We start from the raw sequence: 115,343 nt of genomic DNA, 5'->3' as shown, positions 1-115,343 counted from the left end.
AGGTTTCTTCCAACAGGTCTTAATGAAGTACTAACTTGACTTAACATTCCAATTACTGATTCAGTATCTAATACTTCTATAGGCGGAATCAAATTATGGAGCCCTCTCGCCAATACAGACTTACCAGTACCTCTACCACCAGCAATAATCACTCCACCTAAACTTGGGTCAACGGCACCAAGGAGTAAAGATAATTTCAATAAGCTATGTCCAGTAATAGCAGCCAAAGGAAAAGCTCTAAAAGAATCCTTTGATTTCATTAAATCTTTTATTTCTTCTTTTCCTTTTAATTCTGAATTCAAAATCACTTTAAAAATGTCTGATATAGAATTTATCCAATAACTTTGTTTTTTGTAGTGGAATTATCAAATCTTAATATCAAAAATGGACTATGTATATCCCTTGGAGCAAATATTGATAGTAAATTCGGAAGTCCTTTAGAGTCCTTTTTACTCTGCAAACCAAAATTAGAAGAAATTATAAAAGTTTGGGGAGATGAATCCAATACTAAACACGAAGAAAACAAAAAATCTAAAGCAAGCTTTTTATGGTCTTCAATATATGAGACATCACCGCATGGAGTTGAACATGAACAGCCAAACTATCTTAATACTCTTGTCCTTGTTAAAAGTAACGATTTTCCAAAGCCATCAACAAAAAATGCAAAATTACTCTTAAAAAAGCTAAAGAAATTAGAATATTTTTTTGGAAGAGAAAAAACACCAAGGGGGGAGAAATGGCTATCAAGATGTCTTGATTTAGATATTCTATGGTGGGAAGATTTACATACAATTGATGAGGAATTAGCATTACCTCATCCCAGATTTATGAATCGTAATTTTGTTATTACCCCACTATCTGAGATCTTAAGTAGAAGCCAAAAAATCAATAAATTTGATAACCAAAGATGGTCTATTACTTAATTTACAAAACCAAAAAATAACTGTTAGGCTATTTTTATTTAAAAATTATGGGCAATAAAAAACTTAAAAAAAAATCAATTTTTAAAGAAAAAATATCAGAGTTAAAGTCAAAAAAATTTAGTTTTGAAATTAATAGAATTCAACTACCAAATGGGCATGAAGGTGAATATGGATACATAAAGCATCCTGGTGCTGCTTTAGCTGTACCGATTACAAAAGATAATAAAGTTATAATTCTCCGGCAATATAGATTTGCTGTTGCAAGATATTTATTAGAATTTCCAGCAGGAACATTAGAAATAGGTGAAACACCTATTAATTCAATTAAAAGAGAAATTCAAGAAGAAACTGGATTTAGTGCTGACAAATGGGATGAATTAGGAACTCTTGTCCCAGCTCCTGGTTATGCAGATGAAGAAATTTATTTATTTCTAGCGCGTGATTTAAGCAAACTAAAGTCCGAGGTTAAAGGAGATTTAGATGAAGATATAGAAGTACTTATTTTGGATCCCAAGGAACTAGATAATCTTATTTCAAGTGGGGATGAAATGCTTGACGCAAAAACTGTTACTGCTTGGTTTAGAGCGAGACAATTTTTAGATGAATTATGAATAACCCTAGAATACTTTTATGGCATCGAAAGGATCTAAGAATATTTGATAATCAAGCTTTAATAAAAGCATTTTCATTGTCAAATGCTATTACTTCAACTTATATCTTAGATAAAAATTATTCACATGATTTTAATGCAAATTCAAGAGCTTGGTTTCTTGGGAATTCGCTTCAAGAATTAGGAAATAATTGGAAAAAAATGGGTAGCAGGCTAGTTATATTAAAAGGAGATCCAGTATCAATTATTCCACAATTAACAAAGACAATAGATGCCAAATTTGTTATTTGGAATAAATCAATTGAACCTTATGAGATTAATCGAGATTTACAAATAAAAAAAGTTTTAAAGGCAATAAACATTCAAGTTATTGAATGTTGGGATCACTTATTAATAGAACCTTCAAAAATATTTTCAGGAAATCATAAACCTTATTCAGTTTATGGTCCTTTTTATAAAAACCTTAAATCAAAAATGAATTTATTAGGTTCATATGATGAAGATAAATTTACTTTCCAGTTTAAAGATATCGATAATAAATTTAAAAATAATCATAAAATAAAGTCATCTGATTCGGTATTAGAGAAATTTCTTCAAAATATCAAATTTTCTGGATCTAAGATCTGTCCCTGTAGACCTGGTGAGAAGGGTGCAGAAATATTATTAGAAACCTTTATTAACGGAAAAAACATATATTCTTACAATTCCACAAGAGATTTGCCTTCCTATAATGGAACATCTTTTTTAAGCGCATCTCTTAGATTCGGCACCATAAGCATTAGAAAAGTATGGAACGCCACATTAAATTTAAATTCAGGTTTTAAAAATCAAGAAAATTATTTATCAATAGAAACTTGGCAAAAAGAACTTGTTTGGCGAGAATTTTATCAACATTGCTTATTCCATTTCCCAGAACTAGAGAGGGGTCCATATAGAAAAAAATGGCATCAATTTCGCTGGCATAATAATAATGAATGGTTTCAGCTTTGGAGTAACGGCGAAACAGGTGTACCTATAGTTGATGCTGCAATGCGGCAACTAAATAGTACTGGTTGGATGCATAACAGATGTCGGATGATAGTTGCTTCATTTCTGGTAAAAGACCTACTATGCAGTTGGCAAATGGGTGAAAAAAAATTCATGGAAATGTTGGTCGATGGAGACTTAGCAGCAAATAATGGGGGATGGCAATGGAGCGCAAGTAGTGGTATGGATCCAAAACCACTGAGAATTTTTAATCCATATATACAAGCAAAAAAATTTGATCCTCTTTGTGAATACATAAAATTTTGGATTCCTGAATTATCTAAATTGTCAAATTCAGATTTATTAAATGGAGAGATATCTAATTTAGAAAAAAATAATTACCCAAAGCCTATTGTCAATCACCATATTCAACAAAGATTATTTAAATCAATTTACGCAGAAATATGAATTTTATCTATACAATTTTTTAAAACTTTATTTATATTATCTGCTACATAAACTTGTTCTTCATAATAAATTTCAGGGAACATTGGAAGACTGAGAACTTCTGTACAAATTCTCTCTGTATTTATAAGTTTTTTTCTAGAAAAATTTTTATTTTTGTAAGCTATTTGTGCATGAATTGGAATTGGATAATAAATAATTGAATTAATACCTTTTTTGAAAAGTTGTTGCTTTACCAAATTCCTCAATGAATAATATTTTTTGCAATCAGTAGCAAATAAATTTGAAAAATCTTCATTTAAAAAATATTTTTCGTTTCTTAATTTAATGACAAATTGATTCCAAGAATGATGTGTAGAATCAGAACTTATTTTAGGCAAACTAATAAACGGATTTTTATCTAATAAAGCAAAGTAATTTTTAGCAATTGTTTGGCGATTATTAATCCAATTAGAAATATATTTAATTTTGATATTTAATATGGCAGCTTGAACAGTATCAAGTCTGCTGTTATATCCAATTTGAGTATGGTGATATCTGATTGGGCTTCCATGAACAGCTAGTTCTCTAATTCTCTGGGCAATCTTCTGGTCTGATGTAGTCACTGCTCCAGCATCTCCAGCAGCTCCTAAGTTCTTAGTAGGGAAAAAGCTAAAACAACCTATATCACCGATACTGCCAACTCTGGAATTGTCCCACATTGTGCATGTTGCCTGAGCACAATCTTCGATTACTTTTAAATCATATTTTTCAGCTAATGACTTTATTAAATTCATATTCACTGCATTTCCGAACAGATGCACTGGCATAATTGCCTTCGTATTAGAATTTATTTCTTGTTCTATCAGTTCAGTATTAATAAGATAAGTTTCTGGATCTATATCTACCAAAATTGGATTAGCACCAACTGCACTAATAGCCTCTGCCGTTGCAAAAAAGCTAAATGATGAGGTAATAACTTCGTCACCCTCACCAATATCTAATGCGCGCAAAGCCAACACTAAAGCATCCGTTCCACTATTACATCCAATAGTATTATCTACTCCAATCAGATTAGAGAAATTTTCCTCAAATTTGGTAATTTCTTGTCCCCCAATATATTGACCTCCTTTTAAAACTTTACAAACCTCACTTTCAATTTCAGAGCCAATTTCTTGGTACTGTCTATTTAAAGTAAATGGTGGTATCTGCATAATGAATATATTAACCCTAAAAATATTTCTATGGATAAAAAAACATTTTACTTCATTTAAACCAACTCGGTTCTTTCCCAGGAGTCCATTTAATATTGCACCCTAAAGATGGCATCTGATTTAAAGGATAAGAATTATCTTGATTCAAATCTCTAACAGCAGAGCGCAAATCTTCACCTGATAAAGGAATATTATTCCCTGGTCTACTATCATCTAATTGGCCATGATAATACAAGAAAAAATCACCATCTCCTCCATTTGAAAAAAGATAAAAATCTGGGGTGCAAGCCGCTTTTAATGCCTTGGCAAAAGTTTGGTTTACATCGTACAGATAAGGGAAAGTCCATCCTTGTGATTGTGCTTGAAATCTCAATTGCTTAGGAGAATCTGAGGGATGAGTGACAATATCATTACTTGAAATTGCAACTGATTGAACCGTATTCTCAATTTCTTTACTTAAGATGGAAATTTGATTTTCAATATATTTAACAAATGGGCAATGGGCACAAATAAACATTAAAAGTAAATGCCTATTATCTAGATGATGAGAATTAAAATATTCATTACTTGAAGAATTAGCATTTATCATTTCGAATTTAGGTAATTGAAAACCTAATTCCAAAACCATAGAATTTGTTCTGACCATGTTTAAAATAAATATTTCTTATATTTGAAAATTATTGTATATTTTGCAGCAATACGTAAAGATAGGTACTTTTATATAGGAGAATATTAGAAAGAATAGACAAAATGCTTCTCAATCTAACTGGCAAAAAAATTCTCGTTACAGGAATTGCCAACAATCGTTCAATAGCATGGGGTATTGCTCAACAACTTTCAAAAGCTGGAGCAGAACTTGGGATAACATATTTGCCTGATGATAAAGGAAGATTCGAATCTAAAGTTAGAGAACTAACGGAACCGTTAAACCCATCGTTATTTTTGCCTCTTGATGTGCAAAATCCAAATCAAATAGAAGAAATCTTTAAAAATATACAAAACAATTGGGGACAAATTGACGGATTAGTTCACTGCTTGGCATTTGCAGGTCGCGACGAATTGATTGGAGATTATAGCGCTACCTCATCTGAGGGTTTTGATAGAGCTCTTAATATAAGTGCGTATTCATTAGCACCTTTATGTAAAGCAGCAAAACCACTTTTTAGTGATGGTGCTGGAGTTGTATCCTTAACTTATTTAGGATCAGAGAGGGCAATTCCTAACTACAACGTAATGGGAGTGGCTAAAGCAGCATTAGAAGCTTCAGTAAGATATCTTTCTGCAGAACTTGGGCCAGAAAAACAAGTCAGAGTTAATGCAATAAGTGCTGGACCTATAAGAACACTTGCGAGTTCTGCTATAGGTGGCATTTTAGATATGATTCACAATGTTGAAGAAAAGGCGCCTTTACGCAGAACAGTCACGCAAACAGAAGTAGGTAATACTGCTGCTTTTTTATTAAGTGATCTCTCTAGCGGCATTTCAGGCCAAACAATTTATGTTGATGCGGGTTACTGCATTAATGGAATGTAAACTAAGTTTTTTGCATAAAATGTCATCTCTAAGGCAATCTGAAATAAAAAGAAAAACGAATGAAACAGATATTTCTGTATTTATAAACTTAGATGGAAATGGTATTTCCGAGATTGATAGCGGGATACCATTCTTAGATCATATGCTTCATCAAATATCCAGTCATGGTTTATATGATTTAAATATAAAAGCAATTGGAGATACCCATATTGATGATCATCATACAAATGAAGATGTAGGAATCGCATTAGGCAAAGCATTTTCAAAAGCCTTAGGAGACAGAAAAGGAATAACCAGATTTGGACATTTCTTTGCCCCATTAGATGAAGCATTAGTTCAAGTCACTTTAGACTGCTCTGGCAGACCTCATCTATCTTATGATCTTCAATTAAAAGCTCCTAGAATAGGAAATTATGATACTGAACTAGTAAGAGAGTTTTTTATTGCCTTTGTAAATAACAGCGGTATTACTCTGCATATTAATCAAATACAAGGTAGTAATTCACATCATATAGTTGAGGCTTGCTTTAAAGCTTTTTCAAGAGCAATGAGAATGGCTACAGAAATAGATCTAAGAAGATCTGATTCAATTCCAAGCAGTAAAGGAATGCTAGAAAATCAATAAAATAGGAATTTTTTCGAATCAGCCACAATTCAGTTGATTTTTGGCCAAGATATACAAAATAATTACTTTGTTGTGACTAATTTACAAAATAAAAAAATTGATAAAATTAAAAGTTTTAATAAAGAAGATTGGTCCAGTGCGTATCAAAATGTAAAAAAGGAGCTAACTAAAGAGCCTCTAAAAATTAGCAAAGGTAAGAATATTAAAAATTTAAATGGAACCTTATTAAGAAATGGACCAGGGATATTAGAGAGAGGTGGACAATGGGTTCATCATCCATTTGATGGGGATGGTATGATCACATCCATAAAATTCGAAAATGGTCAGCCATACTTAACAAATAGATTTGTTAAAACTAAAGGTTATTTGGAAGAAGAGAAAATAAATAAATTTATTTATAGAGGTGTTTTTGGGACCCAAAAAATTGGAGGAATTTTAAATAATGCATTAGATCTAAAATTTAAGAATATCGCTAATACTCATGTCGTTAAATTAGGAGATGAAATTCTCGCATTATGGGAAGCAGCTGGGCCACATGCAATGGATCCTGATAGTCTTGAGACTATTGGTTTAACAACATTAAAAGGGGTACTCAAGCCTAACGAAGCATTCAGTGCGCATCCCAAGATAGACCTTAATTCAAATTCATCTTCAGAACTATTAGTCACTTTTGGAGTGCAAACCGGGCCAAAAAGTACCATTAGATTAATGGAGTTTAATAATGCTGGTGAAAATTCTGGAGAGCTAATTGTCGACAGAAAAGATACCTTTAATGGCTTTGCATTCCTTCATGATTTCGCAATTACAACTAATTGGGCAATATTCTTACAGAATGCTATCGATTTCAACCCTCTTCCATTTGTAATGGGCCAAAGAGGGGCAGCACAATGTTTAAAGTCGAATCCAAATAAAAAGGCAAAGTTTTTTATCATCCCCAGAGAAAGTGGATTATTTAGAGGTCAGCCACCGTTAACAATAGATGCTCCAGAAGGATTCGTTTTTCATCATGTAAATGCATTTGAAAAAGATTCCAAAATCGTATTAGATAGTATTTTTTATGATGATTTCCCATCAGTTGGTCCAGCCGAGAATTTTAGGGATATTGACTTTGATAAATACCCAGAAGGAAAACTGAAAAGATCAATTATCGATCTAAAGAAAAAAACTAGTGAACTGGAAGCTATAAGTGAACAATGTTGTGAATTTGCTGTTGTTAATCCTAAAAATTTAGGATTAACAGCAACTTTTAGTTGGATGGCAAGCACATCTCAAAAGCTAGGGAACGCCCCACTTCAAGCAATAAAAAAAATAAATTTAATTTCAAAGGAAGAAATTTATTGGTCAGCCGGTCCAAGTGGATTTGTTAGTGAACCAATTATGGTTCCATCAGAAAACTCTTCTAAAGAAGATGAAGGATTTTTATTTTTACTTCTATGGAACGGAGAACGAAGAGGCAGCGATTTAGTGATATTAGACGCGAAAGACTTAAGAGAATTAGCTGTTTATGAATTACCCATTTCAATTCCCCATGGCCTTCATGGATCTTGGGTTAATTGAATTTAAGAAAAAATTTCAATTAAATCTGGAATAATTTTTTTTAATGCTTTACCTCTATGACTACAAGAGTCTTTAATATCATTATTCATTTCTGCGAAAGTTAATCCGGTAGAACTCTCCTCAAAAATCGGGTCATACCCAAAACCACCTTTTCCTCTCGGATTAAAAATAATATTGCCATAACATTTAGCTTCAGATTCTATAATCACTTCACCATTTGGTGAACAAACACAAATATTAGCAATAAAGAAAGCACTTCTATTTTGAACTCCATCAAGTTCTTTTAAAACTCGTTCAATTCTCTTCTGATCATTTTCTGCATATCTTGATGAGTAAATGCCAGGTTTTCCATCTAATGCTTCAATACAAATTCCAGAATCATCTGCTATTGAGAAATTATTTGTTTTTCTAGAAACTTCACTCGCTTTTTTAATTGCATTATCTCTAAATGTCAGTCCATCCTCTTCAACTTCTAATGATTCTGGCTGAAGTATTAATTTACAATTAACCCTAGCCAGCAATTTCTTATACTCTACAATTTTACCTTTATTCTTACTCGCCAAATATAAATTTTTCATCCTTATTTGCCTGCCAAATTTATAAATTCTTGACCCCACTCTAATACCTCATTTAAATAAGATTCTTTTGGTGCTTCACAATACAACCTTAAAAGAGGTTCGGTTCCTGAAAACCTAAAAAGAAGCCAAAAATTTTTATTAATTCTCAACTTTATTCCATCGATCTTTGAGATACTTTTTAACTTGTGATTATTAATATTCTTAGGAATATTATGTATTATAAATTCTTCTACTGAATTTTTTTCTGACTGATTTGGAAATTTAATATCAATTCTTTTATAGAAACTTGGCCCAAAATCTTTTTGTATTTCATCTAAGGTTTCGAATAAATATTGAGATTTTTCAGCAATTCCATTTAATAAAACCATTGCGGCATAAAGAGCATCTCTTTCAGGCATAAAGTCACCAAAACCAACCCCCCCAGATTCCTCTCCTCCAATAAATATTTTCTCTTTGATCATTTTTTCAGCAATATATTTAAATCCAACTGGAAGTTCAAAAACATCTCTATTTTGACTCTCTGATATATTTTTAATAATATCTGAACCACTAACAGTCTTTAAAACTGGATAACAATTATTTTTAATTTCGCCCAAATAGTGAATAAAGTATGGCAGTAAATCTTGTGTACTAGAGTATCTTCCTTTTTCATCAATTGCTGCAATTCTATCACCATCACCATCAAATATAATTCCTAGAGTTTTCACTTCATTTGTTGAATTTTTGATTAGTATTTGATTTAAATCATCTACATAATTTAAAAGAGGTTCAGGAGGTTTTCCGCCAAAAAAAGGATCACTATCTTTTCTGATTTCTGAAATAACTTCTGAATCATTAGAGGCAAAAATATCAGCCATACAATTTGCAGCTGCACCGTGCATAGAATCTACAAAAATTCTCAATTTCATTTTTTTCAATCTATTGGAAATAAAGTCAATATCAAAAAGGGATTTAATTCTATCCAAATGAAAATTCTTAATATCTACCAATTGATTGGCATCCTCTATTTTTTCAATTGAATTGCCAAGCATTAATCTTTTTTCAATTTCACTTGTAAAAGATTGATCAACAGAACATCCATTAAAGCTCTTTATTTTCAGACCCAGCCAATTATATGGATTATGACTTGCTGTAACTACTAACGCTCCTAAACAACCCATTTCTTTGGCATAGAAACTACAGGAGGGAGTTGTAACAAAGCTATTAGATAAGATCGGTTCAAAACCACATCCTCTTACATAAGGGACTACATGCTTGGCAAATTCACTTGCCATAAATCTACGATCATATCCAATTAAAATTTTCTTTGTATTAACTTCTTTATAGTATTGATAATGCAACTCCTGGCAGGCAGCTACAACAACTCTTGCTAGATTGGACAGGTTAAAATCAAATCCAATTATTCCTCTCCAACCATCAGTTCCAAATTTTATATTTTCTAAATGTGTCACCTTGCAAATTAAAGACTGCCTTGATTTCTTTTGATTATCTATATTAATTTATATTAGTGAAATTTAAAACCTCCAATAAAATAATTTGAATACTCTTTATTTAAAAAGTTTTATAAGATGCAAAAGAAAAGCATGGCTAGATTTCAAGGGTGATAAATCTTATGAAGTTTGGTCTGCCCATAAAGCTATAGATAAAGTTAAGCAATATCAAATTTTCTATAAATTATGTAATGGTGAAATATATACAGGATTAAAAGCCTGTAAAAAAGGTTATCAAGGGGTAATTGGATTAAAAATTAAAGGAAAATTTTTCCAAAATGTTAACGCAGAGATTCATCCCCAATTACTTTTAAGGACAAAAGGTATAAGCAAATGGGGCTCATATAAATATCTACCTGCTGTGTATAAATTAGGCTACAAGACTACAAAAGAACATTTATTCGACTTGGCTTTTAGTGCTATTCTCTTGGACTCTTTTCAAGAATCTAAAATTGAGAAAGGATTATTAATTTCAAGTTTTGATAAAAAAGTTAATGTTGAAGAAATTTATTTAAATAAAAAATTAAGAAAAAAAGTTTTGAATGTTTTATTAAATTTGCATGAATGCTTGGAGGGATTTATGCCAGAAATAACTCAAGATAGAAAAAAATGTACTATTTGTTCATGGCAAAAATTTTGTGACAAAGAAGCAAAAGAAAATGGATATCTAACAGATATAGATGGAATAGGATCCAAAACGGCCTCATTACTGAAAACAAATGGAATAACTAATACCCAAACATTAGCTTTTTATAGCGAAAAAACACTTGAAGAGAAATTATCTAAATTCAAAGATCAAAAGTATGAAAAAGCCTCCCTATTTGTAAAGCAAGCACAAGCATATATTTCTGGAGAACCATACTTCATTTCAAATAAAAATGATACGGACTATCTATTTGAAAAAATATGTTCGGGATTTTATATATTTGATATTGAATCAAATCCAGATGAAAAGCATGATTTTTTATATGGTTTTTTAAAAATAAATAATTTGTTTATAAAAAAAGAAGATCTTATTTATGAGCCAATCTTAAATCTTAAAAACAATAAAGGAGAATCTTACAGACAAATTATTGAAATACTTTTTTCAAATAAAGAATGGCCAGTTTTACATTACGGAGAAACTGAAAAAATAGCAATAATTAATATTGCTAAAGAACTAAATTTTAGTTTTGAAGAAATTGATTCACTTACCTCAAGATTTATAGACTTACACACCTTAATAAGAAAGTCTTGGATATTACCACTAAAAAATTATGGATTAAAAACCGTTTCTAATTGGCTTGGATTTAAATGGGTGCAGAAAAATGTAAGTGGATCGAAAGCCCTTTATTGGTGGATTCAATATCAAATTACAGAAAACGAAATATTTTTAAAAAAAATTATCCAATACAACAAAGATGATTGTTTGGCTACTCTACAAATTGCAAAATATTTAATCAAAAATCAATTAAAGAAAAATTGATCCTACAGATTTATTTATAATAATTTTTCCAATAATTTCTGAAAAAAAATCACTTCCTTCTTCTAAATATCTCCTTTTTATCATTGCTAAGCCTTTTATTTGAGAATCTGACTTAAAAATACTAGTGATTTTGCCTACAGAAATATCTTTAGCAGAATTTATATATAAATTTTTATCTTCAACGTCTAAATTCAAATTAGATTCAAATGATTTCCAAATTCTTATTTCCTGTTTTAAAGACGAAACATTTTTTATTTTTGAAATTGTTTCTTGTCCTAAATAACAACCTTTATTAAAATCTATAAGATCTTTTAATCCTAGCTCAAGAGGATTATTTTTTCCGTTTATTTCCATTCCTAAACAGGGTATTGCCTGATTAATCTTCCAAAGTTTTAAATCATTGGGATTCAGGAAATTTAGTTTATTTTTATATATTTCAAATTCTTTATCTTCTGTTTTGAAGAAAATAGGCAGGTAAGTTCTCCATGAACTAGATTCATCAATTTCCTGAATTCTATTTATCAAGAAAGGTTCACTTAAAAGTACATCATCCGCTGGAAAAATAATTTGATTAAAGTAATCAATTATTTCATGAGTGTTACCCGCCAAGATAATTACTTCCAAGTTTCTTTCTAAAAAAATAATTTCAATTAATGCCCTTAGAACTCCATTTGGAGTTAGCCAACAAGTTTTGATAACTTTATTTTCTGAATTTAGAATATTACTCGTTGTTATTCCATTCAAAAATTTCCTGGCATCTTCTCCAGTAACAGAAAAAGAATCAAATTTTTCAAGCCAAAAATTTTTTTTTATATTTTGCATTTTGAGATAATTATAAAAAGTCTTTTATTGTAAAAAGACTTTTTAATTCAACATTTTCATCTCTAAGGGTTTCACAGCCTCCTTCTTGCCTATCAACTATAGACAAAACTTCCTCAACAACATAATTATTTTCTCGTAGCTTATTTATAGCTTTTATTACTGAACCAGCAGTTGTCACAACATCCTCCAAGACAGTTACCAAAGTGCCTTCTTCTAATATAGGGCCCTCTATTCCAGCTTTGGTGCCGTATTGTTTAATTTCTTTGCGAATTATTAAACCATTTAGGTCTAAGCCTTGCGAAGCTGCTTTGACAATTAATCCACTTACTATAGGATCTGCGCCTAATGTCAATCCTGCTACAGCTTTTGACCGTGAGTCTTTTAACTCTAAAAATAGATCACTAATTAAGTTTAGGCCTTCACCATTTAATGATACCGGTTTACAGTTCAAGTAATGACTACTTTTTTTCCCTGAAGATAAAGTGAAGTTTCCTCTCTTATAAGATTTTTCAATTAACTGTTTTAACAATTTTGCTTTATTTAATTCATACTTTTCAGAAAAATCACCCATTAGTAAAATTTAAATTTATATTTAAAGATTAGAAGAAAAAAAAGAAATCTCACAAAAACTTCCTAATGAGGTGTTTTTTGAAATATTATTTTTATATTGTATATTGAAATTCAATGTAATTAAAATTACATAAATTCCCCCGGGGGTGTAGCAATCTGGTGAATGCACCAAACTCATAATTTGGCTAAGGCGAGTTCGATCCTCGCCACCCCCATTATTCATTTGTCATTGAATGAAAATAACTCTACTTTTATTTCTTTTATTTTTCCCAGCTTTTTTCTCAGCGAGTGAACTCTCTTTTTTATTAATAAGGCCAAGTAAAGTTTTAAGGTTAATAGAAGAAAAAAAGAAAGGAGCATTATCAATTTTAAAAATTCAAAAACGCTTTAGATCTTCATTAACTGCCTCTCAATTTGGAATAACAATTTCATTAATTGCAATTGGATGGCTCAGCAATAACCTGGCTAATGATTATTGGAAAAGCAATATTTTGTCAAATAGATTTTATGATCTTCTATTGTTTTTATTTGTTGTTTTAGTTGTTACTCTCGTTTCTGGACTAATTCCTAAAGCACTAGTAATTAACAATCCAGAATCTGCTGCATTAAGGCTTACAACAATATTCGATGCAGTTAGAAAAGGTATGAAACCTATAGTGACGATAATAGAATTCTTTGCTAGCGCCTGTTTAAGCTTGTTCAATTTAAATATCAAATGGGATTCTTTAAACTCAGGTTTATCCGCAGGAGAATTAGAAACACTTATAGAAACTGATAATGTAACAGGTTTAAAACCAGATGAGAAAAATATTCTTGAAGGAGTTTTTGCTTTAAAAGATACACAAGTTAAAGAAGTAATGATTCCAAGATCTGAAATGGTAACTTTGCCAAAAAATATAACCTTTTCAGAACTTATGAAACAAGTTGATAAAACTCGCCATGCTCGCTTCTTTGTGATTGGTGAGTCTTTAGATGATGTATTAGGTGTATTAGATTTGCGTTATCTAGCTAAGCCAATTTCAAAAGGTGAAATGGAAGCCAATACATTATTAGAGCCGTTCCTTTTACCAGTGACAAAAATCATAGAAACATGTTCATTAGCAGAAATATTTCCAATAGTAAGAGACTACAATCCTTTCTTACTAGTAGTAGATGAACACGGTGGAACAGAGGGACTCATAACTGCGGCTGATCTAAATGGCGAAATAGTTGGAGAGGAAATGCTCAACAATAGAATTTATTCAGACATGAGAATGTTAGATAATTTCTCTAAAAAATGGTCTATAGCTGGAAAATCAGAAATTATTGATATCAATAAGAAGTTAGTATGCTCCATTCCAGAAGGCGCAGATTATCATACACTTGCTGGATTTCTGCTAGAAAAATTTCAAATGGTTCCAAAAATTGGGGACGTTTTAGATTTTAATAACATTAAATTTGAAGTTATTTCTATGTCAGGTCCAAAAATTGATCGTGTTAAAATAATTCTTCCCAAAAGCTAAATATGGCTCCCAATGGAGGATAATGATAATAAATAAATGGATTTGAAATTATGCAACCAACCTCATCACCCGTAAAGGTTGGAGTCATAGGTATAGGGAATATGGGCTGGCATCATGCTCGAGTACTAAGTTTACTAAAAGATGCAAATCTCATTGGAGTAGCAGATCCAAATGAAGAGAGAGGTAGATTAGCTATTGAACAATTTCAATGTGAATGGTTCAAAAATTATAAGGACTTAATTCCAAAAGTTGATGCTATTTGTATCGCTGTCCCGACACTACTTCATCATAAGGTAGGACTAGATTGTCTAAATGGAGGTACTAACGTTCTCATTGAAAAACCAATTGCAGCTAATGAGTTGGAGGCAAAATCCTTAATAGAGGCCGCTAATGCAAGTAAATGTCTATTACAAGTTGGGCATATTGAAAGATTTAATCCTGCTTTTAGAGAATTAAATAAAATAGTAAATAATGAAGAAATTGTTGTTTTAGAAGCAAGAAGGCACAGTCCTCATGCAGAAAGAGCAAATGATGTATCTGTAGTAATGGATTTAATGATTCATGACATTGATCTTATTTTAGAGCTTGTAAACTCAAAAATACAAAAATTAGCAGCTGTTGGAGGAAGAAATAGCGAAGGATTAATAGATTATGTAAATGCTACTTTAGTGTTTAAAAATAATGTTATTGCGAGCTTAACTGCCAGCAAAATGAGTCATAAAAAAATTAGAAATTTAAGTGCACACTGCCAAAATGGCCTAGTAGAAACTGATTTCTTAAATCACTCTTTACAAATCCATCGAAAGTCTCATGAATCATACACAGCTGAGCATGGAGAATTAGTTTATAGAAATGATGGATATGTCGAAGAAGTTAGCACAACTTCCATTGAGCCTCTTTATGCAGAACTGGAGCATTTTCTTAAATGCGTGCAGGGTAAAGAAAAACCTGAGGTAGATGGTGAGCAAGCCTCAAGAGCATTAAAAATTGCTGATTTTATAGAGAGTGCTGTAGATAATTCTGGAGATGCGATTTTACTTGACAATCCCGTCTAATACTAACAATCTACACTAAAAGAATTTTATTTAAATCCAACTGCAGCTTGCCAAACAAATACTAATAAAAAGAAAAATAAAGGAATAAGTGGAAGAACATCAACAGTTGGAGCAAAGGCCTTGTAAGCCTGGGGCAATTCAGCGAATGTATTAAATAGAATGAGCACCTTTTTTAATAATTTAATTAATTATGATAAGACGTTACCACGTATGGTGAGCAATAGAGGATGTTTTCCAAGGAGCGAAATCATTTGTAAAACAATTTTCTCTAATTGCATTAGAAATTGCATTTGTAAATCTGATTAAGTGAGCAATATTATGCAAACTTATGAGGGTTAGGCCTAATATTTCGTCATTTCTAATCAGATGATGTAGATATGCTCGGGAATAGGATTTACAGGTCTCGCATTTACAAGTTTTGTCAATCGGAGAAAAGTCATTTTTAAATCGAGCATTTCGCAAATTCAATCTTTCATCATTAAAAAATGCAGTCCCATGTCTTCCTAGTCTTGTAGGCAAAACACAGTCAAATATATCGAATCCATTAGCAACAGCTAAAGAAATTTCTCTTAAAGAGCCAATTCCCATTAAATATCTTGGTTTATTTATTGGTAAGAATTTCGGGACGTAATTAATTACACTATGTATTTCTTCGACTGCCTCGCCAACACTTACACCTCCCACGGCTATTCCAGGCAGATCAAAAGAACTTGTATATTTTGCACTATATTCTCTCAATCTCGGATACTTACCACCTTGAACTATGCCGAATAATGCTTGATTGGATTTCTGATGAGTCTCAACACATTTTTGCAACCATGAATGAGTTCTTTGTAAAGAGTCCTCAATATCATTTTCGTTAGCTGTATGCGGAGGACAATGATCGAAAGCCATCGCAACATCCGATCCAAGATCCATTTGAATCTGTATTACTTTTTCAGGTGATAAAAATACATAACTACCATCTCTTGGATTTTTAAATTCCACACCTTTATCAGAAATATTATTTAATTTGGCCAAACTAAAAACTTGATATCCTCCTGAATCAGTAAGAATAGGCTTAGGCCAATTCATGAACTTATGTAATCCGCCAGATTCTTTAACTAGTTTTTCTCCAGGTTGTAAATGAAGATGAAAGGTATTAGAGAGAATCATTTCTGACCCTGTAGAGTTTAACTGCTTAGATGACATTCCTTTAACAGTCGCCAAAGTACCCACAGGCATAAATTTTGGTGTGTTTACCTGACCATTTGGTGTATAAAAAATACCAGTTCTTGCAGCTGTATTGCTGCAATTCGATGTAATTTCAAATTCAAACACGATAATTTATAAAATTTTTTGATCTTTTTTCATTAATCTACCCTATTATTTAATATTGAATCTATTTTTATCTCATCAAAAAATATTTAATAAAAAATTTGGCAGGATCTTGGATTTTCTATACGACATTTCCAAAGATACCTTTAATTAATCCCGAATTTAAAAATATTGCACAATTTGCGCCGCCTTTAGGATTTTTTATTGGAACAATACAGAGTTATATTTTTCTTTTTTTAAGAACTAACTCTTGGTCAATTTATGCATCTACATTAATTTGTTTGGCTTCAGGATATTTAATTACTGGTGGTCTACATATTGATGGTTTAATGGATAGTTTCGATGGTATTTTTGCGGGTAAAAAGAAACGTTTAAAAGCCATGAAAGACAGTAAAGTTGGGTCCTTTGGCGTTCAAGCTTTAGTTTTTATAACTTTAATTCAAATTGCTTGCATAATCAAAATTCAAAACCTAATAATTTTTGTTTTACCTATATGCTTATTTTGGGGCAGATTTTCAAATTTATTTTTTATAGAAAAGTTTAAATATATTAGTTATAAGAAAAAATCTATTAGTCACAAAAAATTTTGGAATGGATTTAAACAAGAATCTTTTATCTCCATTATTTTTCTTTTAATTTTCATTGCATACCAATTAGTTTCAATTACATCACAAGCAATATTAATTAAATTTTTAATTCTTATTTTGATTGGTATTTTTCTAAGCTATTCTATTCCAAACATTCTGGGTATTAAAATTGGAGGCTTCAATGGAGATGTATGCGGTGCAAGTGTTGTACTAGTTGAAACTGCAATGTTGTTTATGCATGCAATTCTTTTATAGGTAGTTCTAAATAGAAAATATTTTTCTTCTTAAGATTTTTTAATTTCTCAGTATTATCAATCGAGTTATTTTCCAGCAATCTCAAATCTCCTCCAATTTGTTTTGCTAATTTCCTCGCCAAAAAAAGTCCCACACCAGTTCCGTCCTTCTTTTTAGCCGCAGATCCTCTAAAACCTTTTTCAAAAATTTTCTCGTTTTCATTTTTGGTTATTTTTTTACCATCATCAAATATACAAAGTCCATTACTCGTAATTGCGAGTCCAATTTCAGCATCTTTTTGGGCATATTTAAACGCATTTTCTAATAAATTGGCCACAATTTCGGCAATTACAGCATATTTTGCCTTTAAGGGCGATATAGTCCAATCTGGCCAAAGAGAAGGTTCAGTCCAATCTCTATTCTCTAAGTCCGCATTAGCTTTACCCCTTTCTAATATTGGCCTCAATAAACCCTGAACAGTTATTACCTTTTTATTATCTAAATTTGGTGGTAATAATAATCTTTCCTCTCCAATCTCTAGAGGCAGTTCAATAGGTGAATTTAATTTCGAAAAAGAATCCATATATTGATTAATTTGTTTTTGCTCTATTATCATGCGTTCGACTATTTCAATAGAGCCATCATCTGAACCAAGTCTTTTTATTAGTAATTTTGCATATGTCCTAAGAGCAGCCAATGGATTCCTCAATTGATGGATTATGACATTAACCTGACTTTTTAAATAATTGATTTCTTCATTTTTATTTTGACGTTCTAATTCGATAGAAACGCATTTAGCTAAAGATATTGAAAGTGCTTTTAATCTAGAATCAAGAGATAATGGCCAATTTCCCCCTTGCAAATCAGTTTCCACCCTAAGAACACCAAGTAGAATATCGTTTTCTTGAAGCGGGTACCATCTTCTATTAGGAGAAGAAACTTTTAGTGAAGGATCATCTTCTATTGATATTAGAAGCCTATCACTTTGTGGCCATTGACCAATTATTTCAAAAGATGCTTTAGTTCCTTGATTAGCTGAAGCAAGATACATAACGATATGAGTAACTCCCATTGAGCAACCAAAACTCTCTAGCTGTCTCACAATAAGTTCTTCAAATTTTTTAGTGATATTCATAATTAATGAAATTTTAAGTAATTTTTAGAAAAAACTTGAAAAGGGCTTGTAAAATATGAAAAAAGTATTAAGATATATAAAGAGGTCTGACTTTAGCCAGCCTTAAATATGAACATATAATCATATTTTAAGCTACATCAGGGGTTGATGGGTCCTCTATGTAATTTGAAGTGAATTCAAAATCACAGATATAAGATTAGTAAAATAACTAAGACTAATCTAATTAATAATTTCAGGAGTACCAATCAATGTCAAAAAAAAGAAAAAGAATCAGCAGAAGAAGACTTGCTGGTCAAAGAGTAATGGCACATGTTCCTATTTATCATATCGAAACCGGCAATCATAAACCAGTTACAGCTGCAAGAAGATTTATAGCTGAAAATGAGTTGTCTGCTCCTTCAGTTTTCAACGTTCGAAGAAATGAACATACCACTGATAGGTTTTTTTGGGGTGAAAAAGGTTTATTTAGCGCCCAATATGCTGAAGAAAATCATTTTCTATTTCCATCATTAAAAGTCGTAGTTGAGGGTATTGGGGAAGAAAAAATATTTGAAGGTCTAGAACTTACTGCAGATGATTGGGAAGAGATTGAAGAATACGAATATGCTTTCGTTTAAAGAATATTACTCATATTTGAACTTAGAAAATTAATTAAATTTGAGTCAATTTGATGGAATCCATCAAATTCTAATAATTCGCAAAATTTCGAAGACTTACTTTTTACCTTTTCATAAATAATCCTAGAAGCATCTATAGGCACGACGTCATCAAATAAGCCATGACTAACAATCAATGGTGGGCATTTTTCTCCTGGGACCCAAGTTGGATGAGGATAACCACTGCAAGAAACAATTAATCCTAGATTTAGTTTAAATCCTGCATCAATTGCCATAGCTGCCCCCTGAGAAAAACCCAACAAAACTGTTTTTCTAAGTGAAATCTGCTCAGTATCAAATTCTTTTAATGTATCTAAAAGTTTATTTACTTCAGCCTCAGCCCCCTTCCAATCATGTGGGTATAATCCATACCACTGTCTTCCCTGACCACTTGGATGTAATCCAGGCGCCCTCAAAGAAATTAACTCAAAATCAAGATTTGTTTTTTCTGTAATTTCCTTTCCAATTGTTAAAAGGTCATCTGCATCGGCTCCCCAACCATGTATCAAAATAATTCTATGAGTTGCAGTTTGAGAGCTAATCGAGACAAATTCATGATCAATATCGTATTTCATGTTTATATTCTTAAGTAAGTAAACTTTCCCATAATGTCACCATTAGCCTTAATAAGTGTCTCTGATAAAAAAAATATAATCCCATTTTGTACAGAATTGGTAGAAAAATTTAATTATAAAATTCTATCAAGTGGAGGAACTGCCAAACATCTAATAAAAGCAAAACTTCCAGTTATTAAAGTCGCAGATTTTACTAATTCGCCAGAAATCCTTGAAGGAAGAGTTAAAACTTTACATCCAAAAATCCATGGAGGAATATTAGCGAAAAGAACTGATAAGGAACATAAAAAAGATATAGAAGCTAACGACCTTGAACTAATTGACTTGGTAGTTGTAAATTTATATCCTTTTAAGAAAACTGTTGAACAGGGATGCAAATGGGAAGATGCTATTGAAAATATCGATATTGGAGGGCCATCAATGATTCGTTCTGCAGCTAAAAATCATAAAGACGTTTCCGTTTTAGTAGATCCTAGTCAATATCAAGAATTTCTTGAAGAAATTAAAAAAGGGGTTTTAAATGATGCATATAAAGCAACATTAGCCTTTGAAGCTTTTCAACATACAGCCGACTATGACGCTGCAATATCTAATTGGATAAGTAAAGAAAGAGGTTTACAATCTTCCAAATATATTGAATCTTATCCACTAATCAAAACCTTAAGATATGGAGAAAATCCTCATCAAAAAGCTTTTTGGTATGGTTTACGTAATATTGGATGGAACTCAGCAGAACAATTGCAAGGTAAAGAGTTAAGTTATAACAATCTATTGGATCTTGAGTCAGCGCTTTCTACAGTTTTAGAATTTGGCTATGAAGAAAAAAATGATCTTAAAACAAACACGTTTGCTTCCGTTATTCTAAAACACAATAATCCTTGTGGTGCCTCTACAAGCAATTCAGCCTCTCAAGCATTTCTGAATGCTTTGGAATGCGACTCAGTTAGTGCTTTTGGAGGAATAGTTGCTTTTAATTCAAATGTTGATAGTGAAACCGCAATTAACCTCAAAGATATTTTCTTAGAGTGCGTTGTCGCTCCTTCTTTTGATGAAGAAGCTTTAAAAATTTTAAAAAGCAAAAAGAATTTAAGAATTTTAAAGTTATCAAAAGATATGCTTCCAAAAAAGAACCAAACTTCTACTAAATCAATAATGGGAGGATTACTCGTTCAAGATACTGATGATAATGAAGATATAAATGAGAGTTGGATTTTAGTAACTAAAAAAAATCCGAGTAATCAAATGAAATTAGATCTAAATTTTGCATGGAAAATTTGTAAACATGTAAAATCAAATGCAATTGTTATTGCAAAAGACCAAAAAACTATTGGTATTGGAGCTGGACAAATGAATAGAGTTGGAGCCGCAAAAATTGCATTAAAAGCAGCCGAAGGGTTATGTTCTGAGGCTGTTTTGGCAAGCGATGGTTTTTTTCCATTTGCCGATACTGTAGAACTTGCAAATGAATATGGAATAAAAGCTATTATCCAACCCGGAGGAAGTTTAAGAGACCAAGAAAGTATTGATATGTGTAATTCAAAGGGAATCTCAATGATATTTACTCAAAAAAGGCATTTTTTACATTAATTTATGTTGATTTGGGATAATATGTAATTTTGTTAGACTTTCTAAATAAAGAAAGTCTGCCTGGACCTGCGCATAGAAAGTAAAGAGAAATAGCACCATATATAAAAGACAATTCGAAGGCGTAGTTGTGTCCTTCAACTACTGCAAGAGGAAAACCTTCTAATCCCGTATCTAGAAGATGAAAATAAACCGCAAATACCATTGTAGATAATAGTCCAAGAGAAGAAAGCCTTGCAAAAAGACCTAAAGCCAGTCCTAGAGGGCAAACTAATTGAGTGATAGCTGCTCCAAAAGTCCAAACAACAGGATCACCTGGCAAAAATGGAAAGTACTTACTAACTACAAATTCTGCAAAACCCTGCGGATCTTGAAGTTTCTCTAGGCCATGATGAATCATCAAAGCACAAAAACCGATGCGTAAAACAAAAATTGATAGTTCTCCAAGAATATTTACTTCTGACCCTGAAGATGAATTAGCAACTACAACTTCAACTTTTTGGGGGGCTTTAGTTCTATTCATACTGGCTGCTGTTTGAACCTGATTAGTTTGTGTTTTGTCTTCCATACTTCAATAATTTTTAACTATTCTAGTTAATAAAGTATATCTTTAGGAAATATCTGAGTAATAAATTAAAAAAACTAAGCAAAGTCATAAATGGCATTACAAATTTAGGAAGCTATATCAATTAACTTTTCAATAACATCTGCAACAACTTTATCAGGAGTAGATGCACCGGAGGTAATTCCAACATTAATATTCCCATTAGGTAAAAAATTATTTTTAAGTTCTAAATCTAATCCTAGTGGTTTATGTAATATTGAGTTTTCTGCAACTGATATTCTCTCTGGAGTATCTATGTGAAAAGAAGTAATATTTTTCGTAATTGCTATTTCTTGTAAATGAGTTGTATTTGACGAATTAAAGCCGCCTATAACGACCAAGATATCAAGGTCTTCATCAACCAAAGAAAACATTGCATCTTGTCTTTCTTCAGTTGCATCACAAATTGTATTAAATGCTAAAAAGTGACTATTCACTTTTGCTGGTCCAAATTTTTTTAACATCGTTCTTTCAAAAACCTTTCCAATTTCCTCGGTCTCGCTCTTAAGCATAGTTGTCTGGTTAGCGACTCCTACTCTATCTAAATCTTTATCTGGATCAAATCCATTAGAACAAGCTTTAGCAAATTTGTTCATAAACTCATTTCTATTTCCTCTGCCCAGAATATATTCAGATACATAATTTGCTTCTTCTAAATCAAGTACAACTAAATACTTGCCTGCAAATGAGCTAGTAGCAAGAGTCTCTTCATGCTTAAATTTTCCATGAATTATAGAGGTGAAGACATGTTTTTTATGTTTCTCAACAGTATGCCAAACCTTAGAGACCCAAGGACAAGTTGTATCTATGATATGACATCCTTTCTCATGAAGGAGTTTCATTTCTTGAACAGTAGCTCCGAAAGCAGGCAATATAACTACATCCCCATTAGAAACTAACGAAAAATCTTTGATTCCATTTTTAGCTGAAATGAACTTTACATTCATTTTTCTTAAATGATCATTAACTGAGGGGTTATGAATTATTTCGTTTGTTATCCAAATATTCTCATTAGGGTAATGCCTCCTAGTCTCATAAGCCATTGCTACAGCTCTTTCAACTCCCCAACAAAAACCAAAGGCTTGGGCCAATTTAATATTTAGCCTGCCTTTAGTGTAAGTAAAACCATTATCTCTTATAGAAGTTATCAAATCACTTTGGTAAGCTTCTTCTAATGCTTGAGCTCTTTTTGTTGGAGAATCGAAACCTCTTCTATTGTATCTATCAGAATGATGAAGAGATCTTCTAAAAGCTTGAGTATCCATCTTTAGATATTACAACATTTTAAATAATTTTTTATAAAAAAAAAGAAACCTGACATAAGTCAGGTTTCTAAAATCAATTTTAAGTTAGATTATTTAGCGGATGCAAAGTCTGGATATGCTTCCATTCCATGCTCTCCAATATCTAAACCTTGAGTCTCTTCCTCTTCAGATACCCGGATTCCACCGAATAATCCTCCAATTATAGACCAAGCAATCCAACATGTAACCAATGTCCATATTGCATAACTCCCAGCTCCTAAAGCTTGAACAAGAAATTGGTTGATTCCACCGCCGTTAAAAATACCTATTCCAGCAGCGCCAGGATCCATTCCTTCTACGCCCCATAGACCAATAACGACAGTTCCCCAAACTCCACAAACTCCGTGGACTGAGAAAGCACCAACTGGATCATCAATTTCTGCAGCATCTAATGCAGCTACTGCAAATACAACAATAATTCCACCTACTGCCCCTGCAACCCAAGACCCTGCGAAAGTCATATTTCCACAACCTGCAGTTATGCTAACCAAACCTGCAAGAATACCGTTTATGATCATTGTCAAATCTGGTTTTCCTGAAGTTAAGGTAGATAAGACGGTTGCAGCAATAGCTCCACCTGCGGCAGCAAGTGTGGTTGTAACAGCTACGTATGCTACATATTCATCCATAGCGAGCTCTGAACCAGGGTTAAAGCCATACCAACCAATCCAAAGGATTAAGGCACCTAAAGTAGCAATAGCCATGCTGTGGCCAGGCATTGCTTGAGCCTTACCATCAACATATTTACCTATCCTTGGCCCGAGCATCATTGCTCCGACTAAACCAGCCCAACCACCTACTGAGTGAACAATAGATGATCCTGCGAAATCGATAAAGCCTAGCTCTGAAAGGAAACCTCCATTCCATTGCCAGCTACCGGAAATAGGATAAATGATTCCAGAGAGAACAATTGCAAAAATAACAAACTCTCCGAATTTAACTCTTTCAGCAACTAATCCAGAAACAATAGTTGCAGCTGTTCCAGCAAATGCTGCTTGGAAAAGAAAGTCTACAGATGGTACTAAAACAGAACAATCATCAATAACTCCTGCAGCACAAGCAAGCGCATCAGAAGGATCAGGGTCTAGAAATAGTCCGTTAAAGTATAAAAATCCTCCTGCTACAGAATCCCCATACATTAATGAGTATCCAATAAACCAATATGCAGTTACGGCAAGTGCAAATACAAAAAGGTTTTTAGCAAGAATGTTTACAGCATTTTTTGATCTACACATACCAGCTTCAACCATGGCGAAGCCTGCGTTCATGAAGATCACAAGTATAGTAGCTACGAACAACCATAAGTTGTCAGCTAAAAAAGTAGCAGCCTGAGGTCCTGTTAAGTCTCCGAGACCAGGGCCAGCTTTAGCAGCAAAAGTGAAGATACTTAAGCCGAAAAGTGCTACTGGAACGGTGGCTAACCAAATCAATGAGCGATTGGTTCTAAAGCCACGTATGCTGCGCAGGAGTAGCATAGGTCCTTCAATAAGGCTAGCCTCTTGAAGTTTCTTGCTGCGTCCTGGCCGCGAATGCAAAGCAGTGGTCATAAATAATTTTAATTGTCAAAAAAAACAGATTATTCTGTTTCCTTTCACATTCAATTTTGCTCAAAAAACTTATTAGTGTCTAGTAGTCGTTGCTACCGATTTTATAGTTGCTTCACAAGGCTATATTTGTTAATTTAAAAACTATTTTTTTTTAGAATTTAAAAATATCAAGTTTTTTATTTATTTCAAAGGTTTAATTCCATTCCATGATACATGGTCTTTATGAAATTCAAAGGAGCATGGTATGGATATCATTCCTGCACTCAAAGATTCTCTAAAAAGATTGCCATATAAGGGATCTGCATCATCTCCAGGCGCAAAGAAATTAGCGTCTTTTCTAGTAATACAAAGTACTAAAACACTTTTACTTTCAGGAATCAATTCTTTTAATTCTATGAGGTGTTTTTGGCCTCTTTTCGTTACTGTATCTGGGAATAGAGCTACATTTTCTTTAATCCAAGTCGTATTTTTAACCTCTATGTAAATGTTACGTTTATCAGGATTTGAAGATTTTGGGGTTAAAAAAAAGTCAATTCTGCTTTTTTTATCTTTTCCATAGGGAACTTCAGATTTAATTTTCTCTATTTCACCTATTCTTTCTATTAGCAGATTTTTTTCAATAACCTTTTTGATTAACTTGTTTGCAAAGAGAGTATTAATACCTACCCAAACCTCCTCATTTTTTGCATTAACAACACATATCTGTTCCCAAGTAAAAGGTAATTTTCTTTTTGGAGATGGGGAAACACTTATTCTTACTTTTGCTCCCTCTCTCAAAAGTCCTTTCATTGGACCTGTATTAGCACAATGAGCAGTTACAACCTCTCCAGTTTCTAATTTAATATCTGCAAGAAATCTTTTATATCTTTTGATTAAAACCCCTTCAATTAATGGGTCAAATTCAATAATCCGATCTTTCATAAATATGTCTTTAGTTAAGAATCAAATATAATTGAAACTTATTCTTCTTGAAAAATTTTTAGATAAAGCCAAATGCATTCATTTTTAAAAAATAATGTTTTTTCAATTTCATTTGGTACTAGTCTTAGTAAATTAGCTGGATGTTTAAGACAAGTATTTATAGCTGCTGCTTTTGGGGTTGGTATAACATACGACGCATTTAATTATGCCTATATAATTCCAGGTTTTTTGCTCATAATCATTGGCGGAATTAATGGTCCTTTACATAATGCAGTAGTCGCCGTTTTAACTCCTCTTAACAAAAAAAATGGAGGAATCATCCTAACTCAAGTAAGCATTAAACTTTCAATAATATTGTTCGGTTTAGCTATATTGATTTACTTTAATTCTAGTTTATTAATTGAATTATTAGCCCCCAATTTAAGTTCCGAAGCCAAAACTATTGCTACTTACCAATTAAGAATACTTACACCTTGTATCCCATTATCTGGCTTCATAGGTTTAAGCTTTGGAGCCTTAAATTCACGAAGAAAATTCTTCTTGTCAAGTATCAGCCCAGCCATAACAAGCTTAACTATTATTTTTTTTATTTTATTTAGTTGGACTTTCAACCAAGAAAATACAACCAAAAATCTCTTCACTTCTTCGGGATTACTAGCTTTTGCAACTTTGACGGGAACTTTAATTCAGTTTGTTGTTCAAATTTGGGAAATAAATAAGATAGGCCTCTTGAGATTGCAATCAACCTTCCAATCATTTAACTTCCAATCATTTAACTTCCAAACATTTAAATATGAACAGAGGAGGATTTTAAAACTAATTATTCCTGCATCTATCTCATCAGGTCTGAGTCAAATTAATGTTTTCATAGATATGTTTTTTGCTTCAAGTTTTCAAGGCGCAGCATCTGGACTAGCTTACGGCAACTTTCTTATACAAGCCCCCTTAGGCATATTATCTAACTCCTTGATTCTGCCATTACTTCCAAAATTCTCTAAATTAAGAAGTGAAAAAGACAAAAGAGGTCTCCAAAAAAAATTGATATCTGGGGTAGAGTACTGTTTCTTGGCAGCTATTTTTTTAACCGGATTTTTTATAACATTCAATAATCAAATCGTACAATTAGTTTTTCAAAGAGGATCTTTTGATTATTCAGCAACTTTAAAAGTAAAAAATATATTAATTGCTTACGCAGTTGGCATACCATTTTATCTTTATAGAGATTTATTAGTAAGAACTTACTATTCAATAGAAAAAACAAACTTCCCTTTTAAGTCTTCATTTGCAGGGATAATATTTAATATTTTTTTTGATTGGTTTTTAATTGGTGCCCCAATTAAGAATTTTGGGAATCTTTCTCCATATAATTTCGGAGTTGTGGGAATAATTTTATCTTCAGTAATAGTCAACCTTATAGTCTGTATTTTGCTTTCTTTTAATCTGCGAAATGAAGATATCCATTTACCTAACTTGGATTTATTGAAGAAAATTAGCCTCATGTCATTAGCAGCATTTATAGACAGTACACTTTGTTTTACTATTCTCCAAACTACTAATAACTTCAATTCAAATCTTGCAGAATTTTTATTATTAATATTTGGAACCCTAACTTTTTTTGTGATTTATTTTTTACTTACAAAATTCTTGAAAGTAAATAAATTTAAAGTTTCAAAAAAAGAGATTTAGTTTTTAAAAAAAACTTTCCAAAATCTCTTCTAATTCTAGAATTTGTGAGTTAGTGATTAAATTAATCAATGGAATACTATTAACACCATCCCCTACTTTTACATTTATTGCTTTAAGACTTAATTTTGCAGCCTCCAATGGGCCTTGATCTCTATTGCTGATACATTCAATAGCAAGATTCCTAGCTAGTCCAGCGTCTCCAAGATACAAATTCCACTTTTCTATTTTTATAAAAACCTTTTCGGAAATAACATTTTCTAGATCACTTATACTTATCTGAGAGTCCATAACATAGAAATTAATTTAAGTTGATTGTTTTGAAGTGTCTTTTGGTTTTTTGATAATTACGAAAAGTAAATGGGAGGCCAAAAGAACTGACCAGACAATTGCAAAATTATTAAAAAAGCTGATTTCATATTTAATCTCTTTTAAAAGCCACGTGCCACTTACAATCGCAGTAAATATCATGCAGTGAATAACAAAATTTACTATTCGAGAAAAATGTTTATAGATAGGATCTTCTGAGTCACCATTTCCGTACCACTTTATAGGCATATTAATAATTAGATTGTTAATAATAGACATTTTACCCGAAATCTAGTTGACTAAGAGACCCTGAAACAGAGATATTACATAATTATGCGCCTGTAGCTCAGTGGATTAGAGCACCTGACTACGGATCAGGGTGTCGGGAGTTCGAATCTCTCCAGGCGCGTTTTAAATTCTGAAATATTCTTTTTATATTTTTCTAAAAAATATCGTCTATATTATGGGTATTACTTATCAAATTCAATGAATATCCTTCAAAATCTTAAAGAAAGTGATCCAGTAATATCAAATTTTATTAACTCTGAAAAAAATAGGCAGGAAACTCATCTTGAGTTAATCGCAAGCGAAAATTTCGCATCAATTGCCGTTATGCAGGCTCAAGGTTCCGTACTTACAAATAAATACGCCGAGGGATTACCCCAAAAAAGATATTACGGGGGATGTGAATTTGTTGATGAAATCGAAGAATTAGCTATTCAGAGAGCGAAAAAATTATTTAATGCAAATTGGGCTAATGTTCAACCCCATAGTGGAGCGCAGGCCAATGCTGCTGTTTTCCTAAGTCTACTTAAACCTGGCGACACAATCATGGGGATGGATTTATCTCATGGTGGACACCTAACTCATGGGTCTCCAGTAAATATGAGTGGTAAATGGTTCAATGCAGTTCACTATGGTGTAAATAAAGAAACTAGTGAATTAAATTTTGATGAAATAAGAGAGATAGCACTTGAAACAAAACCAAAATTAATCATATGTGGATATTCTGCTTATCCAAGAACAATCGATTTTGAGTCATTTAGAAATATTGCAGATGAAGTTGGTGCATTCTTAATGGCTGATATTGCACACATCGCCGGTCTTGTAGCAAGTAAACTCCACCCAAATCCAATACCATATTGTGATGTAGTAACCACAACTACTCATAAAACATTAAGAGGGCCTAGAGGGGGACTTATCTTGTGTAAAGATGCAGAATTTGGAAAGAAATTTGATAAATCTGTTTTCCCTGGAACTCAGGGTGGGCCCCTCGAACATATAATTGCAGCTAAAGCAGTTGCATTTGGAGAAGCCTTGCAACCAGATTTCGTTAATTATTCCCAACAAGTAATAAAAAATGCAAAAGTTCTAGCTTCAACTTTAATAAATAGAGGTATTAATATCGTTAGCGGAGGCACTGATAACCATATTGTTTTACTCGATTTAAGAAGTATCAATATGACTGGTAAGATTGCTGACTTACTTGTAAGTGAAGTGAATATCACTGCAAATAAAAATACTGTTCCATTTGACCCTGAATCACCTTTTGTAACCAGCGGACTAAGGTTGGGAACTGCTGCTCTAACTACTAGAGGCTTTAATGAGGATGCTTTTGCTGAAGTTGGTGAAATTATTGCTGATAGATTACTTAACCCAGACGATTCACTGATTGAAAGTAAATGTAAAGAAAGAGTATTAACCTTATGTAATCGTTTTCCTCTTTATGAAGGCAAACTTGAAGCATCAATTAAATGAGTCCTAACTCCAAGGGAGTTGAAATTCTTTCTATTGGAACAGAGCTACTCTTAGGAAATATTATCAATACAAATGCTCAATGGATTTCTGAACAGTTATCTCAATTAGGCTTAAATCACTTTAGGCAATCAACTGTAGGTGATAATTCTGATCGAATTATAAAAGTAATTCAAGAAATATCGACAAGAAGTAATCTTCTAATTACAACTGGTGGATTAGGACCCACCCCAGATGACTTAACTACTGAAGCAATAGCCAAATCTTTTAATGTATCTCTTTTTGAAAGACCGCTTTTATGGGATGAAATTAAACAAAAACTCTCAAACTCAAAGCTCAAGGACGATTCCTCCAGCTTAAGGAAACAATGTTTCTTCCCAGAAAATGCTCAAATTATTAATAACCCTAGGGGCACTGCACCAGGAATGATTTGGGAACCAGTAAAAGATTTTACTATCCTTACTTTCCCAGGAGTACCCAGTGAAATGAAAACTATGTGGGAAGAGACGGCGTATGATTTCATTAAAACCAAATTCTCAGATAATTATTCCTTTTTCTCAAATACTCTTAAATTTGCGGGTATTGGAGAATCAAGCGTTGCTGAAAAAATTAATGATCTATTAAATCTTAAAAACCCTACCGTTGCTCCATATGCAAACTTAGGAGAGGTTAAACTCAGAATCACCGCGCGAGCTAAGAACGACCTTGAAGCAAAAAATATAATTAAACCTATTAAAGAAAAATTAAAAAAAGATTTTTCAAAATTTATTTTTGGAGAGGATAACGATACTCTTCCTAGCGTTTTAATAAAAGAATTAACCAAGAGGAACGAAACAATTGTTTTTGCTGAATCCTGCACCGGAGGCCTTCTATCTTCATCACTAACCTCAATATCAGGCTCATCTCAAGTTTTTCAAGGTAGTATTGTTTCCTATAGTAATGAACTAAAAAATTCATTATTAAATATTTCTAAAGAAAAGCTTACAAAATATGGAGCTGTTTCTGAAGAAGTTTGTGAGGCCATGGCAATTAATGTAAAAGAGAAATTAGGAGCAGATTGGGCAATAGCAATTAGTGGAATAGCTGGGCCTAACGGAGGCAGTCAAGATAAACCTGTTGGACTTGTCTATATTTCAATTTCAGGACCAAATAATCATATAACTAATATAAAAAAACTATTTAACTCAACACGAAATCGAATAGAAATTCAAAGACTAAGTGTAAATGTGTGTTTGAACAGCCTCCGATTAATCCTATTATCGAATAGTAAGTAACTATTTTTACAAATTGAGTCAAGATACCCTATTTGATAAAGTTTGGGATTTACATAAGGTTTCAAGTCTTCCTGGAGGATCTGATCAAATATTTATTGGTCTTCACCTTATCCATGAAGTGACGAGTCCTCAAGCATTTGGTGCTTTAAAGGACAAAAAATTAAAAGTAAAATTCCCTAATAGAACTGTTGCTACTGTTGATCATATTGTGCCAACAGATAATCAGAGCAGGCCTTTCAAGGATAATCTCGCTGAACAGATGATTGAAACACTTGAGAAGAATTGCTTAGAACATAAAATAAGATTTTTTAATATTGGTAGTGGTAATCAAGGAATAGTTCATGTAGTAGCACCGGAATTAGGCCTAACTCAGCCAGGAATGACAATCGCTTGCGGAGATTCTCATACTTCAACTCATGGAGCTTTTGGGGCAATTGCTTTTGGAATAGGTACAAGTCAAGTAAGAGATGTTCTTGCTACCCAAACCATAGCCATGAACAAATTAAAGGTAAGGCAGATTTGGTGCGATAATAAATTATCTAATGGTGTATATGCTAAGGATTTGGTGCTACATATTATAAATAAACTTGGTGTAAAGGCTGGGGTAGGTTTCGCATATGAATTCGCAGGCCCTGCGATTAATGCATTATCAATGGAAGAAAGAATGACTATATGCAATATGTCTATAGAAGGGGGAGCGAGATGCGGATATATAAACCCTGATGAAAAGACCTTTAGTTACATTAAAAAGAAATTATGTGCTCCAAAAAATCATCACTGGGATCAAGCACTCATATGGTGGAAATCATTAAAAAGTGATGAAAATTCAATTTATGATGATGTAATTAAATTAGATGCTTCACAAGTAGAACCAACCGTAACGTGGGGAATTACTCCTGGTCAAAGTATAAGCATCAATCAACAGATTCCTCTTTTAGATGACTTGTCCCCAAATGACCAATTTGTTGCTAAAGAGGCTTATGAATATATGGGTTTCAAACCAGGGCAATTAATAAAAGATACTCCAGTAGATGTTTGTTTCATAGGCAGTTGTACAAATGGCAGAATCAGTGACTTAAGAGTTGCAGCTAAAGTATTGAAAGATAAAAAAGTATCTCAGGAAGTAAAAGCATTTGTAGTCCCCGGTTCAGAGCAAGTGGCCACTGAAGCAAAAAAAGAAGGTCTAGATAAAATATTTAAGGATTCTGGATTTCAATGGAGAGAGCCAGGCTGCTCTATGTGTTTAGCAATGAATTCAGATAAGCTAATGGGTAATCAAATTAGTGCTAGTTCTAGCAATAGAAATTTCAAAGGTAGACAAGGATCTCCTAGTGGAAGGACACTTCTCATGAGTCCAGCAATGGTAGCTGCTGCTGCAATTAATGGCAAAGTAAGTGACGTTAGAGAATTTATAAAGAAATGAAATCGAAATTTAACCCACCAATTGGAAAAATTTCACAAATAAATGGGAAATGCATCTCGTTAATTGGTAACGATATTGATACAGATAGAATAATTCCTGCGCGTTTCTTAAAGTGTATTAATTTTGATTCATTAGGCGAATCTGTTTTTGAAGATGATAGAGAAACATTAAAGGGAAGGCATCCTTTCGATCTAGAGGAAAACAAAAATGCCTCAATACTTATTGTTAATAGCAATTTTGGATGTGGTTCGAGCAGAGAACATGCCCCCCAAGCACTTATGAGATGGGGTATAAAAGCATTAATAGGTGAGAGCTTTGCCGAAATTTTTTATAGTAATTGTGTTGCAATTGGAATTCCATGTTTTACGCTTCCTAAAAATTCAATACAAGATATCCAAAAACATAACGATAATAAATTTTTATTCTTAGAAATTGATCTAAATAATTCCATAGCTAAATCAAAAGATTTAAATTTTAAACTTGAAATTAAGGAGAGCTCAAGAAAAATGTTTTTATCAGGAGAATGGGATGCAACATCAAAACTTCTTGAGAATAAAAATCTAATTGAAAATAAATTTAATGATTTACCTTATTTAAAATTTAATTCTCATTTCTAATAACTATTTAAATCCAAAGAAACTAAAAGAAATTCCTCCTGCTTGATTATGAGGTTGATAAAAAATACCAAATTCATAGGATCTTTTTTTCCAGTTTAAGGAAATTTTAGAATCTATAAATTCACCATAATCATCAGAATCATTTGTAAGGTTTAAAGTCCCACTACTTTTTAGAATAACTGGTCCAAATAATTGCTGATCAAGCGCAATATTTAAAGTAAACTTATCATAATTTTGATCGAATTTAAAAACACTTTCTCCACTACTAAATTTATAGAAAGGGAAAATACTTAAACGAGTATAGTCAAAAGTTTTATTTTTAAAATCACCAAAGATCAATTCTGGGCCTATACCAAAACCTAGATGTTCTTGATGATCTCCAGTTTCATAAAAAGAATATAGTGCTTCTAATCTTGTATTAAGACTTAAGCCTTTAGTAATTGGTTCAGGAATGTACCTATATGAAATATCAATAGATTTCTTTTTAGGCTCAACAGTAGTAATGGGAAATTTCTGATCTAAAGAATAAAACAAGTTACCTTTTAGGTTTGTTATCAGATTTTTAGTATTTAAAGCCTCTGCTTTTATATTAGCCAAACCTAAAGATAAAAATTCTGTCTTTTTTATACCATTAACAAACCAAGTATTTTCTTTTTTTAATTCTGAACCATAACCTAAGTAAATTTCAGCTTCACCCAATGAGCCATTCCATACTCTATCTCTATAAACTCCATAAAAACTTTTATCCCATTTGGAATTAAAAAAGTTAATTTCTTTACTTAAATTAGTCTTTGATCTAAATGCATCAGAAAATTTATCAACATCTAATGAATTTAAATTATTTTCTATTACTAAATCCCAATTATTTATTTGGCCTTTTATTTGAGATTTTAGAGCAAAATAATCTTCAAAACCTGCATTCCTCTTCACTCTTTCTGAAGTTATTGATTCGTCCTTATTAACAAAACTTTTTGTATACCCTTTTAGTGAGCGTTGAATCAAGAATTGTGGTTCTAACTCAAGAACAAAATCATCAAATATATCTATGGAGTTAAATTTCCTTCCAATAAAATACCCATCCTTATCTAAATTTTCATATCCTAAATTCCATCTACTATCAAAGTTCAAGACTTCTCCATATTTATTTACAGTTCTATCTCCAAGCCAAAATGGAATTGATACCTTTTCTTCAAATATTAAATAATTTAATGATGACTTAAATAGTAATTTCTCTGCCGCAGAAATAACTTCTAATGAATTAATTACTAATTTAGCTTGTTTCAATTCAAGTAAATCATTACTAAATACTGCCTTCTTACTTTTCCACTTATTCCCATCTATAGTCATTTTATCAGTAAGAAATAACCAATTTTCAACCTTGCCGGGAGTATATAAAACTTCCTTTTTTTTTAATTCAAGTAAAATGTTTATCTTTTTAACATCTGATAAGGCGAAATTTGAGGATAAATCATCCATCAAAGTATTGGTATTAATAGATCCCTGAACATCTAATAAATATCCTTTTTCAGTTATGAAACTGTACTCTATTTCAGAAGCTTTAAAGATTTGATCTCCTAATTTCAAATCTATATTTCCTTGAGCTCTAATTTTTTTATTTAACTTATCGTAAATTAAATTATCAGCCTTAAGTATTTTTCCACGATATTTAACTACTACATTCCCTTCAGCATAAATAACATCTTTAATGTCAGACTGTATATCGGATTGGATTACTAATTCGTTTTGATTTTCACTATTATTAGCTAAAAATGATTCTAAATCTTCTTTAAAAAAATTTTTATGAGTTGAAAATTCTTCAAAGTTATTAAGAAATTGTTTTGACGAATTTGACGCAATTTTTATATTTGCAATTTTGAAGAATCTTTTTTGGAAAACTTGTTTATTATCAACTTTATTAATTTCCTTAATTTCAGCTGATTTTGATGGCTGTAAAAAATTTATAAACAAAAAAAAAGAAAATATTACTTTTTTTGAAATTCCTGAAATCAAGGTAAATAAATTCTATTGAGATTAATCCTGAGGACTCTCTAAGTCTTTTCTATTTGGTGTTCTTGTTGGATCACTTGCTAAAAATCCGAAAAGAAATATTCCTACGAAGAAAAAAACAATTGTGTAAACAGAAATTTTTAGGGCAAGCATGGAAATTGATTGGCTGACTGATTTATATCCTATTAAATTTATAATTAAACTATGGTTAAAAGTTTACTTTTTGTATTTTTGGAAAATTTTGAAATACTTTAAGGGGTATTAGTCGTCATGTTCATCCCAAGGATCTGTAAGCTTTGCAGCTTTAGGTCCAAATGCAGTCCAAAGACCAAAACCAGTTAAAGATAGAAGTATTGCCAGAATTGTTACTGCTATAGAAACAGCAGGATCTGGAGCAGATGATAAAGTTTGCATCAATTTTGCTAAGTTTGTAAACAATTTATGTATAAGTTCTTATACAATAGCGAAATAATACTCGATTTTGTGAATTTAACATGGGTCAAAAAACAGCCTTAGGAAGTCTTTTAAAAGCAATTGGTAATTCAGGACAAGGAAAAGTTGTACCTGGTTGGGGAGCAGTTCCTGTGATGACAGTCATAGGCCTATTACTTCTGATCTTTTTAGTTATTCTCCTACAAATTTATAATCAATCGCTGCTATTACAAGGTTTCTCAGTAAATTGGAACGGAAACTAAATTTCTTAAACTCTTTCAGAAAGTTTTCTAAATTAATATGAAAATTCCCTAATAAGTTTATTTGGGAATTTTTTTTAATTTATTTAGTTTTAGTTAGTTTGTATATTTATAATTCTCAATAAAAGAGATTTAGAAATAAATTATGAATGAAATATATTTAATTGGCTTGGGAAATCCTGGTAAAAAATACTCAAAAAATAGACATAATATAGGTTTTTTACTTCTTGAAAATCTCTCAAAAAAATATCATTCAAATTTCTTATTCAAGGATAAAATTAAAAGTTTTTACTCAGAATTCAAAATCAATAATTATACGTACAGGTTATTTTTACCTAATACGTTTATGAATAATAGTGGGGATGCTGTAGAAGCAATAATAAATTGGTACAAAATAAATATTGATCAGATTTTTATAATAGTCGATGATAAAGATTTGCCTCTTGGTAAAATAAGATTTAGAAAAAAAGGGAGCTCAGGTGGACATAATGGGCTTAAAAGCATCATTGAAAAATTACAAACTCATAACTTTAATAGAATAAGAATTGGTATTGGAGCTCCTCCATTAGTAAAAGGAACAAATTATTACAATACTATTTCTCATGTGTTAGGCAATATTTCTCAAGAAGAAAAATCAATTTTGGATAAAGTATATAAGAGAGTAATAGAATCCCTCGAACAATTAAATACGAAAAAAGAAGAATATATAATAAATGAATTAAATTCTTTTGATAAAGACCAAATATAACAAATGCGGTCAAAACCAGAAACAATAGCCAATGTAAATGTTATAGAATATTGCTTTTCAAAAAAGCAAATTAAGGGAGTTGTGGAAGCTGGTGAATTTAAGTGGGATTTTACATGGTCTTTTAATCAAGGTTTATTATTAGTGAATCCTCCTTTGGGAAGAGCATTAATTGAGGATGCTTTATTAAGATTTTTATTAAAAAAAGATTATGAACTTGAAGCAGGTAATCAATACAAGTTTACTATTTCAGCCAAGTTTTAAAGTCTATATCTTGATTTAAAGTAAACTTCATTTTGCAATAATCCTCTAAAATTATCAAAGCTGATATCGCATCAAGATTTTTATTAAAAATAAAAATCTCCCTAGGAATTAAAAACTTCAAACCCCTAATTGGGAAAAGTTCAAAATATCTTGCTTTCGCTCTATAAGTAGTATTCTTTTCTTCGAAAGTTATTATTTCTTTTTTAAAAAAATCCAGTTTATCTCTAATCTCTCTACTGGTTGTTCCGTTACCAATAATAATTTTTGATATATCTTGAACGGTATTTAAATTTCTGACATAATCCTCAAGTAATTCACTTTTAAGAATGATGGCTTTATAAACTTTTTTTTCACTTATTTCAGCTACAACTAAACCACATTTACATTTACCAGGATCAATAGATATTAATTGAGACATACAAGATTATAATTTAGTGATATTCAACTCAACTATTATTGGATCTGCAGTTTTACTATCTTTTAAAGATACAACCTCCAATAGATATTTATTATTTTGATTTATCTTTAACGAATCTCTGATTTTTTTTATAAAGTCCCCTCTTGTAGTCATTTCGTTAACAATAGATCCTCTTAACTTGATTTTGTCTCTAGTTTTTCGCAACAAAGTTTTAATTTTTGAATTAATTTTTTTATAATCTAGATCTTTATTGTCAAGAATTTCGCTAGTAATAACTTCTCCTTTTTTTAAAATTGTTTTATTTTGCAGCAATTCTGGGTATACAAAAACAAAATTATCCCCTCTCAAAACATTAGTTGCCGATTTAATCAATAAAATCCAACTACCTCCTTTTTGAGTAACTCCTTCAATTTCAGAAATATCACTAGGTCTCCACAAAAGAATATTTTGTATTTCTTTTTTATTAGGAATTACAATTTTCTGAACATATCTATCTGCACTATTGTAAATCTTGCGTAAATTTAATTTTATACTCGGATTAGAAGTAACTTCAGCAATAAATAAAGTTTGCCCTCTTTTAAAAACTACATTTCCTCTTCTAAATTCGTTAACATCACTTTTTAGTTTATTTAATTCCTTTTCTTTATTATTAATCTTTTCTTCAAGCTGCTTCCTTTCTTCCTGCAAAGGAAGCAGTGCCTTTTTACTCTCTTCCAAAGTTTTTTGTAAAAAAGGAATATCAACAAAAAGTCTTTGCCTAAATTCTTCACTAACTAAAATCAGTAATCCTATAGATATTGCACTAATAAATCCTCCAGTTATTATCGTTACGATTGTAGCTGTTTTCTTTGGTCTTAATTTTAAGATACTAAATCTAGCTTTACCTATTTTTGTACCAAGAATATCCCCAAATGGTGCAATTAATCCCCCGAGTAATATTAAAAAAACAATTAAAATCCAGGCCACACTATTTCATAAGCTCAATACATCATAGTTAATGATGAATCAATTAAATCTTTTTGCAAGAGCTATTGGATCAAATACTGTAATTTTTTTTCTTTCAATATTTAGGAGACCGGAATCCTTTAAATCTCCCAATAATCTTGTAATCGTTACTCTTGTTGAACCAATAGCTTCAGCAATAGCTTGATGTGAAAGTTTCAAATCTATTGTAATACCTTTTTCACTTGCAACTCCAAAGTCTCTACAAAGAACCATTAAAAAGCTTACTAACCGAGAAGACATATCTCTATGAGTAAGAGTTTCTATCATTGTTTCTGTTTGTAGGATCCTACTTGAAAGACCCTTCAACAATAATAGTCCTACTGATGCATCTTCTTCTATTGCTCTTAAAACAGAATTTGCAGGGGCTGTTATCATTTCAACTCTTGTGAATGCTATGGCATGATAAAAACGATCAGATCTATGTCCTGTAAGAAGAGATAAAACACCAAAGAGACTATTTTCTCTTAATAAAGCAACAGTTATCTCTTCACCTGACTCATAAACTCTTGACAACCGTACTGCTCCTCTTCTTATCAGATAAACCCTCTCAGCAGGATCCCCAGGGAAAAATATTGTTTTAGATCTCTCAACCATTTCTGTGCTTGCACCCTCTAGACCTTTAATTACTTCCATTAAAGATTTATTGATTGGGAAACGTTCTCCAACAGAGTTAATTTTACTTTTTCCGGATTGTTGGGAACTAAAGTGGTTGAGTCCTCGAGAAGAATGTATCATAAATTTCTTTACTTTTAAAAATTTAAGAAGACACCTTGAAATATCTTGTATCAACAGTAACAATTTCCGATTCTGATTGGTATCTCTATGCACTTCTTTCGTCTAGTTTCAACTTTCTAAACGCTTTTTTAAGTAAAATTACACTATATGCAGTGTAAATAAATTCAAATTATACTGCATATATAAAAAAGAAATCCAGAATAATGGTAATTAGCTCATCTAATAGTTATTCCAAAAATAATCCCGATTTAGTAAAAATAAGTTCTTCTAACAAAATAAACTTAAAAAAATTTATACAAAATGGTCAAGTCCAAATATACCAATCTTCTTATAGAGGGAGTTATTCTTCTATTATTAGAGACTCCCTAAGAAATGCTGCTCTTGGTAGGAAAGTACTTTTAGTACAATTTATGAAAGGAGGGGTTAAACAAGGGGTCGCTAATGCAGTAAAACTTTGTGGCAATTTAACTTGGGTAAGATCATCATATTCCTTTGATCAATATGATTCTGAAGAAATTGAAAATAATGAAAATTTAAAAAAATCTATTCATGAATCTACTTTTGAATTATGGGATTTTTGCAAAAAAGAATTACTCTCTGGAGAAAATGATCAAATCATACTTGATGAAATTTTTCTTGCAATTGAGATGAAAATTATCGATAAGGATGATTTGATTTCAACACTTGAAAACCGATTTATATCAGGAGATGTAATCCTTACTGGTACAGATATTCCTAAAGATTTATTATTAATGGCTAACCAAATCACCGAACTTCGTTCATAAAAAAATGCTTAAAAATGATCTCTGGATAAATCAAAAAGCCTCTGAAGGGATGATAAAACCCTTCCAATCAAATTTGGTGAGACATCTTGAACCCGATAATCAAAAAAAGCCAGTTTTGAGTTACGGATGTTCCTCTTATGGCTATGATTTAAGACTTTCACCAAAAGAATTCCTGATTTTTAGACATATCCCAGGTACTGTAATGAATCCCAAAAAGTTTAATCCTCATAATTTAGAAAAAACGGTTCTTCATCATGATGACGATGGAGACTTTTTTATTCTTCCTGCTCACTCCTATGGTTTAGGGGTGGCTTTAGAAAAGATGAAAGTACCAAAAAATATAACGGTAATTTGTATTGGCAAAAGTACTTACGCACGACTAGGAATAATTGTTAATACAACACCTGCAGAAGCAGGATGGGAAGGTCACCTAACTTTAGAATTTAGCAATAGTTCAGGTGCAGATTGTAGAATTTATGCAGACGAGGGTATCTGTCAACTCCTCTTTTTTGAAGGTGATCCTTGCGCGACAACATATGAAGATAGAAGAGGTAAATATCAAAATCAACCAGAAAAGGTAACTCTAGCAAAGATCTAAAATGAGTAAAGTTGAGCTGATTTCGCTAACTCCTGATGCAGAAAAAACAATGGCTTACATTGCAAGAGTGAGTAATCCAAACAATCAGAAAAATGAAGATTATTCAAAATTATTGAGTTATTGTATTAAAAATGAACACTGGAGTGTATTTGAACAGTCATTTATGACCTTACAGATAGAAACCAATAGAGGAATTGCAGCTCAAATTTTGAGACATAGATCATTTACTTTCCAGGAATTTTCACAGAGATATGCAGATAGTTCTCAATTGGGGAATATTCCTTTACCAGAGTTGAGAAGACAAGATTTTAAAAATAGGCAAAATTCTATTCCCGACCTCCCTGATGAGTTAAAAAAAAGATTCAATGCAAAAATTGCTTCACATTTTAAAGCTGCATCAGAATTATATGAAGATTTACTTGCTGAAGGAATAGCTAAAGAATGTGCGAGATTTGTTTTACCATTAGCAACTCCAACGAGAATCTACATGTCTGGATCATGCAGATCATGGATTCATTACATTAATTTAAGATCAGCTCATGGTACTCAAGAAGAACACAAGTCTATTGCCCAAAATTGTAAGTCTATTTTCAAACAAAGTTTTCCGGTTGTATCAAAATCTCTAGATTGGTAAGAATTATCCATGACTACGAGGAGTAACCTCATTATTTTTATTTTCTTTGATTGCTGAAAATGCAGCATTAAGAATTTCTTCTTGAGATTCCACTTCTCTTTCTAATTGATCAATAGATTCTTTTATTGTTAATTCCTCTTGTTTACCAATAAAGGTAGATTTTAAATTACCTTTTCTATCAAAAAGATTAACTTGAGGAATTCCATTAACTTCAAATTTTCGGATATATTTTTCCCATTTTTGATTATCAACATTTAAAAAAACAAAATTAATATCTTTTTCATATGTCTCTTTTAAATCAGATACTTTTGGAGCCATTTCTTTGCAAACTTCACACCACTCAGCATAAAATTCAAGAAAAGTAGGCTTATTGTTTTTAAAAGCTATTTCAGGATCAACAGATAATTCACCAAAACTCTTAAGAAGATAAGTTGATTGAAAAAAGAGGTTTCTAAATAAAGTCAAAGAGATAATAACAATCGCAATAATCAAGACAAGTATGACATTTAAGTTATAATTTGAAATTGGTTCTCTACTCTCAGATTGCATTATAAATTTTTACTCACTAAAGACATTTTAAATAAGTTAAACAAATAAAGAGAATTAAAATCGGTTAACTTTTAATCAACTGATAAAATAAGAACCAAATAATGATCAAAATATATTTGATTCCCGAAATCTAATTATGCAATCAATCTTTGGTACTGATGGGATAAGAGGAAGATTTAATAAAGAGATAACTTATTCTCTAGCCTATAAAGTTGGATATGCTTTAGGTTCAAGTTTAGAAAATAAAAATCCAATATTAATTGGAAGAGATACAAGGATTAGTGGAGATATTCTGCTTCAGGCAATAACACAAGGTATAAATGCAAGTGGAAGAAAATTTATAAATCTTGGAATATGCCCTACACCAGCTATCCCTTTTTTAATCAAACAAGAGAATCTTAGTAGTGGAATAATGATATCTGCTAGTCATAATCCACCAGAATACAATGGCATAAAAATCTTTGATCATAATGGTCAAAAAATTACTAAAGAAGTTGAAAATAAAATTCAAAAATTAGTTGAAGAACAAAATCAATTAGTTCCTACAAAAGAGTTCTCTTTAAAAACAAATAAAGAACTTATGGATATTTATATGAAAAGCTTAATCCACACAATGGGTGGAGAAAATTTAAGCGGCTTGAAAATAATATTAGACACATGCTATGGATCAGCGACAACCTGCGCAAAAACAATATTTCAGAATCTTGGCGCTGATGTAAAAGTTATCAATAACTCAAAAAACGGGTTAAAAATTAATATGAATTGCGGTTCTACTAACCTAGAACCATTAAAAAAAGCATTAAGAGAGAGTTATGCAGATATGGGATTTAGCTTCGATGGGGATGCCGATAGAGTAATTGGAGTAGATTCTAAAGGCAATGTATTGGATGGTGATCATATTCTTTTTCTTTGGGGTAGAGAACTTATGGCACAAAAGATTCTCACAAATAATTTACTAATATCAACTCAAATGGCAAATTTAGGGTTTGAAAAGGCTTGGAACAAAATTGGTGGAATTTTATATAGAACTGATGTAGGAGATAAATACGTTCATGAAGCAATGAGGGAAAAAAGAGCTGTTTTAGGAGGTGAGCAATCAGGACATATACTTTCAAAAATTAACAACTATTCTGGAGATGGTATTTTGACTGCACTTCAAATTGCTAAATACTGTAAAAAGAAAAATATTACTTTAAATGATTGGTTAAAAAGCAGTTTCGACCCTTTTCCTCAGAAACTAACCAACATCAATTTAGATTTTAATATTAATAAAATAAATCCAAAAACAAAAATTTTAATTGATCAAACTATAGAAATTTTCCAGGCAAACAATTCAGATAATTTTAGAGTTTATATAAGGCCTAGTGGTACAGAACCCTTAATGCGAGTTCTTATTGAGGCCACAAATCAGACTAAAGTCAATTCTTTATCAAGTGAAATAACGCACAAACTCTCTTTAGAAATTAATAAAATAATGAATTAATTATGAATCAGATTTTTATATAAATCATATCAAAAATATCAAGTTGGTTAATAATGACATACTTCTCTCTATTAGTTTTAACTTTATTTGGATTAAAACTTTGGGAATAATTAAAATCCTTTTTATCTATTTTTTTAAACTTAGAATTTCCTGATATAGTGCAATCCATATAATCTAATAAATCCTTTACATCAGTTTTTATAAAAATTAGGGATCCTTTTTGCAATAAGTTGGAGAGAGTATTAATAAATTCTGTCTGAATTACGCGCCTTTTATAATGTCTCTTCTTAAACCACGGATCTGGAAAGTTAAAAGAAATACTTTTTACATTCTCTATAAAAAATTTACTCTGGACATCATTAAAAATATTATTAGCATTGCCAAATATAAAATATAAATTTTTAATTTCTCTTTCACGCACTTTTAATTTAGCAGTTTTAACTAATTTCTCACGTATTTCAATTCCTAAATAATTCCAACTGGTATTAACTAAAGCTAAATCAAATAGAAACTCACCCGCAGCACAACCTATATCCAAATGCAGATTCAATTTAGGATCACCAAACATTTCAATCAAAGAAGGGATTCTCTCAATTTCATTGAAATTTTTACTAAGCGGATTAACGTGTTGTCTCATACAAGTATTAATCTATTCCTCGTCAATAATATAAAGATTCATAATATTCATAACTATGACAATAGTAAGTTAAAAAGTAACAGTTTGATGTTTAATTATTATGTATGTAAAAAGAAAAAGTTTTGAACGTTTTTAATCAACTTTCTATTTGGCTATCTTTTCAACTTTCAATAATTTTCCTTGTTGGTATTCCTATTACTTTATTCTTTTGGTCAATAAAAAAAAGAAATCAAGCTGTTAATAAACTTTTATCAATTTATTGGAAAATATCCCTTTTATTTTTTATAAGCCTTTTACTTTTAATAGGTAAGTTTAATTACGCTCTTCTAGTAACAAATATTTCAACATTATTAATGACAATTTCAGTTTGGTTTTGGAATGATATAAATGATGAATTAAAAGAATATGACTTTACTTACCCCCTTACCACAACGACAAAAGTGTGGAGATGGTCTCTTACTTTTATATCTCTGAATTTCTTAATCCAAAGTTTGCAAAACTTTAACTGCTTTTCTTCTATTAATTCTGCTGCATGTGAGATCTGGCTTCAGCCTTCTTCAAATTTATATATTATGATCAAAAATTTATTTAATTTTTTCTTCGGAGCTAACTTTACTCAGCCGATAGCAAAATTTTTAGGATTATTTTCATTATTAATCTTTACTTTAGGGTTGATGCAATGGTCAATAATTAAATTACCTAAAAATGGAAGAAATTCTTCCTTCTCCGAAAATGGCAGATATTGATTTATTAAATAACTTAGAAAAAATAAGTTCCTTGATACCTAATAGGGTACTCAAAATAGAGGGTTACATTCTAAAAGAAAATCATAAAGAACAGTTAGAAATAATTATTTTCAAAGGTTTCAGTAGCTCTACCACTCATCCAATTGAAATAGATTTAGAAAAAAAAGTTATTGAATTTAGATATATACTTACAAATTTTAAACTTTTTAAAGCACCCTTAAAGGAAACCAAAGAAAACTTTATAAGAGAAAATCAAAACTCAGTTTTCTTTTTGAATCAAAAAAATTGGATTTAAGAAAATTAAAGATTAATAATATTTGAACATCTTTTGCATAATTTTGTATTTTGAATTCCACTAAAAGTTTCTTTTTGATAATGCCAGCATCTATCACATTTTTCACCATCAGCCTTTAAGATTTGGATTTTTCCAAGTTCATTTTTATCTATAATTAGAGAATGATCAACCAACTCGGATACCACTTGGAAATTTGAAACTATAAGCCAATCTCTAAATAAATCGACATCTTCATTACCAAATCTTTGTAGCCAAGTCAGAGAATCTTTTACAACTTTATCTTCAGGTAAATAATTAACTTCAGTTTCTAACGCTGCTCCAATTATTTGTTTGTTTCTACATCCTTCTATAGCTTTGTTAATTTCAACTCTCAAATTTCTCAAATTTGTGATGTGTTCATTAAGAGTTTCATTTTTCCAGGACTGTGAAAAAATTGGCCATCCTCTTTGAAATACTGATTTTTCTTTAGTTGAATATGGAATATTTTGCCAAATATCTTCAGCCATATGACAAAGTACTGGAGAAATAAGAACAGCTAAATTTTCAACAACTTTAGACATTACAAACTGACATGATCTTCTCCTAAATTGTGATTTAGAACTTACATATAACCTATCCTTAGCAATATCTAAATAGAAATTTGATAGATCTACAACGCAAAAACTTTGTAAGATTTGAAAAAATTTTGAAAATTCATAATTTTCATAAGCATTTGATATTTGATCTGTAACCTCAACTAGTCTGCCTAACATCCATTGATCTAAGAGCGGCAATTGATCAATTTCAAAACTATCAATATTAGGGTCATAATCATGAATATTCCCTAAAAGATATCTTGCTGTATTACGAACTTTTCTATAAACGTCTGATAGCTGCTTGAGTATATTTGAACCAATTGGAACATCTACTGAATAATCTACTGAGCTTACCCAGAGCCTTAAAACATCAGCTCCATAAGCAGGGTCAGTTTTTTTATTATTACCTCCATTAATAATTATATTTGGATCAACAACGTTACCTAAAGATTTACTCATTTTTCTTCCGTTTTCATCTAGTGCAAAACCATGAGTTAAAACTTTCTTATATGGAGGTTTATTATTAACTGCAACAGATGTAAGCAAAGAAGACTGGAACCAACCTCTATGTTGATCTGAGCCCTCTAAATAAAGATCTGCTGGATATTTTAATTCACTTCTTTGTTCACACACTGCTGCCCAGCTAGATCCTGAATCGAACCAGACATCCATTGTATCTGTTCCTTTTTTCCATAAATCAGAATCTTTTGCATAATTTTCTGGCAATAGATTCTTAACATCCCAATCCCACCAAATATCTGCACCATGTTCACTAAAAAGTTCTTGTATATGATTAATTATCTCGCTATTTAGGAGAATTTCATTACCATTTTTTTTATAAAAAACTGGAATTGGAACCCCCCAAGACCTTTGTCTAGAAATACACCAATCCCCTCTACCAACCACCATAGAATAAATTCTTTTCTTTCCAGTTGCTGGCATCCATTCAACATCTTCGATTGCCTTTAATGCCGATGATCTGAAGCCATTTACAGATGCAAACCATTGTTCTGTTGCTCTAAAAATAGTTGGTTTTTTGGTTCTCCAATCATAAGGGTATCTATGCTTATAATTTTCTTGTAATAGGAGTAAATTATTTCCCTTTAAATATTCAATAATTAAATCATTTGCATCTTTAAGGACGTTTGATCCTTTGAATTGGCCTGAATATTCATTTAAGTTCCCTTTTTCGTCAACAACACATGTTGTAGGTAGATCATATTTCTGCCCCACATTAAAATCATCTATCCCATGACCTGGTGCAGTATGAACAATTCCAGTACCTGATTCTGTAGTGATGTAATCACCCCCAATCACAATTCTGCAATTTTTATTTTTGGTAGGATGTTGATATTCAAGATCTTCCAAGGAAGCCCCTTCAACCTCAAAAAGAGTCTTTAGATCTTTATTAAATTTGTTACTAATTTCAGCAGATAATTCTTTTGCAAAAAGGTATATTCGTTTCTGCTCATCAATAGCAAAAACGTATTTTATTTTTGGATTTACTGCAACTGCTTCATTTGCGGGTATGGTCCAGGGTGTGGTGGTCCAAATAGTTATGAAAGAATTATTTAGAAAAACATCCTTTTCAATATTGCGGTTTTCTTTAAAGAATTCTAATAGAATGTGTTCAGATACTTTAGTAATTTTTAAGGAAACATAAATACTCTTTGAATAATGTTCATCAGGATATTCTAATTCTGCTTCTGCGAGTGCAGTCCTCGAACTTGGACTCCAATGAACAGGTTTAAGACCTCGATAAATATAGCCATTTAAAAACATTTTCCCAAACACTCCAATCTGAGCAGATTCATAACTTTTCTTAAGAGTTAAGTAAGGGTTATCCCAATCTCCCCAAATGCCCCACCTTTTAAAACCCTCCATTTGATTGTTTATTTGTATGTATGCATAATCTGTTGCTTTTTTTCTTAGATTTAGAGTATCAAGATTCTTTCTTTCATCAGATTTTAAATTCTGAAGTACTTTTAATTCAATAGGTAATCCATGGCAGTCCCAACCAGGAACATAATGTACTCTGAATCCTCTCAAGGTTTTGTATTTATTGATTATGTCCTTTAAAACTTTATTTAGAGCATGACCCATATGCAGCGCACCATTTGCATAAGGTGGGCCATCGTGCAATGTAAATGTTTTTCCTGAGTTGTTTGAACCTAATTCGAAATCAATATTATTATTAGCCCAAAAATCTTGAATCTCAGGTTCTCTTACAACTGAGTTAGCACGCATTGAGAAGTCAGTTTTAAGTAAATTTAAAGTCTCTTTATAAGAAAAGTCTGATTTTTTTTCTTTGCTATTTTGAGATTTCATACAAAGGTAAAGGCGATATTGGTGATCAATAGAATTGTTTGAATAAATCTAATTTACTAGATTCTTTATTAGTATTGAACTGTAGTTTTTTTGGCATGTTGCAAATAACCAATTGATTTGGTTTCAGACTTTTATATTATCATTTTTATCATTTCTTACCCACTTTTTTGGGCTTGTATTTTGATTGTTGCTACCAAAATTAAATAAGTTTAAAGGTTTTGCAAAATTCCTAACTCCAAGATTAATAGCATCTAATATTTTCGAAAGATTATTTTTGAATTCCAGAAAGGTAGTTAATTTATTTTTTTCTTTATCTGTCAATTGATTCCATCTAACTGAAAAAAGCTCTACTAGATATAAAACAACTAGTATCGTAAATAAGAGGAAAATTAAAAAAATTGATTCATCTATAGTTTTATTTTTAATTATCAATATGAAACCTATTAATAAATTCAAAAAAGCTTTTATTAAGTCTTTTGGTCTACCTAACTCAAGATAAATCAAAGGTACGAATAAAAATATAGTCCCAACAACTATGTAGAAAAATCCAAAATAAACTATCAAATTATTCATTTAATTAATTAATTAATTAATTAATTAAATTATAAGAAGTTGATGTAGATAAACAAACTTACTATCAGAATTCCCTTAAGTGCGGTCGGGGAGACTTGAACTCCCACACCCGAAGATACGAGTACCTAAAACTCGCGCGTCTACCAATTCCGCCACGACCGCTCAAATAAAATAATAATAGAAAGAGGTTTATTTTAAAAATATTTTTAACTTAAGATGATTAATTTGACATATAAAATTAAATTAAATATCTCTTTAAAAAAATTTTTTTTTCTTAGTATGTAATCATATATAAATATTAGTTATATTATTTAAAGAATATAAGAAACAATTTCAAACTTAACCAATAAAAATAAAACAACATTCACCAATTCTTCAAGAACCTTTAATTGGCAAAAGGAGATAAAAAATTACGTAGATCCGCCAAGTTTTTGGAATCCAACGTTAGGTCTTTTTTTTGGCGGTTATTTTCTTGCTTTTCTTAGTATATGGCAATGGTATAGAGGTGTTTGGCCTCTACCTTTACTTGTAGCCACTGCTTTTTTGGCTTTGCATATTGAAGGTACTGTCATTCATGATGCATGTCATAAAGCTGCCCATCCAGTTCCATGGATAAATCAAGCAATGGGTCATGGCTCAGCAATTCTTTTAGGGTTTAGTTTTCCAGTTTTTACAAGAGTACATTTACAACATCATATTCACGTAAATCATCCAAAAAATGATCCAGATCATATTGTCAGTACTTTTGGTCCAATTTGGCTAATTGCTCCAAGATTTTTTTATCATGAAGTATTTTTCTTTCAAAGAAAACTTTGGCGAAAATATGAATTACTTCAATGGGGAATTGAAAGATCAATCTTTATAAGCATAATCTTGGCAGGTATAAAGTTTGACTTCATGAATCTAATTTATAATCTATGGTTCGGACCAGCATTAATGGTGGGAGTTACTTTAGGAATATTTTTTGATTATCTACCACATAGACCTTTTCGATCAAGAAACAAATGGTTAAATTCTCGAGTTTATCCAAGCAAATTTATGAATTTATTAATAATGGGCCAAAATTACCATCTCATTCATCATCTTTGGCCTTCAATTCCTTGGTTTGAATACAAAGTAGCATATGAAAAGACTAAGCCTTTATTGGATATGAAAGGCTCCCCTCAAAGAGTTGGTATTTTTGAAAGTAGAGAAGACATTTTTAACTTTATTTATGATTTATTAATAGGTATAAGGAGTCATAGCAAAAGGAGGGGAAAGATAAGAAAAATTATAAATATGTATCCAGGCTATAAAATAAAAAAAGTTTTATTAAAGATAGTTAATAAAACTTTTATTGGAAGCAACTAACTCATTCATTAATAATTTTCGGTACTTTAAAGTATTTATCTTCTCTAGATGGCCCCAATTCTAAAAGCTCTTCTGTACAATCAGAATTTTTCTTTTCGTCTTTTCTAAATACATTAATAACCTCTATAGCTCTTGTTGTACAAGGCACATCATCTGTATCAATTTTTTCAAGTTGTTTAATATATTCCAAAATTTTTTCTAATTGTTCTGCATGATTATTAATTTCATCCTCGTTTAGTTCCAATCTCGCTAAGTGGGCAACTTTTTTTACCTCCTCTTTAGTGATTTTTGCCATGCTTTTAATATTCTTATTTATTAAATAATAGTTTATCTACAACATCTTTATTGATATATCCTTTGAATTTCAAATAATTATAAAAACTAATAATCACATCTTTTGAAAATCAATTTCAATTAATAGCCTTAATTATCTTTCTCAGCTAAAAATAATATTAGATAAATATTGAACAATAGAAGAAAACTTATTTCCAAAAAACTTTTTTTATCGGCACTCTAAACTTGTAGCCCCTGATTTAATAGGCTGTTACCTTATAAAAAACAATAATAAAAAAGATCAAGTTAAGGGGATTATTGTTGAAACTGAAGCTTATTCAGAGGAAGAAGAGGCCTGTCATGGCTACCGCAAAATAACTGAATCAAATAAATCATTATTTGGCAAACCTGGAACATTTTATATTTACAAATCTTATGGCATTCATCATTGTTTAAACATAGTTACTGATAAAGAAAATTTTGCTAGTGGTGTTTTAATCAGGGCAGTTTTTATCACCAAAGAAAATGAGAGATTAGCTTCTGGACCTGGTTTAGTTACTAAAGCATTCGGTATAGATATATCATTTAACTCAGTTGAAGTTATTAATAACAACTCTTTAAGGATTTCTCAAAGAGACTCAATTCCAGAACAAAAAGATCTTATTCAAACTACTAGAATTGGCATTTCCAAGGCAAAAAATATAAAATGGCGTTGGTATCTCAAAAATAGTAGGAGTGTAAGTAAAAGAGTAAAAGGTGACAGAACACCTAAATCAAATAATCAATTATCTTAATAAGCGTAATGCAAATTTGGCCTCATAAACATATACACACACTCGCTAATTTTTCTATTCAAGATTATAAATCAGTATTTGAATTGGCTAATAGATTTGATGCACTAAAGAATGCAGGAACGAAAAAGATACCGGCCTTACAAGGGACTTTGGTAACGTCTTTGTTTTTTGAAGCAAGTACAAGAACAAAAAACAGCTTCGAACTTGCAGCAAAAAGGCTATCTGCGGATGTACAAACATTTGCGCCAGCTTCTAGTTCTTTAACTAAAGGTGAAACAATCATTGATACAGCAATAACTTATTCTGCTATGGGTGCAGATACATTAGTTATTAGACATTCATCAAGTTACATAACCTTTGAGATCGCTAAAAAACTTGATGCAATAAATTCCAAGACTTCGGTTCTTAATGCCGGAGATGGATTACATAGTCATCCTAGCCAAGGATTACTTGACATCTATACTTTAATAAAATTCTTTTCCAAAAAATCACTGAATCCTGAGGTTTTAAATTCCAAAAATATTTTAATAATTGGAGATGTTAATCATTCAAGGGTTGCAAGATCAAATATATGGGCGTTGAGTGCATTCGGCGCAAACATAACCTTATGCGGTCCGAAAACATTAATACCTGATGAATTTATCAATTTTTTAAAAACCCCTGCGCCAAATCAAATAGAAGATCCCATTAAATCAAGAGGATCCATAACAATTTCTAGATCCTTGGAAGAATCAATAAAAATTGCAGATGCAATTATTGTTTTAAGACTTCAGAAAGAAAGAATGATGGAGAATTTACTGAGCAGCATTGATTCATATAGTTTGGATTATGGCTTAACCACAGAGAAATTATCTTTAAATAGTAAAACAATTCCAATTCTTCATCCTGGACCTATCAATAGAGATATTGAAATCAGTAGTAAAGTAGTTGATGAATATCCTAATTGCTTAATCAATAATCAAGTTGCAAATGGTATCCCAATAAGAATGGCTTTACTTTATCTATTACAGAAATACAACAAATAAATTTACAGTAACTTAAGACTTTCAGTAAAGAAGCCATAAAATAATCCTAATCTTAAAGAGTCTAATAAAAGTACTAAAAATTTCTTTTTCCTTTTCAATCGAAAATTTCTTCTAAGAACTATCAAAATTTCAATAAAAAAAACTGATAAGAAAGCAGCTACCGGATCCATAAGTTCCACAACGGCACTTACCATACCAAGAGAACTTCCTAAAAAATAACCAATTAAAAGAATAATTAAAGATATTGAATATCTTCTCCATGGATTATTTGCCCAAATACTTAGTGTTTGAATATTTTCTACAATTTTTAATTGAAAATTGGTCTTTTGAGGTCTGACAACCATTTTGATTGCAACTAAGCTGCTTCAGAATTTGATTGAATTCTAGTCTTTCCATCAACTAATTCAAGTAAAGCCTCCAACTGAGCTATTATTCCTCTTATTTCACCTGGCTCAGGAAAGAGACCATCTTCTTTTATTCCTAAATGCATTTCTCTTAGTTCTTGCCTTAAAAAACGTAAGTGACTAATGACCAGATCTCTCTTGGTTTGAACCATAATTTATCCTTGAAAATATCATTTTAAAAATAATATTTTTGATAAGGAGTATTTGCATATTTATGATTGAGAATGAAGATAAATTGCTCAATAAAACTAAAAATAATGCCGTTTAAAAACTTTCAAATTCTTAAAAATATGTACTTAATACTTCATCAATTTTAAATAATTACTTGAGGCCTTATTATTAGAATATATTGACTTAATTCAATAATGGAATTTATTTCTGAAAATAAAATAAGTGAGGAACTAGTCAATTCTTTTGATGAACAAATGACTCTTGAGCTTGCAATAAGGCTAGAAGAAGATAACTATAAAACACCATTTGACGGTTTAAACGACTGGCACTTACTAAGGGCCCTTGCAATCAATAGACCTGAATTAACATCTAATTATATCCATCTCCTTGATCAAGAACCCTTCGATGAAAACTAAAAATACGGATTCTAAAATAAAGGTTCTTTTATTAATAACTGGGAGTATTGCAGCTGTAAGAATTCCATTATTAGTTAGCCAATTAGCAAAAGAAAATTTTGAAATAAGGTGCGTTTTATCTAAAAATGCAGAAAGATTAATAAAACCCCTTTCTCTTTCAATATTAAGTAGAAACCCTTGCATTTTAGAAAATGATCAATGGTCTAATATTCAATCAAAACCTCTTCATATAGAACTATGTAATTGGGCTGATATTTTAATCATTGCCCCTTTAACAGCAACAACATTATCAAAATGGGTAACTGGAAATGCAGATGGATTAATTCCAAGCATTTTAATGGCAAATATGAAGCCAATTATTGTTGCACCAGCAATGAATACACAAATGTGGCTAAATAAAGCTGTCAAAAAAAATTATGAGAATTTACAGAATTACGAAAATGTTTTATCTTTGCAACCAAGTGAAGGTCTCTTAGCCTGTGATGCTTTTGGAACAGGCAAGATACCTCCTAATGATCTAATTCAGTTAGCTATTGAATTTATTATTTCAGACAGTCAAAATACTTATCGCAAAGATTTACTTAATAAAGAAATTTTAATAACTGGAGGATGCACCATAGAAAACATTGACGCGGCAAGACATATTACCAACAAAAGTTCTGGAGCAATGGGCTTACTCCTTGCTCAAGTAGCAAGGTTCAGAGGAGCACAAGTAAAATATGTCCATGGGCCTCTGAAAATCGATAAAGATCTTATTGATGGAATAAAAAGATATGAAATTGAAACTAGTTTTGATTTAATTAAGGCACTTAAGAATGAAATTTCAAATTGTGATTATTTTTTTATGAATGCAGCAGTATCAGATTTCAAGATCAATTCTGATACTTCAGCGAAAATTCCCAAAAATAAAATTAATGATCATTTAAATAAAAATTTTGAGCTAGTCCCAGATATTTTACAAACAATTAGTAAATCAAAAAAAGATAACCAAGTTTTTGTGGGCTTTTGTGCTTTCACAGGATCTATTGATGAAGCACGAATAACAATTAAAGAAAAGATTATTAAAAAAGGTTGTGATTATCTATTCGCAAATCCAATTGATCTTGAAGGCCAGGGATTTGGTTTTTCAGCACAAAATGAAGGTTGGCTATTCGATACAAAAAATATGGAACACTATATAAAAAAAACATCAAAAATTGATTTAGCAAATAAGTTAATAACTAAAATTATTTCAGTAAAAAAATAAAAAAAATTTTTAATTTGTATTTTTTTGTAATCTTAATCATTAAAAATAATGTGATAGCTTACAATAATTCCAGTTTTTAAAATTCTAAAAAGCTACGGGTTGTTTCGAGGATGAAAAAGTCCTAACTTTTATTGTCCTTTCCCTAGTAATATCCGTACTGAACTATTTAGGTGACCATTAATCATTCGTCACAGAAATTTACTGCTACTTTAAATTATGAGAATTCGTTCTTTCTTAGCTTTTGTTATCTCAATTTGTATAACATTTGCTTTCGTACCTGTTCAAACATTTGCTTTTTCTGAGAGAGGAAATGCAGAATTCACTGATGTTGTTAATACAGGTAAAGCTAATGATTGCCCTACATTAGACTCATCTCTTGTAGGATCAATATCCTTAGGGAGTGGAGATAGCCTTAAAGGAATTTGCATGCACCCAACTGAAGTTTATGTAAAAGTACCAGGGACAAAAAGAAAAGCTGCAGAATTTGTATCTACAAAAATTATTAGTCCAAGGAATAACACTACAGTGACTGAAGTTTATGGAGAAATCAACTCCGGAACTTTCACTGAAAAAGGTGGGATTGATTTTCAACTTATTACTGTCTTAACTCCTGGGGGATTAGAGGTGCCATTTGCATTTTCAGCAAAAGAGCTTACAGCTAATGTACCCTCATCTATTGAACCAGGCACTGAGGTGAGTGGTTCTACATTTACACCTAATTACAGAACTGGTGATTTTCTAGATCCTAAAGCAAGAGCTAAAAATACTGGTGTTGAATATGCTCAAGGTTTAGTTGCATTAGGAGGCGATGATGAAGAACTTGCCAAAGAGAATATTAAAGTTGATGTAAACGGTACTGGAGTTATTACTCTTTCAATCAATAATGTAGATTCTGATACAGACGAATTTGCTGGTACTTTTGAAGCTATCCAACCGTCAGATACAGATATGGGTTCAAAAGAACCACTTGATGTAAAAATAGTTGGAGAGCTATACGGAAGAAAGGCATAATAACTAGTTAAAAAAAATAAGAGGGGTTAACCCCTCTTTTTTTTTTAAAATTTTTCTTTATAAATTTGAAAAAATGGAATTACAACAAAAAACAAAAACAGACAATAATGGACTAATACCGGCTTATGGAGGGGAACTAAAAAATTTAATTATTAAAGATAAAAATCTTAAAAATGAACTTATCTCTAAAGTTTCTTATGAGTTTGAATGCAGCGAGAGAAATGCATGCGATGTGGAACTTTTGATGGTTGGTGCTTTTTCTCCATTGGAAGGTTTTATGGATGAAAATAACTACAAATCAGTAATTCATAATAATAGAGATACAAGCGGTTTACTTTTTGGGTTACCCATTGTATTTGATTCAAATAATGAAGAAGTAAAAGCTGGAGAAACAATATTGCTTACCTATAAAAAACAAAAAATAGCAGTTTTAGAAGTTATTTCTAAATGGGAGCCTGATAAATCATTAGAAGCTGAGCTTTGTTATGGCACTAATTCTCTAGATCATCCCGCTGTAAAGATGATCTTTAATGAGCGAGGACGATATTACATTGGAGGGAAAATTTATGGTTTAGAAATACCAATTAGGGAATTTCCCTGCAAAACTCCTGAAGAAGTTAGAGCTACATTGCCCTCAAATTATGATGTAGTTGCATTTCAATGCAGAAATCCAATTCATAGAGCTCATTATGAATTATTTACTAATGCCTTACTTTCAGACAATGTCTCTCCAAATTCAGTTGTTTTAGTACATCCAACTTGTGGGCCAACACAACAAGATGATATTCCTGGTAAAGTGCGATATTTGACATATAAAGAATTGGAAGAAGAAATATCTGATGAAAGAATAAAATGGGCATTTTTACCTTATTCAATGCATATGGCAGGGCCAAGAGAAGCTCTTCAACATATGATAATTAGAAGGAATTATGGCTGCACCCATTTTATTATTGGTAGAGATATGGCTGGATGTAAGTCATCATCAACTGGTGAAGATTTTTATGGTCCCTATGACGCTCAAGATTTTGCGAATAAATGTGCAGGCGAGTTAATGATGCAAACTGTTCCTTCAAAAAATTTAGTTTATACAAAGGAAAAAGGATATATTACGGCTGAAGAGGCTCAGGAATTTAATTATCAAATTATGAAACTTAGTGGTACAGAATTTAGAAAGAAATTGAGGAATGGAGAACCAATTCCCGAATGGTTTGCATTCAAAAGTGTAGTAGATGTTCTAAGAAACTCTTAATATTGTTTTATTATTAGTATTATAGATTTATTAAATATTATTTATCGTGAACAAACGTTGGAGAAACGTAGGACTTTATGTCCTAGCTGTAATTACTGTCATTTTCATAGGTACTTCTGTTTTTGATAAACCTAATACAGAGAATGCTACAAAGACCTTAAGGTATAGTGAATTTATAGAGGCAGTTCAGGATAAAGAAATAAGTAGAGTCTTAATATCTCCAGACAATGCTACTGCTCAAGTTGTGGAAAATGACGGAAGCAGATCGGAGGTGAATCTAGCCCCTGACAAAGATTTATTAAAAATACTCACCGAGAATAACGTTGACATAGCTGTAACACCTACAAAGTTAGCCAATCCATGGCAACAGGCTGTAAGTAGTTTAATTTTCCCAGTACTCCTAATTGGAGGACTATTTTTTCTTTTCAGAAGATCTCAAAGCGGTAATGCAGGTGGAGGTAATCCTGCTATGAGTTTTGGCAAAAGTAAAGCCAGACTGCAAATGGAACCATCTACACAAGTTACCTTTTCAGATGTGGCTGGTGTAGAAGGTGCCAAATTAGAGTTAACTGAAGTTGTAGATTTTCTTAAAAGTCCAGATAGATTTACAGCTGTTGGCGCAAAAATCCCAAAAGGTGTCCTTCTTGTTGGCCCTCCTGGTACAGGTAAAACTCTATTAGCTAAAGCAGTTGCTGGAGAAGCAGGTGTACCTTTCTTTTCTATATCAGGCTCAGAATTTGTTGAAATGTTTGTAGGAGTTGGTGCTAGCAGAGTTAGAGATCTCTTTGAACAAGCTAAAAAGAATGCTCCTTGCATTGTTTTCATTGATGAAATTGATGCTGTTGGGAGACAAAGAGGTGCTGGTATGGGAGGAGGAAACGATGAAAGAGAGCAAACGTTAAACCAACTTCTTACCGAAATGGACGGTTTCGAGGGTAATTCTGGAATAATAATTGTTGCTGCAACTAATAGACCTGATGTCTTAGATTCTGCATTAATGCGTCCAGGAAGATTTGACAGGCAAGTAACAGTAGATAGGCCAGATTATGCTGGAAGATTACAAATACTAAATGTTCACGCTAAAGATAAAACTTTGTCAAAAGATGTTGATTTAGATAAAGTTGCCAGAAGAACCCCAGGTTTTACAGGTGCTGATTTAGCAAATTTACTTAACGAAGCAGCTATACTTGCAGCCAGAAAAGATTTAGACAAAGTAAGCAATGATGAAGTTGGAGATGCCATAGAAAGAATTATGGCTGGACCAGAAAAGAAAGATAGAGTCATAAGCGATAAGAAAAAAGAATTAGTTGCCTATCACGAAGCTGGTCATGCTCTTGTTGGAGCATTAATGCCCGATTACGACCCAGTAGCAAAAGTTTCAATAATTCCTAGAGGACAAGCTGGAGGCCTAACCTTTTTTACTCCAAGCGAAGAAAGAATGGAATCTGGTCTTTACTCACGTTCTTACCTTCAGAATCAAATGGCTGTAGCACTAGGAGGAAGAGTTGCAGAAGAATTAGTTTATGGAGAAGAAGAAGTTACAACTGGAGCTTCAAATGATTTACAGCAAGTTGCTAATGTAGCGAGACAAATGATTACTAAATTTGGCATGAGTGACAAAATAGGTCCAGTTGCCTTAGGACAATCTCAAGGTGGAATGTTTCTTGGAAGAGATATGAGCTCCACGAGAGACTTTTCTGAAGATACTGCAGCAACAATTGATGTAGAAGTTTCTGAGCTTGTTGATATTGCTTATAAGAGAGCTACAAAAGTTTTATCAGACAATAGAATTGTGCTTGACGAAATGGCTCAAATGCTTATCGATAGAGAAACTATAGATACTGAAGATATTCAGGATTTGCTTAATCGTTCAGAAGTTAAGGTAGCTAACTATATCTAATTCGGAGAAAATCAATACTTTAATGAATAAGAAAGAAGATTTTTTTTCAGAGATACTGAAAAATGAATCTTTTTTTTTACTCATAAAACCAGAAGAAAATATCTACTTAAATACCTCTCTAAGGAATTTATTATTTGAAGAATTGGACAGCTTAATAAAGTTAGGATTAAAAAATGTTGAAATAAGTTGGTCTAACAATGAGAATTGGTTAAATTTTGTATCCTCAATCAAAATCAAATATCCAAGAATTAATTTAGGCTCTGCCTCCATAATTAATAAGCAATCAATAGAAGATTCTTTAAAAATTGGCTTAAATTTTTCGATGATGAAATTTTGGGATAAAGATCTTTTCAATTATGCAAAGGCAAAAAATTATTTATTAATTCCTGGTATTAAAAATTTAACAGATCTTGAAGAGGCAATAAATTCGAGTTGCAAAATTATCAAAATTTATCCAATAAAAAATAAAGATAAATCTATAAATATACTTAACTATAAAAATATTGATTTCATTGCTGCTGGAGGACTATCAATCAATGATATAAATAACTATAAGTCTTTAGGATACAAATCAATTGTAATTGGAGATAAAGGTATCACAAACCTAAAATTTGATCGAAAAATATTTGAATGGCTTAAAACTAATTAAATCAAGGATAATTATAATTTATTTTTCGTAACTATTAATTTTTCATTAAGCCACATTGAGCATGATTCAGAAGCAAATGGTCAGCAAGCACTAGAGCGACCATAGCATCAACCATTGGGACTGCTCTAGGTAGAACGCATGGATCATGCCTCCCTTTTGCCTTCATCAATACTTCTTTTCCATCAGAGTTTACTGTTTTCTGTTCTTTCCCGATGGTTGCTGTAGGTTTAAAAGCTATCTTCATCTCAATATTTTCGCCATTACTTATTCCTCCCTGTATACCTCCTGAATTGTTAGATTTTGTTCTTAACTTACTAATATCATCAGACTTAATGAATGAATCATTATGTTCGCTCCCTTTTAAAAAAGTTCCAGAGAAACCCGAACCTATTTCAAACCCTTTCGTAGCAGGCAATGACATCAAAGCCTTAGCTAAATCAGCTTCTAATTTATCAAAAACAGGCATCCCCAGGCCAGAAGGAACATTTCTTACCATACATTCAATAACCCCTCCACAAGAATCTCCTTGACGCTTTAATTCCTTAATTCTCTTGATCATTTCAGCTGATACCCTTTCATCAGGACATCTAACGATATTGGAATCTATTTTAGTGAGAGAAATCTTTTCTTTATTTATATCAGAATCTATATCATGTATACGCTTTACCCAAGATAGTATTTCAGTATTACAAAATTCTTTTAATAGTTGTTTTGCTACAGCACCAGCTGCCACTCTACCGATTGTTTCTCTTGCGGAGGCTCTCCCCCCACCTGAACCAGCTTGAATTCCATATTTAAGATGATATGTACCATCTGCATGTGATGGTCTAAATATTTGCTCCAAATTATTATAATCTGCTGGTCTTTGATCCTTGTTTCTAACCAACATTGCGATTGGTGTTCCAAGTGTTAAGCCTTCCTTTAGGCCACTTACTATTTCAATTTTGTCTTCTTCATTTCGGGGAGTTGTAATGTCACTTTGTCCAGGTCTACGCCTATCCAAGTCATTTTGTATCAGCTTAATATCTATATTTAAATTTGGTGGACATCCATCAAGTACAACTCCTACTGCGCCACCATGTGATTCTCCAAAAGTACTAACACGAAAAATCTTTCCAAAACTACTACTCATAGAAATATCAAATGTTTTATCTATATATAAACATTATATGAAACCATTTGAAAATTAAACAAAAAAAAACCCCCAAACAGGGGGCTTGTAAATTTAAGAACTTTAAGCTTAACCGATAGCTGGAGCTGAAAGAGCTACTGTTGTAGACTCAGCTGCTGCTAGATCAAGTGGGAAGTTGTGAGCGTTACGCTCGTGCATTACTTCCATACCTAGGTTTGCTCTGTTAAGAACGTCACCCCATGTAGGAACAACCTTACCGTTTGCATCAACAACTGACTGGTTGAAGTTGAAACCGTTAAGATTGAATGCCATTGTGCAGATACCCATTGAAGTTAACCAAACACAAACAACTGGGAATATAGCTAGGAAGAAGTGAAGACTTCTGCTGTTGTTGAAACTTGCATATTGGAAGATCAAACGACCGAAGTAGCCATGAGCTGCAACGATGTTATATGTTTCTTCTTCTTGTCCGAACTTGTAACCATAGTTCTGAGACTCTGTCTCAGTTGTTTCTCTGATTAGAGATGAAGTAACAAGTGAACCATGCATAGCTGAGAATAGAGATCCTCCGAACATACCAGCAACTCCAGCCATATGGAATGGGTGCATAAGAATGTTGTGCTCTGCCTGGAAAACAAACATGAAGTTGAATGTTCCAGATATACCTAAAGGCATTCCGTCAGAGAATGAACCTTGACCGAATGGATATACAAGAAATACTGCGAAAGCTGCTGAAACTGGTGCAGAGTATGCAACACAGATCCAAGGACGCATACCTAAACGGTATGAAAGCTCCCACTGTCTTCCCATGTATGCACAGATACCAATTAGGAAGTGGAAAATTACAAGCTGATAAGGGCCACCATTATATAACCACTCATCTACAGTAGCTGCTTCCCAAATTGGGTAGAAGTGTAGACCAATAGCGTTAGATGAAGGAACAACTGCACCTGAGATGATGTTGTTTCCATATAGGAATGAACCAGCAACTGGCTCTCTAATTCCGTCGATGTCTACTGGTGGTGCTGCGATGAATGCAACAATGAAGCAAGCCGCTGCTGCAAGTAGGCATGGGATCATTAAGACGCCGAACCAACCAACATAAATTCTGTTGTTAGTTGATGTTACCCACTCACAAAACTGTGGCCAACCCTTTAACAGCGAAGAACGCTGCTGCTGAATAGTTGTCATGAGTTCGTAAAGTATGTCTCTAAAGTGAGACTTGTAAATAAAAGCGGAAAGAAATTCCACTTCAAAGATTTTAGACCAAAATTGCTAAAAATGTGCAAATTATTTTTCTGTAAGTAAACTTATTTTTTGCAATATACAAGAAGAGAACCTCCATGTCTTAATATTTTCTTTGTTATTGAGGATTTAACTTGGTAATCATCGAATGGCTTTTCAACGGAAAAAGATCTAAAGAGGTAGTTGCTTTAAAAGAAGCTAAGCATAGAAGACTGCAATTAGAGGCTTTTGGAGCTTTTATTTATTGGAGCGAAAGAGTTTAGATTTACAAAAATTTAAAAGTAGTAAAAAAGGTAAAAGGGAAAATATTAAATAAACTTATCTATAAAATAAATAATCCTTATTATTCTAGTAGCAATTTATTGTTCTCTTTTCTTGATTTATAGACTTTCAAACTCTTTAATCCATTCATTTTGGCAAAAAAGCACTTCTTTCTTTGTATAGCTCATCGCTATTTTTTTTTCTTTGTAAGCAACTTCACCAATAAAAACAGGCCAAATAAACTGATCGCCATCATATTTATGAACGATTCCTTGGCTATCAAGAAATAATGGATCTCCTTTTTTTATCATTTTCCAATCTTGGTTAGTTCTTTCAGGATGAATTAAGCCATCAATATCTCCTTTGTCATCTCTTGGATAATCTATACTCTCTTGATGGACGTGAACAATCAATTCCTTTGGTAGTTCTATTAGATTGTTTTTCAATTTATCTATCTCTTCTCTTAAAGAGCTAATTATTATTAAAAATTTATTTATGATTTTTGGATCATAAAAGTTTTGTGCGACAGCGCCTATTTCAATAACTAACCCACATGGCCAGGCCTCTACAAGAAAGCCTGTTTGGTCTTTATCTTTTTCGTGTAAATAAATAGGCAATCCAAATTTATTCTGCAGTAATGCAGCTAAACAAAAATCCTTGAATCGCCTCCCATACATAACAATACTTGTTCCCATATTTGCAGTTGTAGTATGCAAATCGATAGCAATTTGACAGGGGTCTGATCCATTTATTCCAAATTGGTCAACTAAAAAATTAGCTCTATTAATTTCATAAATACTTTTCTTTTGTTGATGATTTTTCTTACTTTCGTCAAAAGATCTATTTAAGTCTGCATCTATGTATCTATAGCCTTTTCCATAAGCAAGAGGATTGCCTATGATGTACTCGTATTTAATACCTTTTTTTATACGATTTTCCTCTCTATTGAATTGCTTAACAGCCCAAACAGGGTTAATTTCATTACCATGTGTGCCTGAAACGATAAGTATTCTTTGAATAGTCATTTTTCTCTCAAAATAAAATATTATGCAAAATAAATACCTAATTAAGGCCTCCCGGAAATTCTGGTTTTGGTTATGGAAGCAATTAATGAATGGTTTCGCACCATCAGATGTACAAGGTAATTATAAGAGGCCTGAAGGAATAACAATTAATAGTGAATATGATATTAATAATGAAAATGGACAAATTTATTTATTGGTAGGTAATTCTTGTCCTTGGTGTCAAAGGACACTACTAGTCCATACAATAAAACAACTATCTAAAGAAGTTAAAGTTGTTTTTTTAAAAGCAGATGTTGAGCATGGTGAATGGATTTTCAATAAAAAACTTAAAGGATGTACAAGGCTTTCTGAACTTTATAAAAAAGCTAATAAAAAAATAATTTTCAGAGCGACGTTACCTCTTTTCATTAGTTTTGTAAAAGATGAAGTAAATATATTATCTAATGAAAGTTCTCAAATCATAAGATTACTTAACTCAATACAAAGTACGTCGAAAGATAATACATTGAAAATCAAAGACTGTGATCAAAAACATTTAGATTTAATTCATAACAACATCAATGATGGTGTATATAGGTGCGGATTCGCCAGAAACCAGTCATCATATGAAAAAGCTAGTAAAAACCTTTTCGCAGCTTTAAACGAAATCGAAGATACAATTAGCCTGAATAAAGGGGATTGGATATTTGGAGAAGATTTAACTTATGCAGATATTTACCTTTTTCCTACACTTATAAGATGGGAATTAATATATAGCAAACTTTTTAAATGTACTGAACAAGAACTATCTTATTTCGAGAAAATTATTGAATGGAGATTAAAATTTTTTAAAATATCTAATGTAGATAATACTTGCTACGACAATGAATGGAAAAAAGATTACTACAAAGCTTTATTCCCTTTAAACCCAAATCAAGTAATTCCAGTATTACCATCACTAAAGGAAATAATTAGATTAGATGCTTAAAAATATAAAAACCAAGTTCGATAAAGAAAAATGATGTTGTAATGAACACTTATTTTGTTCATAGATAATGCAATTTCATTAGAAATTAACTATCTTGTATATGTCTACTAAAGTACGAAAAAGCTTCAAATGAAATCCATTGACGAACACATCCAAAAAGATCAATCGGAAATCGAATCTGCTAAAGCAGAGGGCAATCTTCCAAAGGTCAGACATTTAACTGAAGAATTAAAAGAACTAGAAGAGTATAAAGATCATCATCCAGAGGATAAACATGATCCAAATGCTTTGGAATTATTTTGCGATGCCAACCCAGACGAACCAGAATGTCTTGTTTATGATGATTAAGTTTTCTTAATTAAGAAAAAAAAAAAGGGCTTTTAGAGCCCTTTTTTTATTTCTTAAATTTTTTTAGTAATCCCGATTAAAATCGGATGGGCTACCAGTTAGCGAGCATACCACCGACTCCTCATTTTTCATTTCCTTAACTTCTACAATTGGTCTTCCCATTTTCTTAAGAACCTCAATATCTTTAATGGTTTGACATCTGGCTATTATTTTCCCTTGTTGATCAAAGCAACTGTAGAAATTCATGTTTTGGTTAAAGCAGTATCTTATTTATGGCTAATTTTCATTATTAAATCAAGTATATTTATTTACAAAATTTTTTTTTAATTTAAGTTAGATCCTTTTCCATACCTCAGAAAGCAGTGAAGATAAACCTTTTTTTAAAGATGAAGAAATTACTAAAACTTTTTTTTTCGATAAATCTTCTAACTTTTTTGTGATTATTTTCAAATAATCATCATCTATAAGTTCCATTTTATTTAATACTATTATCCTCTCTTTATCTAAAAGGCCTTTCCCATATTTTTTTAATTCCTGCTCAATTATCTCAAAATCATGAATAGGGTTTTCTGCAATTGAATCAATTAAGTGCACAAGTATCTTGGTTCTTTGAATGTGCCTCAAAAAATCATGACCTAAACCTACTCCATCAGCTGCCCCTGATATTAATCCAGGTATATCGGCAAAAAGGCAACCATTCCCATCTTCTTTTCTAACTACACCTAAGTTAGGTATTAAAGTTGTGAAAGGATAGTTTGCAATTTTTGGACGGGCAGATGATAAAACAGAAATTAAAGTACTTTTCCCTGCATTTGGAAGACCTATAATCCCAACCTCTGCAAGTAGTTTAAGTTCTAATTGAACCTCCCATATCTCACCATCTTTACCTTCAGTGAATGATTCTGGGGCTCTATTTTGATTACTTAAATAGTAAGCATTACCATGTCCACCTCTTCCTCCAATGGCAATAGTTAAACTTTGTTTATTTTTAGTTAAGTCTCCTAAAATAATGCCAGTTTTAAAATCCCTTATTTCTGTACCGCAAGGAACTTTAAGGATTGTATCCTCACCTGAAGCACCAGATCTTTTATTCGGACCTCCTTTGCATCCATCTTCAGCAATTATTTCTCTTTTGAATTTAAAATCTAATAATGTTTGAAGATTATCATCAGCTACCAATATTATTGAACCCCCTCTACCGCCATTTCCGCCCGAGGGTCCTCCAGCAGGAACGAATTTTTCTCTTCTAAATGAAACTATTCCATTCCCACCTTTGCCAGCTTTAAGAATAATGTTTGCTTGATCAATAAATTGCACTTAATAATCTTATTTAATGGTTTTCTAAATATTTTAAATTTTATTTTATCCACGCAATACTGCAACCAGGTCCACCCTCGTTGATGGCAGCATCTTCAATCTTATCAACATAATTTAATCCTGATAACCATTCTCTTAATCCTTTTTTTAATTTTCCAGTTCCAATTCCATGAACAATCCATAGCGGGCCATGAAATTTTCTAATTTTCTCCTCAATAATTATTTCGGCTTCATGAACTCTTAGTCCTCTTACGTCAATTGTATTTTTACTCGTTCTAATTTTAGAAAAAGAAAAATCTTCTCTTGATGAATTGATCTCAATTTTAGACTTTTTGATATTAGGTTTTTCCCCATGAATACCTTCAAAGTCATTTACAGATAATGTACTTCTGAATGAACCACATTTAACTTCGTAAAAACCCCCCTTTTTATCCAACTCTACAATTTGACCTATACTGTTTAGACTTTTAATTTTCACAAAATCACCTACCTTAGGATTCCATGATATTGACTTTTCAACTTTTCTTTGGGTTAAATGTTCTGTCTCAATTTCCTTTAATCTTTTTCCAATAATTCTAGTATCCTCTCCTCTAACATTTTGATCTCTTAATTTTTTAATCAAACCTATCACCTCTTTTTTAGCATCAGCAATATGTTTTGATAATTTATACCTTTCAATTTCCTGTATTTTTTCAGCATTTATTTTTTGATATTCATAATTTTTATTCAATTCATCATGTAACATTTCAGTTCTAGCAATAAGTTCTGCAGCCGCTTCCGCAGATTTTTGTTGTTTGATCCTCTCTTCTTCAAGTCCTTTAATAATACTGTTAATATTATCAACTTCTTTTGGCTTTAGATAATTTGCAGCTTCATGAATTATCCTTTCATCAAGACCAATTCTCTTCGAGATTGACAAAGCATTACTTCTCCCAGGAATTCCCCAGTTGAGTATATATTTTGGCTTCAAAGAATCCTCATCAAAGGCAACTGAAACGTTTTCGAATCTGGAGTCATTATATTTTAATGCCTTAATATCTCCATAATGTGTAGTTGCCAAAGTGATATCAGATTTATTTGCAAATTCTTTTAACAAAGCCATTGCAAGAGCGCTACCTTCAAGAGGATCTGTACCAGATCCAATCTCATCTAACAAAACAATTGATAATCCTATCTTATTTTCAAGTGCTTCTAAGATCTGTTTTATCCTGGTTATATGCCCACTGAAGGTAGATAAATTTTCTTCTAATGATTGATTATCACCTATATCAACATATATATTTGGACAAAAAGGAATAATTGGATTATTAGTTGAGGGGATCAATAATCCTGCTCTAGCCATTAATAACGACAAACCCAAACCTTTTAAAGCGGCAGTTTTACCGCCGGTATTTGGACCTGTAATAGATACAACCTTAATATTTCTATTTATATGAAAATCAACAGCAACTGGAGGTGGAGCTCCTTTTTTCTTGTTTTCCCAAATCAATAACGGATGAGAAAAACCAATTAGGGTAACAATAGGATTTTTCTCAAAAATAGGAGTTTTACCTCCAATCCATTTCGAATATCTTGAACGGGTTAAAGCATTTTCTAATCTTAATAAAATATATGACATTAAAATGAGATTATCTGAATTATCACCAATAACTTGAGACCATTTCTGAAGTAATTTAAATTCTTCTGAGGTGATCTTAGCCTCTAAAGAAGCGATCTTATTACCTTTAGTTACTGCACTATCAGGTTCAAAATATACTGTATTTCCTGAAGATGAAGAGTCATGAATTATGCCTTTAAATTTATCTACATGATTAACTTTTACTGCTACAACTGGTCTCCCATATCGATCTCCAATAGTAGTATCTTGCAAATAAGCTAAATTCTTTTGAATAAATTTATCAACTAATATTTTTCTTTCCAGTTTCTTGGATAATAATTCTTTTCTGAGAATAGATAATTTACTACTAGCATTGTCTGAAATGCTTCCATTAGATTCGATACCATTTTTTAAAATCTTTTCGATATTGTGATGATCAATTAAATTTTTTGTGAATGACGAAATAACAGGCCTTTGTTCAAAATCTAATATGATTTTTTTTAAATTTCTTGCTGCAGAAATTGTTTTCGCAATTTCTAAAAAGTCAGAAGATAAAATTATTCCTCCCTTTGAGCAAATTTCAATATTTCTTTTAATATCAAAAACATCAGAAAAACTAATTGATTTATCTAAATTATTTTCTAGCTGATTTATTTCAACTGTCTCATTCAAAAGTCTTTTAGAAACTTCGTATTCTGAAGGAATTTCAAAACTTAAAATTGCTCGTTTACCCATTTCTGTTGAGGCAAATGAGGATAAATGCGTTTTTAGTGAATCCCACTCTAAAAGGCTTATAGATTCATCTTCTAAGGATTTCTCTGAATATGATTTTTTAGAATGACTTTTCTCTTGCATACAAAAAAAAAGAATCAAACATTCGATTGAATTCCTTCAGGAGGAACATAAAGCATCTCGAGCCAGTTTCCTTCAGTATCTTTCATATAAAAAGATGCTGTCCCATCTCTATGTTCATGTAAAGGACCAACTTTTACACCAGAATTTTTTAAATTATTTTGAATGTTTACTACTTCTTGTTTATTTTCAAAATGAAATGCAAAGTGCGGTCCTGCAGCTTTATAGCTAGGGCCTAACAACGCAAGTCCATCTTTACCTTTACCAGCTTCCAAATAAGACCAATCTTTATCATCCCAAACCAAATTCATACCCAATTTAATATAAAAAGATTTGGCCCTTTCGAGATTCTCTACTCTAAGTGCGATGTGACCAATCCTATTAACTCCTTGTGAAAACTTCAAAACAAAGCGATGAATTTAATATTAATCTAAGAATAAACCAAATTTTTGTTAATAATGAGTTTTTAAGTATCCTGCAACCATTGAGATGCATCACAAGCATGATAAGTGAGTATTAATTTTGCTCCTGCTCTTTTAAAACTAAGTAAAGTTTCTAAAACAATATCTTTTTCATTAATCCAGTTTTTCATAGCAGCAGACTTTACCATCGAATACTCCCCGCTAACGTTGTATGCAGCTATGGGCTTATTTGAAAAAGTGCTTAGTCTATAAACAATATCCAAATATGAAATTCCTGGTTTTACCATCAAAATATCAGCTCCTTCATACTGATCCAATGCAGATTCAATTAAAGCCTCTTTTGCATTGGCAGGGTCCATTTGATATGTAGACTTATTCTCTGGAATTATTTTCTTACTATTTTCTCTTGGAGCTGAATCTAAAGCAGTTCTAAACGGACCATAATAAGCAGATGAATATTTTGCTGTATAACTAATAATACCTACATCACTAAATCCTTTGCTATCAAGAGCATTCCTAATTGCTCCAACTCTCCCATCCATCATGTCACTAGGGCCAATAAAATCTGCTCCGGCTCTAGCTTGTGTTATAGCTTGTTTTTTTAAAATTTCAATTGTTTCATCATTCAATATTTTTCCAGTTTCATCAACTAATCCATCATGTCCATCGCACGAGTATGGGTCTAAGGCAACATCTGTCATTATTGCCATTTCTGGAATCTCTTTTTTTAATATTCGAATAGCTTTAGGAATTAAACCGTCTTCGTTAAAACACTCTGCTCCATCTTCAGTTTTTAAGCTATCGTTTATTTTTGGGAAAAGAACAATACATCTTATTCCCAATTCCCAGGCCCTAGTGACCTCCTTTATTAAGCCATTCATATCCCATCTAAAAGTTCCTGGCATTGCAGAAATTTCTTCTTTAAAATCTTTTTCATGAATAAATAATGGATATATAAAATCCGAAGGCATTAAATGGTTTTCCCTTACCATCTCTCTAATTGCCTCAGTCCTTCTTAATCTTCTTGGACGAATAATCGAATTCATTTGAATATTATTTAAGTTGAAAAATATTTATCTAATACATTAATCGCTTACATCGCATATAAATCAATCAGAGTCTCATTTTGTTCAGGAAAATTAACTTAATTACTTTTAACAGACAATGGAAAAAGTTACAAAAATTTTCTTTAGAAACTTAATTTTTTACAAATTTACTACATAAAGAGATAAAATCTTTGAGTTAATGCATTTATTTAAGGAGAGTATCTTTGAAAATAATTAATGGATTTCATCTAAACAATATTAGAGGCGATATTCTTGGAGGAATCACCGCGGCAGTTGTAGCTTTGCCACTTGCTCTTGCTTTTGGTAATGCTGCTTTAGGCCCTGGTGGGGCAATTTATGGACTATATGGGGCAGTTGTAGTTGGTTTTTTAGCAGCTTTATTTGGCGGAACGCCTGCTCAAGTTAGTGGACCTACCGGTCCCATGAGTGTGACTGTTGCCGGTGTAGTAGCAGGTTTAGCAGCAGTTGGAGTTCCTAGAGATCTTTCTGCAGGGCAAATTTTACCTTTAGTTATGGCAGCAGTAGTCATTGGCGGCTTACTGCAAATACTATTCGGAATTCTAAAACTAGGTAAATACATTACTTTAGTTCCATATTCAGTTGTCTCAGGATTTATGTCTGGTATTGGGGTAATCATAATTGCGCTTCAAATTGGACCATTATTAGGCATAAGCACCAGAGGAGGTGTAGTCGACTCTTTAACTACTGTTTTTTCAAATTTCGAACCTAATCTTGCTGCCATTGGAGTAGCAATAATGACATTAGGAATAGTATTTTTAACACCTAGAACAATCACTCAGTGGGTTCCTTCTCCACTTTTAGCCTTATTAATAGTAACTCCAATATCAATGTTTTTTGGTGGATCAATAGACAGAATTGGAGAAATTCCTAGAGGAGTTCCATCTTTAGATTTCCCAAGTTTCAACCAGTATTTTCCTATTATTTTCAAGGCAGGTCTTGTATTAGCAGTACTTGGAGCAATTGATTCTTTACTTACATCCTTAGTAGCAGATAATATTTCTCAAACAAAGCATAATTCTGATAGAGAGTTAATTGGGCAGGGGATAGGAAATGCTGTGGCAGGTCTTTTTTCAGGATTACCTGGAGCAGGTGCAACAATGAGAACTGTTATAAATGTCAAATCGGGTGGCTCCACTCCTTTATCTGGAATGGTTCACTCAATAGTTTTGTTAATAGTATTAGTTGGTGCAGGACCATTAGCAGAAAAAATACCTACAGCACTTTTAGCAGGTATCCTTATCAAAGTTGGATTAGATATTATTGACTGGGGATTCTTGCTAAGGGCCCATAAATTATCTCTAAAAACTTCAGTTGTTATGTATGGTGTACTCCTAATGACTGTTTTTTGGGATTTAATATGGGCAGTATTAGTTGGAGTATTTATTGCAAACATGCTCACTATTGATTCAATTACTGAAACTCAACTAGAAGGTATGGAAGAGGATAATCCTTCATTAACAGGTAATAATCAAGGTCAAAATACATTACCCGCGGATGAAAAAGCTCTACTGGATAGATGTTCTGGAGAAGTAATGCTATTTAGACTCAAAGGGCCACTTAGTTTTGGTGCAGCAAAAGGCATCTCTGACAGGATGAATCTTGTAAGAAATTACAAAATTCTGATATTAGACATAACTGATGTACCGAGACTTGGGGTAACAGCAACTCTTGCAATAGAGGATATGATGCAAGAAGCAAAAAATAACTCTAGAAAAGCATTTGTTGCTGGGGCTAATGAAAAAGTAAAGGAAAGATTAGCTAAGTTTGGAGTTGAAGGCATCATTGAAACTAGAAAAGAAGCGTTAGAAACTGCTCTCAATGAAATCGCTTAGTAATTTATGGAAATAAATCCAATTCTGCAAAATGTATTAGCACCCCCAGTTCTTTTCTTTTTGATTGGAGCAATATCAGTACTCTTTAAATCTGATTTAGAAATACCAGCTCCATTACCAAAACTCTTTTCCTTATATCTACTATTAGCTATTGGTTTTAAAGGAGGTATAGAGATACAGAAAAGTGGGTTTACTGATCAAGTATTGCCGACCTTAAGTGCTGCAATACTAATGTCACTAGTAATCCCGCTAATTGGATTTTTAATTCTAAGATTTAAGTTTGATGTCTTTAATTCAGCAGCAATAGCAGCAGCATACGGTTCAATTAGTGCTGTTACATTTATTTCAGCCGAAAGTTTTTTAGAAAGTCAAAAAATAGCTTTTGATGGGTTTATGGTTGGCGCCTTAGCTTTAATGGAATCTCCTGCAATAATTGTTGGATTATTACTAGTAAAATTTGCAGCTCCCAAAAATAGACCAAAATCAAGAAAAATGCATCTAAGCGCAATATTACATGAATCATTTTTGAATGGATCAGTATATTTATTACTTTCAAGCTTAATTGTGGGATTTCTGACTGCTTCCAGTAATCCCTCAGGGATTGCAAAAATGGAGCCATTCACTGGACAATTATTCTATGGAGCAGAATGCTTCTTCTTGTTAGATATGGGAATAGTCGCTGCGCAAAGATTGCCGAGGCTGAAAAGTGCAGGTTCGTTTTTGATTGGGTTTGCAATTTTCATGCCTCTATTTAATGCATTTATAGGTGTTTTCGTTGCAAGATTTTTATCTTTAGAACCTGGCAACGCACTTTTATTTGTGGTTTTATGTGCAAGCGCCTCATATTTAGCAGTCCCTGCAGCTATGAGAATGACAGTTCCAGAAGCTAAATCTAGTTATTATATTTCAACAACACTAGGTCTAACTTTTCCATTTAATATAGTTCTTGGCATTCCCATATATATGAGTTTAGTAAATACCATTATCCCACTTTCCCCTTTATAAAAATGAAAAGATTGGATTTAATATTTAGTGAAAGAGAACTAGATGCAATCATTAAAACATTAGAAAAAGCTAATGTTCCTGGATATACAGTTATGAAACACGCCACAGGCAGGGGGCCTGAAAGAGTTGTTACTGAAGATATGGAATTTACAGGATTAGGAGCAAATGCTCATGTAATTGTTTTTTGTGAGCAAGAATTAATAGATAAAATTAGAGATAACATTAGGGATGATTTAAGCTATTACGGAGGAGTAGCTTATATTTCTGAAGCAACACCCCTCTAAGTCAAAGAAGTTATATTTAGTTTCTAAGAATGAATCCAATCTACTCTTATATTTTTTCTACTATTTAAGTATCTATCAATTGACATTGCTGCAATACATCCATCAGAAGCTGCAACAACTGCTTGTTTAAATGGTGTATTTCTTATATCTCCAATAGCCCATACTCCATCTGAATTTGTGGACATGAAATCATCCACAATCACCCCTCCATCTTCTTTTAAGGCAATCTGATCTCCTAAGAAATCAGTAATTGGCTTTGAACCACTCATATAAACGAAAACTCCATCTAAATTAAGATTAATAGGATTTTCTTCCTGTTTATTTTTTACAATTACACCATTCACTCCCATATCATCTCCCAAAATTTCCAATAATCTTGTTCTACTCCAATGTTTAATATTTGCATTATCCATCAATTCCATAGCCTCCTCATTTTCTGGCTTTGGATCACTTGATGTAATCCAATGCACAGTTGAAGCAAATTTAGTGAGCACAGTTGCTTCTTCAATTGCCTCCTTGTTCACTCCTACAACAGCAACTTCTCTATTTTTATAAAAAGCTCCATCACAAGTAGCACAATAACTTACTCCTTTGCCAAGAAAATCAGCTTCGCCCTTAAATGATGCAGGTCTGCCCATCGCTCCACTTGCAAGAACAAGTGCTTTAGCCTTAAAGGTGCCCTCAGGTGTATAAATCATTTTCCATTCTCCACTAGCATCTATCCCAAACACTTGTGCTCTTCTATAGTCCGTACCATACTGGATAGCCTGTTCTCTCATTAAAGTGAGTAATTTCTCCCCACTTATATCAACAGGAACACCTGGATAATTAGCTATCTGATGAGTTATTGCTAAGGCACCAACAGATGGATTTTTATCTAAAATTACTGTCTTTAAGTTTGAACGAGATGTATATAGTGCACAAGTGCATCCAGCTGGACCTCCTCCGATAATAACTACATCTGACTCAATGATTTCCAATGTAATAAAACTCCTTATAATAGTTAATTAGATGAGTTTCTGGTTAGAAGATATATTAAATGTTAATACCTAACCTGCTTATAGATATAACTTATAAGAAAAAAAAGAAAAAAACATAATATAGAAACAAACTTACATAGGAAAACTTAAAAATTTAATTATCAAAGATTTCAGTTATCTGAATTGTTCTATATTGATTTATTATTAGAACACGTTGAATCAATTAATTGCTAAAGAAACATTATATTTTTCATGACGAACTCTGATTACCTTTTAAAAGCTGCTATAAAAAAAATAACCGAAAAATTCAACGAGATATTGGTTGAAAAAATTGAAGAAGCAACAAATATTGCACAGGATGCTCCAGAAATACTCAAAAAAGAATTTGACAGCTTGAAAGAATCCATTATAGAAGAAGCCTCAAGGATGGAAAAAGAAGAGAATGTTAAAGAAAATAAACCTACAAATACTTATCAAAATTCTAAAATAAATAAAGCTTTTAATGAAATTGAAGCTATTAATAAACAAATTGAACTATTTAATAAAAAAATGAATAATCCAATTAAATGACTTATCACATTCTTCATTATCATTTCAAAAAATTGAAGAGGGTCTTTCTTATTTGGATAACTCTTATTTCGCTTGTAATAAATTTGTGGATAGATCATATTAGGTTTAAAATTTTCCAAACCAAGGGCAATAAAAAAAGTAAGGTCCAAACTAAACGAGCTAGGTGGTTTACTAATCAATTAATTAGGCTTGGTTCTGCATTCATTAAAATTGGACAATTATTATCTGCGAGACCGGATTTGATTCCTAACAACTGGATTCAGGAATTATCTAAATTACAGGATCAAGTTCCTAATTTTTCATTTGATCAAGTTGAAGAAACTATTAGAGAAGAACTAGGATCAAAGTTTGATGACATAGATCAAATAATATGTGATCCGATTGGATCAGCATCACTGGCTCAAGTTCATAGGGCAACGTTAAAAAATGGCAAAAAAGTAGTATTTAAAGTTCAAAGGCCTAACTTAAAAGAATTATTTATTATCGATTTGGGTATAATGCAACAAATAGCAGGTGTATTGCAGAAAAATAAGAATTGGAGCAGAGGTAGAAACTGGGTTGAGATTGCTAAAGAGTGTCGGAAAGTTCTTATGAAGGAGCTTGATTTTAATTGTGAAGCACAATATGCAGCAAGATTTAGACAGCAATTCCTTGATGATAAAAATGTTGAAATTCCAGAAGTAATTTGGGATATGAGTAGTGAAAAATTGCTTTGTTTAAGTTATCTAGAAGGAACAAAAATAAGCGATATAGAAAAATTACAATCCCAAAAAATTGATCTGCCAAAAATTGCAGAAATAGGTGCAATAAGCTATCTCAAACAATTAGTGAATTATGGTTTTTTTCATGCAGATCCTCATCCAGGTAATTTAGCTGTTTCAAATACAGGTAAATTAATTTTTTATGATTTTGGCATGATGGGAAATATCTCAAATAACCTTCAAACAAGATTAGGGGCAATGGTTAAGGCGGCTGCATTAAGAGACGCCTCATCACTCGTAGAGCAATTACAACAAGCTGGTCTAATTTCAAAAGATATTGATATCGGACCAATCAGAAGATTAGTCAGATTAATGCTTAAAGAGGCCTTAACTCCACCATTTAGTCCAAATATAATTGAAAAATTATCTGGAGACTTATACGAGCTTGTTTATGAAACACCATTTCAGCTGCCAGTAGATTTAATATTTGTAATGAGAGCTTTGTCAACTTTTGAAGGAGTTGGCAGAATGCTTGACCCAGGGTTTAATCTTGTATCAGTTACCAAGCCTTATTTAATAGAACTTATGACTTCTAATAATCCAACTCCTAACGATTTAATTAACCAATTTGGAAAGCAAGTAGGTGAACTAGGATCCAAAGCTGTAGGAATTCCCAAAAGAATAGATGAAAGTTTAGAAAGATTAGAGCAGGGCGATTTACAATTACAAATTCGAATGGGAGAGTCTGATAGACAATTTAAAAAAATGTTTACTGCGCAAAAAACATTAGGCCATTCAATTCTTATAGGAAGCTTATCAATTGCCTCTGCTTTACTTGTAACTAATAAACAAAATAATTTTGCATTACTACCATTATTTTTTGCACTACCCATAAGTATTGATTGGATAAAATGCCAATTAAGTATGAGTAAAGGCTCACGTTTAGAAAAACTTAAGCGCTAGAAAAATTATATATTTTTGGGACCCAAACCTAAAGCACCAGCAAATTTTGCTTGATTGCCCAACTCCTCTTCAATTTTTAAAAGCCTATTATATTTTGCAATCCTTTCACTTCTACTCAAAGAACCTGTCTTGATCTGACCAGATCTTGTAGCGACAGATAAATCAGCAATTGTTGTATCTTCAGTCTCACCACTTCTATGACTTATAACACTTGTGAAACCTGAGGTTTTAGCTAAATCAATAGCTTCCAAAGTTTCAGTTAATGTTCCAATTTGATTTACCTTTATTAGGATTGAATTAGCAGATTTCCCCATAATCCCTTTCCTTAACCTTTCTGTATTAGTAACGAATAAATCATCACCTACAAGCTGAACTTTATTTCCTAGTTCTTTGTTTAATTCTGACCAACCCTCCCAATCATCTTCTGCTAAACCGTCTTCTATTGAAACTATTGGATAATTAGAAACTAATCTTGAAAGATATGAAATCATTTCAGAACTATTCAAACTTTTTCCTTCATATTGATAAATACCATTGTTATAAAATTCAGTACTAGCAACATCTAAAGCTAAAGAAACTTGCTCACCAGGAATAAATCCAGCTTTTTGAATAGCTTCTAACAGTAAGTCTCCCGCTTCTTCGCTCGATGATAAATCAGGTGCGAATCCGCCCTCATCACCTACAGCAGTAGATAGACATTTTTTATCCAGTAATGATTTTAATGAGTGAAAAATTTCAGTACCCATTCTTAGTGATTCACTGAAATTTTGAACTCCATGTGGTACAACCATAAATTCCTGAAAATCAAGACTATTTGGTGCATGAGCACCTCCATTGATTACATTCATCAAGGGGACTGGAAGAAGATTGGATAAAGGATCGCCAAGATACCTATACAAGGGTATATCTAAAGCATTTGCAGACGCTCTAGCAGTTGCAAGGCTTACTGCGAGGATTGAATTTGCCCCAAGGTTGGACTTATTAGGAGTTCCATCAATTTCAATCATTAAGTTATCTACCGCAGTCTGATCTAAAGCTGATAAACCACATAAAGCAGGCGATATTGTTTCATGAATTTTATTAACAGCATTTAAGACACCTTTGCCCATATATTTTGAACCGCCATCTCTTAATTCATGTGCCTCATGAGCACCAGTACTAGCTCCGCTAGGAACAATTGCTCTACCACTTGCCCCACATTCCAAAAATACTTCTGCCTCTACAGTCGGATTGCCTCTTGAATCAAGGACTTGCCTCGCTTCAATAGTGTCAATAAGAAAATCAATAGTTTCTTTCACAATTTAATTATTACTATTTAAATCCTATTAATAGCTGAACTATTTGGCTAATATCTGAAATATATATTTTAACCAAATCTAATTTCTTGATTTCAGAACAACTTAGAAATAAATTTAGGCTTTTTAAAATTCCAAACACTGCATAATGCCTTAAATAAGCATATTTTTCAATTTCATCTTACAAATTGAAAATTATTGGATGATTATTAATACAGATCTTACTTAGAATATCAAATAATAATCAACTATAGTTTTTATAGTTTATGACAGAAACCCTTACATCAAGTCCTGAACTTTTTAGCGATATAAGTTGGAATCTTCTTCTATTAGGGGAAGAAACTGCCAAAAAATGGGATCATAGCGAATTTAATATTGAACACATAATTCATACATTGTTTGCATCAAGTGAATTCTTTGCTTTCATTGAAAAATTATCAATAGATCAAGATACAGTTTTAGATATAACAGAAGACTTTTTAGAAGAGACCCCAACAAATGAATCAGATATTTTTACTATCGGAGAAGATCTAGAAATTTTATTAGATAATGCAAATCAGATAAAAATTCAATGGGGATCAAGATTCATAGAAATCCCACATTTACTAATTGCTCTTGGTAGAGATTTAAGAATTGGTAATTATGTTTTTCAAGAAGGTAATCTTTCAATTGAAAAATTAGAGGAAGAATTAAAGTTTTTCCCAAATATTAATCAATCGAAAGCTTCTTTTGAGTATAAGAATCTAATGGAGATAAATAATCAATCTAATTTTGACGGAAACAAAGAGACTTTACTCAAAGAAGAAAAATTAGAAAAAGCTATTGTTCCATTACCTAAAAGTGCACTTCAAATAGAAACCAACAAACAAATTGAAAAAGATGAAAATGCTCTTTCACTTTATGGAAAAGATTTAACAGAATCAGCTAAAAAAGGTTTACTTGATCCTGTTATAGGAAGAGAAAATGAGATCAATAATTTAATGAGGGTACTCTGCAGAAGAAATAAAAATAATCCCATCCTTATCGGCAATCCTGGAGTGGGTAAAACCTCAATTGCGAAATTACTTGCGCAATTAATTATAGAAAAAAAAGTTCCTGATTCTTTAAAAGACTTAAAAATTATTTCACTTGACATAGGTGCATTAGTTTCTGGGACAAAATTCAGAGGCCAACTAGAGGAACGACTAAGCTTAATCCTTCAGGAATTAAACGATCCAACCCAAGGAATGATTTTATTTATTGATGAAATCCACTCTATATTGAGTTTTGACAGATCTACTGCCGATATTATTAATATCTTAAAACCTTTATTAGCTGAAGGAGAACTTAGATGTATTGGTACAACAACACCTGAAAAATTTCGTGAAACTATTGAAAAAGATCAGACATTGAATAATTGCTTTCAAAAGATAGCTGTTAATGAACCTTCAGTAGAATTGAGTGCAAAAATACTGCAAGGCATCAAAAAGAAATATGAATTACACCATGGCATAAGAATTTCTGAAGACGCTGTGAATTATTCTGCAAAATTGGCCGACAGATATATCAGTGATAAATGTCTTCCTGATAAAGCAATAGATTTAATTGATGAAGCAGCTGCACAATTAAAAATCGAATCTAATAAAAAGCCTCCAATAATTATCCAACAAGAAAACAAAATATATAAGATTGACGAAAAACTGAATAATTTGCTAGATGAAAATATAGAAGAGAACGAAAAACTATTGAATATTAGGAATCAATCAGAGGCAAAATTGAATATTCTTACCAACAATTGGAATAATTTGCGCGAAGAAATGGAACAATTATCTATTTTGATGAAAGAAGAAGATAAGCTAACAAAAAAAATTCAAGATGAATCAAGTCGCGAGATTGTAAATGATGGGAATTTTTTAGAAAAGCTTGAAAAAGATTTAAGTGAAATAGAGAATGAAATACAAGAAATTGAAGGAAACTTTAATAAAATAAAGAAAAATAGAACTTTCCCTTTTAAATATCAAGTTGAACCTGATGATATTGCTGATGTTATTTCAAAAATTACAGGTATTCCAATTTCTAAAGTAGTTTCAAATGAACGAAAGAAATTAGTTAATTTAGAAACAGAATTAAGTGAAAAAGTTATTGGACAAGAAAAAGCTATAGAAGCTGTTTCTTCTGCAATTAGAAGAGCTCGCGTTGGCATGAAAAGTCCAAAAAGACCTATTGGGTCTTTTTTATTTATGGGTCCTACAGGTGTTGGCAAAACAGAATTAGCAAAATCTCTTGCTTCAGCTTTATTTGATGAAGAAGAAGCACTCTTAAGATTAGACATGAGTGAATATATGGAAAAAAATGCAGTCGCCAGACTTTTGGGAGCCCCTCCAGGTTATGTTGGTTATGAAGAGGGAGGACAATTAACTGAAGCTGTAAGACGTAAACCCTATTCAGTAATACTTCTTGATGAGATAGAAAAAGCACATGTAGAAGTTTTTAATATCCTTTTACAAGTATTAGATGAAGGAAGATTAACGGACTCTCAAGGAAGAACCGTGGACTTCAAAAATACCGTAATCATTATGACAAGTAACCTAGCTGGGAAACTCATACTGGAGTATTCACAAAAGATTGCTAAAAGTGAGGAGAAGTTAGAAAAAGATCAACAATCTCTAGAAAATTCTATTAATGATACATTGTCTTCAATCTTTAGACCGGAATTTTTAAATAGAATTGACGAAGTAGTAAAGTTTGATCCATTATCTATTGATGAACTTCAAAAAATAATTATTCTACAAACAGAAGATTTAAAAAACCTTCTTCTTGAACAGAAAATAAATATAGCTATAGACAAAAAAGTTATCAATAAAATTGCAAAAGATTCTTACGAACCTGAATATGGTGCTAGGCCACTTAGCAGGGAACTTAGAAGACAAATAGAAAATCCCTTAGCTGCAAAACTGTTAGAGGATAACTTTAAAAACAAAAAAAATATAACAATTAAACTTAACCCCGCTAAAAAGGATGAGATTCTTTTCAGACCTAACTGATGAGTATATCAATAAGCTAAAATAAAAATAAAGCGTAAAGCTTCATTCCAAAAAATCTTGTGACAAGTCCTACTACTAATCAAGAACCTCTTAAAAAAGATTCCCCTCAAATTGAAGCACCTAAAAACAAGAATAATTTTTTAAGATCTACCTACGATGAGCTTAAACTTGTCGTGTGGCCAAACAAACAACAACTTTTTAGTGAATCGGTTGCGGTTATAATTATGGTATCCTTCTCTGCTGCAGCCATAGCATCTGTCAGCAGATTCTATGGATGGGCAGCCTCGCAAATTTTTGGTTGAATTATCCCTGAATATCAATTTCAACAAAGATCTTAATTAAGTTTCCAGAAAAAAAAATGAGTAATGAATTGACTACAAACATTGCTTCTTCAAAAGCAAATACAAGCATAGCTAGATGGTATGCAGTGCAAGTAGCATCAAGCTGTGAAAAAAAAGTAAAAGCGACGCTTGAGCAGAGATCAGTAACTTTAGGAGTTAATAATCGAATCATTGAAATTGAAATTCCCCAAACTCCTGGAATTAAATTAAAAAAAGATGGAAGTAGACAAACTACTGAAGAAAAAGTGTTTCCAGGTTATGTCCTCGTAAGAATGATTTTGGATGAAGATACAATGATGGCTGTAAAAAGCACTCCAAATGTAATTAACTTTGTTGGTGCTGAAGACGGTAGAGGTAGCGGAAGATCACGAGGTCATATCAAACCTCGACCATTATCCAGACAAGAAGTTAATAGAATCTTTAAGCGCGCATCAGAGAAAAAAGCTGTAATAAAGTTAGATATTGAAGAAAAAGATAGAATCATAGTAACTAGTGGTCCATTTAAGGACTTCCAGGGAGAAGTGATAGAAGTTTCTGGGGAAAGAAATAAATTAAAAGCATTACTTTCAATATTTGGGCGCGAGACTCCTGTAGAATTAGAATTCTCTCAAATCAATAAACAAAATTAATTTCTAATTGTTCTTGTTTATCGAGTAAAATCATGATTTTCTACCTCAGCTTAAATTATCTAATCTAATGGCAAAAAAAATTGTTGCAGTTATTAAGCTTGCTCTACAAGCAGGCAAAGCAAATCCTGCTCCTCCTGTAGGTCCCGCTTTAGGACAACATGGTGTAAATATTATGGCATTTTGTAAAGAATACAATGCAAGGACACAAGATAAAGCAGGTTTTGTAATTCCAGTTGAGATTTCTGTTTTTGAAGATAGAAGCTTTACTTTTATCACAAAAACACCTCCTGCTTCTGTCTTAATAACAAAAGCAGCTGGTATAGAGAAAGGATCAGGTGAATCCGCAAAAGGCTCTGTTGGGAATATAAGTAAAGCTCAATTAGAAGAAATAGCCAAAACTAAGCTTCCTGATCTAAACTGTTCTAGTGTTGAATCAGCAATGAAAGTAATTGAGGGTACTGCTCGTAATATGGGCGTCTCTATTACTGACTGAGTTCAAGACAAAATTGCTCACTATTTAGGGGAGGTTAGTTAATAACCGTTTGCACCCAAAATTACTATGAAAAAACTATCAAAAAGAATGGCGGCTCTATCAACAAAGATAGAAGATCGCATTTACGCCCCACTCGAAGCTCTTAGTATTATCAAGGAAAATGCTAATGCGAAATTTGATGAAACTATTGAAGCCCATATACGTTTAGGGATTGATCCAAAATATACTGATCAACAATTAAGGACCACTGTTGCATTACCACATGGCACTGGTCAAAGCATCAAAATTGCAGTAATAACAAGCGGTGAGAATGTATCGAAAGCTAAGGCTGCTGGTGCAGATTTATTTGGAGAAGAAGATCTTGTGGAAAGCATCAACAAAGGGAATATGGAGTTCGATCTACTTATTGCAACTCCAGATATGATGCCAAAGGTTGCAAAATTAGGACGAGTTTTAGGACCTAGAGGTTTAATGCCTAATCCTAAAGCTGGGACAGTAACTAATGATATTGCTAATGCAATAAAAGAATTCAAAGCTGGTAAGCTCGAATTTAGAGCAGATAAAGCAGGTATCGTTCATGTCCGTTTTGGAAAAGCTAGTTTCACAAAAGAGGCTCTTTTTGACAACTTAAAAACCTTACAAGAAGCAATTGATAAAAATAAACCAAGTGGAGCCAAAGGAAAGTATTGGAAAACTTTTTATGTGACTTCAACTATGGGGCCTTCAGTTCAAGTTGACATAAATGCCGTTCAAGATTATCAACCTGAAGGTTAGCCCTTTGTAGTATAATTTAAAGTGCAATAATACGGCCAAAGAAAGTAGGTTTATTTAGTTATTCTAAATTTTTAATCCCTACCGAGGACTCGTCTTAATTATTTCTTTTTGGATCTAATAAAAGCGGCCTCTTTTAAAAAGGACTTTGCCGCATTTCCTGCTCTCCCTAAATTACGATCCAAAAAAACAACAATGGGCCGAACACTAGAGAATAAGCAACAAATCGTTACTGAGATTAAATCTTTATTAAACGATTCGGAAATGGCTGTAGTTCTTGACTATAAAGGTTTAACTATCAAAGAAATGTCAGATTTGCGATCTAGATTGCAAACAACTAAAGGCATTTGCAAAGTTACTAAAAATTCATTAATGCGTAAAGCTATTGATGGAGATAGTAATTGGAACGATCTTGAATCTTTACTGACTGGAACCAATGCTTTTGTCTTAATTAAAGAAGATGTTGGTGGTGCTGTAAAAGCGATCCAATCTTTTCAAAAAGACACCAAAAAATCCGAAACCAAAGGAGCTTTATTTGAAGGCAGACTTCTTAGCGATTCTGAAATAACAGAAATTGCAAGTCTTCCATCCAAAGAAGTATTGATGGCAAAAATTGCTGGCGCTCTAAATGGCGTAGCAACAAAAATTGCGATCTCTATCAATGAAGTGCCTTCTGGAATTGCTAGATCACTTAAACAACATTCTGAAAAATCAGAATCTTAAATTCAAACCCTAATTAACTTTTAAGAAAATGTCCGCAAAAACTGAAGAAATTCTTGAATCATTAAAATCTCTATCACTTTTAGAAGCATCTGAGCTTGTAAAGCAAATTGAAGAGGCTTTTGGTGTATCTGCTGCAGCTTCTGCAGGTGTCGTAATGGCAGCCCCAGGATCAGCTGGCGGTGATGGAGATGGTGGCGCTGCCGAAGAAAAAACTGAATTTGATGTAGTTCTAGAAAGCTTTGATGCAGCTGCAAAAATCAAAGTCCTTAAGGTTGTAAGAAATGCAACTGGTCTAGGGCTTGGCGATGCCAAAGCACTTGTTGAATCAGCACCAAAAACAGTCAAAGAAGGTATTGCCAAAGCAGATGCTGAATCTTTAAAGAAAGAGATTGAAGAAGCTGGCGGTAAAGTTACACTTAAGTAAGAGTTGATTTTTTCAAGCCGATAACCATAATATCGGCTTCAAAAATTATGAATAGTAATTGTATTGCAATTGAAGCTGCAACTGATGGAGCCTGCAGTGGTAATCCAGGTCCAGGTGGTTGGGGTGGTCTAATCATTTTTGAAGACAGCAGTGAATTAGAAATAGGTGGTTCCGAGCAAAATACAACTAATAATAGAATGGAACTAACTGCAGCTATAAAAACTCTTGAGAAATTAAAAACCTATAAATTAAAAGAGAACTTTAAATTAAGAACTGATAGTAAATATGTCATAGAAGGGTATACAAAATGGATTATTAATTGGAAGAGAAATGGATGGAAAACAAGCTCAGGAAAATCAGTTCAAAATCTTGATTTATGGCAAAAAATTGATCAATTAAGAATTAATGGCCTTGTAATGGAATATGTTAAAGGTCATAGTGGTGATAAACAAAATGATAGGGTTGATAAAATCGCAACCAACTATAGTAAAGGTATATCTTTAGTAGGTAACTTAAAAGAATCAGAATCTTCAGACGACTTTTTTGAAAAAAATGCACCTTCAGAAATTCAGGAATTATTTTCAAGGAATGAATTAATTCAAAAATTTGCCGAAAAAAAGTACTTCTTAACTTCATTAGAAATGAGTAACTTATTGGGTGAAGAAAACCACTTAAAGATAAAAAAATATTTACTTTTTGAATGGCGTAATTGGAGATTGATTCCTAAAGATAAAAAATATTGGATAATAGAAAAAAAGGAATCCTAATTTTTTTATGAATGAACAGAAGGGAGTATTTAACAATCTTTATAAAAACTTGATAACCCCTATACTAAAAAAAGACAATGGAATAGATGCAGAATATTTAACTAATTTATCTCTTAGCCTTCTATCATTCAGTTCAAGGAAATATAATTGGCCTGTAGTTTCATCAATCCTAAAAAATATTAATAAAGAATTTTCTATTGTTGATAAAAGGTTAATTCAGAACATATGTGGAATAAATTTTAGTAATCCAATTGGTTTAGCTGCGGGTTTTGACAAAAATGGAAATGCTGCAAATATATGGAAAGATTTTGGATTTGGTTTTGCTGAACTTGGTACAGTAACTAAATTTGCTCAAAATGGCAATCCCAAACCAAGGTTATTTAGATTAGCAGAAGAAGAGGCAGCATTAAATAGGATGGGTTTCAATAACAATGGTGCTGAAAATCTAGTTAAAAGCTTTCTTGAACAAGGTATTGAGTTAAAAAAAAACAGGAAGAATATTTGTTTGGGAATAAATTTCGGCAAATCTAAAATTACTGGTTTATCTCAAGCAAAAGATGATTATTTAACATCTTTAAAATTATTAATTCCATATTGTGATTACGCAGCTATAAACGTAAGTTCTCCAAATACTGAAGGACTAAGAAAGTTGCAAGATCCAATTCTTCTAAAAGAACTTCTTAAAGAAATTAAAAACTTACCTAATTGTCCACCAGTATTTGTAAAAATTGCGCCAGATTTAAGCCTCAAAGATATTGATGATATTTGTCAATTAATAATTGAGGAAAACATCGATGGAATAATTGCTACTAACACCAGCATTGATAGATTAGGTCTTGAAAATAGAAAGATCAGGCAAACAGGATTATTACTTTCTGAAGAAAATGGGGGATTAAGTGGAAAGCCTCTACAAAAAAAAGCAAATCAAATAATAAAACATATTCATAACATTGATAAAAAAATTATTTTAATTGGCGTTGGTGGAATCGATAGTCCTGAGTCTGCTTGGGAAAGAATTTGTTCTGGAGCATCATTAATTCAACTTTATACAGGATGGATATATAAGGGTCCACAATTAGTCCCTGATATACTTGATGGAATTATAAAGCAACTCAATAACCATCAATTATCTAATATCAAAGAGGCCATTGGATCAGACTTAAAATGGATTGAATAAAAATAGAAAATGAATAATGAATAATGCATAAATCGGAACCTAATTACTACTCAACAGAAGCGATGCAAATATCAAACTTAAAACATGGAGGCAATGTATATGCAAATGCAAAAAAATTAAATTTATTACCGTCTGAAATCATTGATGCAAGTGCCTCATTAGTACCCTTTGCCCCCCCTCAAATACTAATAGATTCATTAAATGCGGAAATTAAGAATCTTGGATTTAGATATTATCCGGAAAGAAACTTGGTTGATTTGAAAAGAATAATCGGCAAATTCCATGGGATAAATCCAGACAATATATTACCTGGAAATGGAGCTTCTGAGCTAATAACATGGGCAGGTTATGAAGCATCCAAATTTGGAAAAAGTTGTATTCCTTCTCCAAGCTTTGTTGATTATGAAAGATCTTTAAATTGTTGGAATAGCAATTTCATACATTGCGAATTACCAAAACACTGGGATAATATTTTTCCTCAATCATTTCCAATTCATCCTAAAGGTGATGTTATTTGGATAACAAATCCACATAACCCCACCGGCCAATTGTGGGGTAAGAATTCATTAGAGGAAATAATAAAAAAATATAAATTAGTTATCTGTGATGAGGCTTTCTTATCAATAACACCTCATGGAGATAAAGAATCTTTAATACCATTAACCCAAAAATATGATAATTTATTAGTCTTGAGAAGCTTAACCAAAATATTTAATATTCCAGGTCTTAGATTAGGTTACGTTATTGGCTCATCGAAAAAACTTAATCAATGGAAAATCAATAGAGATCCTTGGCCTTTAAATTCCTTTGCTATTAAAGCCGGAATTGATCTACTAAGTAATAAGAAATTTTATGAACAATGGACAAGAAAGATTCACTGCTGGATAAATATTGAGAGAGAGAGAGTATGTGAAAAATTATCAAAGATAGAAAACCTTAAAGTTCATAACTCTTCAACCAACTTTTTTTTAATAGAAAGTAAAACATCCTTATCGCCAAATATAAAATACTTAGCAGATAAGGGAATATTGCTTAGAGAATGTAATTCATTTAGATTTCTTGACGAAAAGTGGGCAAGAATAAGTTTGCAGAATAGGAAAAATAACACTCTTTTATGTAAAGAGATTCAGAATTCCTTTAAAAAATAATTAATAAATTTTTTAATCTCATTTTTAGATTTAATTTTATTATTATTTTCCATGTTCTTCTTCATAAGATTTAATATTTCATAGTGATTTTTTCCCTTTTTTGATTTTATTTTAAAAATTCTTTCTAGAGTTTCTTCAAAAAATTCCTTAGAAATTTTATTCTGATTGATTAAAACTGAGCCTCCACTTTCAGCAAGAATCATTGCATTTTTCTCTTGGTGATTATTTTTAGAATATGGATATGGAATTAAAATTGAAGGTTTTTCAGCCTCTATTAATTCATTGATTGTTCCTGCACCAGATCTCGATATTACAAGATCACAGTTTTGAATTAAAGCTGCCATTTCATTAGTAAATTTCTTTTGAATATAATTTTTGGAATTTTTTACATGAAAAGGTTGTTGATTTGATTCGCCAATAATATGAACTATCCGAAACTGTTTTTTCATTAAAAATTCTAGAGATTCATAAATAATTTGATTTATAGCTTTTGCACCTTGACTACCTCCCATAACAATCAGAAGAGGTCCTTTCCCTTTTGGAACCCATTCTGGCAAAAAATTAAATTGATAGAATTGCTCTCTTAAAGGAGTTCCAGTGAAAATAGTTTTACAATTTTTTAAATAAGAATTTGTTTTCTTAAATCCTAAAAAAACATAGTTACATAAAAAACCAAAATATTTCGTGACCATTCCTGGAATTAAATTTGATTCATGAATAATGATAGGTATCCCGAGAAGTTTTGAAGCAATAATAGTAGGTGCTGATATATAACCTCCAGTCGTAAAAACTAAGTTGATTTTTTTTTCTTTTAAGATCCTAATTATTTGGAAAGTTGACAATAAAATTTCTATATATTGGTAAAACAAAAAAATATTTTTTTTTGGTGTCTTTATATTCAAACTCCTCAAATTATATTTTTTGGGAATAAAATTTGCATCAAGTCTTTGATGAACACCCAACCAATGAATATTCCATTCATCCTCCAACTCTTTAGAAACTGCTAACGCTGGGAAAATATGCCCGCCTGTTCCACTCGCTGCAACTAATAAATTATTTTTTTTAGACATAAAAACTTAAATTAGTAGAATAAAAATAACCAATGATTAATATGTTTAATTTAAACTTATTTAAAAATATAGGATTTCTTCTCTACTTATTTGTTTATCTTATTATTCCCTATTCAGCAATAACGCAAACTTTAAAAGTTGATTTTACTAGAAATCTAGAAAACTCTTTAAATAATAGTGATTTAGAGTTCATTAGAAAAAATTTTAGAAATGAAGAAAGCCAAAATATACAAAAACAATTTTCAAAGATTATTAATGATTTCCCGAACAGCAAATGGAAGATAACAAGATTAAAATCTAATATTCCAAATGAAGCTATTTTGCGAATAAAAGTTTCTGGAGAAAAAATAGTTAATGGAAAAATACATATACTCCAATCCAATTTTGATTATTTATTTTCAATCGTAAATGGGAAAATAGATGAAGGGATTATCAAAAATTTATTCACAACTATAAGAAATGATGATAAAAAGATAGATATTAGTTTTAAAATTCCTGATAGAGTTCTTACTGGTTCAAAATATGATATCGATATAATTCTAAATAAACCTCTTGAAGAAGTTATTATTGCCGGAGCTATAAAACCTCATCAAGTTAATTCATTTTTCGAACAAGAAATATTATTGGAGCCATTGGCATCTGGGGGGATTTTTAAAATGACAAGAGCCCCTTCAAAACCCGGTATACAAATTTGGTCAGGAATCATAGCTCACCCTGAGGGAATGATTACTTTCACAAAGAGTATTAATATTGTTGATGAGTTATAACCTAGGCTTCGTTTAAAGCTGCTACACCAGGTAAGGTTTTACCTTCTAAAAGTTCCAAACTAGCGCCACCACCAGTAGATATATGAGACATTTTCTCAGCTAATCCTGCTTTCTCAACTGCTGCAACTGAATCTCCACCACCAATTATTGTACAAACTTCAGAAAAAGCACTTAAGTCAGCAAGGGTCGTAGCTATTGCATTTGTACCTTCTGCAAATTTATCAAATTCAAAAACTCCCATTGGTCCATTCCAAATAATCGTCTTACATTCTGCAAGAGCATTCTGAAAAACTTTAATGGAATCTGGACCAATATCGAGACCCATCCAATCCCCACTAATTGAATCAATTTGAGAAATTTTGCTTTCGGCGTCAGGAGAAAATTCATTAGCTAAAACAACATCAGTGGGTAACAATAATTCAACTCCTTTTGCTTTTGCTTTTGCTTCTAAATCTTTAGCAAGCTCAAGTTTATCTTCTTCTACAAGGCTTTTCCCGACATCTAGACCTCTAGCTTTATAAAAAGTAAAAATCATACCTCCACCAATCATGATTTTGTCACACTTATCTAGTAAAGAATCAAGCACTCCTATTTTGCTACTAACCTTTGATCCTCCAACTATTGCTGCCAATGGGCGCTTTGGAGAATCTATTGCTCCTTGTAAGTATTTCAATTCTTTTTCTAAAAGGAATCCAGCTACTGAGGGACTTAAATAATTAGTAACACCCTGAGTTGAAGCATGAGCTCTGTGAGCAGCACCAAAAGCATCATTGACATACATATCTGCATGTGATGCTAAATTTTTAGCAAAATCCAAGTCGTTCTTTTCCTCTTCTCCAAAGAAACGAACATTTTCAAGTAAAAGAACATCTCCATTATCTAAACTATTTGATTCTGCAACTGCTTCATCACCTATACAACTATTAGTAAGAGCGACATTTTTTCCTAACAATTCAGTTAATCTTGCTGCTACTGGAGTTAATCTCATTTTTTCATTTACCTGACCCTTTGGTCTTCCAAAATGGGCAGCTAAAATAACTTTCGCAGAATTATTAATTAGATATTCAATTGTTGGGATCGCTGCTCTAATGCGTGTATCGTCAGTTATCTGGCCACCTTCATTTAATGGAACATTAAAATCTACTCTTACAAGAACTTTTTTACCTTCTAAATGTGTCTTATCAAGACTGGAAAGAGATAATTTTGACATTAAACAACCTATTTTTAATCTTAAGACCCTAACGTTTATTTGGACTTATTGGGTTAAAAAGTAGTAACTGTTACCTATGCCTTAATAAATTTTAAAAATTAACTATGATAAAAATTTTTTAGTTATTAAATTTATACTAAAATTTAAAAGTAAATACTTTTGAAACTAATAAAAATTAAAAGGAATACAAAAATTTTATTTATTTTATTGAAGTGGACATACCCAAAATTCAATGGTATCCAGGCCATATCGCAAAAGCAGAAAAAAAATTATCTGAAGTCATCAATAAAGTAGATTTAGTTATAGAAGTTAGAGATGCACGAATCCCAATATCAACAGGTCACCCACATTTAAATAAATGGATCAACAATAAAAAACATATTCTTGTTATTAATAGATCAGACATGATCACTCCTGACACAATAACTAGTTGGAATAAATGGTTTAATGAAAAAGATCAATATCCGCATTGGTGTGATGCTAAAAGAGGTATAGGTATTAAAGAAATTTGTAAATCTGCAAAAGAATCTAGATCATCAATTGATGCTAGAAGGATTGCTAGAGGTATGAGAATAAGGCCAATAAGAGCCCTTACACTTGGTTTCCCAAACGTAGGTAAATCAGCGTTAATTAATAGAATTGCAAAAAAAAGAGTTGTCGATAGTGCTAGGAAAGCTGGAGTGACACGTAATTTAAGATGGATAAAATTAGATAGTGGTATTGATCTACTAGATGCTCCTGGTGTTATACCTCCTAATTTAGAAAATCAAAAATCAGCACTTAATCTTGCACTATGTGACGATATTGGAGAGGCTGCCTATGAAATAGAGAGTGTCGCAATTGGATTTATCAAAATTATGTCCACTCTCAACAAAGATAAAAATGCGAACATCTCAGTAAAACAAATATCAAATAGATATGGGGTTGATATTACAAAAGGCTTTGAGAGTCCTTCTGATTGGATCGATGAAGCAGCCTCAAAACATACCTCAGGCGATAAAAGAAGAATGTCTCATAAATTATTGGAAGATTATAGAAATCAAATGCTTGGTAAAATTGCTTTAGAAGTCCCACCATGGAATTAGATAATCAAAATTCTTTCGGCATTGGAGAGGGTGAACTTATTGAAATTATTTATGAGCTACCTCTTCCGATGAGACTAGATAGATGGTTGGTAAGTAAAAGGCCAGAACAAAGTAGAGCAAGAATTCAACATTTTATCAATTCAGGATTAGTACTTGTAAACTATAAGACTGCGAAAGCAAAGACCCCATTAAAAATTGGCGACAATGTTCAAATCTGGATGCCTCCTCCAGAACCTCTTGTATATTTGAAACCTGAAAAAATGGATTTAGAAATCCTTTTTGAAGACGAGCACATCATAGTAATCAATAAACAATCAGGACTTATTGTTCATCCAGCCCCAGGACACAAATCAGGAACTCTAGTCAATGGATTACTTTTTCACTGTAATGATCTTCCTGGAATTAATGGGAAACTAAGACCTGGTATTGTTCACAGATTAGATAAAGATACCTCCGGATGTATGGTGGTAGCAAAAAGCCAAGAAGCACTGGTAAATCTCCAGAAACAAATAAAAGAAAAAATAGCTTCACGCGAATATATTGCAGTAATACATGGAGCACCTAATTCTGAAGAAGGCCAAATAGTGGGGCACATTGGAAGAGATAAATTCAATAGATTGAAATATAAAGTAGTTGAAGAAGCTTCAGGAAGATACGCCTGCACTTATTGGAAATTAAAAGAAAGATTAGGTAATTACTCATTAATGAATTTCAAATTAGATACTGGTCGAACGCATCAAATAAGAGTTCATTGCGCTCACATTAATCATCCTATTGTGGGTGATCCTTTATATGGAAGATGCAAAAAACTTCCATGTAAATTAAAGGGCCAAGCATTACATGCTTTTAAGCTTGGCCTTATACATCCAATCAATGGTAAAGAAATGATATTTGAAGCAGGATTACCATTAGATTTTAAAAAATTACTAAACGTGCTTAAAGCTAAATAATAAGATTTAAAGAAGAATTTAGAAGAGATTTTGTATAGGTGTTTTTAGTTTTAATGAATATTGTAGAACTTTCTCCTTCATCAACTATCTTTCCGTGATTCATGACTAGCAACCTATTACAAAATCTTTTAGCAATACCTAAATCATGTGTAATAAAGATAATGGTTAAATCCATTTTTTCTTGCAAGACTCTAAGTAATGCAAGAATTTCTATTTTTACTGAAGCATCTAACATATTAACGCTCTCATCACAAATCAAAATTTTTGGTTTCAACAATAGCGCTCTGGCTAATGAAATTCTTTGCAATTGACCACCAGATAATTGGCTAGGATAAGAATTTAAAAATTCACTATTAAAAGGAAGACTTAAATGTCTAAACATGAATTTTATTTCTTTTTCAATTTTTCTTTTATCTGAGATTTTTTGAATAAAAAATATATCTTCCAAAATATTTTTAATTGTCATTTTCGGATTCAAACTTGAAAAAGGATCTTGAAAAATAATTTGCATATTATTGTGCTTTTTAAAAGATTTATTTTTTTTCGATGCGTGATTTTTATCATAAATTTTTATTTCACCACCTCTTACTTTCAGAAGTCCAATTAAAGCCCTACATAATGTACTTTTACCGCTGCCTGAAGAACCAACTATTCCAAGAGTCTCATTCTTATATAATTTAAAACTAACTTCATTTAAAGCCTTATTCCATTTATTTATAAAAATCGAAGAATTTAATTTATACCAATGTCTTAAGTTATTTACTTCTAGAACGACCTCATCTAGAACATTATTTTTAATATTTGATTCTAATACTATTTTTGAGGCATTTACTAACTTTATCCCAATATCTGATTTTGGTGATTGAAAAATATCTAATATATTTCCTTTTTCAACAATCGATCCTTTTTCAATTATTGCAACTTTTTTACACCACTTTGCTGCAAGATTAATATCGTGACTAATTAAAATTAAAGTAGTATCGAATTCATTACATAACTGAATTATTTCTTTCATGATTTCAAAACTTGTTCTGGTATCTAAGCTTGTTGTAGGTTCATCAGCTATTAGTAATTTAGGTTTTAAAGCAAGAGCCATTGCTATAGAAACTCTCTGTCTCATTCCACCGCTAAATTGATGCGGGAAAGAATCAAGTCTGCTTTCTTCAATTCCTACTTTTTGAAAAACTTCTTTTACTAATTTTTTAATAATTAAAGATGATTTAGTTTGATCATGAGTTTTAAACAATTCATATAAGTGATCCCCAACTCTCATAAGTGGATTAAGTTTTTTTATAGAATCTTGATATATAAATCCAAAATTTTTTCTTCTAAATAATTGTGCTTCTTTGTTATTTATTTTCCTGGGATCTACACTAGAAATCGATATATACCCTTTAGAAGTGGCCTTATCAGGCAATATATTTACTAATGTTTTTGCAAAAGTAGTCTTTCCACATCCAGAGGATCCTATTATGGCCAAATGATCTCCTTTATCTATTTCAAGATTAAAATTTTTGATGATAGGTTGCTGTTTTAAACCATATTTAACAGTAAGATTTTTAACTACAAGAATTTTTTCTTTATTTATTTCCATGATTTTATAGCAAATTTTTCTAGACCTAAATAAAATACATCTAAAGCAATATAAAATGTCTGAGGCAGCTGCAAATTCAAAAGAAAAAAACGAAATTGAAGTTTCCAAAACTATTTTGCCTGAAAATAAAAAATATGAAAGGGAATCTTTGAATTATCAAATAAAAATACCCGATTGGCTTCTTAACGATATTAATAATTTTGAACAATCAAATAAAGAAAATGATGATAATCAAAACCTTATAGTAAAGGCTTTTAAACTTGCTTATAAAGCTCATGATGGACAATTCCGCGCTAGTGGCGAGCCATACATTATCCACCCAGTTGCCGTAGCAAATCTCCTCAAAGAAATAGGTGCTAGTTCATCTGTTATTGCTGCAGGACTTTTACATGATGTTGTTGAAGATACTGGCGTTGATTTATCCGAAATAGAAACAAATTTTGGATTAGAAGTAAAAATACTTGTGGAGGGTGTAACAAAATTAGGAGGTATTCACTTTAATAACAGGACTGAAGCACAAGCTGAAAATCTTAGAAAAATGTTTATGGCTATGGCTAGCGATATCAGAGTTGTTTTAGTAAAACTGGCAGATAGACTTCATAACATGAGAACAATTGAATGGTTAAATGATGAGAGAAAAAAAAGAATAGCAAGAGAAACAAGAGAGATTTATGCACCTTTAGCTAATCGATTAGGAATAAATAGATTTAAATGGGAATTAGAAGATTTAGCGTTTAAATTTCTGGAACCTAAAGAATATCAAGATCTAAAAGATCAAATCGCTGTCAAAAGGAGTGATAGAGAAAAAAGATTAAAAGTAACCCTGAATCTTATGAAAGAAAACTTAGTCTCAGCGGGTTTAAACAACTTTGAAATAACTGGGAGACCAAAACATCTTTATGGCATCTGGAGTAAAATGGAAAGACAGCAAAAACAGTTTAATGAAATTTATGATGTTGCTGCTCTAAGAATTATCGTTGATAATTCAGATAGTTGTTATAGAGCTTTAGCGGTTGTACATGATACTTTTAAACCAATTCCAGGCAGATTTAAAGACTATATAGGATTGCCAAAACCAAATGGATATCAGTCCTTACATACTTCTGTGATTGGAAGACATCGACCTATTGAAGTTCAAATTAGAACTACTTCCATGCATCAAATTGCGGAATATGGAATTGCTGCGCATTGGCAATATAAAGAGGGTGGTTCTCCTGCTAAAAGCAATGCTGAAAGATTTAATTGGCTAAGACAACTAGTCGAATGGCAACAAGAAGGTAATGAAGGTGATCATAATGATTATTTAGCATCAATTAAAGAAGATTTATTTGATGAAGAAGTATTTGTAATCACTCCTAAAGGAGATGTTGTTGGTTTAAGAAAAGGATCTACAGCAATAGATTTCGCCTACAGAATTCATTCTGAAGTTGGAAATCACTGTAATGGAATAAGAATTAATGAAAAGCTTTCTCCATTATCTACATCACTACAAAATGGGGACTTCATAGAAATCTTGACAAATAATAATGCCACGCCAAGTTTGGATTGGCTGAACTTTGTAGTTACGCCAACTGCTAAAAATAGAATTCGTCAGTGGTATAAGAAAAGCCACCGGGATGAAACAATTAAAAGAGGTAGAGAATTACTCGAAAAAGAAGTAGGTAAAAATGGTTTTGAAACATTGCTTGCTGGTGATGCCATGAAAAAAGTTGCTAATCGATGTAATTTAAAAAATACGGAAGATCTTTTGGCATCTCTTGGTTTTGGGGGTTTAACTTTACATCAAGTATTAAACAGACTAAGAGAAGAAATAAAATTACAGACAGAAGATATAAAAAATAATTCTGATTCTGAAATAGCAAAATCTCTTAAAAGTATTAGTAATTTTTCCACCAATCAACCTCATCTAAAGACTAAATCACCAATTTCTGGGATAGAAGGTCTTGATTACAGAATAGGTAAATGCTGTACGCCACTTCCAGGTGAAGATATAGTTGGAACCGTATCGCTTGGTAACCATGGGATAACCATTCATAGGTCAGATTGTGAAAATGTCATGCCAATTCCAATAGAGAGAAGATTACCTGTTGGATGGAATCAAGATAATAAAACTCGTGCTAATATATTTCCAATTCAGCTGCGAATAGAAGTTATTGATAGGGTTGGAGTTCTTAAAGATATTCTTATGAGGTTATCTGATAAAGGTATAAACGTTAGCGATGCCAATGTTAAAACTGCTTATGGTAAACCAGCTATTATCAATCTCTGCGTAGGTCTAGAAAGTTATAATCAACTTCAAAAAACAATTGACCAAATTAAATCAATGGCAGATGTTTTAGATATTGCCAGAATTGGACAAAGTTAATTTTACAAATCAGATCAAGCTATCTTGTAATTTTTATCTTGTAGATCAAAAAAACAATACTGCCACAAATCAAAGCTAATAAAAAACCAACAAAAGATGAACCTATTAGTAGCTTTAGTGAAAAAATTGTACCTTGTTTCCATAAGTCATCAATAACAAAACTTTTTTCAATTATTTTATTAGAAGAGGTATTTAAAAAAATAGAACCAACTTTATAGTTGAAATAATAAAGTGGAATGTAAGTAAAGGGGTTGCTGATCCAAGTACCAATTGCAGCTAGAACAATATTTCCCTTAGCTAGTTTCGCAAAAAATACCCCTATTAAAGTCTGAAACCCAAAGAAAGGAAAGCAACCACTAAATACACCTATAGCTAAACCTTTAGCATTAAAGAAAGGACTCCCATTCTGATGCCTAAATAATGATAGAATTTTTTTAAAGCTAATATCTCTTTTAGATCTCATTCAGAAAGAAAAATTAAAAATTAAATTATTGATAATCTTACTTAATTATCTATAACAAAGCGAGAGATGGATTTGATACTTACTACAGAAGATACGATAGCAGCAATTGCTACAGCTATAAGTATAGGGAAAGGTGGAGTTGCGATAATAAGAGTATCAGGGAAAGACTCAATAAATTCTTGCAAAAAGATTGTTCAAACTAAATCTAAATATGCATGGGAATCACATAGAGTTTTTCATGGTTTTATTAAGGAAAATAAAAACAATAAATTTATAGACGAGGTTTTAATTTTAGTAATGAAATCACCAAATAGCTTCACAGGAGAGGATGTTGTTGAAATACATTGCCATGGAGGAATTATCTTAGTAAATAAAGTTCTAAAGATATTATTATCTAGTAATTCTAAAATTAGACTTGCAAATCCAGGAGAATTTAGTCAACGAGCTTTTCTCAATGGAAAAATAGACCTTACTCAAGCCGAGTCAATTAATCAATTAATTAACGCAAGTAATATCAGATCAGCGGAGTTAGCTTTTGGGGGGGCTCAAGGAGAAATAAAGAAAAAAATTGATGATATTAAAAATGACCTTATAAATGAACTTTGCGAGATAGAAGCAAGAGTTGATTTTGAAGAAGACTTCACAGAGTTTAATTACAACAAATATCGAAAAAACATTAAAAAAGTAAAAGAAAAAATAGAATTATTAATAGAAAATGCAAAAAGAAATTCATATATTCACAATGGAATATCCATTGCGCTTATAGGCAAAACCAATGTGGGTAAGAGCTCTTTAATAAATTTGCTTGCAAAAAAAGAGACAGCAATCGTAACTAATATTCCTGGAACAACTAGAGATGTTATTGAAGTGAATTTAAATATTAATGACATTCCAATGAAAATAATTGATACTGCTGGCATAAGAGAAACTCAGGAACAAATTGAAAGTATTGGAATAAAAAAAAGCTTTGAAAAAATAAAAGAGTCAGATTTTATAATTTATATTTATAGTCTTGAAGAAGGATTTCATGAAGAAGACAAAAAAATAATAAAAGAAATCCCCAAAGAAAAATTAATTACTATTTTGGGTAATAAAAAAGATTTAATTGATTCTAAAAATATTAAGTCAAATCAGTTAAAAAACTCAATTCTTATGAGCATTAAGAATAATGATGGTGAAAGATTATTAATCGATACGATCATAAAAAAATGCGGATTAAAACAAGTAGAAAATATCAATATATTTTTAAACGAAAGACATCTAACGAATTTGTCTGCTTGTCTATCTAATTTAAATGATACTGATGAAATAATAAAAAATAAATTGCCATTTGATTTGTTATCAATAGAACTGAGAGATGGAATTCAAAACTTATCTAAAATAACTGGTCAAGAATTAACAGAGGAACTTCTAGAAAATATTTTTTCTAAGTTTTGTATTGGTAAATAAATTTGAGTTAAATTACATAGTGATATATAGTTAATTCTCTAACTTCATTTGAATTTTTATTAATTAATTATTTTTTAGTTTAGTGGATTTAAATACTCCAATAATAAGTAAGTTCATTGATAATTGGATCGATGAAGATATAGGAAGAGGAGATCTAACAAGTCCTTCTATTACAGAAGAGAATGGTAATGCATATTGGATTGCGAAAGAAGATGGTATATTTTGTGGTGTTGAAATTATAAAAGAAATTTTTAAAAAAATTGATTCAAATATCAGTTCAAAATTTAATATCTCTGATGGGGATAAATTTTTTAAAGATCAAAAACTCCTGGAAATATATGGACCTTCAAAAAGTTTGCTCGCTAGTGAAAGGGTAAGCCTAAATTTAGCAATGCATTTATCTGGAATATCAACATATACAAAGAATCTTGTAAATAAGTTAGAAGGCACAAATATAAAATTAGCAGATACTAGAAAAACGACTCCTGGCTTAAGAATATTTGAAAAATATGCATTCAAATGCGGAGGTGGAGTGAATCATAGAATGGGATTATACGATGCCGCTATGATAAAAGAAAATCACATTGCATGGACAGATAATCTGAAGAATGCAGTAAAAAAAATTCGACTAAATTCCCCTTTTACAACTCATATCATAATTGAAGCTGAGAATATCGAACAGGCAAAAGAAGCAATATTAGCAGGAGCAGATAGTGTCTTATTAGATGAACTTAGCCCAGAAATAATCAAAACAAACGTTCAAGAATTAAGAGATTTATCAATGTATAGCTTAAAAAAAGAAGTCAATAAAAATTTGATAATAGAAGTTTCTGGAATTAACCCTAAAGAAATTAGTAAATATCTAATAAAAGGTATTGATTTGATTTCAACAAGTTCTTCAATTACCAAAAGTAATTGGATTGATTTAAGTATGCGTTATATTAATTAACTATATAGATAAATAATTGAATAATTAATGCTAATCATTTTTAAAGAATTAACACAACACTTTGAACAATCTCTTTTAGATAGTCTTGAAAAAAATGATAAAAAAGGAGAATTCGAAAATCTTAGAAAAAATTTAATTACAAAATCAACAAAAGAAGAGTTTGGTGATTATCAATGCAATGTTTGTTTAAGTTTATCTAAAATATATAAAAAGAAACCAAGAGAGATTTCTAATGATTTTGTTAATCTTTTAGATAAAAATAAAGGCATATCAAAATTATGCAAGAGTCTAGACATAGCAGGGCCTGGATTTATAAATATAAAATTAAAAGATGAAGTTCTGATAAATGAAATCAAATCAAATATTCAATGCAAAAGGGCTGGCATACCACTAATTAAAAAAGATTTAGATAGTGGTTTGTCTAATAAGGTTATTGTAGATTTTTCTAGTCCTAATATTGCTAAAGAAATGCACGTGGGGCATTTAAGATCAACAATAATAGGTGACTCAATATCCAGAATTTTCGAGTTAAGAGGTTATGAAGTCTTAAGACTCAATCATGTTGGTGATTGGGGAACACAATTTGGAATGCTTATTACTCAGCTCAAAGATTTATATTCAAATGATCTAGAAGAAATAGGTAGGATCAAGATAAGTGATTTAGTTGAATTTTATAAAGCATCAAAAAAAAGATTTGATAATGAATATGAATTCCAAAAAAGATCTAGGGAGGAAGTAGTAAAGTTACAAAGTGGAGATAATAAATCTATTCAAGCCTGGAAATTGTTATGTGATCAATCGAGAAAGGAATTTGATGAAATCTATAAAAATTTAAAAATAAAAATAATAGAAAGAGGTGAATCTTTTTATAATCCATTCTTAAAGTCAGTTATTGAGGATTTGAATTTAAAAAAAATACTCGTAGAAAATCAAGGAGCAAAATGTGTATTTTTAGATGGGATGACTAATAAAGAAGGCAAACCTTTACCGCTAATTATTCAAAAACAAGATGGCGGTTTTAATTATGCCACTACAGATCTTGCTGCTATAAGATACAGATTCAATCAAGCTCCTAATGGGGATGATGCTTCAAGAATTATTTATGTAACTGATCATGGACAAGCAAATCATTTTGCTGGAGTTTTTCAAGTTGCAAAAAAAGCAAAATGGATCCCGGAGAAGTGTCAAGTAGACCACGTCCCTTTTGGGTTAGTTCAAGGAATTGATGGCAAAAAACTAAAGACAAGAGAAGGTGAGACAATACGTCTAAAAGATTTATTAAAAGAAGCGGTTAGAAGAGCAAAAGAAGATTTATTGAAAAGATTAGAAGATGAAGATCGTTACGAGACCAAAGAATTTATTGAAAATACTTCAAGAATTATTGGATTAGGAGCTGTTAAGTATGCAGATTTAAGTCAAAATAGGATTACTAATTATCAATTTAGTTTTGATAAAATGCTTTCCCTTAATGGAAATACTGCTCCATATTTGTTATATACATTTGTAAGAATTTCAGGAATTAAAAGAAAAAGTGATTTTGTTTATGACTCTAAAGATTTTCAATACATAAATTATGAACATAAATCTGAGTGGAAACTTATAAGAAAATTACTTAGGTTCGATGAAGTGATAATCTCTATTGAAAAAGACTTAATGCCAAATAGACTATGCAGTTATCTGTTCGAGCTATGTCAGACTTTTAATAGATTCTATGATCAAGTTCCAATACTCAAAGAAGAAAAATATATAAAAATTTCTAGACTTAATTTATGTGACCTAACTGCAAAAACACTAAAATTAAGTTTAGATCTTCTAGGAATTGAAACTTTAGAAAGAATGTAATGAATGATTTTGATCCATCAAATAATCTTTTCCCAAAACCAAGAGAAGAAATAATAAATATGCAGTCTTATTCTGCACCTTTAGAAAATAGAAGAAATTTACTCCGCTTAGACTTTAATGAAAATACTTTAGGTCCAAGTCCTAAGGTTTTAGAGGCATTACAAGCGATAAAATTAGATGAGATTTCAATTTATCCAGAATATAATTTTTTAAAAAAATTTTTATGTGATCACTATCTAGATTCAAGAAAATTTGATAATGATGAAATCGGAATTTTCAATGGAGCAGATGCAGCAATAAATGCAATTTTCAATTGCTTTGGAGTAAAAGATCAAATATTTCTAACAACAAATCCAACTTTTGGTTACTATTCTCCTTGTGCAGAAATGCGAGGAATGAAGAAAATAAGTTGTTCTTACGTTGGAGAAAATTTTCTATTCCCCATCGAAGAATTTAGGAAAAAAATAATAAAGCATAATCCAAAGTTAATATTTATTTGCAATCCAAATAATCCAACAGGTACGGTTTTAAGCTCTGAAGAAATAATTAACTTAGCTAATATCAACTCCGATTCATTAATAATTGTTGATGAACTATATGAAAAATTTAGTGGAGATAGTCTTCTTAAATCGATAGATTTTGAAAAGAATAAAAATATACTAATAATCCAATCTCTTTCAAAAACTGCAGGCTTAGCTGGTTTAAGAATAGGTTTTACTTTTGGCAATAAAAATTTAATTCAGTACATAAATAAAGTTACAGGACCATATGATGTAAATAGCTTTGCTATTAAAGCAGCATTAGCAGCACTTAAAGACAAATCATATATTGATAATTATGTTTTAGAAGTAAAAAAAGCGAGGGAATGGATTTTAAATAAATTTAAATCAACAAAAATCAGAACCCACTTTAGTGGAGGTAATTATTTCTTAATTTGGCCAAAAAAAGATCCTAAAATTTTAATACAACATATGAGAAAAAAAGGCATTCTTATTAGAAGTATGGAAAACAAACAGGATATTGGAAAGTCAATAAGGGTTAGTATTGGAACTAAAGAACAAATGATTTCTTTCTGGGAAAATTACAAGGTTTTAGATTTAATAAATTAATTACCGAAAATATAAATTGTATTTTGATCTATTCTTTTAGGTTTTATTTGAAAATCTTTTCCAACATATTTTACTTTAAAATCTTTCATATTTTCGATAAATAAATCAGCATTTGAGAAATCACATTCTTTATTAATTTTTTTACCGCTTGCAAAGTGAACAGGAATAACTACATTAGGTTTTAAGATTTTAATTATTCTTGAGGCTTCTTCTCCATCGTAAGATTTTATTCCACCTCCAATTGAAATAAATAAGATATCTGGGCGAGACAAAATAATTTGACTATTAATATCAATATCACCAGCAGCCCCTCCCATATGAACAATCTTAAGATCATTCTGCTCCCAACTCCAAACAGTTGCCATACCAAATCTACGTCCATCTAATCTGTCATGTGGTACAGAAATTCCATGTAATAAAATATCCTCAACTTGATAGATTCCTGGCTCAACAAACATTAATTGATCATTAGGGTTATATCCTTCATCTTGGAGCCTAGAACTAGCCAAAATAAAATCAACGTTGACTTCTTTTGGCTCCTTTAAATGACTTGCACAACCTATTGATTTAAAGGGATTGATAAGAATTGATTTTTCTGGACTATTAATTAAAAAACTACTATGTCCCAAACTTTTTATTACTAAATTCCTTGCAAATAATGAGGTAGGTAAAAAAGAGCTAAATAATATAAAAAAGAAAATGTTTTTAATTTGAGAAATCATAATATTAATTATTTTTTTTTATTTTACTTTTGTTCAGCCATTTTTAGAAAATTACTAATTAATTTATGACCAAATTGTGTCAATACACTTTCAGGATGGAACTGTACCCCATGCAAATTTTTATATTCTTTGTGAGAGATAGCCATAATAGTTGAGTCTTCTAAAGTCGCAGTTATCTCGAAACAAGATGGTAAAGAACTTGAATCAACTATAAGACTATGATATCTAGTCGCAACAAATGGAGTCTCGATATCTTTAAACAATCCTTTTTGATTATGAAATATTTTGGATGTCTTACCATGCATAAGTTCTTTACCAACTACAACCTTACCTCCAAAAGCTTGGGCCAAAGCTTGATGTCCCAAACAAACTCCTAATATCGGAATATTTTTAGATAATTTTTTTAGTATTGGAATACAAATTCCAGATTGATCTGGATTACCAGGACCTGGAGATAATAGAATACCACTAGGATTTAATTTGATAATTTCTTCTAAAGTAATTTCATCATTTCTTTTAACTATTAATTCTTTAGTTATTTCATGCTCAACAGAAAGTTCTCCTAAATATTGAACAAGGTTATAAGTAAAACTATCGTAATTATCAATAACAAGAAACATATTTATATGGAATTAAATAACAAATTTAATTTAGGAACAAAGATATATAGAGCAATAATAACAGAATTAATTGAAGCTAATAATACTGCTCCTGCAGAAGTATCTTTTGAAATTTTAGCAAAACTGCTAAATTCTTTTTTAACTACTAAATCAACTATTGATTCAATAGATGTGTTTAATATTTCTAATATTAAAACAGACATAATTGTGGCAACCAAAATTACATAATTACTTAGACAAATTTGCAATAAAAAACCAATAAATAAACTTGTAAATGCAAAGATTAATTGAATTTTAAAATTTCTTGAAGTTTTTAATACGTAACTAATTCCACTGAAAGCATACTTAAAACTTATTAATACATTACTGGAGGTTTTGTATGATTCTCTTCTATTTTCTAAGGAGTTTATTTTTTTTTTCATAGATTTTTAATCTAATCGAGTAATTAAATATTCCTGAAAATTTAACATATTTTCTAAATCAAGATCATTCTTATGTTCCCATCCCAAAAGATGTAAAAATCCATGACTAGCCAACCAGAGCATCTCTTTATAGATTGAATGTTTATATTCATAAGATTGCTCAAGTGCTATCTCTAATGATATAAATATATCTCCCAACTCTATATGATCTAAATTATTTAGAGATTCATCAGAAATGATTGGGAAAGATAGAACATCAGTTGGACCATTTTTTTGCATCCACTTCTGGTTCATAAAAGAAATTTCTTTATTAGATATTATCTGTAAGCCTAATGAAAAAGATTTTTTTTCAAAAATGAAATTTGGCAATTTATAATCGTCTTTTTTTAATATTGTTTTTATCCAAGATAAAAAAACTTTCTCCCAAAAAATAGATTCAAAAATAAGCTTATTTTTAGTATCTTTAAACTTATTTAAAAATTGGGAAAATTCATTACATTTAAAAACCAAATCTAAATTTATTTCAGAAATAATTTTTTCTGTCATACATCTTTACACAGGAATATTGGGCTTACCTATTGTGGCCACAAGTATCAATATCCCAATTAAGACTAGAAAAGTTATTGTAAAATGAGATATACTTTTTGAACCCTTCCTTACCATATTTCTCATAGCAAGCTTTATAAAGCTTGGAGGAGCAACTTTTTTTTCTAAATTTTCGTTTTTATTTTTCATTAGTTATTCAATAAATTCGTTAGAAGAAATATTCATGCGTAATAATTCATGAATAAATGGTTCAAGGCGACCATCTAAAACACTATCTAAGTCATTAGTCTCCTGCAAAGTCCTAAGATCTTTTACCATTTGATAGGGATGGAAAACATAATTTCTTATTTGATTGCCCCATGCAGCTTCCACAATATCGCCTTTAATATCAGCGACTTCTGCAGCCCTTTGTTCTTTAGCAATCACTAGTAGTTTAGACTTAAGAAGTAACATAGCTTTTTCTTTATTTTGTAATTGAGATCTTTCTTGGGTGCATCTTACCGAAATCCCTGAAGGCAAATGAACAATTCTTACCGCTGTTTCTACTTTATTAACATTTTGTCCTCCAGCCCCACCGGATCTACTTGTTGTAATTTCCAAATCTTTTTCAGGTATATCAAGTGAAATATTGTCATCTAATTTTGGCATAACCTCTACCCCAGCAAAGCTGGTTTGTCTTTTGCCATTAGCATTAAAAGGAGAAATTCTTACTAATCTATGCGTTCCTTTTTCATGTTTTAAATAGCCGTATGCATATTTTCCATCAATTTCAAAAGTTACACTTTTAATACCTGCTTCTTCTCCTTGAGATAATTCATTGATGATAAGACTCATTTGATTATTATCAGCCCATCTTGAATACATTCTCAATAAGATCTCTACCCAATCCTGTGCATCTGTTCCACCCGCACCTGCGTTAATAGAAACTACTGCTCCTTCCTTATCATATTCACCACATAACAATCTTTCAAATTCCCATTTATCTAAATTATCTCTTAATTTCTTTAAGCCTTGCTGGGATTCCAGAATCATCTCCTCTTCTGGTTCTAAAGAATAAAGCTCAAGAGAGGCATTAGCATCGGAAATAAAAATTTTCCATTTATCCAACAATTCTAGTTGAGCCTTGACATCATCAAGTATTAACATTTGTTTTTTCGCTTCTTCTTGATTCTCCCAAAATTCAGGCTGAGCAGAAATTTGTTCTAACTCTCTCCTTTTCGCTTTTAATCTTGGAACGTCAAAGACAATCCTGAGCATTACCCAGGCGCTCTGTTAGTTCCGAAAGATCTTTTTTGAAATCTGTAATATCTATCAAAATAGAATTTATTCGTTATTTATAATCTAACAAGCACTTTTGTTTAATAGTATAAACTAAGTATTATTTTAAAAAATGTCTAAAGTTGAAATTTATACTTGGCAATATTGTCCATTCTGTATTCGAGCAAAATCTCTACTCAAGAAAAAAAATATAAATTTTAAAGAATATAAGATTGATGGCGATGAAAATGCTAGAGCATTAATGACTGAAAGAGCTGATGGTAGAAGAACAGTACCACAAATATTTATAGATAATGAGGGTATCGGAGGGTGCGATGATCTCTACGAATTAGAAAATGAAGATAAATTAGACGCATTATTAAACTAGGTCTTATGAAATTTCTATTCGTATTAGATCCAATAAAAAATATAAATCCCTTAAAAGATTCATCTGCTGCTTTAATGCAAGCATCATCAAAAAAAAATATTGAAATCTGGAGTTGTACTCCTCAAGACCTTGAAGCTAGAGGTGATGAAGTATGGGCTTCTTCCGCAAAAGTTCAAGTAAATCCCTGGATTTCTTTCAAAGAGAATGATTGCATACCTCTCGCCGAATTTAATTGCATTTGGATGAGAAAAGATCCTCCTGTAAATGAGGCATATTTATATGCAACCCATCTCTTAGAAGTTGCCGAAAGAAAAGGAGTAAAAGTAATTAACAAACCTTCATCATTAAGGGCATGGAATGAAAAATTAGGTGCTTTGAGATACAGCCACTTAATGGCACCAACAATAGTTGCGAGTAAGGTAAAAGATCTTATTAATTTTGCAAATATAAATAATGAAGTAGTAATAAAACCTCTTGGAGGGAAAGGAGGTCAAGGTGTTATCAGAATAAATAAAAACTCCCCAGGTATTAAATCAATCATTGAATTAATAACTTCTCAAGAAGAATTACCCGTTATGATGCAAAAATTTATTCCTGAAGTCATAGAGGGTGATAAAAGAATAATTATCGTAAATGGTGAAGCAATTGGATCTATAAATAGGATTCCTCAAGGAGGCGATTTTAGGAGTAATTTAGCGATGGGAGGAAAGGCCGAACCAACATTATTAACAGAAAAAGAAAAAAGTATCTGCTCAGAATTATCTCAACACTTCAAAGATGAGGGTTTATTTTTTGTGGGTATTGATGTAATAAATGGAATGCTTAGCGAGATTAATGTAACCAGTCCAACTGGTTTAAGAGAAATAGAAAATTTATCCAATAAGAATGTTTCAGACGAAGTTATTGAAAAATTAGTGGAAATTATCTAGGATTTTTAACGAAAAATATTTGTTTTACTATAGATTCAAATTTTAATTTAATCTCATCTATTTCTTTCTCTAAAACGGAGCCTGAAACTATACCTGAACCGGCAGTAAATTCAATATTTTCTTCAATATACCTAGCTCCTCTTATTGCTAAAAGAAATGAAGCATTTCCTGATGCATCAACCCAACCCATTGGAGAAGCATAATTTCCTCTAGGAAAAGACTCAAGAGTGTTTATCCAACCCAATGCTGCATTTTTTGGGTATCCACAAACAGCCGGAGATGGATGTAAGTTTTTAAGCAATTCAAAAGGACATATATTTTCAACTTTAGAGAAAATGAGTGTCTGCAAATGAGAAATATCTCCAAATGAATTTACCTTGATATCACTTTTTTGAAAGTTTGTTATTTTTGAAACTTCTAAACATTTAATCAAATACTGTATTACATAATTATGTTCTTTTAAGTCTTTAGTACTTTTTAGGAGCTTCTTAAAATTTGAATTAGTAGAGATAGTACCAGCAAGAGCCTCCAAAGTTAAATTAGGTTTAGTAAAAGAAAATAATTTTTCTGGAGATGCTCCAAACAAAATATCCTTACTATTCCTTTTCCAAACGTATCTGCATGTATTTGGTTGATTCTTTTTTAATCTTTTTAAAATTTCTACTAAATCTAATTTATTTTTAAGTTTTATTTTAATCCTATTTGCTAAAACTATCTTTTCCAAGATACCTTTCTCTACTAATTGAATTCCTTTATTTACTACTTTTTTCAAATTTGTATTAGAAGTTTCTAAGGAGTGCAAGAAATCATCAATAATAGATAAATCAAAACTAGTTTTTAAGGCTGATAATTTTATTAATTCTGAGCCAGAATTAATAACTTGATTTCTAATTGTCCATATTTCTTCAATTAATGTTCTTAATGATGATTTACCTTCAACATGACCATTGATTCTTAACCAGCAATTCTTATCACTTTTAATAATTAAAATTTTTGGTAAGATAGCTTCCAAACTTGGGACATCTGAAGATAAATTCTTATTATTCAAATTTTCAGAAAAAGAAAATAAATAAATTATTTTTGAAAGTGCAGAATTATTTGATTCATTAGTTAAGTTAATTAAATTTTTAAAATTCTCAGAATTAAACTCTTTTGCTAATTCAAATCTTTTTGGACCATCCAAAGTAACATATTTACATTTCTCGAAAGCAATATATGAAATGCCATCAGATTCCTCCCAAAATGAAGAAAATGAATATTTATTTATAAACAATTCATATACTTGAAATAAATCAATACAAGGAATCTCCAGACAAATACTTACTAATCCAGAATTTTCCACTTTCTTATCGAAAGAGGAAAATACATCCTTTAAAAAATCTGTTAAGTTTAAATCATTTTTCATTACTTATTGAAAATAACTAAAAATCATGCAATAAAGTAAAAAATGTAACTCAATTTATAAACTACATTTAATAATTATCTAATTTTATGTGTTAATTAAAAATGGACGAAGATAAAAAAAAATTATGGAAACAAGCAATAAAATGGCCTCTTTATTCTGTTGCCATACTTCCGGTTTTAATAACAGGGGCTTATTTACTCAATCAATATGAAAAGGTAAAAATTTATAATTTGATTGCATTTACTTTAGCTGCAATTTTAATATTACTTTGGGAAAATCTAACTAATGATTTATTCGACGCAGAAACAGGAATCGATGAATTTAAATTCCATTCCATTTTAAATCTTGTAAAAAATAAAAAAATAATTTCATTTATTGCATATACATCTTTAGTTGTTGGTTTATTAATAATTTCAATTATTTCAGTATCAACAAGTATAAACATTTTTATTTTGGTGGCATCTTGCTGCTTCTTAGGTTATTTATATCAAGGACCTCCTTTTAGATTTGGCTATCAAGGTTTAGGAGAACCATTATGCTGGCTTGCATTTGGACCTTTTGCTTACTCTGCAGTCTTAATTGCGTTAAATCCATATAATATTTACTTCGAAGATATTCCCTGGAAAGTTTCTTTATTACTTGGTTCAGGACCTTCCTTGGCAACAACTCTTGTATTATTTTGTTCTCATTTTCATCAAATTTCTGAAGATAAAAAGCATGGGAAAAATTCACCTTTAGTTCGCTTAGGGGCAAAAAAAGGTTCTCAATTTGTGCCTTGGATAATTTTGACAATATATATTTTTCAACTTTTCACTATAGTTACTGGATTTATTCCAGTGTTTTGTATCCTTTATTTGATTAGTTTTCCTCAAGCAATAAGACTTATAAATTTATTAAGATCTTCATATAAAAAACCTTCTGCAATAAAAAATTGCAAATTCATCGCAATAAAATTTCAAACTCTTAATGGAGTTGGCTTAATCACAGGATTAATATTTAATTACTTGCTTAATAAATGAACTTAATATTTCAAAAAAAATCTTATAGCTTTAAGTTATCCACCAAAGTAGAAAATTCTAAAAACACTTACCTTACAAAATCGGGTTGGATAATTAAATTAACAAGTCATGATAAAAAAATTGGGTTTGGAGAAGTTTCACCGCTTCATAAAGAAGACTTAAAAAAGTGTGCGAAACAACTAGATATGATCCCTGAGTATGTAGAAGTATTTAATTTATCTGAGCAAATAAATATTTTTCACCCATGCATTCAATCTGCAATAAATTCTGCATTAGCGGAGATAAATGGAAAAATACTTTTTAAAGAAAACTATTACTTTGATGAAATTGATAAAACAGCCATACTGTTAAATCCTGAAAATGTAATTTCAGATCTAAATAAAATTAAAAAAAGACAATCTAATATTGAAAAATCAGTAACCATAAAATGGAAAGTAGCATTAAAAAATAACCATGAGGAAGAAGCCAGTTTAGAAGAAATTTTAAGCCAAATAGGCAATAATATTAAGTTAAGAATAGATGCTAATGGTTCTTGGGGAAGAGAGATAGCTAATAGATGGGCTGATATTTTGAAGGATAACAAAAACATAGATTGGTTAGAACAACCTCTCTGTGTTGATGATATTGATGGACTGACAGAACTCAACAAAAAAATCCCTATAGCCTTAGACGAATCACTTTTAAAATTTCCAACTTTGATTAATGATTGGAAAGGTTGGCAAATTCGAAGGCCTTCTCAAGAAAATAATCCAGTTAAGCTTTTAAGAGAATTAGAAAATAAAAAAGCTTTAATATCTATAAGTACCTCATTTGAAACTGGTATAGGGAAGAGATGGCTTTATCATTTATCGTCTCTACAATTACAAGGACCAACTCCAAAAGTTCCTGGTTTAGCAATGAATGTATTCCCTAATTCGTTTCTATTTTTAAATGAAGCAAAAAAGATATGGGATCTACTATGAAAAATAAAATTCATACTATTGAAGTTGAAAATAACGAAACTCAATCTGTAGAGAAAATTATTGGAAAAATTAGAGAGAATAAAATTATTTATGTAAAAAACAAATTTTATGAAGACAAAGATGTATTAGATTCAATTACTGAAAATGGGCCAGCGATAATCTTAAACAGCAGTGGGAGCAGTGGTAAACCTAGAAAATGTATTCATCATTTAGATAATCTCAAATTATCTGCCGCTACTTCAGGACAATGGCTAAAAGATCAAGGATTTGAATTACAAAACTGCATAATTTTTAACACTTTACCACTCAACCATATAAGTGGATTAATGCCAATTTTTAGAAGTCAAAATTGGGGATGTGATTGTATTAATATTTCTCCCAATTTAATAAAAAAAACTAGAGAACTTTTACTTTTTACAATTAAATCTAAAAAAAACAAAAAACACTTGATTACGTCATTAGTACCTACCCAATTAATAAGACTTTTAGCTGAAAAAGATGGTATTAATTGGCTAAAAATTTTTGATTTAATTTGGGTAGGTGGAGCTTCAATTACCCGCGAAACTGCAGAAAAATGTATACAAGAACAAATAAAATTAGCACCTTGTTATGGCTCAACTGAAACAGCAGCAATGGTTACGAGTTTAAAACCAACAGAATTCTTAATGGGTTTTGACAATGTTGGAGAAATACTACCTGATACAAAAATAAGAATTAACGAACGAGGATTAATCGAGATAAAATCAGCCAGAATTGGCATCGAAATAATAGACTCTTCAAAAACTGAAAATTTCCAAAATAAATGTGGGTGGTGGCAAACCGGTGATTTAGGTGAAATTCATCAAATCAATAATTCTTTATATTTAAAGTTTATTAGAAGAATTGATAACGCTTTTAATTCAGGAGGAGAAATCGTTTTTCCAGAAGTAATTGAATCACGATTAAATAATTTCATTATGAAAGAAAATATCCCAATTAATAAATGCAATATTTCAAAAGTACCCGACAAATTATGGGGAAATAAAATTAAAATAATTGTTGAATTTAGAAAACTTACAAATGATAAAAATATTAAAAATTCATTAAATTTATTAAAAAACTTTTCTCAAAGTTGGCCTAAACATGAAAAACCCGAACAATGGATTATTAAAAACAAAAATACAAGTACAGAACAAATAAATTATAGATTTAAAAAATAAATAATAATAATTAGCACTCTTTTAAATTTGTACTTACATTTGAAGCCTCTATCCATCTTTCAAGATGTTCGGGAAGTTCTATTTTATTTCTTGAATCAACATCTAAAGAACAATGTATTATTTTTCCTTCCGCTACTTTATTTCCATTTTTTATAAATAGGGTATGTACTTTAAACAAATGAGAATTAATTTTATGGGGGGAAATTGTTACTTTTAAGAAATCTCCAATTTTAATAGGAGCAAGGAAGTTCGCTTCGCAATTTACTATGGGAAAAATAATTTGATTTTTACGTATAGAAAAATCTGGGAAAATATCTTGATAAGGAATACCATAAATTTCAATACTCTCTTCCCAAGCTTCGTGTGACCATTTTAATAAGTTATGAAAATGAATTACACCTGCAGAATCACAATCACCAAATCGTACTTTCTTCTGCAATATTAACCAATCTGAGGATTTCATTTAAAGAACTTATCTATCCACAGATCCCATAATGACATCTATTGAACCAAGGATAGCCATAATATCTGCGATTTTGGCACCTTTAAGAATATGAGGCAATATTTGCAGATTATTTAAATCAGCTGCTCTGATTTTAAATCTCCATGGGGTAACTTCATTATTTCCTTGAATAAATACACCTATTTCTCCTTTTCCGGACTCTAATCTTGTATACAATTCTCCATTAGGAATTTTAAAAGTTGGAGCAACCTTCTTAGCTACATATTGATAATCAATACCAAATATTGCACTCTTCTTATCTTCAGTCGCCATTCTTTGAGCTTCTAAATTTTCTGTTGGACCTCCTGGAATCATTTTGCAGGCTTGACGAATGATGCTTAGTGATTGTCTCATCTCTTCAACTCGTACTCGATATCTCGCATAACAATCTCCTTCTTTTTCTGAAGCAATCTGCCAATCAAAATCGTCATAACATTCATAGCTATCTACTTTCCTTAAATCCCAGGAAACTCCAGAGGCTCTAAGCATTGGCCCAGATAAAGACCAATTAATTGCCTGATCTCTTTTTATAGTTCCAAGACCTTCAATTCTTTTTCTAAAAATTGGATTATTTGTGATCAATTTTTCGTATTCATCTATTTTAGGACCGAACCAATCGCAAAAGTCTATACATTTTTCTAACCATCCGTATGGAAGATCACATGCGACACCACCTATCCTAAAGAAATTATTATTTATTAGCCTTTGTCCAGTAGCAGCTTCCCAGAGATCATAAATCATTTCTCTTTCTCTAAAGATATAGAAAAATGGAGTTTGAGCTCCTACGTCTGCTAAAAAGGGACCAAGCCATAAAAGATGATTAGCAATACGATTAAGTTCCAACATAAGAACTCTTATGTAACTAGCTCTTTTAGGAACTGGAATATTAGCTAATCTTTCAGGAGCATTTACTACAATAGCTTCATAAAACATTCCTGCTGCATAATCCATTCTGCTTACATAAGGGACATACATAACATTTGTCCTATTTTCAGCTATCTTTTCCATTCCTCTATGCAAATATCCAATTACCGGCTCACAATCAATGACATTCTCACCATCAAGAGTTACAACTAACCTTAAAACCCCATGCATTGATGGATGGTGAGGGCCAAAATTGACCACCATTGGTTCTGTTCTAGTCTCTAGCTGAGCCATTCGAAATTTAACTTCTAAATAAATCTTAGTCGAAAGTTATGCAAACTGACCTATCTGATTCATCTTTTTTCAATCATAAATCAGTTATGGCAGATGAGATCATGTCCTCTTTAGAGCATTACCCATTAATAAATAAAAGCCAACTTAAAGGCATAGACGCAACTTTAGGAGGAGGAGGGCACTCTTATCATTTATTGAGAAAATATTCGGATTTAAATATAATTGGACTTGATCAAGATCCATTCGCAAGAAAATCAGCATCAAAAAAACTTGATGAATTTAAAAATAGGATTGATATAAGGGCTTCAAATTTTGCGGATTTTGAACCAAATGAAAAAGTTTCTTTTGTGATTGCAGATCTTGGAGTAAATAGTAACCAAATTGATGACCCTAAAAGAGGATTTAGTTTTCAAAAAGATGGTCCCCTTGATATGCGCATGAATCCTTTTCTTGAGGTTGATGCAGAGAAATTAATTGAGACCTTAAATGAAAAAGATCTAGCTAACCTAATTTATAAATATGGAGATGAGAGATTATCAAGAAAAATTGCTAGGAGAATAAAAATGGATTTAAAGGTAAATGGAAAATATTCTGGGACAAAAGAGTTAGCTTATTCTATTGCAGGCTGCTTCCCACCAAAACATAGATATAAAAAAATACACCCAGCAACTAGAACATTCCAAGCACTAAGAATTGCCGTTAATAAAGAAATTGAAGTATTAGAAAAATTTTTGCAAGTTGTCCCTGGTTGGCTACTGCCAGGTGGAATTATTTCTATTATTAGCTTTCATTCCCTAGAGGATAGATTAGTGAAAAGTGCTTTTAAGAATGATCAAAGACTAAAAAACCTGACAAAAAAGCCAATAACTCCTTCCGAACAAGAAGTCGAAGTCAATAAAAGAGCTAGAAGTGGAAAATTAAGAATTGCTCAAATAAAATAAAGATCCATTAATTGCTAACGTAATGATTTGATTGTATTTGTAAGAATATGAATTGCTTGTTTAATATCATTTAAATTAGTGCTTAATCCAATACTTAACCTTATTGAAGATTCTGCTTCTTTAAAAGATCTACCTAAGGCGAGTAAAACATGAGATGGTTCACCATTACTGCATGCCGATCCACTAGAACAAATTATTTTAGTTTTTAAAAGTTTATGAAACTTTGCTCCGTTTAAATCCAACACAGTCAAATTCAAATTATGAGGTAACCTCTTTTTTATGGAGCCATTAATTAATAAACCAGAATTATTTTCTAACAAACCCTCTAAAAGTTTATTTCTATATAAAAGTAATTTCTCAGCATTCTTTTTTTGATTAATAACGGCTATCTCTATTGCCTTAGCAAAGCCTACTACTAAAGGGAGAGGTAATGTGCCAGATCTTAGACCATATTCCTGCCCTCCTCCAACAATTAAAGGTTCCAGATTAATTTCTTCATCAATCAAAAGAAGTCCTATCCCTTTTGGACCATAAATTTTATGGGAACTCATCGTTATCATATTTACATTTGATAAAAGATCGTTTAACTCGATATAACCTAAACATTGTGCAAAATCAGAGTGCAAAGTTATTCCTCTTGAATTACATACCTTTGAAATATTCTCTATGGGCTGAATAACTCCTATTTCGTTATTTGCCAACATGACACTCACCATAAACGTATCTTCTCTTATATTCTTTATGAACTTTTCTTGTGAAATTAAACCATCTCTTTCTGGAGTAATTTCTGTAACCATAAATCCCTCTTTTTTTAGTTGATTTAGAGGCTCCAATACAGCTTTATGCTCGGTTTTTAAGGTAATAATATGTCCATAATTTCCTGTTTTTTGATAGTAATTTCTTGCAAAACCTATTAAGGCTAAGTTATTAGATTCTGTAGCCCCACTTGTAAAAATAACCTTTTTATTATGAAGAAATAAATTTTGTTCTATGCTATCTCTTGAGGCTTCCAAAATCGCGCTTGCATTAATACCCGCCAAATTAGATTTACTTGAAGGGCTAGAAAATATCTCACTCCAAAAAGGTTTCATAGAATCAACAACATCTTTAGAGCAAGGTGTTGATGATTGGTAGTCTAGTAGTATGGGTGTTGAAAGCATTGTATTTAGTATATAAAATTCTCATTATTACTAGAAATCAAATTCAAGAATTTAAAAAATGAATGAAATTAATCAAATAAATAATGAAACAGTAAGGAAATCAAGAATTTTATTAGTGGATGATGAACCTGGTTTAAGAACAGCTGTTAAAACATTTCTAGAGGATGAAGGCTTTGAAATATTTATTGCAGTTGATGGAGAGGACGGTTGGGAAAAAGCTCAAACAATTTTTCCTGATTTGATAATTAGCGACGTTATGATGCCCCGAGCTAACGGTTATGCTTTATTAGAAAAAATTAGAGAAGATGAAAAATTAGGAGGAACTCCAGTTATTTTTTTAACAGCAAAAGGAATGACCTTAGACAGAACAGAGGGTTATCTTGCAGGAGTTGATGATTATATTTCCAAACCTTTCGACCCCGATGAATTAGCTGCGAGAGTTAAAAATGTCATCAATAGGCAAGAACGTTTACTAAAAGAAGCAGCAAGATTCGCAGATATTGATGTAAGCAAAATGGCGAAGCAAATTACTGAAATAAAATCTATGCTCACAGATCAAAATCCCACTAATTCAGAAAATAAAATAAATCTTCCCAGTTTCACTCCAAGAGAAGCAAGTGTACTTCAACTAGTTGCAGAAGGGTTGATGAACAAGGAAATTGCAAGACAGCTTGAAACATCTATTAGAAATGTTGAAAAATATGTAAGTAGACTTTTTATTAAGACAGGTACATCTAGCAGAACCGAATTAGTTCGCTATGCACTTGAAAATCATTTAGTAAAATAGGTTATTTATTTTTTTTCGAATTCAATAAGTTTTGAAAAATAAAAAGGAGCTTGATTTAATTTCGTTTTAACCACGTTAAATCCTCTTTCTTTAGCAGCATTAATAATGCCCTTTTCTTTTAATGTATAAGCTCTTGTAGTTTTACTTGGCCCAGGAAATAATTTACCTATATTTTTTAAAACAGCAAGAACTGGAGTATATGGAGCAAAGCTAACGATTAGTTTTTCTTTGCTTAAATCGCATAGATGTTGGACCATTTCTTCTGCGACCGGTTGCGGATAATGAATAAATACATCCAAACAAACTACAACATCAAATAATCCTTTTAATTGTTCCAGATCACAGACTTCATATTTGATTTTACCTTGGTTCAAACCTAATTCTTTTATGCGTTTCTTAGTTTCTTTAATCATTTCAGAAGAAATATCGCTTACCTGTAATTCTTTTATACCGAGTCTTAGTAAAGGGATTGATAGACTTCCTACTCCACATCCTGCATCACAATAACTTTTTTTTGTTAGTTCAGGATAATTTTTGATGTATGACACTACATCATCTACAGTCTTTTGATGTCCTTTTCTAATGTTTTGCTGAACTGTATTAATTTCATCAGATTTGCTATAAATTTTGTTCCATCTTTCAAAACCAGTGCCATTA

At 31.5% G+C, this 115,343-nt stretch carries 123 protein-coding genes and 3 tRNA genes (2 of these 126 only partly in view); 70 read left to right on the top strand and 56 right to left on the bottom strand.

Features of this window, described 5'->3' with window-relative positions; all coding sequences use genetic code 11:
• Positions 1-308, bottom strand: partial view of a magnesium chelatase ATPase subunit D gene (gene bchD, locus HA143_RS01565; protein ID WP_209082915.1) — the 5' portion only. It extends 1,870 nt beyond the left edge of the window; 308 of the gene's 2,178 nt are visible here — the first part of the coding sequence; it begins with the start codon at positions 306-308; its stop codon lies beyond the left edge, outside the window.
• 48 nt (positions 309-356) lie between these two features.
• Here bchD and folK point away from each other — a divergent pair, with 48 nt between their 5' ends.
• From folK to HA143_RS01550, 3 genes are read left to right on the top strand one after another with little or no spacing between them, the layout of a single operon-like run.
• Positions 357-923 (top strand): 2-amino-4-hydroxy-6-hydroxymethyldihydropteridine diphosphokinase, encoded by a 567-nt coding sequence (gene folK, locus HA143_RS01560; RefSeq protein ID WP_209082914.1) that lies wholly within the window; start codon positions 357-359, stop codon positions 921-923.
• A 47-nt stretch (positions 924-970) separates the two neighbouring features.
• The gene (locus HA143_RS01555; RefSeq protein WP_209082913.1) at positions 971-1,534 is read left to right on the top strand and encodes an NUDIX hydrolase; all 564 of its coding nucleotides are present in this window, start codon (positions 971-973) and stop codon (positions 1,532-1,534) included.
• Positions 1,531-2,967, top strand: coding sequence for a cryptochrome/photolyase family protein (locus tag HA143_RS01550; protein ID WP_209082912.1), 1,437 nt, complete (start codon positions 1,531-1,533; stop codon positions 2,965-2,967). The genes HA143_RS01555 and HA143_RS01550 overlap by 4 nt, the downstream gene beginning before the upstream one ends.
• Here HA143_RS01550 and HA143_RS01545 read toward each other — a convergent pair.
• Positions 2,952-4,157, bottom strand: a complete 1,206-nt coding sequence (locus tag HA143_RS01545; protein WP_209082911.1) for a DegT/DnrJ/EryC1/StrS family aminotransferase — start codon at positions 4,155-4,157, stop codon at positions 2,952-2,954. The genes HA143_RS01550 and HA143_RS01545 overlap by 16 nt on opposite strands.
• A 52-nt stretch (positions 4,158-4,209) precedes the next feature.
• On the bottom strand, positions 4,210-4,803 hold the full coding sequence (locus HA143_RS01540; protein WP_209082910.1) for a thioredoxin family protein: 594 nt from the start codon (positions 4,801-4,803) through the stop codon (positions 4,210-4,212).
• 104 nt (positions 4,804-4,907) lie between these two features.
• Here HA143_RS01540 and fabI point away from each other — a divergent pair, with 104 nt between their 5' ends.
• The 3 genes from fabI (at position 4,908) to HA143_RS01525 (ending at position 7,872) form a co-directional block, all read left to right on the top strand.
• Positions 4,908-5,690 carry an enoyl-ACP reductase FabI gene (gene fabI / locus HA143_RS01535; protein WP_209082909.1) on the top strand — a complete coding sequence of 261 codons (783 nt, stop codon included), beginning with the start codon at positions 4,908-4,910 and terminating at the stop codon, positions 5,688-5,690.
• A 19-nt stretch (positions 5,691-5,709) separates the two neighbouring features.
• Positions 5,710-6,315 carry an imidazoleglycerol-phosphate dehydratase HisB gene (hisB, locus tag HA143_RS01530; protein WP_209082908.1) on the top strand — a complete coding sequence of 202 codons (606 nt, stop codon included), beginning with the start codon at positions 5,710-5,712 and terminating at the stop codon, positions 6,313-6,315.
• Positions 6,316-6,387: 72 nt separating this feature from the next.
• Positions 6,388-7,872 carry a carotenoid oxygenase family protein gene (locus HA143_RS01525; RefSeq protein WP_209082907.1) on the top strand — a complete coding sequence of 495 codons (1,485 nt, stop codon included), beginning with the start codon at positions 6,388-6,390 and terminating at the stop codon, positions 7,870-7,872.
• A gap of 2 nt (positions 7,873-7,874) precedes the next feature.
• On the opposite strand, the gene rdgB is transcribed toward HA143_RS01525, so the two are convergent.
• Positions 7,875-8,450, bottom strand: a complete 576-nt coding sequence (gene rdgB / locus HA143_RS01520; protein ID WP_209082906.1) for an RdgB/HAM1 family non-canonical purine NTP pyrophosphatase — start codon at positions 8,448-8,450, stop codon at positions 7,875-7,877.
• A 2-nt stretch (positions 8,451-8,452) separates the two neighbouring features.
• The gene (locus tag HA143_RS01515; protein ID WP_209082905.1) at positions 8,453-9,901 is read right to left on the bottom strand and encodes a phosphoglucomutase/phosphomannomutase family protein; all 1,449 of its coding nucleotides are present in this window, start codon (positions 9,899-9,901) and stop codon (positions 8,453-8,455) included.
• Positions 9,902-9,986: 85 nt separating this feature from the next.
• Between HA143_RS01515 and HA143_RS01510 the strand changes: the two genes are divergently transcribed.
• Complete coding sequence (locus tag HA143_RS01510) at positions 9,987-11,405, top strand: TM0106 family RecB-like putative nuclease (protein WP_209082904.1); 1,419 nt, start codon at positions 9,987-9,989, stop codon at positions 11,403-11,405.
• Here the strand turns inward: HA143_RS01510 and HA143_RS01505 are convergent.
• Together HA143_RS01505 and pyrE are read right to left on the bottom strand one after the other, a co-directional pair.
• The gene (locus HA143_RS01505) at positions 11,391-12,227 is read right to left on the bottom strand and encodes a folate-binding protein YgfZ (protein ID WP_209082903.1); all 837 of its coding nucleotides are present in this window, start codon (positions 12,225-12,227) and stop codon (positions 11,391-11,393) included. The genes HA143_RS01510 and HA143_RS01505 overlap by 15 nt on opposite strands.
• A gap of 10 nt (positions 12,228-12,237) precedes the next feature.
• Entirely contained in the window at positions 12,238-12,798 is a 561-nt protein-coding gene (gene pyrE / locus HA143_RS01500; protein ID WP_209082902.1) for an orotate phosphoribosyltransferase, read from the bottom strand.
• Between the two features lie 141 nt (positions 12,799-12,939).
• Between pyrE and HA143_RS01495 the strand changes: the two genes are divergently transcribed.
• From HA143_RS01495 to HA143_RS01485, 3 genes are all read left to right on the top strand, one after another.
• Positions 12,940-13,012, top strand: a tRNA-Ile gene (locus HA143_RS01495).
• A gap of 18 nt (positions 13,013-13,030) precedes the next feature.
• Complete coding sequence (locus tag HA143_RS01490; RefSeq protein ID WP_209082901.1) at positions 13,031-14,299, top strand: hemolysin family protein; 1,269 nt, start codon at positions 13,031-13,033, stop codon at positions 14,297-14,299.
• Positions 14,300-14,349: 50 nt separating this feature from the next.
• Entirely contained in the window at positions 14,350-15,354 is a 1,005-nt protein-coding gene (locus HA143_RS01485; protein ID WP_209082900.1) for a Gfo/Idh/MocA family protein, read from the top strand.
• Positions 15,355-15,380: 26 nt separating this feature from the next.
• On the opposite strand, the gene HA143_RS01480 is transcribed toward HA143_RS01485, so the two are convergent.
• Together HA143_RS01480 and tgt are read right to left on the bottom strand one after the other, a co-directional pair.
• Entirely contained in the window at positions 15,381-15,521 is a 141-nt protein-coding gene (locus HA143_RS01480) for a photosystem II reaction center protein K (protein WP_209082899.1), read from the bottom strand.
• 34 nt (positions 15,522-15,555) lie between these two features.
• Entirely contained in the window at positions 15,556-16,674 is a 1,119-nt protein-coding gene (gene tgt / locus HA143_RS01475; RefSeq protein ID WP_209082898.1) for a tRNA guanosine(34) transglycosylase Tgt, read from the bottom strand.
• Between the two features lie 98 nt (positions 16,675-16,772).
• On the opposite strand from tgt, the gene HA143_RS01470 reads away from it, so the two are divergent.
• Positions 16,773-17,513: an adenosylcobinamide-GDP ribazoletransferase gene (locus HA143_RS01470; RefSeq protein WP_209082897.1), complete on the top strand. Its 741-nt coding sequence runs from the start codon at positions 16,773-16,775 to the stop codon at positions 17,511-17,513.
• On the opposite strand, the gene HA143_RS01465 is transcribed toward HA143_RS01470, so the two are convergent.
• Entirely contained in the window at positions 17,491-18,627 is a 1,137-nt protein-coding gene (locus HA143_RS01465; protein ID WP_209082896.1) for a sensor histidine kinase, read from the bottom strand. The two genes, HA143_RS01470 and HA143_RS01465, sit on opposite strands and share 23 nt — an antisense overlap.
• A gap of 248 nt (positions 18,628-18,875) precedes the next feature.
• Between HA143_RS01465 and HA143_RS01460 the strand changes: the two genes are divergently transcribed.
• On the top strand, positions 18,876-19,244 hold the full coding sequence (locus HA143_RS01460; RefSeq protein WP_209082895.1) for a DUF3155 domain-containing protein: 369 nt from the start codon (positions 18,876-18,878) through the stop codon (positions 19,242-19,244).
• Here HA143_RS01460 and HA143_RS01455 read toward each other — a convergent pair.
• The gene (locus HA143_RS01455; RefSeq protein ID WP_209082894.1) at positions 19,241-19,858 is read right to left on the bottom strand and encodes an alpha/beta hydrolase; all 618 of its coding nucleotides are present in this window, start codon (positions 19,856-19,858) and stop codon (positions 19,241-19,243) included. The genes HA143_RS01460 and HA143_RS01455 overlap by 4 nt on opposite strands.
• 33 nt (positions 19,859-19,891) lie before the next feature.
• Between HA143_RS01455 and purH the strand changes: the two genes are divergently transcribed.
• Positions 19,892-21,445 carry a bifunctional phosphoribosylaminoimidazolecarboxamide formyltransferase/IMP cyclohydrolase gene (gene purH / locus HA143_RS01450; RefSeq protein WP_209082893.1) on the top strand — a complete coding sequence of 518 codons (1,554 nt, stop codon included), beginning with the start codon at positions 19,892-19,894 and terminating at the stop codon, positions 21,443-21,445.
• 1 nt (position 21,446) lies between these two features.
• Here the strand turns inward: purH and HA143_RS01445 are convergent, their stop codons facing one another.
• The 4 genes from HA143_RS01445 to sfsA all read right to left on the bottom strand — a co-directional run bounded on the left by HA143_RS01445 (position 21,447) and on the right by sfsA (position 25,818).
• Positions 21,447-22,010 (bottom strand): DoxX family protein, encoded by a 564-nt coding sequence (locus HA143_RS01445; protein ID WP_209082892.1) that lies wholly within the window; start codon positions 22,008-22,010, stop codon positions 21,447-21,449.
• A gap of 104 nt (positions 22,011-22,114) precedes the next feature.
• Entirely contained in the window at positions 22,115-23,311 is a 1,197-nt protein-coding gene (locus tag HA143_RS01440) for a 4-hydroxy-3-methylbut-2-enyl diphosphate reductase (protein WP_209082891.1), read from the bottom strand.
• Positions 23,312-23,400: 89 nt separating this feature from the next.
• Positions 23,401-24,897, bottom strand: a complete 1,497-nt coding sequence (locus HA143_RS01435) for an ammonium transporter (protein WP_209082890.1) — start codon at positions 24,895-24,897, stop codon at positions 23,401-23,403.
• Positions 24,898-25,077: 180 nt separating this feature from the next.
• Positions 25,078-25,818, bottom strand: a complete 741-nt coding sequence (gene sfsA, locus HA143_RS01430; RefSeq protein WP_209082889.1) for a DNA/RNA nuclease SfsA — start codon at positions 25,816-25,818, stop codon at positions 25,078-25,080.
• Between the two features lie 72 nt (positions 25,819-25,890).
• Here sfsA and murJ point away from each other — a divergent pair, with 72 nt between their 5' ends.
• Positions 25,891-27,504 carry a murein biosynthesis integral membrane protein MurJ gene (murJ, locus tag HA143_RS01425; protein WP_209082888.1) on the top strand — a complete coding sequence of 538 codons (1,614 nt, stop codon included), beginning with the start codon at positions 25,891-25,893 and terminating at the stop codon, positions 27,502-27,504.
• 3 nt (positions 27,505-27,507) lie between these two features.
• Here the strand turns inward: murJ and HA143_RS01420 are convergent, their stop codons facing one another.
• Positions 27,508-27,792 (bottom strand): DUF3181 family protein, encoded by a 285-nt coding sequence (locus tag HA143_RS01420; RefSeq protein ID WP_209082887.1) that lies wholly within the window; start codon positions 27,790-27,792, stop codon positions 27,508-27,510.
• Between the two features lie 15 nt (positions 27,793-27,807).
• Positions 27,808-28,059 (bottom strand): hypothetical protein, encoded by a 252-nt coding sequence (locus tag HA143_RS01415; protein ID WP_025900283.1) that lies wholly within the window; start codon positions 28,057-28,059, stop codon positions 27,808-27,810.
• An 86-nt stretch (positions 28,060-28,145) separates the two neighbouring features.
• Between HA143_RS01415 and HA143_RS01410 the strand changes: the two genes are divergently transcribed.
• The 5 genes from HA143_RS01410 (at position 28,146) to leuD (ending at position 32,879) form a co-directional block, all read left to right on the top strand.
• Positions 28,146-28,219 (top strand) — tRNA-Arg (locus HA143_RS01410).
• Positions 28,220-28,296: 77 nt separating this feature from the next.
• The gene (gene glyA / locus HA143_RS01405; protein WP_025974899.1) at positions 28,297-29,568 is read left to right on the top strand and encodes a serine hydroxymethyltransferase; all 1,272 of its coding nucleotides are present in this window, start codon (positions 28,297-28,299) and stop codon (positions 29,566-29,568) included.
• Positions 29,565-30,839, top strand: coding sequence for a competence/damage-inducible protein A (locus tag HA143_RS01400; protein ID WP_209082886.1), 1,275 nt, complete (start codon positions 29,565-29,567; stop codon positions 30,837-30,839). Before glyA ends, HA143_RS01400 begins: the two co-directional genes overlap by 4 nt.
• Before the next feature lie 13 nt (positions 30,840-30,852).
• The gene (gene leuC, locus HA143_RS01395) at positions 30,853-32,262 is read left to right on the top strand and encodes a 3-isopropylmalate dehydratase large subunit (protein WP_209082885.1); all 1,410 of its coding nucleotides are present in this window, start codon (positions 30,853-30,855) and stop codon (positions 32,260-32,262) included.
• Positions 32,259-32,879, top strand: a complete 621-nt coding sequence (leuD, locus tag HA143_RS01390; protein WP_209082884.1) for a 3-isopropylmalate dehydratase small subunit — start codon at positions 32,259-32,261, stop codon at positions 32,877-32,879. The genes leuC and leuD overlap by 4 nt, the downstream gene beginning before the upstream one ends.
• 3 nt (positions 32,880-32,882) lie before the next feature.
• On the opposite strand, the gene HA143_RS01385 is transcribed toward leuD, so the two are convergent.
• The 3 genes from HA143_RS01385 to psbN form a co-directional block, all read right to left on the bottom strand.
• Positions 32,883-34,847 carry a DUF3769 domain-containing protein gene (locus HA143_RS01385; RefSeq protein WP_245210830.1) on the bottom strand — a complete coding sequence of 655 codons (1,965 nt, stop codon included), beginning with the start codon at positions 34,845-34,847 and terminating at the stop codon, positions 32,883-32,885.
• A gap of 63 nt (positions 34,848-34,910) precedes the next feature.
• The gene (locus HA143_RS01380) at positions 34,911-35,039 is read right to left on the bottom strand and encodes a photosystem II reaction center protein I (RefSeq protein ID WP_002805124.1); all 129 of its coding nucleotides are present in this window, start codon (positions 35,037-35,039) and stop codon (positions 34,911-34,913) included.
• Positions 35,040-35,147: 108 nt separating this feature from the next.
• Entirely contained in the window at positions 35,148-35,300 is a 153-nt protein-coding gene (psbN, locus tag HA143_RS01375) for a photosystem II reaction center protein PsbN (RefSeq protein ID WP_209082882.1), read from the bottom strand.
• An 80-nt stretch (positions 35,301-35,380) separates the two neighbouring features.
• On the opposite strand from psbN, the gene psbH reads away from it, so the two are divergent.
• The 3 genes from psbH (at position 35,381) to HA143_RS01360 (ending at position 36,587) form a co-directional block, all read left to right on the top strand.
• On the top strand, positions 35,381-35,581 hold the full coding sequence (gene psbH, locus HA143_RS01370; protein ID WP_209082881.1) for a photosystem II reaction center phosphoprotein PsbH: 201 nt from the start codon (positions 35,381-35,383) through the stop codon (positions 35,579-35,581).
• 142 nt (positions 35,582-35,723) lie between these two features.
• The gene (gene pth / locus HA143_RS01365) at positions 35,724-36,326 is read left to right on the top strand and encodes an aminoacyl-tRNA hydrolase (protein ID WP_209082880.1); all 603 of its coding nucleotides are present in this window, start codon (positions 35,724-35,726) and stop codon (positions 36,324-36,326) included.
• Positions 36,327-36,329: 3 nt separating this feature from the next.
• Positions 36,330-36,587 (top strand): DUF3146 family protein, encoded by a 258-nt coding sequence (locus HA143_RS01360; protein ID WP_209082879.1) that lies wholly within the window; start codon positions 36,330-36,332, stop codon positions 36,585-36,587.
• Here the strand turns inward: HA143_RS01360 and HA143_RS01355 are convergent.
• From HA143_RS01355 to ntcA, 3 genes are read right to left on the bottom strand one after another with little or no spacing between them, the layout of a single operon-like run.
• Positions 36,568-37,005 carry a hypothetical protein gene (locus HA143_RS01355; protein ID WP_209082878.1) on the bottom strand — a complete coding sequence of 146 codons (438 nt, stop codon included), beginning with the start codon at positions 37,003-37,005 and terminating at the stop codon, positions 36,568-36,570. The two genes, HA143_RS01360 and HA143_RS01355, sit on opposite strands and share 20 nt — an antisense overlap.
• 6 nt (positions 37,006-37,011) lie before the next feature.
• Positions 37,012-37,971 carry a DUF3084 domain-containing protein gene (locus HA143_RS01350; RefSeq protein ID WP_209082877.1) on the bottom strand — a complete coding sequence of 320 codons (960 nt, stop codon included), beginning with the start codon at positions 37,969-37,971 and terminating at the stop codon, positions 37,012-37,014.
• Positions 37,972-38,010: 39 nt separating this feature from the next.
• Positions 38,011-38,745, bottom strand: a complete 735-nt coding sequence (gene ntcA, locus HA143_RS01345; protein WP_209082876.1) for a global nitrogen regulator NtcA — start codon at positions 38,743-38,745, stop codon at positions 38,011-38,013.
• A 203-nt stretch (positions 38,746-38,948) separates the two neighbouring features.
• Between ntcA and HA143_RS01340 the strand changes: the two genes are divergently transcribed.
• Genes HA143_RS01340 through thyX form a run of 3 tightly spaced genes read left to right on the top strand, consistent with a single transcriptional unit; the run spans position 38,949 to position 40,762 of the window.
• The gene (locus HA143_RS01340) at positions 38,949-39,530 is read left to right on the top strand and encodes a cob(I)yrinic acid a,c-diamide adenosyltransferase (RefSeq protein WP_209082875.1); all 582 of its coding nucleotides are present in this window, start codon (positions 38,949-38,951) and stop codon (positions 39,528-39,530) included.
• Between the two features lie 4 nt (positions 39,531-39,534).
• A complete protein-coding gene (gene dcd, locus HA143_RS01335) occupies positions 39,535-40,128 on the top strand; it encodes a dCTP deaminase (RefSeq protein ID WP_209082874.1) in 594 nt (197 codons plus the stop codon).
• Between the two features lies 1 nt (position 40,129).
• Positions 40,130-40,762: an FAD-dependent thymidylate synthase gene (gene thyX / locus HA143_RS01330; protein ID WP_209082873.1), complete on the top strand. Its 633-nt coding sequence runs from the start codon at positions 40,130-40,132 to the stop codon at positions 40,760-40,762.
• A gap of 3 nt (positions 40,763-40,765) precedes the next feature.
• On the opposite strand, the gene HA143_RS01325 is transcribed toward thyX, so the two are convergent.
• Positions 40,766-41,311, bottom strand: a complete 546-nt coding sequence (locus HA143_RS01325) for a thioredoxin domain-containing protein (RefSeq protein WP_209082872.1) — start codon at positions 41,309-41,311, stop codon at positions 40,766-40,768.
• A 136-nt stretch (positions 41,312-41,447) separates the two neighbouring features.
• On the opposite strand from HA143_RS01325, the gene glmM reads away from it, so the two are divergent.
• Positions 41,448-42,794, top strand: coding sequence for a phosphoglucosamine mutase (gene glmM / locus HA143_RS01320; RefSeq protein WP_209082871.1), 1,347 nt, complete (start codon positions 41,448-41,450; stop codon positions 42,792-42,794).
• Between the two features lie 7 nt (positions 42,795-42,801).
• Here the strand turns inward: glmM and trmB are convergent, their stop codons facing one another.
• A complete protein-coding gene (trmB, locus tag HA143_RS01315; RefSeq protein WP_209082870.1) occupies positions 42,802-43,431 on the bottom strand; it encodes a tRNA (guanosine(46)-N7)-methyltransferase TrmB in 630 nt (209 codons plus the stop codon).
• Positions 43,432-43,553: 122 nt separating this feature from the next.
• Here trmB and HA143_RS01310 point away from each other — a divergent pair, with 122 nt between their 5' ends.
• Positions 43,554-44,177: a DUF3177 family protein gene (locus HA143_RS01310; protein ID WP_209082869.1), complete on the top strand. Its 624-nt coding sequence runs from the start codon at positions 43,554-43,556 to the stop codon at positions 44,175-44,177.
• Positions 44,137-44,472, top strand: a complete 336-nt coding sequence (locus tag HA143_RS01305; protein WP_209082868.1) for a hypothetical protein — start codon at positions 44,137-44,139, stop codon at positions 44,470-44,472. The genes HA143_RS01310 and HA143_RS01305 overlap by 41 nt, the downstream gene beginning before the upstream one ends.
• Before the next feature lie 5 nt (positions 44,473-44,477).
• Here HA143_RS01305 and ileS read toward each other — a convergent pair whose 3' ends face one another.
• The 3 genes from ileS to HA143_RS01290 form a co-directional block, all read right to left on the bottom strand.
• On the bottom strand, positions 44,478-47,375 hold the full coding sequence (ileS, locus tag HA143_RS01300) for an isoleucine--tRNA ligase (RefSeq protein ID WP_209082867.1): 2,898 nt from the start codon (positions 47,373-47,375) through the stop codon (positions 44,478-44,480).
• Positions 47,376-47,498: 123 nt separating this feature from the next.
• On the bottom strand, positions 47,499-47,948 hold the full coding sequence (locus HA143_RS01295; RefSeq protein ID WP_209082866.1) for a hypothetical protein: 450 nt from the start codon (positions 47,946-47,948) through the stop codon (positions 47,499-47,501).
• Positions 47,949-48,028: 80 nt separating this feature from the next.
• Positions 48,029-48,110, bottom strand: a tRNA-Leu gene (locus tag HA143_RS01290).
• 240 nt (positions 48,111-48,350) lie between these two features.
• Here HA143_RS01290 and HA143_RS01285 point away from each other — a divergent pair.
• Positions 48,351-49,298, top strand: coding sequence for a fatty acid desaturase (locus HA143_RS01285; RefSeq protein ID WP_373921628.1), 948 nt, complete (start codon positions 48,351-48,353; stop codon positions 49,296-49,298).
• 1 nt (position 49,299) lies between these two features.
• Here the strand turns inward: HA143_RS01285 and gatC are convergent, their stop codons facing one another.
• Positions 49,300-49,593 (bottom strand): Asp-tRNA(Asn)/Glu-tRNA(Gln) amidotransferase subunit GatC, encoded by a 294-nt coding sequence (gene gatC, locus HA143_RS01280; RefSeq protein WP_209082865.1) that lies wholly within the window; start codon positions 49,591-49,593, stop codon positions 49,300-49,302.
• Between the two features lie 175 nt (positions 49,594-49,768).
• Between gatC and HA143_RS01275 the strand changes: the two genes are divergently transcribed.
• The gene (locus tag HA143_RS01275) at positions 49,769-50,365 is read left to right on the top strand and encodes a DNA-3-methyladenine glycosylase (protein WP_209084387.1); all 597 of its coding nucleotides are present in this window, start codon (positions 49,769-49,771) and stop codon (positions 50,363-50,365) included.
• 8 nt (positions 50,366-50,373) lie between these two features.
• The gene (locus HA143_RS01270) at positions 50,374-51,390 is read left to right on the top strand and encodes an aspartate carbamoyltransferase catalytic subunit (RefSeq protein WP_209082864.1); all 1,017 of its coding nucleotides are present in this window, start codon (positions 50,374-50,376) and stop codon (positions 51,388-51,390) included.
• 2 nt (positions 51,391-51,392) lie between these two features.
• Here HA143_RS01270 and HA143_RS01265 read toward each other — a convergent pair whose 3' ends face one another.
• Together HA143_RS01265 and HA143_RS01260 are read right to left on the bottom strand one after the other, a co-directional pair.
• Positions 51,393-51,734 carry a DUF565 domain-containing protein gene (locus HA143_RS01265; protein ID WP_209082863.1) on the bottom strand — a complete coding sequence of 114 codons (342 nt, stop codon included), beginning with the start codon at positions 51,732-51,734 and terminating at the stop codon, positions 51,393-51,395.
• An 11-nt stretch (positions 51,735-51,745) separates the two neighbouring features.
• Positions 51,746-51,946 (bottom strand): hypothetical protein, encoded by a 201-nt coding sequence (locus HA143_RS01260; RefSeq protein ID WP_209082862.1) that lies wholly within the window; start codon positions 51,944-51,946, stop codon positions 51,746-51,748.
• 213 nt (positions 51,947-52,159) lie between these two features.
• Here HA143_RS01260 and isiD point away from each other — a divergent pair, with 213 nt between their 5' ends.
• The 6 genes from isiD to HA143_RS01230 all read left to right on the top strand — a co-directional run bounded on the left by isiD (position 52,160) and on the right by HA143_RS01230 (position 58,436).
• On the top strand, positions 52,160-52,381 hold the full coding sequence (gene isiD / locus HA143_RS01255) for a protein IsiD (RefSeq protein ID WP_209082861.1): 222 nt from the start codon (positions 52,160-52,162) through the stop codon (positions 52,379-52,381).
• Positions 52,371-53,627 carry a bifunctional phosphopantothenoylcysteine decarboxylase/phosphopantothenate--cysteine ligase CoaBC gene (coaBC, locus tag HA143_RS01250; RefSeq protein WP_209082860.1) on the top strand — a complete coding sequence of 419 codons (1,257 nt, stop codon included), beginning with the start codon at positions 52,371-52,373 and terminating at the stop codon, positions 53,625-53,627. Before isiD ends, coaBC begins: the two co-directional genes overlap by 11 nt.
• Positions 53,628-53,843: 216 nt before the next feature.
• Entirely contained in the window at positions 53,844-54,638 is a 795-nt protein-coding gene (locus HA143_RS01245; RefSeq protein WP_209082859.1) for a photosystem II manganese-stabilizing polypeptide, read from the top strand.
• A gap of 73 nt (positions 54,639-54,711) precedes the next feature.
• Positions 54,712-55,887, top strand: a complete 1,176-nt coding sequence (sat, locus tag HA143_RS01240; RefSeq protein WP_209082858.1) for a sulfate adenylyltransferase — start codon at positions 54,712-54,714, stop codon at positions 55,885-55,887.
• 46 nt (positions 55,888-55,933) lie between these two features.
• Positions 55,934-57,787: an ATP-dependent zinc metalloprotease FtsH gene (ftsH, locus tag HA143_RS01235; protein WP_209082857.1), complete on the top strand. Its 1,854-nt coding sequence runs from the start codon at positions 55,934-55,936 to the stop codon at positions 57,785-57,787.
• 22 nt (positions 57,788-57,809) lie between these two features.
• Positions 57,810-58,436: a bifunctional 4-hydroxy-2-oxoglutarate aldolase/2-dehydro-3-deoxy-phosphogluconate aldolase gene (locus HA143_RS01230; RefSeq protein WP_209082856.1), complete on the top strand. Its 627-nt coding sequence runs from the start codon at positions 57,810-57,812 to the stop codon at positions 58,434-58,436.
• Positions 58,437-58,470: 34 nt separating this feature from the next.
• Here the strand turns inward: HA143_RS01230 and aroC are convergent, their stop codons facing one another.
• Positions 58,471-59,568 carry a chorismate synthase gene (aroC, locus tag HA143_RS01225; protein ID WP_209082855.1) on the bottom strand — a complete coding sequence of 366 codons (1,098 nt, stop codon included), beginning with the start codon at positions 59,566-59,568 and terminating at the stop codon, positions 58,471-58,473.
• 108 nt (positions 59,569-59,676) lie between these two features.
• Entirely contained in the window at positions 59,677-60,759 is a 1,083-nt protein-coding gene (psbA, locus tag HA143_RS01220) for a photosystem II q(b) protein (protein ID WP_209082854.1), read from the bottom strand.
• 188 nt (positions 60,760-60,947) lie between these two features.
• Here psbA and HA143_RS09785 point away from each other — a divergent pair, with 188 nt between their 5' ends.
• Complete coding sequence (locus tag HA143_RS09785; protein WP_257469928.1) at positions 60,948-61,076, top strand: hypothetical protein; 129 nt, start codon at positions 60,948-60,950, stop codon at positions 61,074-61,076.
• A gap of 117 nt (positions 61,077-61,193) precedes the next feature.
• Here the strand turns inward: HA143_RS09785 and HA143_RS01215 are convergent, their stop codons facing one another.
• Positions 61,194-62,099 carry an aspartoacylase gene (locus HA143_RS01215; protein ID WP_209082853.1) on the bottom strand — a complete coding sequence of 302 codons (906 nt, stop codon included), beginning with the start codon at positions 62,097-62,099 and terminating at the stop codon, positions 61,194-61,196.
• Positions 62,100-62,121: 22 nt separating this feature from the next.
• Here HA143_RS01215 and HA143_RS01210 point away from each other — a divergent pair, with 22 nt between their 5' ends.
• Entirely contained in the window at positions 62,122-63,066 is a 945-nt protein-coding gene (locus tag HA143_RS01210; RefSeq protein WP_209082852.1) for a glutathione S-transferase family protein, read from the top strand.
• Between the two features lie 129 nt (positions 63,067-63,195).
• Positions 63,196-63,414, top strand: coding sequence for a CP12 domain-containing protein (locus HA143_RS01205; protein ID WP_011817713.1), 219 nt, complete (start codon positions 63,196-63,198; stop codon positions 63,412-63,414).
• Between the two features lie 63 nt (positions 63,415-63,477).
• On the opposite strand, the gene HA143_RS09705 is transcribed toward HA143_RS01205, so the two are convergent.
• The 5 genes from HA143_RS09705 to hemB all read right to left on the bottom strand — a co-directional run bounded on the left by HA143_RS09705 (position 63,478) and on the right by hemB (position 68,648).
• Entirely contained in the window at positions 63,478-63,660 is a 183-nt protein-coding gene (locus HA143_RS09705; protein WP_245210828.1) for a hypothetical protein, read from the bottom strand.
• Positions 63,661-63,747: 87 nt separating this feature from the next.
• Complete coding sequence (gene cgtA, locus HA143_RS01200; RefSeq protein ID WP_209082851.1) at positions 63,748-64,731, bottom strand: Obg family GTPase CgtA; 984 nt, start codon at positions 64,729-64,731, stop codon at positions 63,748-63,750.
• Between the two features lie 40 nt (positions 64,732-64,771).
• A complete protein-coding gene (locus tag HA143_RS01195; protein ID WP_209082850.1) occupies positions 64,772-67,183 on the bottom strand; it encodes an endonuclease MutS2 in 2,412 nt (803 codons plus the stop codon).
• A gap of 14 nt (positions 67,184-67,197) precedes the next feature.
• A complete protein-coding gene (locus HA143_RS01190) occupies positions 67,198-67,584 on the bottom strand; it encodes a VOC family protein (RefSeq protein WP_209082849.1) in 387 nt (128 codons plus the stop codon).
• A gap of 62 nt (positions 67,585-67,646) precedes the next feature.
• Complete coding sequence (gene hemB / locus HA143_RS01185; RefSeq protein WP_209082848.1) at positions 67,647-68,648, bottom strand: porphobilinogen synthase; 1,002 nt, start codon at positions 68,646-68,648, stop codon at positions 67,647-67,649.
• Between the two features lie 224 nt (positions 68,649-68,872).
• Between hemB and HA143_RS01180 the strand changes: the two genes are divergently transcribed.
• From HA143_RS01180 to HA143_RS01170, 3 genes are read left to right on the top strand one after another with little or no spacing between them, the layout of a single operon-like run.
• Positions 68,873-70,522 (top strand): SulP family inorganic anion transporter, encoded by a 1,650-nt coding sequence (locus tag HA143_RS01180; RefSeq protein WP_209082847.1) that lies wholly within the window; start codon positions 68,873-68,875, stop codon positions 70,520-70,522.
• 6 nt (positions 70,523-70,528) lie between these two features.
• Positions 70,529-71,527, top strand: a complete 999-nt coding sequence (locus HA143_RS01175; protein ID WP_209082846.1) for a sodium-dependent bicarbonate transport family permease — start codon at positions 70,529-70,531, stop codon at positions 71,525-71,527.
• A gap of 2 nt (positions 71,528-71,529) precedes the next feature.
• Positions 71,530-71,811 carry a P-II family nitrogen regulator gene (locus HA143_RS01170; RefSeq protein ID WP_162512799.1) on the top strand — a complete coding sequence of 94 codons (282 nt, stop codon included), beginning with the start codon at positions 71,530-71,532 and terminating at the stop codon, positions 71,809-71,811.
• A gap of 23 nt (positions 71,812-71,834) precedes the next feature.
• On the opposite strand, the gene HA143_RS01165 is transcribed toward HA143_RS01170, so the two are convergent.
• Positions 71,835-72,791 (bottom strand): NAD(P)/FAD-dependent oxidoreductase, encoded by a 957-nt coding sequence (locus HA143_RS01165; RefSeq protein ID WP_209082845.1) that lies wholly within the window; start codon positions 72,789-72,791, stop codon positions 71,835-71,837.
• Positions 72,792-73,043: 252 nt separating this feature from the next.
• Between HA143_RS01165 and HA143_RS01160 the strand changes: the two genes are divergently transcribed.
• Both HA143_RS01160 and HA143_RS01155 read left to right on the top strand, forming a co-directional pair.
• Positions 73,044-73,361: a hypothetical protein gene (locus HA143_RS01160; protein ID WP_209082844.1), complete on the top strand. Its 318-nt coding sequence runs from the start codon at positions 73,044-73,046 to the stop codon at positions 73,359-73,361.
• Positions 73,358-75,025, top strand: coding sequence for an ABC1 kinase family protein (locus HA143_RS01155; protein WP_209082843.1), 1,668 nt, complete (start codon positions 73,358-73,360; stop codon positions 75,023-75,025). The genes HA143_RS01160 and HA143_RS01155 overlap by 4 nt, the downstream gene beginning before the upstream one ends.
• Positions 75,026-75,030: 5 nt before the next feature.
• On the opposite strand, the gene eno is transcribed toward HA143_RS01155, so the two are convergent.
• Positions 75,031-76,323, bottom strand: coding sequence for a phosphopyruvate hydratase (gene eno / locus HA143_RS01150; protein WP_209082842.1), 1,293 nt, complete (start codon positions 76,321-76,323; stop codon positions 75,031-75,033).
• Positions 76,324-76,586: 263 nt separating this feature from the next.
• Between eno and HA143_RS01145 the strand changes: the two genes are divergently transcribed.
• The 10 genes from HA143_RS01145 (at position 76,587) to HA143_RS01100 (ending at position 85,816) form a co-directional block, all read left to right on the top strand.
• Positions 76,587-79,343: an ATP-dependent Clp protease ATP-binding subunit gene (locus HA143_RS01145; RefSeq protein ID WP_209082841.1), complete on the top strand. Its 2,757-nt coding sequence runs from the start codon at positions 76,587-76,589 to the stop codon at positions 79,341-79,343.
• Positions 79,344-79,402: 59 nt separating this feature from the next.
• Positions 79,403-79,645, top strand: coding sequence for a preprotein translocase subunit SecE (gene secE, locus HA143_RS01140; protein ID WP_209082840.1), 243 nt, complete (start codon positions 79,403-79,405; stop codon positions 79,643-79,645).
• Positions 79,646-79,701: 56 nt separating this feature from the next.
• Complete coding sequence (gene nusG, locus HA143_RS01135; RefSeq protein WP_209082839.1) at positions 79,702-80,313, top strand: transcription termination/antitermination protein NusG; 612 nt, start codon at positions 79,702-79,704, stop codon at positions 80,311-80,313.
• 67 nt (positions 80,314-80,380) lie between these two features.
• Positions 80,381-80,806: a 50S ribosomal protein L11 gene (gene rplK / locus HA143_RS01130; protein WP_002805232.1), complete on the top strand. Its 426-nt coding sequence runs from the start codon at positions 80,381-80,383 to the stop codon at positions 80,804-80,806.
• A 66-nt stretch (positions 80,807-80,872) separates the two neighbouring features.
• Entirely contained in the window at positions 80,873-81,580 is a 708-nt protein-coding gene (gene rplA, locus HA143_RS01125; protein WP_209082838.1) for a 50S ribosomal protein L1, read from the top strand.
• A 192-nt stretch (positions 81,581-81,772) separates the two neighbouring features.
• Complete coding sequence (gene rplJ, locus HA143_RS01120) at positions 81,773-82,300, top strand: 50S ribosomal protein L10 (RefSeq protein ID WP_209084379.1); 528 nt, start codon at positions 81,773-81,775, stop codon at positions 82,298-82,300.
• A 28-nt stretch (positions 82,301-82,328) separates the two neighbouring features.
• Complete coding sequence (gene rplL / locus HA143_RS01115; RefSeq protein WP_209082837.1) at positions 82,329-82,724, top strand: 50S ribosomal protein L7/L12; 396 nt, start codon at positions 82,329-82,331, stop codon at positions 82,722-82,724.
• Positions 82,725-82,771: 47 nt separating this feature from the next.
• The gene (locus tag HA143_RS01110) at positions 82,772-83,491 is read left to right on the top strand and encodes a ribonuclease H family protein (protein WP_209082836.1); all 720 of its coding nucleotides are present in this window, start codon (positions 82,772-82,774) and stop codon (positions 83,489-83,491) included.
• Positions 83,492-83,498: 7 nt separating this feature from the next.
• Positions 83,499-84,668: a quinone-dependent dihydroorotate dehydrogenase gene (locus HA143_RS01105; protein WP_209082835.1), complete on the top strand. Its 1,170-nt coding sequence runs from the start codon at positions 83,499-83,501 to the stop codon at positions 84,666-84,668.
• Positions 84,669-84,691: 23 nt separating this feature from the next.
• Positions 84,692-85,816, top strand: coding sequence for a pyridoxal phosphate-dependent aminotransferase (locus HA143_RS01100; protein ID WP_245210827.1), 1,125 nt, complete (start codon positions 84,692-84,694; stop codon positions 85,814-85,816).
• On the opposite strand, the gene murG is transcribed toward HA143_RS01100, so the two are convergent.
• Positions 85,795-86,886: an undecaprenyldiphospho-muramoylpentapeptide beta-N-acetylglucosaminyltransferase gene (murG, locus tag HA143_RS01095; protein ID WP_209082834.1), complete on the bottom strand. Its 1,092-nt coding sequence runs from the start codon at positions 86,884-86,886 to the stop codon at positions 85,795-85,797. The two genes, HA143_RS01100 and murG, sit on opposite strands and share 22 nt — an antisense overlap.
• 41 nt (positions 86,887-86,927) lie before the next feature.
• Here murG and HA143_RS01090 point away from each other — a divergent pair, with 41 nt between their 5' ends.
• On the top strand, positions 86,928-87,653 hold the full coding sequence (locus HA143_RS01090) for a hypothetical protein (RefSeq protein WP_209082833.1): 726 nt from the start codon (positions 86,928-86,930) through the stop codon (positions 87,651-87,653).
• A 1-nt stretch (position 87,654) separates the two neighbouring features.
• Here the strand turns inward: HA143_RS01090 and HA143_RS01085 are convergent, their stop codons facing one another.
• The gene (locus tag HA143_RS01085) at positions 87,655-88,863 is read right to left on the bottom strand and encodes a phosphoglycerate kinase (RefSeq protein WP_209082832.1); all 1,209 of its coding nucleotides are present in this window, start codon (positions 88,861-88,863) and stop codon (positions 87,655-87,657) included.
• A 212-nt stretch (positions 88,864-89,075) separates the two neighbouring features.
• Here HA143_RS01085 and ylqF point away from each other — a divergent pair, with 212 nt between their 5' ends.
• Together ylqF and HA143_RS01075 are read left to right on the top strand one after the other, a co-directional pair.
• Positions 89,076-89,948, top strand: a complete 873-nt coding sequence (gene ylqF / locus HA143_RS01080) for a ribosome biogenesis GTPase YlqF (RefSeq protein WP_209082831.1) — start codon at positions 89,076-89,078, stop codon at positions 89,946-89,948.
• Positions 89,939-90,898, top strand: coding sequence for an RluA family pseudouridine synthase (locus tag HA143_RS01075; RefSeq protein WP_209082830.1), 960 nt, complete (start codon positions 89,939-89,941; stop codon positions 90,896-90,898). The genes ylqF and HA143_RS01075 overlap by 10 nt, the downstream gene beginning before the upstream one ends.
• On the opposite strand, the gene HA143_RS01070 is transcribed toward HA143_RS01075, so the two are convergent.
• A complete protein-coding gene (locus HA143_RS01070; protein WP_209082829.1) occupies positions 90,891-92,492 on the bottom strand; it encodes an ABC transporter ATP-binding protein in 1,602 nt (533 codons plus the stop codon). The genes HA143_RS01075 and HA143_RS01070 overlap by 8 nt on opposite strands.
• Before the next feature lie 55 nt (positions 92,493-92,547).
• Between HA143_RS01070 and HA143_RS01065 the strand changes: the two genes are divergently transcribed.
• Complete coding sequence (locus HA143_RS01065; RefSeq protein WP_209082828.1) at positions 92,548-94,857, top strand: RelA/SpoT family protein; 2,310 nt, start codon at positions 92,548-92,550, stop codon at positions 94,855-94,857.
• Positions 94,858-94,876: 19 nt separating this feature from the next.
• On the opposite strand, the gene HA143_RS01060 is transcribed toward HA143_RS01065, so the two are convergent.
• Complete coding sequence (locus HA143_RS01060; RefSeq protein WP_209082827.1) at positions 94,877-95,320, bottom strand: DUF2062 domain-containing protein; 444 nt, start codon at positions 95,318-95,320, stop codon at positions 94,877-94,879.
• Between the two features lie 66 nt (positions 95,321-95,386).
• On the opposite strand from HA143_RS01060, the gene mnmE reads away from it, so the two are divergent.
• From mnmE to HA143_RS01040, 4 genes are all read left to right on the top strand, one after another.
• Entirely contained in the window at positions 95,387-96,769 is a 1,383-nt protein-coding gene (mnmE, locus tag HA143_RS01055) for a tRNA uridine-5-carboxymethylaminomethyl(34) synthesis GTPase MnmE (protein ID WP_209082826.1), read from the top strand.
• An 82-nt stretch (positions 96,770-96,851) separates the two neighbouring features.
• Positions 96,852-97,718, top strand: coding sequence for a carboxylating nicotinate-nucleotide diphosphorylase (nadC, locus tag HA143_RS01050; RefSeq protein WP_209082825.1), 867 nt, complete (start codon positions 96,852-96,854; stop codon positions 97,716-97,718).
• Between the two features lie 27 nt (positions 97,719-97,745).
• Positions 97,746-99,560, top strand: a complete 1,815-nt coding sequence (gene argS, locus HA143_RS01045; protein WP_209082824.1) for an arginine--tRNA ligase — start codon at positions 97,746-97,748, stop codon at positions 99,558-99,560.
• A complete protein-coding gene (locus HA143_RS01040; protein WP_209082823.1) occupies positions 99,560-100,669 on the top strand; it encodes a pyridoxal phosphate-dependent aminotransferase in 1,110 nt (369 codons plus the stop codon). Before argS ends, HA143_RS01040 begins: the two co-directional genes overlap by 1 nt.
• Here the strand turns inward: HA143_RS01040 and HA143_RS01035 are convergent.
• From HA143_RS01035 to prfB, 6 genes are all read right to left on the bottom strand, one after another.
• Positions 100,666-101,391, bottom strand: coding sequence for an MBL fold metallo-hydrolase (locus tag HA143_RS01035; RefSeq protein ID WP_209082822.1), 726 nt, complete (start codon positions 101,389-101,391; stop codon positions 100,666-100,668). The two genes, HA143_RS01040 and HA143_RS01035, sit on opposite strands and share 4 nt — an antisense overlap.
• Positions 101,392-101,414: 23 nt before the next feature.
• Positions 101,415-102,011, bottom strand: a complete 597-nt coding sequence (locus HA143_RS01030; RefSeq protein WP_209082821.1) for an anthranilate synthase component II — start codon at positions 102,009-102,011, stop codon at positions 101,415-101,417.
• Positions 102,012-102,013: 2 nt separating this feature from the next.
• Entirely contained in the window at positions 102,014-102,433 is a 420-nt protein-coding gene (locus HA143_RS01025; protein WP_209082820.1) for a diacylglycerol kinase family protein, read from the bottom strand.
• A 6-nt stretch (positions 102,434-102,439) separates the two neighbouring features.
• Entirely contained in the window at positions 102,440-102,979 is a 540-nt protein-coding gene (gene ybeY / locus HA143_RS01020) for an rRNA maturation RNase YbeY (RefSeq protein ID WP_209082819.1), read from the bottom strand.
• 6 nt (positions 102,980-102,985) lie between these two features.
• A complete protein-coding gene (locus HA143_RS01015; RefSeq protein ID WP_209082818.1) occupies positions 102,986-103,168 on the bottom strand; it encodes a DUF3285 domain-containing protein in 183 nt (60 codons plus the stop codon).
• A gap of 3 nt (positions 103,169-103,171) precedes the next feature.
• A protein-coding gene (gene prfB, locus HA143_RS01010) for a peptide chain release factor 2 (RefSeq protein ID WP_209082817.1) occupies positions 103,172-104,294 on the bottom strand; the annotation gives its coding sequence in 2 pieces (ribosomal slippage) (positions 103,172-104,218 and positions 104,220-104,294; 1,122 coding nt in all).
• Positions 104,295-104,369: 75 nt separating this feature from the next.
• On the opposite strand from prfB, the gene grxC reads away from it, so the two are divergent.
• Both grxC and gshB read left to right on the top strand, forming a co-directional pair.
• Complete coding sequence (gene grxC, locus HA143_RS01005; protein WP_209082816.1) at positions 104,370-104,624, top strand: glutaredoxin 3; 255 nt, start codon at positions 104,370-104,372, stop codon at positions 104,622-104,624.
• Between the two features lie 5 nt (positions 104,625-104,629).
• On the top strand, positions 104,630-105,553 hold the full coding sequence (gene gshB / locus HA143_RS01000; RefSeq protein WP_209082815.1) for a glutathione synthase: 924 nt from the start codon (positions 104,630-104,632) through the stop codon (positions 105,551-105,553).
• Here the strand turns inward: gshB and HA143_RS00995 are convergent.
• Positions 105,546-106,958 (bottom strand): chorismate-binding protein, encoded by a 1,413-nt coding sequence (locus HA143_RS00995; protein WP_209082814.1) that lies wholly within the window; start codon positions 106,956-106,958, stop codon positions 105,546-105,548. The two genes, gshB and HA143_RS00995, sit on opposite strands and share 8 nt — an antisense overlap.
• Before the next feature lie 101 nt (positions 106,959-107,059).
• Between HA143_RS00995 and menA the strand changes: the two genes are divergently transcribed.
• The 3 genes from menA to HA143_RS00980 are packed head-to-tail and all read left to right on the top strand — an operon-like array spanning position 107,060 to position 110,138.
• The gene (menA, locus tag HA143_RS00990) at positions 107,060-107,977 is read left to right on the top strand and encodes a 2-carboxy-1,4-naphthoquinone phytyltransferase (protein ID WP_209082813.1); all 918 of its coding nucleotides are present in this window, start codon (positions 107,060-107,062) and stop codon (positions 107,975-107,977) included.
• Positions 107,974-108,939 carry an o-succinylbenzoate synthase gene (locus HA143_RS00985; RefSeq protein WP_209082812.1) on the top strand — a complete coding sequence of 322 codons (966 nt, stop codon included), beginning with the start codon at positions 107,974-107,976 and terminating at the stop codon, positions 108,937-108,939. The genes menA and HA143_RS00985 overlap by 4 nt, the downstream gene beginning before the upstream one ends.
• On the top strand, positions 108,936-110,138 hold the full coding sequence (locus HA143_RS00980) for an AMP-binding protein (protein WP_245210826.1): 1,203 nt from the start codon (positions 108,936-108,938) through the stop codon (positions 110,136-110,138). The genes HA143_RS00985 and HA143_RS00980 overlap by 4 nt, the downstream gene beginning before the upstream one ends.
• Before the next feature lie 10 nt (positions 110,139-110,148).
• Here HA143_RS00980 and HA143_RS00975 read toward each other — a convergent pair whose 3' ends face one another.
• Both HA143_RS00975 and HA143_RS00970 read right to left on the bottom strand, forming a co-directional pair.
• Positions 110,149-110,601 carry an acyl-CoA thioesterase gene (locus HA143_RS00975; protein WP_209082810.1) on the bottom strand — a complete coding sequence of 151 codons (453 nt, stop codon included), beginning with the start codon at positions 110,599-110,601 and terminating at the stop codon, positions 110,149-110,151.
• A gap of 9 nt (positions 110,602-110,610) precedes the next feature.
• The gene (locus HA143_RS00970; RefSeq protein ID WP_209082809.1) at positions 110,611-111,798 is read right to left on the bottom strand and encodes an NAD(P)H-quinone oxidoreductase subunit H; all 1,188 of its coding nucleotides are present in this window, start codon (positions 111,796-111,798) and stop codon (positions 110,611-110,613) included.
• Positions 111,799-111,836: 38 nt separating this feature from the next.
• Here HA143_RS00970 and rsmH point away from each other — a divergent pair, with 38 nt between their 5' ends.
• The gene (rsmH, locus tag HA143_RS00965; protein ID WP_209082808.1) at positions 111,837-112,739 is read left to right on the top strand and encodes a 16S rRNA (cytosine(1402)-N(4))-methyltransferase RsmH; all 903 of its coding nucleotides are present in this window, start codon (positions 111,837-111,839) and stop codon (positions 112,737-112,739) included.
• Between the two features lie 14 nt (positions 112,740-112,753).
• On the opposite strand, the gene HA143_RS00960 is transcribed toward rsmH, so the two are convergent.
• Positions 112,754-113,899 (bottom strand): cysteine desulfurase family protein, encoded by a 1,146-nt coding sequence (locus HA143_RS00960; protein WP_209082807.1) that lies wholly within the window; start codon positions 113,897-113,899, stop codon positions 112,754-112,756.
• A 58-nt stretch (positions 113,900-113,957) separates the two neighbouring features.
• Between HA143_RS00960 and HA143_RS00955 the strand changes: the two genes are divergently transcribed.
• Positions 113,958-114,686, top strand: a complete 729-nt coding sequence (locus HA143_RS00955) for a response regulator transcription factor (protein WP_209082806.1) — start codon at positions 113,958-113,960, stop codon at positions 114,684-114,686.
• A 5-nt stretch (positions 114,687-114,691) separates the two neighbouring features.
• Here HA143_RS00955 and bchM read toward each other — a convergent pair whose 3' ends face one another.
• Positions 114,692-115,343: the 3' portion of a magnesium protoporphyrin IX methyltransferase gene (bchM, locus tag HA143_RS00950; protein WP_209082805.1), read on the bottom strand. Its footprint extends 47 nt past the window's final position; 652 of the gene's 699 nt are visible here — the last part of the coding sequence; its start codon lies off the right edge, out of view — the gene reads right to left on this strand; its stop codon occupies positions 114,692-114,694.

Origin of the sequence: Prochlorococcus marinus CUG1415, from assembly GCF_017696015.1 — a bacterium.
GTDB lineage: Bacteria > Cyanobacteriota > Cyanobacteriia > PCC-6307 > Cyanobiaceae > Prochlorococcus_A > Prochlorococcus_A marinus_AE.
Note: the sequence above shows the minus strand (reverse complement) of the source record. Positions and strands in the feature narration are given on the sequence as shown.

Coding starts and splice junctions, on each gene's coding strand:
- fabI (WP_209082909.1), top strand. CDS start 4,908: ATGCTTCTCAATCTAACTGGCAAAAAAATTCTCGTTACAGGAATTGCC.
- HA143_RS01210 (WP_209082852.1), top strand. CDS start 62,122: ATGCAAAATAAATACCTAATTAAGGCCTCCCGGAAATTCTGGTTTTGG.
- gshB (WP_209082815.1), top strand. CDS start 104,630: ATGAAATTTCTATTCGTATTAGATCCAATAAAAAATATAAATCCCTTA.
- HA143_RS01295 (WP_209082866.1), bottom strand. CDS start 47,948: ATGAATAATTTGATAGTTTATTTTGGATTTTTCTACATAGTTGTTGGG.
- ileS (WP_209082867.1), bottom strand. CDS start 47,375: ATGAAATCTCAAAATAGCAAAGAAAAAAAATCAGACTTTTCTTATAAA.
- dcd (WP_209082874.1), top strand. CDS start 39,535: ATGCTTAAAAATGATCTCTGGATAAATCAAAAAGCCTCTGAAGGGATG.
- glyA (WP_025974899.1), top strand. CDS start 28,297: ATGAATATCCTTCAAAATCTTAAAGAAAGTGATCCAGTAATATCAAAT.
- HA143_RS01505 (WP_209082903.1), bottom strand. CDS start 12,227: ATGCAAAATATAAAAAAAAATTTTTGGCTTGAAAAATTTGATTCTTTT.
- HA143_RS01060 (WP_209082827.1), bottom strand. CDS start 95,320: ATGAGATCTAAAAGAGATATTAGCTTTAAAAAAATTCTATCATTATTT.
- HA143_RS01030 (WP_209082821.1), bottom strand. CDS start 102,011: ATGTTTCTTGTTATTGATAATTACGATAGTTTTACTTATAACCTTGTT.
- HA143_RS01215 (WP_209082853.1), bottom strand. CDS start 62,099: ATGACTATTCAAAGAATACTTATCGTTTCAGGCACACATGGTAATGAA.
- rdgB (WP_209082906.1), bottom strand. CDS start 8,450: ATGAAAAATTTATATTTGGCGAGTAAGAATAAAGGTAAAATTGTAGAG.
- leuD (WP_209082884.1), top strand. CDS start 32,259: ATGAAATCGAAATTTAACCCACCAATTGGAAAAATTTCACAAATAAAT.
- sat (WP_209082858.1), top strand. CDS start 54,712: ATGGAATTACAACAAAAAACAAAAACAGACAATAATGGACTAATACCG.
- rplL (WP_209082837.1), top strand. CDS start 82,329: ATGTCCGCAAAAACTGAAGAAATTCTTGAATCATTAAAATCTCTATCA.
- psbN (WP_209082882.1), bottom strand. CDS start 35,300: ATGCAAACTTTATCATCTGCTCCAGATCCTGCTGTTTCTATAGCAGTA.
- menA (WP_209082813.1), top strand. CDS start 107,060: ATGGACGAAGATAAAAAAAAATTATGGAAACAAGCAATAAAATGGCCT.
- hisB (WP_209082908.1), top strand. CDS start 5,710: ATGTCATCTCTAAGGCAATCTGAAATAAAAAGAAAAACGAATGAAACA.
- rplK (WP_002805232.1), top strand. CDS start 80,381: ATGGCAAAAAAAATTGTTGCAGTTATTAAGCTTGCTCTACAAGCAGGC.
- HA143_RS09705 (WP_245210828.1), bottom strand. CDS start 63,660: ATGAATTTCTACAGTTGCTTTGATCAACAAGGGAAAATAATAGCCAGA.
- HA143_RS01230 (WP_209082856.1), top strand. CDS start 57,810: ATGAATAAGAAAGAAGATTTTTTTTCAGAGATACTGAAAAATGAATCT.
- HA143_RS01435 (WP_209082890.1), bottom strand. CDS start 24,897: ATGACCACTGCTTTGCATTCGCGGCCAGGACGCAGCAAGAAACTTCAA.
- HA143_RS01540 (WP_209082910.1), bottom strand. CDS start 4,803: ATGGTCAGAACAAATTCTATGGTTTTGGAATTAGGTTTTCAATTACCT.
- psbA (WP_209082854.1), bottom strand. CDS start 60,759: ATGACAACTATTCAGCAGCAGCGTTCTTCGCTGTTAAAGGGTTGGCCA.
- HA143_RS01170 (WP_162512799.1), top strand. CDS start 71,530: ATGAAAAGATTGGATTTAATATTTAGTGAAAGAGAACTAGATGCAATC.
- HA143_RS01265 (WP_209082863.1), bottom strand. CDS start 51,734: ATGGTTGTCAGACCTCAAAAGACCAATTTTCAATTAAAAATTGTAGAA.
- HA143_RS01160 (WP_209082844.1), top strand. CDS start 73,044: ATGACGAACTCTGATTACCTTTTAAAAGCTGCTATAAAAAAAATAACC.
- HA143_RS01485 (WP_209082900.1), top strand. CDS start 14,350: ATGCAACCAACCTCATCACCCGTAAAGGTTGGAGTCATAGGTATAGGG.
- sfsA (WP_209082889.1), bottom strand. CDS start 25,818: ATGAAAGATCGGATTATTGAATTTGACCCATTAATTGAAGGGGTTTTA.
- HA143_RS01440 (WP_209082891.1), bottom strand. CDS start 23,311: ATGGATACTCAAGCTTTTAGAAGATCTCTTCATCATTCTGATAGATAC.
- pth (WP_209082880.1), top strand. CDS start 35,724: ATGAATGAAATATATTTAATTGGCTTGGGAAATCCTGGTAAAAAATAC.
- HA143_RS01555 (WP_209082913.1), top strand. CDS start 971: ATGGGCAATAAAAAACTTAAAAAAAAATCAATTTTTAAAGAAAAAATA.
- argS (WP_209082824.1), top strand. CDS start 97,746: ATGCTAATCATTTTTAAAGAATTAACACAACACTTTGAACAATCTCTT.
- purH (WP_209082893.1), top strand. CDS start 19,892: ATGTCACCATTAGCCTTAATAAGTGTCTCTGATAAAAAAAATATAATC.
- HA143_RS00960 (WP_209082807.1), bottom strand. CDS start 113,899: ATGCTTTCAACACCCATACTACTAGACTACCAATCATCAACACCTTGC.
- HA143_RS00980 (WP_245210826.1), top strand. CDS start 108,936: ATGAAAAATAAAATTCATACTATTGAAGTTGAAAATAACGAAACTCAA.
- HA143_RS01175 (WP_209082846.1), top strand. CDS start 70,529: ATGGAAATAAATCCAATTCTGCAAAATGTATTAGCACCCCCAGTTCTT.
- HA143_RS01545 (WP_209082911.1), bottom strand. CDS start 4,157: ATGCAGATACCACCATTTACTTTAAATAGACAGTACCAAGAAATTGGC.
- HA143_RS01025 (WP_209082820.1), bottom strand. CDS start 102,433: ATGAAAAAAAAAATAAACTCCTTAGAAAATAGAAGAGAATCATACAAA.
- HA143_RS01340 (WP_209082875.1), top strand. CDS start 38,949: ATGGTAATTAGCTCATCTAATAGTTATTCCAAAAATAATCCCGATTTA.
- murG (WP_209082834.1), bottom strand. CDS start 86,886: ATGTCTAAAAAAAATAATTTATTAGTTGCAGCGAGTGGAACAGGCGGG.
- HA143_RS01270 (WP_209082864.1), top strand. CDS start 50,374: ATGCAAATTTGGCCTCATAAACATATACACACACTCGCTAATTTTTCT.
- HA143_RS01360 (WP_209082879.1), top strand. CDS start 36,330: ATGCGGTCAAAACCAGAAACAATAGCCAATGTAAATGTTATAGAATAT.
- grxC (WP_209082816.1), top strand. CDS start 104,370: ATGTCTAAAGTTGAAATTTATACTTGGCAATATTGTCCATTCTGTATT.
- HA143_RS01035 (WP_209082822.1), bottom strand. CDS start 101,391: ATGATTTCTCAAATTAAAAACATTTTCTTTTTTATATTATTTAGCTCT.
- HA143_RS00985 (WP_209082812.1), top strand. CDS start 107,974: ATGAACTTAATATTTCAAAAAAAATCTTATAGCTTTAAGTTATCCACC.
- HA143_RS01105 (WP_209082835.1), top strand. CDS start 83,499: ATGAATGAACAGAAGGGAGTATTTAACAATCTTTATAAAAACTTGATA.
- HA143_RS01205 (WP_011817713.1), top strand. CDS start 63,196: ATGAAATCCATTGACGAACACATCCAAAAAGATCAATCGGAAATCGAA.
- HA143_RS01195 (WP_209082850.1), bottom strand. CDS start 67,183: ATGCAAGAGAAAAGTCATTCTAAAAAATCATATTCAGAGAAATCCTTA.
- ybeY (WP_209082819.1), bottom strand. CDS start 102,979: ATGACAGAAAAAATTATTTCTGAAATAAATTTAGATTTGGTTTTTAAA.
- nusG (WP_209082839.1), top strand. CDS start 79,702: ATGAGTAATGAATTGACTACAAACATTGCTTCTTCAAAAGCAAATACA.
- hemB (WP_209082848.1), bottom strand. CDS start 68,648: ATGAATTCGATTATTCGTCCAAGAAGATTAAGAAGGACTGAGGCAATT.
- HA143_RS01260 (WP_209082862.1), bottom strand. CDS start 51,946: ATGGTTCAAACCAAGAGAGATCTGGTCATTAGTCACTTACGTTTTTTA.
- HA143_RS01420 (WP_209082887.1), bottom strand. CDS start 27,792: ATGGACTCTCAGATAAGTATAAGTGATCTAGAAAATGTTATTTCCGAA.
- HA143_RS01465 (WP_209082896.1), bottom strand. CDS start 18,627: ATGAATATCACTAAAAAATTTGAAGAACTTATTGTGAGACAGCTAGAG.
- HA143_RS01460 (WP_209082895.1), top strand. CDS start 18,876: ATGTCAAAAAAAAGAAAAAGAATCAGCAGAAGAAGACTTGCTGGTCAA.
- HA143_RS01075 (WP_209082830.1), top strand. CDS start 89,939: ATGGAATTAGATAATCAAAATTCTTTCGGCATTGGAGAGGGTGAACTT.
- ntcA (WP_209082876.1), bottom strand. CDS start 38,745: ATGATACATTCTTCTCGAGGACTCAACCACTTTAGTTCCCAACAATCC.
- thyX (WP_209082873.1), top strand. CDS start 40,130: ATGAGTAAAGTTGAGCTGATTTCGCTAACTCCTGATGCAGAAAAAACA.
- HA143_RS01040 (WP_209082823.1), top strand. CDS start 99,560: ATGAATGATTTTGATCCATCAAATAATCTTTTCCCAAAACCAAGAGAA.
- HA143_RS01490 (WP_209082901.1), top strand. CDS start 13,031: ATGAAAATAACTCTACTTTTATTTCTTTTATTTTTCCCAGCTTTTTTC.
- HA143_RS01355 (WP_209082878.1), bottom strand. CDS start 37,005: ATGTCTCAATTAATATCTATTGATCCTGGTAAATGTAAATGTGGTTTA.
- HA143_RS01100 (WP_245210827.1), top strand. CDS start 84,692: ATGCATAAATCGGAACCTAATTACTACTCAACAGAAGCGATGCAAATA.
- HA143_RS01445 (WP_209082892.1), bottom strand. CDS start 22,010: ATGGAAGACAAAACACAAACTAATCAGGTTCAAACAGCAGCCAGTATG.
- HA143_RS01070 (WP_209082829.1), bottom strand. CDS start 92,492: ATGGAAATAAATAAAGAAAAAATTCTTGTAGTTAAAAATCTTACTGTT.
- HA143_RS00975 (WP_209082810.1), bottom strand. CDS start 110,601: ATGAAATCCTCAGATTGGTTAATATTGCAGAAGAAAGTACGATTTGGT.
- rplJ (WP_209084379.1), top strand. CDS start 81,773: ATGGGCCGAACACTAGAGAATAAGCAACAAATCGTTACTGAGATTAAA.
- HA143_RS01305 (WP_209082868.1), top strand. CDS start 44,137: ATGGAAGAAATTCTTCCTTCTCCGAAAATGGCAGATATTGATTTATTA.
- HA143_RS01015 (WP_209082818.1), bottom strand. CDS start 103,168: ATGAAAAATAAAAACGAAAATTTAGAAAAAAAAGTTGCTCCTCCAAGC.
- HA143_RS01085 (WP_209082832.1), bottom strand. CDS start 88,863: ATGTCAAAATTATCTCTTTCCAGTCTTGATAAGACACATTTAGAAGGT.
- HA143_RS00970 (WP_209082809.1), bottom strand. CDS start 111,798: ATGGCTCAGCTAGAGACTAGAACAGAACCAATGGTGGTCAATTTTGGC.
- HA143_RS00955 (WP_209082806.1), top strand. CDS start 113,958: ATGAATGAAATTAATCAAATAAATAATGAAACAGTAAGGAAATCAAGA.
- mnmE (WP_209082826.1), top strand. CDS start 95,387: ATGGATTTGATACTTACTACAGAAGATACGATAGCAGCAATTGCTACA.
- gatC (WP_209082865.1), bottom strand. CDS start 49,593: ATGGCAAAAATCACTAAAGAGGAGGTAAAAAAAGTTGCCCACTTAGCG.
- HA143_RS01415 (WP_025900283.1), bottom strand. CDS start 28,059: ATGCCTATAAAGTGGTACGGAAATGGTGACTCAGAAGATCCTATCTAT.
- HA143_RS01400 (WP_209082886.1), top strand. CDS start 29,565: ATGAGTCCTAACTCCAAGGGAGTTGAAATTCTTTCTATTGGAACAGAG.
- HA143_RS00995 (WP_209082814.1), bottom strand. CDS start 106,958: ATGAAAAATGATTTAAACTTAACAGATTTTTTAAAGGATGTATTTTCC.
- HA143_RS01090 (WP_209082833.1), top strand. CDS start 86,928: ATGTTTAATTTAAACTTATTTAAAAATATAGGATTTCTTCTCTACTTA.
- HA143_RS01380 (WP_002805124.1), bottom strand. CDS start 35,039: ATGCTTGCCCTAAAAATTTCTGTTTACACAATTGTTTTTTTCTTCGTA.
- rplA (WP_209082838.1), top strand. CDS start 80,873: ATGAAAAAACTATCAAAAAGAATGGCGGCTCTATCAACAAAGATAGAA.
- aroC (WP_209082855.1), bottom strand. CDS start 59,568: ATGAGTAGTAGTTTTGGAAAGATTTTTCGTGTTAGTACTTTTGGAGAA.
- HA143_RS01245 (WP_209082859.1), top strand. CDS start 53,844: ATGAGAATTCGTTCTTTCTTAGCTTTTGTTATCTCAATTTGTATAACA.
- psbH (WP_209082881.1), top strand. CDS start 35,381: ATGGGTCAAAAAACAGCCTTAGGAAGTCTTTTAAAAGCAATTGGTAAT.
- rsmH (WP_209082808.1), top strand. CDS start 111,837: ATGCAAACTGACCTATCTGATTCATCTTTTTTCAATCATAAATCAGTT.
- HA143_RS01155 (WP_209082843.1), top strand. CDS start 73,358: ATGACTTATCACATTCTTCATTATCATTTCAAAAAATTGAAGAGGGTC.
- HA143_RS01110 (WP_209082836.1), top strand. CDS start 82,772: ATGAATAGTAATTGTATTGCAATTGAAGCTGCAACTGATGGAGCCTGC.
- pyrE (WP_209082902.1), bottom strand. CDS start 12,798: ATGGGTGATTTTTCTGAAAAGTATGAATTAAATAAAGCAAAATTGTTA.
- murJ (WP_209082888.1), top strand. CDS start 25,891: ATGCATTCATTTTTAAAAAATAATGTTTTTTCAATTTCATTTGGTACT.
- HA143_RS01145 (WP_209082841.1), top strand. CDS start 76,587: ATGACAGAAACCCTTACATCAAGTCCTGAACTTTTTAGCGATATAAGT.
- glmM (WP_209082871.1), top strand. CDS start 41,448: ATGCAATCAATCTTTGGTACTGATGGGATAAGAGGAAGATTTAATAAA.
- HA143_RS01550 (WP_209082912.1), top strand. CDS start 1,531: ATGAATAACCCTAGAATACTTTTATGGCATCGAAAGGATCTAAGAATA.
- isiD (WP_209082861.1), top strand. CDS start 52,160: ATGGAATTTATTTCTGAAAATAAAATAAGTGAGGAACTAGTCAATTCT.
- trmB (WP_209082870.1), bottom strand. CDS start 43,431: ATGAGACAACACGTTAATCCGCTTAGTAAAAATTTCAATGAAATTGAG.
- coaBC (WP_209082860.1), top strand. CDS start 52,371: ATGAAAACTAAAAATACGGATTCTAAAATAAAGGTTCTTTTATTAATA.
- HA143_RS01455 (WP_209082894.1), bottom strand. CDS start 19,858: ATGAAATACGATATTGATCATGAATTTGTCTCGATTAGCTCTCAAACT.
- HA143_RS01065 (WP_209082828.1), top strand. CDS start 92,548: ATGTCTGAGGCAGCTGCAAATTCAAAAGAAAAAAACGAAATTGAAGTT.
- HA143_RS01325 (WP_209082872.1), bottom strand. CDS start 41,311: ATGCAATCTGAGAGTAGAGAACCAATTTCAAATTATAACTTAAATGTC.